The 111070-nt window shown below is 68.2% G+C and carries 111 protein-coding genes (1 of these 111 cut by a window edge); 47 read left to right on the top strand and 64 right to left on the bottom strand.

All coding sequences use genetic code 11. The features are described 5' to 3' along the window. From FHT36_RS00555 to FHT36_RS00545, 3 genes are all read left to right on the top strand, one after another. A protein-coding gene (locus FHT36_RS00555) for a hypothetical protein (RefSeq protein WP_169120135.1) crosses the window boundary here: on the top strand, window positions 1-521 show its end. The gene continues 3808 nt to the left of window position 1, outside the view; 521 of the gene's 4329 nt are visible here — the last part of the coding sequence; its start codon lies beyond the left edge, outside the window; the stop codon is at window positions 519-521. A 135-nt stretch (window positions 522-656) separates the two neighbouring features. Beyond that, the gene (locus FHT36_RS00550) at window positions 657-1649 is read left to right on the top strand and encodes a P1 family peptidase (RefSeq protein ID WP_169120133.1); all 993 of its coding nucleotides are present in this window, start codon (window positions 657-659) and stop codon (window positions 1647-1649) included. 80 nt (window positions 1650-1729) lie between these two features. Then, entirely contained in the window at window positions 1730-2260 is a 531-nt protein-coding gene (locus tag FHT36_RS00545) for a hypothetical protein (protein ID WP_169120131.1), read from the top strand. On the opposite strand, the gene FHT36_RS00540 is transcribed toward FHT36_RS00545, so the two are convergent. Then, window positions 2248-3768 (bottom strand): FAD-dependent oxidoreductase, encoded by a 1521-nt coding sequence (locus FHT36_RS00540; RefSeq protein ID WP_169120129.1) that lies wholly within the window; start codon window positions 3766-3768, stop codon window positions 2248-2250. The two genes, FHT36_RS00545 and FHT36_RS00540, sit on opposite strands and share 13 nt — an antisense overlap. 189 nt (window positions 3769-3957) lie before the next feature. On the opposite strand from FHT36_RS00540, the gene FHT36_RS00535 reads away from it, so the two are divergent. Together FHT36_RS00535 and FHT36_RS00530 are read left to right on the top strand one after the other, a co-directional pair. Continuing rightward, window positions 3958-4479: a histidine phosphatase family protein gene (locus FHT36_RS00535; RefSeq protein WP_169120127.1), complete on the top strand. Its 522-nt coding sequence runs from the start codon at window positions 3958-3960 to the stop codon at window positions 4477-4479. A 2-nt stretch (window positions 4480-4481) separates the two neighbouring features. Beyond that, window positions 4482-5948: a YcjX family protein gene (locus tag FHT36_RS00530; RefSeq protein WP_169120125.1), complete on the top strand. Its 1467-nt coding sequence runs from the start codon at window positions 4482-4484 to the stop codon at window positions 5946-5948. A 39-nt stretch (window positions 5949-5987) separates the two neighbouring features. Here the strand turns inward: FHT36_RS00530 and FHT36_RS00525 are convergent, their stop codons facing one another. From FHT36_RS00525 to FHT36_RS00510, 4 genes are all read right to left on the bottom strand, one after another. Continuing rightward, window positions 5988-6626: an ABC-type transport auxiliary lipoprotein family protein gene (locus FHT36_RS00525; RefSeq protein WP_169120123.1), complete on the bottom strand. Its 639-nt coding sequence runs from the start codon at window positions 6624-6626 to the stop codon at window positions 5988-5990. A gap of 7 nt (window positions 6627-6633) precedes the next feature. Then, a complete protein-coding gene (locus FHT36_RS00520; protein WP_169120121.1) occupies window positions 6634-7557 on the bottom strand; it encodes an MlaD family protein in 924 nt (307 codons plus the stop codon). A gap of 85 nt (window positions 7558-7642) precedes the next feature. Beyond that, window positions 7643-8455, bottom strand: coding sequence for an ABC transporter ATP-binding protein (locus tag FHT36_RS00515; RefSeq protein WP_169120119.1), 813 nt, complete (start codon window positions 8453-8455; stop codon window positions 7643-7645). Window positions 8456-8461: 6 nt separating this feature from the next. Beyond that, a complete protein-coding gene (locus tag FHT36_RS00510) occupies window positions 8462-9565 on the bottom strand; it encodes an MlaE family lipid ABC transporter permease subunit (RefSeq protein WP_407077051.1) in 1104 nt (367 codons plus the stop codon). Window positions 9566-9887: 322 nt separating this feature from the next. Here FHT36_RS00510 and dgcA point away from each other — a divergent pair, with 322 nt between their 5' ends. Then, window positions 9888-10868: an N-acetyl-D-Glu racemase DgcA gene (gene dgcA, locus FHT36_RS00505; RefSeq protein WP_169120117.1), complete on the top strand. Its 981-nt coding sequence runs from the start codon at window positions 9888-9890 to the stop codon at window positions 10866-10868. Here the strand turns inward: dgcA and FHT36_RS00500 are convergent. The 4 genes from FHT36_RS00500 to FHT36_RS00485 are packed head-to-tail and all read right to left on the bottom strand — an operon-like array spanning window position 10820 to window position 14906. Further along, entirely contained in the window at window positions 10820-12022 is a 1203-nt protein-coding gene (locus FHT36_RS00500) for an MFS transporter (RefSeq protein ID WP_169120115.1), read from the bottom strand. The two genes, dgcA and FHT36_RS00500, sit on opposite strands and share 49 nt — an antisense overlap. 6 nt (window positions 12023-12028) lie before the next feature. Further along, entirely contained in the window at window positions 12029-13030 is a 1002-nt protein-coding gene (locus FHT36_RS00495) for a threonine/serine dehydratase (RefSeq protein ID WP_169120113.1), read from the bottom strand. Then, on the bottom strand, window positions 13027-14094 hold the full coding sequence (locus FHT36_RS00490; protein ID WP_169120111.1) for a glycosyltransferase family 1 protein: 1068 nt from the start codon (window positions 14092-14094) through the stop codon (window positions 13027-13029). The genes FHT36_RS00495 and FHT36_RS00490 overlap by 4 nt, the downstream gene beginning before the upstream one ends. Further along, complete coding sequence (locus FHT36_RS00485) at window positions 14094-14906, bottom strand: UDP-2,3-diacylglucosamine diphosphatase (RefSeq protein WP_169120109.1); 813 nt, start codon at window positions 14904-14906, stop codon at window positions 14094-14096. The genes FHT36_RS00490 and FHT36_RS00485 overlap by 1 nt, the downstream gene beginning before the upstream one ends. Window positions 14907-15530: 624 nt before the next feature. Between FHT36_RS00485 and FHT36_RS00480 the strand changes: the two genes are divergently transcribed. After that, window positions 15531-16379, top strand: coding sequence for a fumarylacetoacetate hydrolase family protein (locus FHT36_RS00480; RefSeq protein ID WP_169120107.1), 849 nt, complete (start codon window positions 15531-15533; stop codon window positions 16377-16379). Window positions 16380-16413: 34 nt separating this feature from the next. On the opposite strand, the gene FHT36_RS00475 is transcribed toward FHT36_RS00480, so the two are convergent. The 6 genes from FHT36_RS00475 to FHT36_RS00450 form a co-directional block, all read right to left on the bottom strand. Next, window positions 16414-18075, bottom strand: a complete 1662-nt coding sequence (locus tag FHT36_RS00475; protein WP_210257520.1) for an SDR family oxidoreductase — start codon at window positions 18073-18075, stop codon at window positions 16414-16416. Further along, the gene (locus FHT36_RS00470; protein ID WP_348644358.1) at window positions 18068-18529 is read right to left on the bottom strand and encodes a DCC1-like thiol-disulfide oxidoreductase family protein; all 462 of its coding nucleotides are present in this window, start codon (window positions 18527-18529) and stop codon (window positions 18068-18070) included. The genes FHT36_RS00475 and FHT36_RS00470 overlap by 8 nt, the downstream gene beginning before the upstream one ends. Then, window positions 18504-21080, bottom strand: coding sequence for a magnesium-translocating P-type ATPase (gene mgtA, locus FHT36_RS00465; protein WP_169121437.1), 2577 nt, complete (start codon window positions 21078-21080; stop codon window positions 18504-18506). The genes FHT36_RS00470 and mgtA overlap by 26 nt, the downstream gene beginning before the upstream one ends. A gap of 161 nt (window positions 21081-21241) precedes the next feature. Then, window positions 21242-22363 carry a carboxylate-amine ligase gene (locus tag FHT36_RS00460; RefSeq protein WP_348644357.1) on the bottom strand — a complete coding sequence of 374 codons (1122 nt, stop codon included), beginning with the start codon at window positions 22361-22363 and terminating at the stop codon, window positions 21242-21244. Window positions 22364-22614: 251 nt separating this feature from the next. Continuing rightward, on the bottom strand, window positions 22615-23340 hold the full coding sequence (locus tag FHT36_RS00455; RefSeq protein WP_169120103.1) for a 16S rRNA (uracil(1498)-N(3))-methyltransferase: 726 nt from the start codon (window positions 23338-23340) through the stop codon (window positions 22615-22617). 312 nt (window positions 23341-23652) lie between these two features. Then, on the bottom strand, window positions 23653-24045 hold the full coding sequence (locus FHT36_RS00450; protein ID WP_169120101.1) for a cytochrome c family protein: 393 nt from the start codon (window positions 24043-24045) through the stop codon (window positions 23653-23655). A gap of 212 nt (window positions 24046-24257) precedes the next feature. On the opposite strand from FHT36_RS00450, the gene FHT36_RS00445 reads away from it, so the two are divergent. Genes FHT36_RS00445 through FHT36_RS00425 form a run of 5 tightly spaced genes read left to right on the top strand, consistent with a single transcriptional unit; the run spans window position 24258 to window position 28178 of the window. Further along, window positions 24258-24896, top strand: a complete 639-nt coding sequence (locus tag FHT36_RS00445; protein ID WP_169120099.1) for an aspartate kinase — start codon at window positions 24258-24260, stop codon at window positions 24894-24896. Further along, window positions 24893-25471: a flavoprotein gene (locus FHT36_RS00440; RefSeq protein WP_168457965.1), complete on the top strand. Its 579-nt coding sequence runs from the start codon at window positions 24893-24895 to the stop codon at window positions 25469-25471. Before FHT36_RS00445 ends, FHT36_RS00440 begins: the two co-directional genes overlap by 4 nt. A gap of 3 nt (window positions 25472-25474) precedes the next feature. Next, window positions 25475-26896 (top strand): DUF6513 domain-containing protein, encoded by a 1422-nt coding sequence (locus tag FHT36_RS00435; RefSeq protein WP_169120097.1) that lies wholly within the window; start codon window positions 25475-25477, stop codon window positions 26894-26896. Beyond that, a complete protein-coding gene (locus FHT36_RS00430; protein WP_169120095.1) occupies window positions 26893-27462 on the top strand; it encodes a DUF447 domain-containing protein in 570 nt (189 codons plus the stop codon). Before FHT36_RS00435 ends, FHT36_RS00430 begins: the two co-directional genes overlap by 4 nt. Next, window positions 27459-28178, top strand: a complete 720-nt coding sequence (locus FHT36_RS00425; protein WP_169120093.1) for a (5-formylfuran-3-yl)methyl phosphate synthase — start codon at window positions 27459-27461, stop codon at window positions 28176-28178. The genes FHT36_RS00430 and FHT36_RS00425 overlap by 4 nt, the downstream gene beginning before the upstream one ends. Before the next feature lie 6 nt (window positions 28179-28184). Here FHT36_RS00425 and FHT36_RS00420 read toward each other — a convergent pair whose 3' ends face one another. Both FHT36_RS00420 and FHT36_RS00415 read right to left on the bottom strand, forming a co-directional pair. Further along, window positions 28185-29249, bottom strand: coding sequence for an aminotransferase class III-fold pyridoxal phosphate-dependent enzyme (locus tag FHT36_RS00420; protein WP_169120091.1), 1065 nt, complete (start codon window positions 29247-29249; stop codon window positions 28185-28187). A 42-nt stretch (window positions 29250-29291) separates the two neighbouring features. Next, on the bottom strand, window positions 29292-29672 hold the full coding sequence (locus tag FHT36_RS00415) for a 4a-hydroxytetrahydrobiopterin dehydratase (RefSeq protein WP_169120089.1): 381 nt from the start codon (window positions 29670-29672) through the stop codon (window positions 29292-29294). Window positions 29673-29819: 147 nt separating this feature from the next. On the opposite strand from FHT36_RS00415, the gene FHT36_RS00410 reads away from it, so the two are divergent. Continuing rightward, complete coding sequence (locus FHT36_RS00410) at window positions 29820-30326, top strand: sterol desaturase family protein (RefSeq protein WP_169120087.1); 507 nt, start codon at window positions 29820-29822, stop codon at window positions 30324-30326. Between the two features lie 73 nt (window positions 30327-30399). Here FHT36_RS00410 and clpA read toward each other — a convergent pair whose 3' ends face one another. The 3 genes from clpA to FHT36_RS00395 form a co-directional block, all read right to left on the bottom strand. Next, the gene (gene clpA / locus FHT36_RS00405; RefSeq protein ID WP_169120085.1) at window positions 30400-32850 is read right to left on the bottom strand and encodes an ATP-dependent Clp protease ATP-binding subunit ClpA; all 2451 of its coding nucleotides are present in this window, start codon (window positions 32848-32850) and stop codon (window positions 30400-30402) included. Between the two features lie 246 nt (window positions 32851-33096). Further along, window positions 33097-33423 carry an ATP-dependent Clp protease adapter ClpS gene (gene clpS / locus FHT36_RS00400; protein WP_169121436.1) on the bottom strand — a complete coding sequence of 109 codons (327 nt, stop codon included), beginning with the start codon at window positions 33421-33423 and terminating at the stop codon, window positions 33097-33099. A 521-nt stretch (window positions 33424-33944) separates the two neighbouring features. Further along, the gene (locus tag FHT36_RS00395) at window positions 33945-34277 is read right to left on the bottom strand and encodes a phasin family protein (protein ID WP_169120082.1); all 333 of its coding nucleotides are present in this window, start codon (window positions 34275-34277) and stop codon (window positions 33945-33947) included. Window positions 34278-34572: 295 nt separating this feature from the next. Here FHT36_RS00395 and FHT36_RS00390 point away from each other — a divergent pair, with 295 nt between their 5' ends. Beyond that, on the top strand, window positions 34573-36612 hold the full coding sequence (locus tag FHT36_RS00390; protein ID WP_169120080.1) for a D-alanyl-D-alanine carboxypeptidase: 2040 nt from the start codon (window positions 34573-34575) through the stop codon (window positions 36610-36612). A 15-nt stretch (window positions 36613-36627) separates the two neighbouring features. Here the strand turns inward: FHT36_RS00390 and FHT36_RS00385 are convergent, their stop codons facing one another. Together FHT36_RS00385 and FHT36_RS00380 are read right to left on the bottom strand one after the other, a co-directional pair. Further along, complete coding sequence (locus FHT36_RS00385; protein WP_348644356.1) at window positions 36628-37347, bottom strand: DnaJ domain-containing protein; 720 nt, start codon at window positions 37345-37347, stop codon at window positions 36628-36630. A 73-nt stretch (window positions 37348-37420) separates the two neighbouring features. Next, window positions 37421-38155 carry a VWA domain-containing protein gene (locus FHT36_RS00380; RefSeq protein WP_169120078.1) on the bottom strand — a complete coding sequence of 245 codons (735 nt, stop codon included), beginning with the start codon at window positions 38153-38155 and terminating at the stop codon, window positions 37421-37423. Between the two features lie 158 nt (window positions 38156-38313). On the opposite strand from FHT36_RS00380, the gene panC reads away from it, so the two are divergent. Next, window positions 38314-39159, top strand: a complete 846-nt coding sequence (gene panC / locus FHT36_RS00375) for a pantoate--beta-alanine ligase (RefSeq protein ID WP_169120076.1) — start codon at window positions 38314-38316, stop codon at window positions 39157-39159. Window positions 39160-39176: 17 nt separating this feature from the next. On the opposite strand, the gene FHT36_RS00370 is transcribed toward panC, so the two are convergent. Continuing rightward, window positions 39177-39371 carry a hypothetical protein gene (locus tag FHT36_RS00370; protein WP_169120074.1) on the bottom strand — a complete coding sequence of 65 codons (195 nt, stop codon included), beginning with the start codon at window positions 39369-39371 and terminating at the stop codon, window positions 39177-39179. Window positions 39372-39454: 83 nt separating this feature from the next. Then, a complete protein-coding gene (gene metC, locus FHT36_RS00365; RefSeq protein WP_169120072.1) occupies window positions 39455-40669 on the bottom strand; it encodes a cystathionine beta-lyase in 1215 nt (404 codons plus the stop codon). A 179-nt stretch (window positions 40670-40848) separates the two neighbouring features. Between metC and FHT36_RS00360 the strand changes: the two genes are divergently transcribed. The 4 genes from FHT36_RS00360 (at window position 40849) to FHT36_RS00345 (ending at window position 45479) form a co-directional block, all read left to right on the top strand. Continuing rightward, window positions 40849-41859, top strand: a complete 1011-nt coding sequence (locus FHT36_RS00360) for an amino acid ABC transporter substrate-binding protein (RefSeq protein WP_024278849.1) — start codon at window positions 40849-40851, stop codon at window positions 41857-41859. Between the two features lie 126 nt (window positions 41860-41985). Then, a complete protein-coding gene (locus FHT36_RS00355; protein WP_169120070.1) occupies window positions 41986-43281 on the top strand; it encodes an amino acid ABC transporter permease in 1296 nt (431 codons plus the stop codon). Window position 43282: 1 nt separating this feature from the next. Beyond that, window positions 43283-44692, top strand: a complete 1410-nt coding sequence (locus FHT36_RS00350) for an amino acid ABC transporter permease (RefSeq protein WP_169120068.1) — start codon at window positions 43283-43285, stop codon at window positions 44690-44692. A 10-nt stretch (window positions 44693-44702) separates the two neighbouring features. Then, window positions 44703-45479: an amino acid ABC transporter ATP-binding protein gene (locus FHT36_RS00345; protein WP_024278846.1), complete on the top strand. Its 777-nt coding sequence runs from the start codon at window positions 44703-44705 to the stop codon at window positions 45477-45479. 95 nt (window positions 45480-45574) lie between these two features. Here the strand turns inward: FHT36_RS00345 and FHT36_RS00340 are convergent, their stop codons facing one another. The 6 genes from FHT36_RS00340 to FHT36_RS00315 all read right to left on the bottom strand — a co-directional run bounded on the left by FHT36_RS00340 (window position 45575) and on the right by FHT36_RS00315 (window position 50234). Beyond that, on the bottom strand, window positions 45575-45904 hold the full coding sequence (locus FHT36_RS00340) for a lipid-A-disaccharide synthase N-terminal domain-containing protein (protein ID WP_029558685.1): 330 nt from the start codon (window positions 45902-45904) through the stop codon (window positions 45575-45577). Beyond that, window positions 45904-46650 carry a glycosyltransferase gene (locus FHT36_RS00335; protein ID WP_169120066.1) on the bottom strand — a complete coding sequence of 249 codons (747 nt, stop codon included), beginning with the start codon at window positions 46648-46650 and terminating at the stop codon, window positions 45904-45906. Before FHT36_RS00335 ends, FHT36_RS00340 begins: the two co-directional genes overlap by 1 nt. Then, on the bottom strand, window positions 46647-47609 hold the full coding sequence (locus FHT36_RS00330; protein WP_169120064.1) for a phosphatase PAP2 family protein: 963 nt from the start codon (window positions 47607-47609) through the stop codon (window positions 46647-46649). The genes FHT36_RS00335 and FHT36_RS00330 overlap by 4 nt, the downstream gene beginning before the upstream one ends. Next, window positions 47606-49339 carry a glycosyltransferase family 39 protein gene (locus tag FHT36_RS00325; protein ID WP_169120063.1) on the bottom strand — a complete coding sequence of 578 codons (1734 nt, stop codon included), beginning with the start codon at window positions 49337-49339 and terminating at the stop codon, window positions 47606-47608. Before FHT36_RS00325 ends, FHT36_RS00330 begins: the two co-directional genes overlap by 4 nt. Window positions 49340-49533: 194 nt before the next feature. Then, entirely contained in the window at window positions 49534-49758 is a 225-nt protein-coding gene (locus FHT36_RS24255; protein WP_237353274.1) for a hemin uptake protein HemP, read from the bottom strand. A gap of 239 nt (window positions 49759-49997) precedes the next feature. After that, on the bottom strand, window positions 49998-50234 hold the full coding sequence (locus FHT36_RS00315) for an Lrp/AsnC ligand binding domain-containing protein (protein ID WP_024278840.1): 237 nt from the start codon (window positions 50232-50234) through the stop codon (window positions 49998-50000). Window positions 50235-50357: 123 nt separating this feature from the next. On the opposite strand from FHT36_RS00315, the gene thiD reads away from it, so the two are divergent. Together thiD and FHT36_RS00305 are read left to right on the top strand one after the other, a co-directional pair. Next, window positions 50358-51170, top strand: coding sequence for a bifunctional hydroxymethylpyrimidine kinase/phosphomethylpyrimidine kinase (gene thiD, locus FHT36_RS00310; RefSeq protein ID WP_169121434.1), 813 nt, complete (start codon window positions 50358-50360; stop codon window positions 51168-51170). A gap of 106 nt (window positions 51171-51276) precedes the next feature. Next, window positions 51277-51891, top strand: a complete 615-nt coding sequence (locus FHT36_RS00305) for a helix-turn-helix domain-containing protein (protein WP_024278838.1) — start codon at window positions 51277-51279, stop codon at window positions 51889-51891. A gap of 54 nt (window positions 51892-51945) precedes the next feature. On the opposite strand, the gene FHT36_RS00300 is transcribed toward FHT36_RS00305, so the two are convergent. The 4 genes from FHT36_RS00300 to FHT36_RS00285 all read right to left on the bottom strand — a co-directional run bounded on the left by FHT36_RS00300 (window position 51946) and on the right by FHT36_RS00285 (window position 55034). Continuing rightward, window positions 51946-53103 carry a hypothetical protein gene (locus FHT36_RS00300; protein ID WP_169120061.1) on the bottom strand — a complete coding sequence of 386 codons (1158 nt, stop codon included), beginning with the start codon at window positions 53101-53103 and terminating at the stop codon, window positions 51946-51948. Between the two features lie 106 nt (window positions 53104-53209). Further along, on the bottom strand, window positions 53210-53644 hold the full coding sequence (locus tag FHT36_RS00295) for a DUF1489 family protein (RefSeq protein ID WP_169120059.1): 435 nt from the start codon (window positions 53642-53644) through the stop codon (window positions 53210-53212). Between the two features lie 9 nt (window positions 53645-53653). After that, window positions 53654-54673 carry a hypothetical protein gene (locus FHT36_RS00290; RefSeq protein ID WP_169120057.1) on the bottom strand — a complete coding sequence of 340 codons (1020 nt, stop codon included), beginning with the start codon at window positions 54671-54673 and terminating at the stop codon, window positions 53654-53656. Between the two features lie 223 nt (window positions 54674-54896). Next, entirely contained in the window at window positions 54897-55034 is a 138-nt protein-coding gene (locus tag FHT36_RS00285) for a hypothetical protein (RefSeq protein ID WP_169120055.1), read from the bottom strand. Window positions 55035-55254: 220 nt separating this feature from the next. Here FHT36_RS00285 and FHT36_RS00280 point away from each other — a divergent pair, with 220 nt between their 5' ends. Further along, complete coding sequence (locus FHT36_RS00280; protein WP_169120053.1) at window positions 55255-55557, top strand: DUF3253 domain-containing protein; 303 nt, start codon at window positions 55255-55257, stop codon at window positions 55555-55557. Window position 55558: 1 nt separating this feature from the next. On the opposite strand, the gene FHT36_RS00275 is transcribed toward FHT36_RS00280, so the two are convergent. The 11 genes from FHT36_RS00275 to FHT36_RS00225 all read right to left on the bottom strand — a co-directional run bounded on the left by FHT36_RS00275 (window position 55559) and on the right by FHT36_RS00225 (window position 67357). Then, window positions 55559-56356, bottom strand: a complete 798-nt coding sequence (locus FHT36_RS00275) for a YdcF family protein (RefSeq protein ID WP_169120051.1) — start codon at window positions 56354-56356, stop codon at window positions 55559-55561. Between the two features lie 31 nt (window positions 56357-56387). Further along, the gene (locus FHT36_RS00270) at window positions 56388-57119 is read right to left on the bottom strand and encodes an ABC transporter ATP-binding protein (protein WP_169120049.1); all 732 of its coding nucleotides are present in this window, start codon (window positions 57117-57119) and stop codon (window positions 56388-56390) included. Between the two features lie 5 nt (window positions 57120-57124). Continuing rightward, complete coding sequence (locus FHT36_RS00265) at window positions 57125-58426, bottom strand: lipoprotein-releasing ABC transporter permease subunit (RefSeq protein ID WP_169120047.1); 1302 nt, start codon at window positions 58424-58426, stop codon at window positions 57125-57127. Then, the gene (gene proS, locus FHT36_RS00260; protein ID WP_169120045.1) at window positions 58423-59745 is read right to left on the bottom strand and encodes a proline--tRNA ligase; all 1323 of its coding nucleotides are present in this window, start codon (window positions 59743-59745) and stop codon (window positions 58423-58425) included. The genes FHT36_RS00265 and proS overlap by 4 nt, the downstream gene beginning before the upstream one ends. A gap of 495 nt (window positions 59746-60240) precedes the next feature. Then, window positions 60241-60684, bottom strand: a complete 444-nt coding sequence (locus tag FHT36_RS00255) for a VOC family protein (protein WP_169120043.1) — start codon at window positions 60682-60684, stop codon at window positions 60241-60243. A gap of 9 nt (window positions 60685-60693) precedes the next feature. Continuing rightward, complete coding sequence (locus FHT36_RS00250; RefSeq protein ID WP_169120041.1) at window positions 60694-61068, bottom strand: SUF system Fe-S cluster assembly protein; 375 nt, start codon at window positions 61066-61068, stop codon at window positions 60694-60696. Next, window positions 61065-62312 (bottom strand): cysteine desulfurase, encoded by a 1248-nt coding sequence (locus tag FHT36_RS00245; RefSeq protein ID WP_169120039.1) that lies wholly within the window; start codon window positions 62310-62312, stop codon window positions 61065-61067. The genes FHT36_RS00250 and FHT36_RS00245 overlap by 4 nt, the downstream gene beginning before the upstream one ends. Window positions 62313-62450: 138 nt before the next feature. Further along, window positions 62451-63779, bottom strand: a complete 1329-nt coding sequence (sufD, locus tag FHT36_RS00240; RefSeq protein WP_169120037.1) for a Fe-S cluster assembly protein SufD — start codon at window positions 63777-63779, stop codon at window positions 62451-62453. An 11-nt stretch (window positions 63780-63790) separates the two neighbouring features. After that, window positions 63791-64540 (bottom strand): Fe-S cluster assembly ATPase SufC, encoded by a 750-nt coding sequence (gene sufC, locus FHT36_RS00235; protein WP_169120035.1) that lies wholly within the window; start codon window positions 64538-64540, stop codon window positions 63791-63793. Between the two features lie 93 nt (window positions 64541-64633). After that, window positions 64634-66106, bottom strand: coding sequence for a Fe-S cluster assembly protein SufB (gene sufB, locus FHT36_RS00230; RefSeq protein ID WP_169120033.1), 1473 nt, complete (start codon window positions 66104-66106; stop codon window positions 64634-64636). 78 nt (window positions 66107-66184) lie between these two features. Further along, the gene (locus FHT36_RS00225; protein ID WP_169121433.1) at window positions 66185-67357 is read right to left on the bottom strand and encodes a cysteine desulfurase family protein; all 1173 of its coding nucleotides are present in this window, start codon (window positions 67355-67357) and stop codon (window positions 66185-66187) included. 382 nt (window positions 67358-67739) lie between these two features. Here FHT36_RS00225 and FHT36_RS00220 point away from each other — a divergent pair, with 382 nt between their 5' ends. Then, entirely contained in the window at window positions 67740-68402 is a 663-nt protein-coding gene (locus FHT36_RS00220) for an alpha/beta hydrolase (RefSeq protein ID WP_168458004.1), read from the top strand. A gap of 54 nt (window positions 68403-68456) precedes the next feature. Here the strand turns inward: FHT36_RS00220 and FHT36_RS00215 are convergent, their stop codons facing one another. Further along, window positions 68457-69566, bottom strand: coding sequence for an anhydro-N-acetylmuramic acid kinase (locus tag FHT36_RS00215; RefSeq protein ID WP_169120031.1), 1110 nt, complete (start codon window positions 69564-69566; stop codon window positions 68457-68459). A gap of 102 nt (window positions 69567-69668) precedes the next feature. On the opposite strand from FHT36_RS00215, the gene tyrS reads away from it, so the two are divergent. Together tyrS and rimO are read left to right on the top strand one after the other, a co-directional pair. Beyond that, window positions 69669-70919: a tyrosine--tRNA ligase gene (tyrS, locus tag FHT36_RS00210; protein ID WP_169120029.1), complete on the top strand. Its 1251-nt coding sequence runs from the start codon at window positions 69669-69671 to the stop codon at window positions 70917-70919. 336 nt (window positions 70920-71255) lie between these two features. After that, window positions 71256-72578: a 30S ribosomal protein S12 methylthiotransferase RimO gene (gene rimO / locus FHT36_RS00205; protein WP_169120027.1), complete on the top strand. Its 1323-nt coding sequence runs from the start codon at window positions 71256-71258 to the stop codon at window positions 72576-72578. A 181-nt stretch (window positions 72579-72759) separates the two neighbouring features. Here the strand turns inward: rimO and FHT36_RS00200 are convergent, their stop codons facing one another. Beyond that, window positions 72760-73467, bottom strand: a complete 708-nt coding sequence (locus tag FHT36_RS00200; protein WP_246701962.1) for a type 1 glutamine amidotransferase — start codon at window positions 73465-73467, stop codon at window positions 72760-72762. 370 nt (window positions 73468-73837) lie between these two features. Between FHT36_RS00200 and FHT36_RS00195 the strand changes: the two genes are divergently transcribed. Continuing rightward, the gene (locus FHT36_RS00195; protein ID WP_169120025.1) at window positions 73838-74398 is read left to right on the top strand and encodes a manganese efflux pump MntP family protein; all 561 of its coding nucleotides are present in this window, start codon (window positions 73838-73840) and stop codon (window positions 74396-74398) included. A gap of 225 nt (window positions 74399-74623) precedes the next feature. Further along, the gene (rpsD, locus tag FHT36_RS00190) at window positions 74624-75241 is read left to right on the top strand and encodes a 30S ribosomal protein S4 (RefSeq protein WP_024278816.1); all 618 of its coding nucleotides are present in this window, start codon (window positions 74624-74626) and stop codon (window positions 75239-75241) included. Between the two features lie 95 nt (window positions 75242-75336). Here rpsD and FHT36_RS00185 read toward each other — a convergent pair whose 3' ends face one another. Beyond that, entirely contained in the window at window positions 75337-75660 is a 324-nt protein-coding gene (locus FHT36_RS00185; RefSeq protein WP_169120023.1) for a DUF1476 domain-containing protein, read from the bottom strand. Window positions 75661-76016: 356 nt separating this feature from the next. On the opposite strand from FHT36_RS00185, the gene purC reads away from it, so the two are divergent. The 8 genes from purC to FHT36_RS00145 all read left to right on the top strand — a co-directional run bounded on the left by purC (window position 76017) and on the right by FHT36_RS00145 (window position 81582). After that, a complete protein-coding gene (purC, locus tag FHT36_RS00180; protein WP_169120021.1) occupies window positions 76017-76811 on the top strand; it encodes a phosphoribosylaminoimidazolesuccinocarboxamide synthase in 795 nt (264 codons plus the stop codon). 166 nt (window positions 76812-76977) lie between these two features. Then, the gene (purS, locus tag FHT36_RS00175; protein ID WP_169120019.1) at window positions 76978-77220 is read left to right on the top strand and encodes a phosphoribosylformylglycinamidine synthase subunit PurS; all 243 of its coding nucleotides are present in this window, start codon (window positions 76978-76980) and stop codon (window positions 77218-77220) included. A gap of 50 nt (window positions 77221-77270) precedes the next feature. Continuing rightward, window positions 77271-77495, top strand: coding sequence for a hypothetical protein (locus FHT36_RS00170; RefSeq protein ID WP_169120017.1), 225 nt, complete (start codon window positions 77271-77273; stop codon window positions 77493-77495). A gap of 6 nt (window positions 77496-77501) precedes the next feature. Then, window positions 77502-78200: a phosphoribosylformylglycinamidine synthase subunit PurQ gene (purQ, locus tag FHT36_RS00165; protein WP_169120015.1), complete on the top strand. Its 699-nt coding sequence runs from the start codon at window positions 77502-77504 to the stop codon at window positions 78198-78200. Between the two features lie 37 nt (window positions 78201-78237). Next, entirely contained in the window at window positions 78238-80445 is a 2208-nt protein-coding gene (gene purL, locus FHT36_RS00160; protein WP_169121431.1) for a phosphoribosylformylglycinamidine synthase subunit PurL, read from the top strand. 31 nt (window positions 80446-80476) lie between these two features. After that, window positions 80477-80713 (top strand): BolA family protein, encoded by a 237-nt coding sequence (locus FHT36_RS00155; RefSeq protein ID WP_024278809.1) that lies wholly within the window; start codon window positions 80477-80479, stop codon window positions 80711-80713. Between the two features lie 172 nt (window positions 80714-80885). After that, entirely contained in the window at window positions 80886-81224 is a 339-nt protein-coding gene (gene grxD, locus FHT36_RS00150) for a Grx4 family monothiol glutaredoxin (RefSeq protein WP_169120013.1), read from the top strand. 100 nt (window positions 81225-81324) lie between these two features. Continuing rightward, window positions 81325-81582, top strand: coding sequence for a hypothetical protein (locus tag FHT36_RS00145; RefSeq protein ID WP_169120011.1), 258 nt, complete (start codon window positions 81325-81327; stop codon window positions 81580-81582). 59 nt (window positions 81583-81641) lie between these two features. On the opposite strand, the gene folD is transcribed toward FHT36_RS00145, so the two are convergent. The 6 genes from folD to FHT36_RS00115 form a co-directional block, all read right to left on the bottom strand. Further along, entirely contained in the window at window positions 81642-82514 is an 873-nt protein-coding gene (gene folD, locus FHT36_RS00140; RefSeq protein WP_348644380.1) for a bifunctional methylenetetrahydrofolate dehydrogenase/methenyltetrahydrofolate cyclohydrolase FolD, read from the bottom strand. A gap of 198 nt (window positions 82515-82712) precedes the next feature. Continuing rightward, window positions 82713-84800, bottom strand: a complete 2088-nt coding sequence (locus FHT36_RS00135; protein ID WP_169120007.1) for an EAL domain-containing protein — start codon at window positions 84798-84800, stop codon at window positions 82713-82715. Between the two features lie 487 nt (window positions 84801-85287). Then, window positions 85288-85635, bottom strand: coding sequence for an STAS domain-containing protein (locus FHT36_RS00130; RefSeq protein WP_169120005.1), 348 nt, complete (start codon window positions 85633-85635; stop codon window positions 85288-85290). Between the two features lie 143 nt (window positions 85636-85778). Continuing rightward, window positions 85779-86834 carry a hypothetical protein gene (locus FHT36_RS00125; protein WP_169120003.1) on the bottom strand — a complete coding sequence of 352 codons (1056 nt, stop codon included), beginning with the start codon at window positions 86832-86834 and terminating at the stop codon, window positions 85779-85781. A gap of 152 nt (window positions 86835-86986) precedes the next feature. Then, the gene (locus FHT36_RS24250; RefSeq protein WP_309298272.1) at window positions 86987-87244 is read right to left on the bottom strand and encodes a zinc ribbon domain-containing protein; all 258 of its coding nucleotides are present in this window, start codon (window positions 87242-87244) and stop codon (window positions 86987-86989) included. Window positions 87245-87386: 142 nt separating this feature from the next. Further along, on the bottom strand, window positions 87387-88205 hold the full coding sequence (locus FHT36_RS00115; protein WP_169120001.1) for an indole-3-glycerol-phosphate synthase: 819 nt from the start codon (window positions 88203-88205) through the stop codon (window positions 87387-87389). A 219-nt stretch (window positions 88206-88424) separates the two neighbouring features. Here FHT36_RS00115 and FHT36_RS00110 point away from each other — a divergent pair, with 219 nt between their 5' ends. The 3 genes from FHT36_RS00110 to FHT36_RS00100 all read left to right on the top strand — a co-directional run bounded on the left by FHT36_RS00110 (window position 88425) and on the right by FHT36_RS00100 (window position 89924). Further along, window positions 88425-88757, top strand: a complete 333-nt coding sequence (locus tag FHT36_RS00110; protein WP_169119999.1) for a Rieske 2Fe-2S domain-containing protein — start codon at window positions 88425-88427, stop codon at window positions 88755-88757. A gap of 84 nt (window positions 88758-88841) precedes the next feature. Next, complete coding sequence (locus FHT36_RS00105; protein WP_169119989.1) at window positions 88842-89549, top strand: SDR family NAD(P)-dependent oxidoreductase; 708 nt, start codon at window positions 88842-88844, stop codon at window positions 89547-89549. Window positions 89550-89636: 87 nt separating this feature from the next. Next, window positions 89637-89924, top strand: a complete 288-nt coding sequence (locus FHT36_RS00100) for a helix-turn-helix transcriptional regulator (RefSeq protein WP_169119987.1) — start codon at window positions 89637-89639, stop codon at window positions 89922-89924. Between the two features lie 331 nt (window positions 89925-90255). On the opposite strand, the gene FHT36_RS00095 is transcribed toward FHT36_RS00100, so the two are convergent. From FHT36_RS00095 to FHT36_RS00085, 3 genes are all read right to left on the bottom strand, one after another. Beyond that, complete coding sequence (locus FHT36_RS00095) at window positions 90256-90921, bottom strand: O-methyltransferase (protein WP_169119985.1); 666 nt, start codon at window positions 90919-90921, stop codon at window positions 90256-90258. Window positions 90922-90993: 72 nt separating this feature from the next. Beyond that, window positions 90994-91425 (bottom strand): DUF6163 family protein, encoded by a 432-nt coding sequence (locus FHT36_RS00090; protein WP_169119983.1) that lies wholly within the window; start codon window positions 91423-91425, stop codon window positions 90994-90996. Next, on the bottom strand, window positions 91422-92492 hold the full coding sequence (locus FHT36_RS00085) for an enoyl-CoA hydratase/isomerase family protein (RefSeq protein WP_169119981.1): 1071 nt from the start codon (window positions 92490-92492) through the stop codon (window positions 91422-91424). Before FHT36_RS00085 ends, FHT36_RS00090 begins: the two co-directional genes overlap by 4 nt. 242 nt (window positions 92493-92734) lie before the next feature. Between FHT36_RS00085 and hemB the strand changes: the two genes are divergently transcribed. Next, complete coding sequence (gene hemB / locus FHT36_RS00080) at window positions 92735-93781, top strand: porphobilinogen synthase (protein ID WP_169119979.1); 1047 nt, start codon at window positions 92735-92737, stop codon at window positions 93779-93781. A 22-nt stretch (window positions 93782-93803) separates the two neighbouring features. Next, window positions 93804-95078, top strand: a complete 1275-nt coding sequence (locus FHT36_RS00075) for a threonine ammonia-lyase (RefSeq protein ID WP_169119977.1) — start codon at window positions 93804-93806, stop codon at window positions 95076-95078. A gap of 433 nt (window positions 95079-95511) precedes the next feature. On the opposite strand, the gene purB is transcribed toward FHT36_RS00075, so the two are convergent. Together purB and FHT36_RS00065 are read right to left on the bottom strand one after the other, a co-directional pair. Beyond that, window positions 95512-96819, bottom strand: coding sequence for an adenylosuccinate lyase (gene purB, locus FHT36_RS00070; RefSeq protein WP_169119974.1), 1308 nt, complete (start codon window positions 96817-96819; stop codon window positions 95512-95514). Between the two features lie 74 nt (window positions 96820-96893). Further along, window positions 96894-97862, bottom strand: coding sequence for a hypothetical protein (locus tag FHT36_RS00065; RefSeq protein WP_169119972.1), 969 nt, complete (start codon window positions 97860-97862; stop codon window positions 96894-96896). 532 nt (window positions 97863-98394) lie between these two features. Between FHT36_RS00065 and rnr the strand changes: the two genes are divergently transcribed. From rnr to rpmG, 5 genes are all read left to right on the top strand, one after another. Continuing rightward, window positions 98395-100713 carry a ribonuclease R gene (rnr, locus tag FHT36_RS00060; RefSeq protein WP_169121429.1) on the top strand — a complete coding sequence of 773 codons (2319 nt, stop codon included), beginning with the start codon at window positions 98395-98397 and terminating at the stop codon, window positions 100711-100713. A gap of 64 nt (window positions 100714-100777) precedes the next feature. Further along, entirely contained in the window at window positions 100778-101323 is a 546-nt protein-coding gene (locus FHT36_RS00055) for a DUF983 domain-containing protein (RefSeq protein WP_348644354.1), read from the top strand. Window positions 101324-101328: 5 nt separating this feature from the next. Further along, on the top strand, window positions 101329-102063 hold the full coding sequence (locus FHT36_RS00050) for an NUDIX hydrolase (protein ID WP_169119970.1): 735 nt from the start codon (window positions 101329-101331) through the stop codon (window positions 102061-102063). A gap of 11 nt (window positions 102064-102074) precedes the next feature. Continuing rightward, entirely contained in the window at window positions 102075-103250 is a 1176-nt protein-coding gene (locus FHT36_RS00045; protein ID WP_169119968.1) for an MFS transporter, read from the top strand. A gap of 165 nt (window positions 103251-103415) precedes the next feature. Further along, window positions 103416-103583 carry a 50S ribosomal protein L33 gene (gene rpmG / locus FHT36_RS00040; protein WP_012115832.1) on the top strand — a complete coding sequence of 56 codons (168 nt, stop codon included), beginning with the start codon at window positions 103416-103418 and terminating at the stop codon, window positions 103581-103583. A 173-nt stretch (window positions 103584-103756) separates the two neighbouring features. Here the strand turns inward: rpmG and FHT36_RS00035 are convergent, their stop codons facing one another. Next, a complete protein-coding gene (locus FHT36_RS00035; protein WP_169119966.1) occupies window positions 103757-105025 on the bottom strand; it encodes a lytic murein transglycosylase in 1269 nt (422 codons plus the stop codon). A gap of 16 nt (window positions 105026-105041) precedes the next feature. Further along, window positions 105042-105938: a glutamate racemase gene (gene murI, locus FHT36_RS00030; protein ID WP_169119963.1), complete on the bottom strand. Its 897-nt coding sequence runs from the start codon at window positions 105936-105938 to the stop codon at window positions 105042-105044. 510 nt (window positions 105939-106448) lie between these two features. On the opposite strand from murI, the gene FHT36_RS00025 reads away from it, so the two are divergent. After that, window positions 106449-106862 (top strand): hypothetical protein, encoded by a 414-nt coding sequence (locus FHT36_RS00025; protein ID WP_246701961.1) that lies wholly within the window; start codon window positions 106449-106451, stop codon window positions 106860-106862. 320 nt (window positions 106863-107182) lie between these two features. Here the strand turns inward: FHT36_RS00025 and FHT36_RS00020 are convergent, their stop codons facing one another. Continuing rightward, the gene (locus FHT36_RS00020; protein WP_169119961.1) at window positions 107183-108388 is read right to left on the bottom strand and encodes an NAD-dependent formate dehydrogenase; all 1206 of its coding nucleotides are present in this window, start codon (window positions 108386-108388) and stop codon (window positions 107183-107185) included. Window positions 108389-108622: 234 nt separating this feature from the next. Then, entirely contained in the window at window positions 108623-109543 is a 921-nt protein-coding gene (locus FHT36_RS00015) for a LysR family transcriptional regulator (protein WP_169119959.1), read from the bottom strand. Between the two features lie 131 nt (window positions 109544-109674). On the opposite strand from FHT36_RS00015, the gene FHT36_RS00010 reads away from it, so the two are divergent. Then, complete coding sequence (locus tag FHT36_RS00010) at window positions 109675-110031, top strand: winged helix-turn-helix domain-containing protein (RefSeq protein WP_169119957.1); 357 nt, start codon at window positions 109675-109677, stop codon at window positions 110029-110031. A 63-nt stretch (window positions 110032-110094) separates the two neighbouring features. On the opposite strand, the gene ccmB is transcribed toward FHT36_RS00010, so the two are convergent. Further along, window positions 110095-110766 carry a heme exporter protein CcmB gene (gene ccmB / locus FHT36_RS00005; protein WP_210257517.1) on the bottom strand — a complete coding sequence of 224 codons (672 nt, stop codon included), beginning with the start codon at window positions 110764-110766 and terminating at the stop codon, window positions 110095-110097. Window positions 110767-111070: the final 304 nt, after the last annotated feature.

Below are 111070 nucleotides of genomic sequence, written 5' to 3'. Positions count from 1 at the left end.
CCCCGGCTAACCGCCGCGCCGAGCCGGCCGAGCGTCCCGCCTCGCGGCCGGCCGCCCGCGCCGAGAGCAACGGCGAGGAACGCGACAGCTGGCTGACCGAGCTTCTCGCCCGCGCCTCCGGCGATCTGGACGAGGACGCGCCGCGCTCCACCCGCGCGGCAGCCCCTGCACCCGCCGCGGCTCCGGAGAGCCTCGACGATCTGTCCACCGACATCGCCCGCATGGTGGACCATCAGGCGGCGGTCGAGATGTGGGATCGCCACAACAACGGCGAGAGCCACGTCTTCTCCCGCCGGCTGTACACCATGCAGGGCCAGCAGACCTTCGACGCCCTGAAGCGCCGCTACCGCGCCGACGCCGGCTTCCGCGAGACCGTGGATCGCTACGTCGCCGAATTCGAGCGGCTCATTGATCAGGTGTCGGGTGATGATCGCGGCAGCACGCTGGCGCGCACCTACCTGACCTCGGATACGGGCAAGGTCTACACCATGCTCGCCCACGCTTCCGGCCGCCTCGACTGAGGCAGGACGGAACCGGTCTCGCCGACAAGGCGGACGCAAACGAAGACCGCGCCGGGCCCGAGACGCCTGGCGCGGTCTTTCCATTTCCGGGGTGGTTTGCAGCGGCCGGAGGCAAGCCGGCAAGGGAAGGGCGAGATGCGCAATCTCATCACCGACGTCCCCGGCCTGCAGGTCGGCAACGCCACCGAGCCGCACATCGGCACGGGCGCCACCGTCATCCTCGCGGAAGAGCCGGCGGTGGCCGCCGTCGATGTGCGCGGCGGAGGGCCGGGCACGCGGGAGACCGACCTGCTCGACCCGGCGGCAACGGTGGAGCGCGTCGATGCCATCACCCTCTCGGGCGGCTCGGCCTTCGGCCTCGATGCGGCCTCCGGCGTCATGGCGGGACTTGCCGCGCGCGGGCGGGGCTTTGCGGTGGGCACCGCGCGCGTGCCCATCGTGCCCGGCGCCATCCTGTTCGACCTGCTCAATGGCGGCGACAAGGGCTGGGAGGGTCATCCGCCCTACCTGCAGCTCGGCCGCGATGCCCTGGACGCCGCAGACGTGGACTTCCACCTCGGCTCGGTAGGCGCCGGCACGGGCTGCACGACGGCGACCGTGAAGGGCGGGCTCGGTTCGGCCTCGGCCATGACGGCGACAGGCCACATGGTCGGCGCCATCGTCGCGGTCAATGCCGCCGGAAGTCCGTTGTTCGGCGACGGTCCGCATTTCCGCGCCGGCCACTATGAGCGGGGCGGCGAGTTCGGCGGGCTCGGTGTGCCGTCGCATGTTCCGGATGAGGCCAGAGATCCCCGGCTCAAGGGCGGCGTCTCGCGCTTCGCCACCACCATTGCCGTCGTTGCGACGGATGCGATCTTGACCACGGTGCAGGCGCGCAGGCTCGCCATCATGGCGCAGAACGGCTTGGCGCTCTCGCTGTTTCCCGTCCACACGCCACTCGATGGCGACGTGGTGTTCGCCATGTCCACCGGCCGCCGGGCGCTGGAGGCGCCGCTGCCGGACCTCGCCCGGCTCGGCGCCCTCGCCTCCATCGTACTGGCACGCGCGGTTGCACGCGGCGTGTACGAAGCCCGGCGCCTGCCCTTCCCGGACTGCCAGAAGAGCTGGCACGACCATTTCGGGCGCTGACGGTCGCGTAACGTCAGGGCGGCGTTAGCGGATGCATGGCGTGCGTGATCAGCTATAAGCCCGGTGATCCGAGGATCTCCATGACCGCTCCGTCCACACCCCAAGTCCCTCCCCGCTCGCCCTCGCATGTCCCCGGCAGGCCCGAAGGCCCCGTGCGCCTCGGCGGGGCTCTGGCCTTCCTGTTTTGGTGCGCTTGCGGCATCGCCGCCTTGCCACTTGCCGGGCTGTTCACGCTGATTTCGGCGCTGGGCGTTGCCGGCGCGCGCTCGGCCCTATTCGATTCCTTCGCGGGTGCCGGCGTGCCGCAGCAGGTGTTGCGGCTAGGGCTGATGCCGCAGGTGGTGTTGTTCGGCTGGGCGGTGACCATGGTGGTGCTCACCGTGGCCCGCGCGCGCATCGCGCTGCTCGTGCTGCCCTGGCTGCTGGTGCTCTGGCTGGCCACCACCGGCTACAGCCAGTTCGCCATCCGCGATGCCATCGCGCCCGACGGCGCCGATCTCGGGGCGTTCGCGGCGCTCATGCCTGGTCTTCTCGCGCAGGCGGCGGGCGTCGCCGCCTTCTTCGGCTATTTCCGGGAAGGCGTGCGACCGCAGAGCTTCTACCGCCGCTGAGGCGGCGCCTCGTCTTCCAGCTCGCCGTGCGGCTCGACCGGTGCCCGCCGGCGCCGGCGGGAGCCCTCGGACGCGGCGCGCGTGGCAAGCCCCGACGCCCAGCCCGAGGCGGCATGGAGCGCGGCCCGTGCCGCGTGGCGGGAGGCCGACGCCGCCGAGGCGACGCTCCGCCGTGCCAGGGCGCTGGCCGTCGCCGGTGCCGGAAGGGGCGCGGGAACGTCCGGCTCCTGCGCCGGCGCGAGGGCTGGCACGCCCTTCTCCATATGCAGGCGCGCGGCGAGGCGCAGGTGCCAGAAGGCGGCAAAGCGCGCCACCCGTCCGGTCCATCCCGATAGGCCACCCGTGGCGAAGGGCTGGAGCAGGGCGATCCGGTCGTCCCGCTCGGCGATCGCGCCCACGATCATGCGGGCCGCGAGGAAATCGAGCCCCAGCGATCCGGCACCCGGTGCCAGCGCGTACCAGACGCCCCGCTCGCCCTCATACAGCATCGGCATGCCGCCGGGATCGGGCAGGCTGCGCGCCCGCGCGCCTTCCACCAGCCCGCCACCGACGGGGTAAACCTCGGCCGCGTGTCGGCGCAGCACCCGCGCCGCGCCGACGCGCGTCATCACCGGCAGGGCCGACTGGGCGGCGAGCGCTAGCCGGTCGCCGTCGAAATGATATGCAAGGCCGGTGAGGCCGAACTCCTCGACGAGGCCAGCATAGGGCGCGTTGCTGCCCGGCAGCCGGAAGCTGCCCGAAACCCACGGCGCCCGTGGCAACCGGGCGACGCCCGAGCCGAGACGGGCAAACGCCGCCGGTCCGCACACCGCGACCTGAAAGGCGCGCACCCGCTGGTTCGCCATATCGAGATACTTGCGGACGCCCTTTAGATCGACCGAGAGCGCGCCCTCCGCATTCACGAAACGCACCCCGGCCGCGCCGGCCGCATCTTCCAGCGCCGCGATGAGGGAGGCCGTGCGCACGCGTTCGGCCGGCACGACTCCGAGGCCGGCGGCAAACGTCTGGGTGCCGAGGAGGGCCGCCAGATCCTCCGCGCCGACAAAGACGGTGGTATCCGGCGCGAGTTCCTGGCGCAGCTCGTGCTCGCGATAGAGGTCTTCGGCCGCATGGGCGCGCGCCACGGTGAGCCGCCCGCGCGGGCCGATTTCGATGCCCAAGCGCTCTATGAGGCCCAGCCCCGCCTCCGCCGCCTGGGCGGAAAGGATGAGCAGCTCCTGCGCATCGTCGCGGCCGACCCGGCCGGAGAGTTCAAGGGTCGAGAGCGGGAAGCCGGGGGCGATGACGCTGTCGAGCGGCCAGGAGGGGACGGCCGCCGAAGGGCCGGCTATGGCCAGCAGCACCACGTCGCGGCCCCGCCGGGCAAGATCTCCAGCCAGAACAAGGCCGGCGACATCGCCACCGACCACGCAGACGTCGCAGTCAATGATCCGCTTGGGGCCCGCGGCGGAGCGCTCGGGCACCGTCGCATCGTGCGCGGGGGGCCGGGGCGCAGACGTCTGGCTCATGAATTGGTCCAATAAGAGATGGGCAATGCTGACGCCGCCAGCTTGAGAAAGCGTTTATTTGCGGCGCTCTAATGGCGTATGGCCGGCGAATGCGCCGGGGGGCGTGACGCTGCGGCGCGGCAGCGGACATTGCGCTGCACAGGCCACGTGCGCCATAAGGAGCCGCATTTCGTTGATCGGTTAGTATCCATGCGCCGTCTCATACTGCTGCGCCATGCGAAGTCGGACTGGCCGGACGGCATCGCCGATCCGGAACGGCCCCTTGCAGCTCGTGGCCGGAACGCGGCGCCCCGCATCGGTGCCTATATCTCGCAGGAACACCTGCTGGCCGATCGCATCCTGGTGTCGCCCGCCCGTCGAACGCGCGAAACGTGGGATCTTGTGGCGGCCCGTCTGCCGCCGCCGAAAGTGGTGGCGAGCGAGCCCCGCGTCTATGACGCATCCGCTGCCCGCCTCATGACCGTGCTGCGGGAACAGCCCAAGGAAGCCCACAGCGTGATGCTGGTGGGCCATAATCCCGGCCTCGAAGACCTCGCCGAGCTGCTTGTGGCTTCGGGTCCGGCGCCCCATCTTGCCAGCATGGCAGAGAAATTCCCGACCGGCGGCCTCGCCGTCATCGATCTTCCCGTGGACGAGTGGAGCGCCACCGCGCCCGGCATCGGCCGCCTCGACCGTTTCGTCACCCCGCGCGATCTCGGCGGAAACGACTGACGATGGCGTTCTTCACGGACGCCGTGGACGATGCGCGCATCGCACTTCAGGCCCTGGCGGATCGGGTGGAGGGCATCGCCCATCCCACCCTGCGGCTCGGCGTGACCGGCCTTTCGCGGGCGGGAAAGACCATCTTCACCACGGCCCTCATCCACGCCCTCACCAAGGGCGCGCGGATGCCCGTCTTCGAGCCCTACCAGTCCGGCCGCATTGCCCGGGCGGAGCTTCAGCCGCAGCCGGACGATGCCGTGCCGCGCTTTGCCTATGAGGGTCATCTGGAGATGCTGGGGGCGGAGCGGCGCTGGCCGTCCTCCACCACCCGGGTCAGCGAGTTGCGCCTCGCCATCCGCTACGCCACCCGGCGCGGCAGCCTGAAGACGCTGACCCTCGACATCGTGGACTATCCCGGCGAGTGGCTGCTGGACCTGCCGCTGCTGAACATGTCCTACGCCGACTTTGCCCGGCAGAGCCTCGCCCTCGCGCGGGCGCAAGCCCGGGCCGAGGTTGCCGCGCCCTTCCTCGCGGCGGTGGCCGACGCCCCCGCAAGCGGGCCGGCCGACGAGGCGCGGGCGCGGGAGGTGGCGGCGCGGTTCACCTCATATCTTGCCGCCTGTCGCAGCGAGCGGCTGGCCATGAGCCTGTTGCCGCCCGGCCGCTTCCTTATGCCCGGCGACCTCGAAGGATCGCCCGCCCTCACCTTCGCCCCGCTGGACGTGGAGGACGCGCCCGTTCGCGCCGACACGCTGGGCGGGATGATGGAGCGGCGTTTCGAGGCCTACAAGCACGCCGTGGTGCGGCCATTCTTCCGCAACCACTTTGCGCGGCTCGACCGGCAGATCGTGCTGGTGGACACGCTCTCGGCGCTGAATGCCGGTCCCGCCGCCCTCGCCGACCTGGAACGGGCGCTGGACGGCATCCTCGCCGCCTTCCGCACCGGGCGGAACAGCCTGGTGAGCACCCTCTTCCGCCCTCGTATCGAGAAGGTGCTGTTCGCGGCCACCAAGGCGGACCATCTGCATCGGGCCAGCCATGACCGGCTGGAAGCGGTGCTGGGCCGTCTCGTGGAGCGAGCGCGCGAGCGGGCACAGGACCGTGGCGCAACCCTCGACGTGGTGGCGCTCGCAGCCATCCGCGCCACCCGCGAGGCCCGTGTGCGGCGGGGCGGTCATGAGCTGGACGCCATCGTCGGCACGCCCGAGGCCGGACAGGAGGCGGGCGGCCACGTCTTCGACGGCGAGGAGGAAGTGGCGGTGTTTCCCGGCGAGCTGCCGGCCGATCCGGATGCCCTGTTCGATCCGTCCGGCGCGGGCTTCCGGGGTCTCGCCTCATCCATGGCGGGCGACGGGCAGGACGACGTGGATTTCCGCTTCCTGCGCTTCCGTCCCCCTGCGGGCGTCGGCGACGCCCCGATCCCGCATATTCGGCTGGATCGGGCGCTTCAGTTCCTGCTGGCGGATCGGCTCGCCTGAACCTGCTGGCGGTTCAGGGGCCGGAAAGTCAGAAGCCGATCAGAACTTGGTCGAAGCCCAGCGCACCATCTGCACCAGCACCTGCTCCTGCGCCTGATCAAGGGCGACGGTAGCGGCGGGACCGGCGGATGAAGCTGCCGGCACGGCGGCGCGGAACACCTGCGCGGCCAGGATGCGACCGCTCTGGGTGCCGATGAGCTTGGCGGAAATCTCCACCACGGCCACCGGCCCCTGATCGGTAATGCGCAGCGCGAAGGTGCGGATGTCCGTCACCAGCGTGTAGTCCGCATTCACGCCGTCGCCGGGACGGGCGACGCGGCGCAGCTTGCTGGCATTCTCGAAGGCCTGGATGGTGCGGGCGTGCAGCAGCGCCGGGAGATTGTCGCTCCACTGGGCATCGGCCAGATAGGCCACCTGCCCCGCGCCGGGCTCCACCATGATCTTGTCGGTGTTGAGTACGGCAAGCGCCGTAGGCGCCACCACCACCAGCTGCCCGTTGCCGTTGCCGCCAGCCGTGAAGCCGCCGGGTGCGGTGAGATTGTAGGTGGGCGTCGGGGTCGAACCACAGGCGGCGAGGGACAGTGCGGCACCGACGAACAGGGACGCGGCCAGCAGGCGGCGCGCCAGAGAAGCGGCTCGGGTCAGCACATCGCTACGGGAGACGGGAACGTCGCTCATGATCGGCTCATCGCCCGTATTTCGGAATGGAGTTGCCGCCGCCCAGGATGAATTGCTGGGGGTTGCGCTCGATGCCGCGCAGCACGCGGTCGATCTCGCCGAGGGTGCGGCGTCCGTCGGTGGCAAGCGCCTCGAATTGCTTGAGGCCGGGCCCGGTGAAGCGGCTGATCTCGTTGGTGAGAAGCGCGGTCCGCTGGTCGAGATTGTCAGCCAGCTTGCGCACGGAGGCCGCCGCCTCGGTGGCCTGGTTGAGCAGGCCGTTCTTGTCCTCGGTCGCGGTCTTGAGGTTCACAACCACCTCGTCGACCCGCTGCGCCACACCGTTGAGCTGCTTCACGAGCGCATTTGCCTGCTCGATCACGCTCGCCACGTCGTCGGACTTGGACGCGACGGCCTGCGAGAAGGTGTCGATGTTGCGGATGATGTTCTTGATCTCTTCCGGGTTGATGGCGTCCAGCACCACCTCGATCTTCTTGGCGACGCCCTGCGCCGTATTGATGAGGCCGGACATGCCCGCCCCGCCGTCGGAAGCGATGCGGGGAATGCCATTGGGGCCGGGCTGCAGCGCCGGCGCGTCCGGCTTACCACCACGGATGGACACGGCGATGATGCCGGTCAGGCCCTGCGATTCCAGGCCTGCGCGGGCGTCGGAGAGAACCGGGACCTTGTTGTCGATGCCGATCTGGACGAGAACCTGCCCCGGCTGCCCCGGCACAAGACCGAGGCTCGTCACCTGGCCGACCGGGATGCCGTTGAACAGCACCGAGTTGCCCTGGCGCAGGCCAGCCACCGAGCCGTCAAAGACGATCTCGTAGACCTTGCGGGCCGTGGAATCGTGCGGTCCGGCGAACCAGTACACGAAGCCGAACGCCGCCGCGATGACGGCGAGCGTGAAGGCTCCGATGATGGTGTAGTTGGCCCGTGTTTCCATGCCTCATCCCGGTTCCGTTGCAGCCTGCCCCGCTTTACCGGCCTGCTCCTTGTCCTGGCGCACCGCCGCAGGCGGCGCGCATGTATCAACGCTCGCGGCGCGCGTTTTGCACCGCCCTTGCCCGCGTGCCGTGAAAATAGGCCCGCAGCCAAGGGTGCTGTTGCGCCATCATGTCCTCGATCGTCCCAGCCGCGATCACCTTGCCGTCGGCGAGTGCCGCGATGCGGTCGCACACGGTGTGAAGGCTGTCGAGATCGTGGGTTACCATGAAAACCGTAAGCCCCAAAGTCTGTTGCAGCGTCCGGATCAGCTCGTCAAAGTCGCCCGCGCCGATCGGATCAAGGCCCGAAGTGGGCTCGTCGAGAAAGAGAATTTCAGGATCGAGCGCCAACGAACGGGCAAGCGCGGCGCGTTTTATCATGCCGCCGGAAAGCTCGGAGGGTAACTTTTCGGCCACATCGCATTTCAGGCCGACCATCTCGATCTTGGTATAGGCGATCTCGTCCAGAAGCCGCTGGGACAGCTTGAGATTTTCCCGCAGCGGGAACTGGATGTTCTGCTTCACCGTGAGCGAGGAGAACAGCGCACCCTGCTGGAACAGCACGCCCCAGCGCCGCTCCAGCGCCGAGCGCTCGCGCTCGGAGAGGTCGTCGAGGTTCTGCCCGAACACCTCGACCGTGCCCGACGTCTTGTGCACCAACCCGAGGATCGTGCGCGTCAGCACCGACTTGCCGCCGCCCGACGTGCCGACGAAGCCCAGGATCTCGCCGCGATAGACGTCAAGATCGAGGTGGTTGAGCACCACGCGGTCACCGAACCCCACGACGATGTCGTGCACCCGGATGATGGCTTCCCGGCCGCTGGTCTGAAGTGTGGAGGGGGAGGTCTGTGCGTCCATGGCCGCTCACATGTCGATTGCGGCGAAGAACATGGCGAACACACCGTCCATGACGATCACGAGGAAGATGGCTTTCACCACCGAGGCGGTGGTGTGCTCGCCTAGGGATTCGGCGCTGCCGCCCACCCTTAGGCCTTCCATGCAGGCGACGAGGCCGATGGTCGCCGCCATGAAGGGCGCCTTGTACATGCCGACCTTGAACTGATCGAGGTCGATGGCGAGCTTCAGCCGGTCGAGGAACACGTCGGGTGTGATGCCGCCATAGCCCCAGGACACCAGCCCCGCGCCGAAGATGGCGGACATGGAGCCGATGAAGGTGAGCAGCGGCAGGGCGATGATGAGCGCCAGAATGCGCGGCACCACCAGCACCTCGATGGGATCGAAGCCCATCACGCGAAGCGCATCGATCTCCTCGCGCATGCGCATGGAGCCGAGTTCGGCCGTATAGGCGCTGCCCGAGCGGCCGGCGATCATGATGGAGACGATGAGCACGCCGAGTTCGCGCAGCACCAGAACGCCCACCATGTCCACGACATAGATGTCGGCGCCGAAACGACGAAAATTGAAGATGCCCTGCTGCGCCAGGATGCAGCCGATGAGGAAGGTGATCAGCAGGATGATGGGCACGGCGCGGAAGCCGACCCGGTCGACCTGGTTCACCATGGAGGTGAAGCGGAAGCTGCGCGGGCGGGCCAGCACCCGCAGCATGGCAGCCACCGTGGCGCCGATGAAGTTCAGCAGCGACAGCGCATCCTTGGCGGCATTGACGACCTCGTGGCCGAACCGCTCCAGAATGCCTTCGTGCCGGCGCTTAGGGGGCGGCGGCTCGTGCCCCATGCGGGCAAGCTCTTCCAGCAGCACCTTGTAGCGCGGCGCCAGCCCGACCAAAGTCGGTTCGACACCGGTGCCGGCCCAGGCACGGCGCAGCCGCTCCAGCAGCAGGGCGCCGAAGGTATCCATGCGCTCTACGGAGGCGAGGTCGATCTCGACGCCCTTGGGCTTGGCATAGGAATGGACGGTATCGTTGACCGCCATCTCCAGTTCGTCGGCATATTCGGACGTCCACGCTCCGCGCCCGGCCACGGTCAGGCGGTCGTCCTGGCTGTGCACGGAAATCAACGAAGCATGCGGCAACGCGGCGTCTCCAACGGCGACCGGCGCGACACGCCGGATGGTCTCAACCCCAGAACAGACTTCGGACCTTACCGTCCGTAGCCCTACCACGACACCTGCCGCGGTCAAACCGTCGCCCCGCCTTCATTCCGGCAGCGGCACACGCTCCTGCCGGATGCGCTCCCGCCCCGCAAGGCATGAACGCAATCTAGCCATACAGATACGCGGAGGCGGCGTCGAGATCAGCCAGGACACACCTCGCCACCATCGTCACCTGCCCCGCGATGGGCGGCGCGGAATCGGCTATTAAGCTTAACCCATGGCCGAACTGTCTCTCAGCGTCGAGCGCTTTCCCATCGCCGGCACCTTCACCATCGCACGTGGCTCCAAGACGGAGGCCGTGGTGGTGGAGGCGCGCATCACCGCAGGCGGCATCACCGGTCGCGGCGAGTGCGTGCCCTATGCTCGCTACGGCGAAACCGTGGAAGGCGTGGTCGCGGCCATCGAAGCGCTGAGGGCGGACCTTGCGGACGGCCTCAGCCGGGAGATGCTGCAGCACCGCCTGCCGGCCGGCGCCGCGCGCAATGCCGTCGACTGCGCCCTGTGGGACCTCGAGGCGAAATCCTCCGGCATGGGCTGCGCCGAGCTGGCCGGCCTGCCCGCCCTGCGGCCGGTGGTCACGGCCTATACCCTGAGCCTCGATACGCCGGAGGCCATGGCCCGCGCCGCAGCCGCCGCTACCGACCGGCCTTTGCTCAAGCTCAAGCTCGGCGCCCCGGGAGACCGCGAGCGCCTCGCCGCCGTGCGCGAGGCCGCCCCGGACAAGCGCCTCATCGTCGATGCCAATGAGGGTTGGAAGGCCGCCGACCTGCCGACCCTGCTCGATGCCTGCGCCACCGTCGGCGTCGAGCTCGTCGAGCAGCCCCTGCCGGCCGACGACGACCGCCGGCTCGCCCGCATCGATCGGCAGGTGCCCATCTGCGCCGACGAGAGCGTGCACGACAGGGCGGGGCTCGCGGCGCTCCGCGAGCGCTATGACGCCATCAACGTGAAGCTCGACAAGGCCGGGGGGCTCACCGAAGCACTGGCCTTGGCGGAGGCGGCTCATGGGCTTGGCTTCGGCGTCATGGTGGGGTGCATGCTGGCGTCGTCGCTCGCCATGGCCCCTGCCCTGCTGGTCGCCCAGAAGGCGAAATGGGTGGACCTCGACGGGCCGCTTCTGCTCGCGCGCGACCGTCTGCCCGGTCTCCACTACGACGGTGCCACCGTCTCCCCGCCCGATCCCTTGCTCTGGGGCTGAAGCCGCGCGGCGGCGAGGGCCACGCCCGCCCCCGCCAGGCCCAGCGCGCAGCCGGCCAGAAAGGCCATGGGGCCAAACGCGGCCCAGAGCGGCCCGGCGGCCACGTTCGCGGCGGACGACATGAGGCTCGATGTCCATGCGGCGGTGGTCTGCCCCGTACCGGAACGATGCTCGCTCACGCCCCGCGCCACGAGATCGACCATGGCGAGATAGGTCGCCGCGAAGGTCAGAGCGTGCAGCATCTGCAGCGGCAGCAGGACAGCGAGTGGCGGATCGCTCGCCATCACCGCAAAACGCACCACGGCCGCCGCGCCGCCGATGGCGATCATGCCATAGGCGCCGAAGCGGCCCAGCAGTGGCCGGCCGAAACGGAACAGCACCATCTCAGCCGCGACGCCCACCGCCCACAGGACACCGATGATCGTCAGCGAGATGCCTTCCGACCGCCAGTGGACGGTTGCGAAGAGGTAGAGCACCGCATGGCTCGCCTGCACCAGCCCGGCGGCGACGATGCCGGCGAGAAAGCCGAGCCGTGCCCGCCGGCCCGTGAGGGGAGACGGCATGGCCTCAGCCCGCGGCAGTTCCGGCAAGGCGAAGGTGGCGAGCACATAGGCCACATGGCCCGCGATCATCAGCAGGACGACTGAATCCGCGCCCAGCGCGCCGACGATGACGCCACCCGCGAGATTGGCCGCGAGGAAGCTCGCCGAACCCCATTGGCGCGCGCGGCCATATTCCGCCCGCCCCGCCCGGGCGAGGCGCGAGGTGTAGGAATCCAGCAGCGAAAAGCCGGGGAACCAAGCCGCCGACATGGCACCGAGGATCAGGAGGATCGCCGGGAGGCTGGAGGTGAAGGCCAGAAGCACCATGGCCGCGACCGTGGCCATGCCCAAAAGGGTGAGCAGCGCCCTCGGCCGTCCCAGCCGGTCCGAGAGCAGGCCGAGCAGGGGTGTCGCGGCAAGCCGGCTGAGCATGGGCACGGCCAGCACGAGGCCCATGGCCTCCGGCCCCAATCCACGCGCCTGCAACCACAGCGGCAGATAGGGCTGGAAGATGCCGAGGGCGATGAAGAAGGTGCCGTAGGCTGCCCCCAGCCGCAGCGCGAGCGCGCGCGGCGGCAGATGCCCCTGCCCGTTCTCCCCGGCATCTTCCACGATGCGTCAGACGGCGGCGAGGCAGCGGGTGAAGGTTTCCGCGTCCACATTGCCGCCGGAGAGCACGATCACCGCCGTGCCGCCGGTGACGTTGAGCCGCCCCTCCAGCAGGCTCGCCAGCGCGACGGCGCCACCCGGCTCCACCACCAACTTGAGTTCGCGGAAGGCGTATTCCACCGCCCGCGCCACCTCGGCGTCGGTCACGGCTGCCGCCTCGCCCACAATGCGACGGGTGATCTCGAAGGTGATGGCGCCGGGCGTGGGCGCAAGCAGCGCGTCACAGAAGGAACCGTCCGGCTGGGCATTGCGCTCGCGCACACCAGAGCGGAAAGAGCGGGCATGGTCGTCGAAGCCCGCCGGCTCACAGACCACCACACGCGCCTGCGGCGCGACGCGCTTCACGGCGAGCGCGATGCCGGCCACCAGTCCGCCGCCGGAGGCATTGGCCGCCACGAGATCGGGCACGCGGCCGAGGGCGGCGAGATCCTGCACGATCTCGAGGCCAACCGTGCCCTGCCCGGCGATGATGTGAGGATCGTCATAGGGCGGCACCATGATGGCGCCGCGCTCCGCCGCGATGGCGCGGGCGATGGCATCGCGGTCCTCGGTGCGGCGGTCATAGCCCACGACTTCCGCGCCGAGCGCGCGGGTACGGTCGCGCTTCAGGGCCGGCGCGTCGTGAGGCATGACGATGACCGCCGGCATGCCGAGGATCTTCGCCGCGGCGGCGACACCCTGGGCATGGTTGCCCGACGAGCAGGCGACGACGCCGGCGGCGCGCGCCTCTTCCGGAATCTGCACCATGCGGTTGAAGGCACCGCGGAACTTGAAGGAACCGGTGCGCTGCAACGTTTCCGGCTTCAGGAAAACGTCGGCGCCGGTGCGCTCGCTCAGCACCGGCGAGAACACCAGCGGCGTGCGGACGGCAAAGCCGAGGAGCCGCGCGGCCGCGGCATCGACATCTTCGGCGGTGGGAAGCGGGGCGGACGGAATCTGGGAGGCGCTCATGCGCCGGAAGCTACCCGACGCCGCCGCCGAAGGCGATAGCGCCGCGCGATGGGCCCGATGTCGTGGGCGATCAGCACGTTGTCGAGGAACTGCCGGGCACTTTCCCGCCACGTATAGCGCATCGCGAAGCGGCGGGCGGCGGCGGGCGACAGCTCCAGCGCCTTGAGGCAGGCGGTGCGCAAATCCTCGTCGAGGATGCCCACCTGCTCCGTCGCATCGGCCAGCACGTCGGTCGGGCCGGTGACGGGATAGGCGGCGACCGGCAGGCCGCTCGCCAGCGCCTCCAGGAGCACGATGCCGAAGGTATCGGTGCGGCTCGGGAAGCAGAAGACGTCGCAGGCGGAATAGACCTGCGCCAGATCCTCGCCCTCCTTCGAGCCGAGGAAGTGCACGGCGGGAAACCGTTCCTTCAGGCTGGCGAGGGCCGGGCCACTGCCCACCACCACCTTGGAGCCGGGCAGATCGAGTTCGAGGAAGGCCTCGATGTTCTTCTCCACCGCCACGCGGCCGACGAAGAGATAGACCGGCCGCGGCAGGTTCAGCGTCGCCTCGGGGCGCGGACGGAACAGGTCCGCATCCACGCCGCGCGACCAGCGCATCAGCCGCTTGAAGCCACGGGCTTCCAGATCCCGCTCCAGCGTGGCGGTGGAGACCATCACGCCGCCGCCGGCATTGTGGAACGAGCGCAGCCACGCATAGGTCAGCCGCTCGGGCACCGGGGCGCGGGCGGCGAGGTATTCCGGGAATTTGGTGTGGTAGGAGGTCGTGAAAGTCCGGCGCGAGGCGATGCAGGCTCGGCGGACCAGGATGCCGATGGGCCCCTCGGTCGCGATATGCACGAAGTCCGGCTGCAGCGCCTCGATGCGCCGCATGATCATGCGCGGCGTGGCGAGGGCGAGCCGGATCTCGTTGTAGGTGGGCAGCGGAACCGTGCGAAAGCCCTGCGGGCTGAGGAACTGCATGTCCGCACCCAGACTCTCCGCCTCGCGGGCGGTATGCTCCAGGGACCGCACCACGCCGTTGATTTGGGGATGCCACGCATCGGTGGCGACAAGAACCCGCATCAGGCCGCCGCGCGCGCCCCCTCGACCACCTCGCCCTCCTCAGCCGGAGCCTTCTTGTCCAGCTTGCGGGTCCAGGAGATGATCTCAAGGCGGCCATCATCATGCTCGGCGATGGCCGTGCAGCTCTCGACCCAGTCGCCGCAATTCACGTAGCGGACGCCGAACTGCTCGTGGATCACGGCATGATGGATGTGGCCGCAGATGACCCCATCCACGTCCGAGCGCTTGGCCTCATCGGCCACCGCCTCCTCGAACTTGCCGATATAATTGACCGCGTTCTTCACCTTCAGCTTCGCCCATTGGCTGAGCGACCAATAGGTGAGGCCCAGCCGGCGGCGGATCTTATTGACGTAGGTGTTGATGGTGAGCGCGGCCGAATAGGCCCAGTCTCCCAGGAAGGCGAGCCAGCGGGCATGCCGCACCACCACGTCGAAGATGTCGCCGTGGATGACGAGATAGCGCTTGCCGTCCGCCGCCTCGTGGATCGCCCGCTCCACCACTTCGATGCCGCCGAAGTGCGTGCCGTAATAATCGCGCAGGAATTCGTCGTGGTTGCCCGGCAGGTAGACCATGCGCGCGCCCTTGCGGCCCTTGCGCAGCAGCTTCTGCACCACGTCGTTGTGCTTCTGCGGCCAGTACCAGTTGGCCTTCAGCCGCCAGCCATCGACGATGTCGCCGACGAGATAGACGGTATCGGCATCATTATACTTGAGGAAATCAAGCAGCAATTCGGCCTGGCAACCCTTGGTGCCGAGGTGCACGTCGGAGATGAAGAGGGCGCGAAAGCGGCGCGCTTCAGGACTGTCGCTCACGCCCTATACCTCCACCTTCCCGCAGCCCGCCAGCGCAGCCGTAACGGCCGGACCCGGCTAAGGCGGCATCGTGGCACCCATAAGGCGCCCCGTTCAAGTTCGCCGGCGGGCTTGCCGAACAGCTTGCAGAGCGTCCGTCATGCCGACCTTGCACGGTCCGGACTTAGCCGGAGTCGTGTATCCCTTTTATGACGTCGCCGGTCCAAAAGGAAGGCCACATGCCCAATCACGCGGCTTGCACAGATTAAATGCAGATCGGGCAGGCATTGGAAAGACGGCTAATAGTCGAAGCCCTGCGCAGTGAAGACGTTCCCCGCCGCGCGAACCCGGACGACCTGTCGAATCGTCGCCACTCAACTCTGCCGACGCGTCCGGACGGTGCCCGTTCGACCCACGGCCGGCCTCTATGAAGCCGCGACATATTGGCTGCCGCTGCCTCCCCGCACGTGACCTAACGTCATCCTCGCCTCTCGAAGTTCGCCTTCGTCCGCAGGAAAAAACATCCCGCCGCCATTGACCTAGGCCCCAGACCGCGCCAGCGTGCGCCGCCTTGGACGGAGCAGCTGACCCTAGCGCTGCCCGCCCGAACAAGAACAACGCCATACATCCCATCAGGAGCTCCCGATGAAGCTGGTCCGCTTCGGCGAATTTGGACGAGAGAAGCCGGGTCTAATCGATTCAGACGGCAAGGTCCGCGACCTGTCCGGCATCATCGCGGATCTCAACGGCGAGACCCTCGCCCCCGAGAGCCTGAAGAAGATTGCGGGTGTCGATCCCGCCTCCCTGCCGCTCGCTCCGGAAGGCGTCCGCCTCGGCGCCTGCGTCGCCCGTCCCGGCAATTTCGTCGCGGTCGGCCTCAACTTCGCGGACCACGCCGCCGAGACCAACAATCCCATCCCCGAGGAGCCGGTGCTCTTCAACAAGGCGCCGAACTGCATCGTCGGCCCGAATGACGACGTGATGATTCCCAAGGGCTCGCTGAAGCTCGACTGGGAGGTGGAGTTCGCCTTCGTTATCGGCAAGCGCGCCCGCTATGTCGAGGAGAAGGACGCCCTCGACTACGTGGCCGGCTACTGCATCTGCAACGACGTCTCCGAGCGCCATTTCCAGATCGAGCGCTCCGGCCAGTGGATGAAGGGCAAGGGCTGCGAGACCTTCGGGCCGCTCGGCCCCTGGCTCGTCACCACCGACGAGATCCCGGACACCTCCACCCTCGCCATGTGGCTGGAGGTGAACGGCGAGCGCGTCCAGAACGGCTCCATGAAGACCATGATCTTCCGCATCCCGTTCCTGGTGCATTACATCAGCCAATTCATGGTGCTCGATCCCGGCGACGTCATCACCACCGGCACCCCGCCCGGCGTCGGCCTCGGCTTCAAGCCGCCGCGCTTTCTGAAGGCCGGCGACGTGATGCGCGTGGGCATCGAGGGCCTCGGCGAGCAGCAGCAGACCGTGGTGCCGTTCAAGCTCTGAGACGAAAGGAGGCGGCGGGTATCTTCCCGTCGCCTCATGCCTCGGCTTCATCAGGTACCAGCCAGCCGCGATAACGCACGATTCTGCCAACCCACGGCAGAGAAACCGCCACGTCGAACGTCACCCGTCCCTCTGCATCCACGCTTTCGGTCGTTTCGCTGATCGGCAGGAGCACGCGCGGCAATGGAAGGCCGGCGCAATAGCCGGCGACCACCGGGTAGGCCAGCCGCCCTCCCACCACGTTCAGCGCGATGTCGAAACTCAGCGGTCCGAACCGCTCCCGCAGGATTCCCGCACCAGCGCGCGCGAGACGGGACCGCAGCGGCCGGCCGGCGAACCGCCGCTCCCAAATCTCAGCCTCTCCACGCCGCTCCATCCTGACCTTCACCGGGATGGCAGTCCCGGGCGCCGGGAACCCCATGAGCATTCGGACGAGCCGCGCCAGATGCCCCGTTCCCTCCTCGACGTCCGCCTCGCCGCTCCAACGCCGGACATCCATGACCGTGTGGAGGTCACGCACTGCCGGCGGAAGCGCGCCGAACGCGGCTCCCAACGTTTCGGCGAACACGAGCGGGAATTCCCGCGCCGTACTTTCGGTGGAAATATCGAGGTTCGCCATGGCCGCCTCGGCCTCGGCCAGCGCAAACTCGGCCACACAAGGCCTCGCTCCCGGGGGCACCTTGCCCGCCAGCAGCCTCTCAAACATCACCCGGGCCGGAACGGCGGGCACGTGCGGCCCCTCACCCGAGCCCGCCAGCAGCACCCATGCGCGCACCTCCGCCCGGCCCTGTCTGGTAAGCCCGGAGACGCACACGCGCATGCCACCCGCATCGGTGCCGAAAGGCTTAAGCCGCTCCGCGACCCACTTGAGAGGACGCGCCAACGGCGCGATGCTTCCCAAGAGCCCCCAGCGTACCGGCATGGACAGGATCAAAAGTCCGGCGTGCATGGTTTTCAGTTCGAGCCCGGCGCGGAACACCACCGAGCGCGCCCGGAAGCATCGCGGGAAAAGCTCCAGGTCGGGGGCTGCATTGACGCTGGCCCACCGTCCGGACAGGGGCGGCTTCCCGGATAGGCTTAGCGAGACGCACTCAAGGCCGCTCCATCCCGGAATGCTCTCTGATCGCCCTCCCCGCCACATGCGTATCGGGCGGCCTGCCTGGCCGACGATGGCGCGCACCACGGAGAGGCCGCGCGGTGCCCGGTTGCCGGGAACGATGACTGTATCCACGAGATGGATGTCGTCCATGTCTTCGGCTAGGTCCACCACGGCGGCGGACGACAAAGCGGGCACGCTCGAAACTCCAGACAAAACTGCAAGGCCAGCCTTCCGCGCGACATCATCGAGTCGCGCGATACCTATGGTGAATACCGGATCGTCCGAAAGATCGAGATAGTGCGCCCCGGCCGCGAGCGCCGCCTCGGCGACGCGATATGGCCGTGCGCCATATGACTGGAACGGGCCTGCCGCATCAATGACGAGGAACGGCGACAGGCTTGCAATCCGCGCCGCCAGCGCCGGGTCCTCCCGATCGATTATGTCCGGCCGGCCGCCGTGGACGGCGCAGAAGGCAACAGCGGCGTTCCGGTCGCGGCCTGCGACAATGAGATCGATCCCTTCGACGCGGGCGAGGGCCATGCTGATGCGAGAGCCGAAGACCCCGTAGCCTCCGACAACGAGCACGACCTCAAGCAATGAGCCGCGCCTTCAGCTCCGCCGACGGCGCAGGACACGCCTGCCGCCCGAAGCGATAACGGTTGCGGGCAATGAGATCGTATAGCGGATCGGAGACCACCCGCGGGATCCAGCCCAAGGGACGCAAGGCCATCCACGGCCACCCCAGTGCGCCCATGGCCACCGCGAAGGCCTGAAGCCGCATATGAGCGCGGCCGGAGACGATGACGATGTTGGTCTCCATGAGGTCCGGATCCAGCCCGTGCCGCGCGTAAAGAGCCCGCCCGGGCTCCGACTGGGCGGTCACGAACAGAAACCGCCGCTCCCGGTCATGGCGAGCAATGAAGCGCGCGAAGGCCGAACAGAAAACGCAGGCGCCGTCGAAGACGATGAGATCCTGTTCGGGTGGAAGGGATTCCATGGAAAGACCTGCAGTTAGGGCACCCATCCTATCCCTCGGTGCCGGCGCGTCCACGGGGCCGCGGTCCTCCCACGGCAAAATGCTTCACGCCCTCCGCGCAGAACAGATACGCAAGCGTAATGCCGGCGACGGCAAGGAGAGTCGTCGCAGGCAGCGGTACGAAGCCGAACCAGCCTCCGAGGCCGCTCAGGGGCACCACGAAAGCGACTGCCAAGGCGCCAAGGGCCGAGATGATGAGCGTCCGGTCCGGCGGCGTCGCGCCGAGGGGCAGGCGGGTGCGGATGAGGAAGACCACCAGCACCTGGGTGGCGATGGATTCCAGGAACCAGGCGGTGCGGAAAGCCTCCACCCCGGTGTTGAGCACCAGCAGCAGCACGCCGAAGGTGAGGAAGTCGAACAGCGAGGAGAGCGGGCCCATCACCGCTGCGAACCGCACCAGCCCTTTCATGTCCCACTGCTGCGGCGTGGCGAGGTCCGCCTCGTCCACGGCGTCGAAGGGGATGCCGACCTCGGAGAGGTCGTAGAGCAGGTTGTTGAGCAGGATCTGGGTAGCGAGCAGCGGCAGGAACGGCAGGAACAGGCTGGCCGCCGCCATGGACAGCATGTTGCCGAAGTTGGAGCTGGCGCCCATCCGCACATATTTCAGGATGTTGGCGAAGGTCCGCCGCCCCTCCTCCACCCCGTCCGCCACCACGTCGAGATCGGGCGCGAGCAGGATCATGTCCGCGGCGGCACGCGCCACGCCCGTCGCGCCGTCCACCGACAGGCCGACATCGGCGAGCTTCAAGCCCGGCGCGTCGTTCACGCCATCGCCGAGGAAGCCCACGGTCTCGCCGTTGGCCATCAGCGCCCGCACCACCCGCACCTTCTGGTTCGGCGTCATCCGTCCGAAGACGTTCACGCTGCGCACGCGCACCCGCAGCGCATCGTCGGACAGGTGCGCGACCTCGGCGCCGGAGAGCATGTCAGCGGCATCGATGCCGAGTTGCCCGGCGACGTGGGCGACCACCGTGGGGTCATCCCCCGACAGCACCTTCACCCGGACCCCCGCCGCCGCAAGCCGCGTGAGAGCATGGGCGGCGGTGGGCTTGGGCGGGTCCTCGAACAGGCAGAAGCCTTCCAGCACGAGGCCGGATTCGTCCTCCGGCTCCAGGCTGCCGGTCCGGGCCATGCCGTCCGGGGTGCCGGCGCGGGTCGCCACGGCAATGGCCCGAAGGCCCTGCTCCGCATGACGCTTCAACTGCGCGGCGAGAGCGGCGCGGGCCTCGGCATCAAGTTCTACAATGGCGTCACCTACGCGGCGGCTGGTGCAGACGTCCATCACCGCTTCCGGCGCACCCTTGCAGACGAGGAGGCGCTCGGCGATGCCTTCCCCCGCGCGCTCCGCCAGCACCGAGCCACGGCGGCGCTCATAGCCGAAGCCGAGGCGGGAGGGCGCCGACCATCCATCCGCCGCAGCCGGCGCGGCGGCGGCGAGCGCCGTGTCCATCCAGCTGCGATCACCGGCCAGCTCCGCGCACAGCGCCGCAAGCTCGGCGGGCCGGTGCGCCGCCTGCCCGCCCCCGTCTTCACTGGCGGCGAGCACGATCTCGGCGGAGGTGAGGGTGCCGGTCTTGTCGGTGCAGAGCACCGTCATGGCGCCGAGGTCGTGGATGGCGGTGAGCCGCTTCACGATCACCTTGCGCTGCGCCATGCGCACCGCGCCGCGCGAGAGGGTGACGGTGGTGATCATGGGCAGCAGCTCGGGCGTGAGGCCGACTGCAAGCGCCACCGCGAACATGAGCGATTCCAGCAGCGGCCGCCCCAGCACGAGGTTCACCGCCAGCACCGCCACGGACAGCACCCCGGCCGCGCGGGCGATGACGAAGCCCAGGGCCCGCAGATCGCGCTGAAAGGGCGACAGGCCGGCATCCTCCGCCAGGAGGGCAGCGGCGGCGCCGAACAGGGTCCCCTTGCCGGTGGCCACAGCGAGTGCGACCGCCTCCCCGCTCTGCGCCACCGCCCCCCGGAACAGGGCGTTCGTCGCCTCCGCCGCAACGGTGGATGAGACCGCTCCGGGTCGCTTCTCCACCGCATAGGGCTCGCCCGTGAGGGCGGCCTCGTTGGCGGAAAAGCCGTCGGCGGAGAGAATCACCGCATCCGCGGGGATGATGTCGCCCGTGCGCACGCGGAACACGTCGCCGGGCACGATCCGATCGGTGGGGAGCGTGGCGAAGACACCGTCGCGGCACACCTCTGCGGTCAGCGCGACCTGCTCGCGCAGTGCCGCCGCGGCCTTGGAGGCCCGCGCCTCCTGCACCGTGTCGAGACCGATGGAGGCGACGATGACGAGGATGATGATGACCGCGCTCGCCGCATCACCCGTCGCGGCCGAGACCCCGGCGGCAACGAGCAGCATGAGCATCAGCGGCTCGAGCAGGCGGCGCAGCAGCGCGCGGACCGGGGTCGTGCGGCTCGGAGGCTTGTCGAGGTTCGGGCCGAAGCGATCGAGCCGCTCTGCGGCGTCACTGGAGGATATCCCCGCGGTGCCGCAGCCGAGTTTCTGACAGAGGGCGTCCGGAGTCTCCGTCCAGAAGGCCCCCTCGCCGGCATCGACGGAATGCAGGGCCGCGCCGCCGGGGGCCTTGCCTTGCGAACCCTGTCCGGCGATCTCCACGGGCGGCCTCCGGCGCTGTTCGAGCCGCCGGGAGCCTAGAGCACATTCGCCGCCCGCCGGTACCTGCTTCGATCAAGAAACGACGGGGAAAGCGACCTTCCGCAGCGGCCTCATTGCATCGTCGTCGTGGCCAGCCAGCTCTTCACCGCGCCAAGGGCCTCGGTGCGGTTGCCGGTGCGGTGCTGGGCCTCCTGGAAGATGGCGAGCTGCGCGTCGGCGCTGGTCCCCTCCTCGGCAATGGTGCGCACGCGCATGAGTGCGTCGAGACACCCCAGCGCTTCCGCGTCCGAGGCGACGAGGTTGACCAGCCCATCCACCGCATCCCGCACCGCCACGGCGCGGCGCTGGGCGAGGTCCACGAACGAGCCGTGGACGCCGTAGCGCTGGGCGCGCCACTTGTTCTCGTCGGCGATGGCCCGGTCCACCGGCCCCACGTCGCGGTTGTGATGGGGATTGCGCACCAGGAAGCGCACCAGCGCGCGGTAGAGCGCCGCGATGGCCACCGTGTCGGTCGAGCGGGTGCAGCTGTCCGGCGCGCGCAGTTCCAGCGTCGGCAGCTGGCGCGAGGGGCGAATGGCCCACCACACATAGCTCGAATCCGTGATGGCCCGCGCCGCCACCATGGCCTCCACATAGCGCTCATAATCGCCGTTGTTCTCGAACATCTCCGGCAGGCCGGTGCGCGGCAGCTCGTCGTATGCGGCGAGCCGGTAGCCCATCAGGCCGGTCTGCTTGGCGCCCCAGAAGGGCGAGGAGGTGGAGAGCGCGATGAAGTGGGGAATGTAGGGGACGATGCGGCGCATCACATCCACCCGCTCGTCCGGATCGGGCAGTTCCACATGCACGTGCAGGCCGCACACCATGTTGCGCTCGCCCAGCATCTTGAGGTCGTTCATCACGCCGTCGTAGCGGTTGGCCCGCGTGGCGCGCACGCCGTCCCAGGTAGCGGTGGGGTGGGTGCCGGAGGCGATGACGGCCAGCCCATGCTCGCCCGCGACGTCCGACACCGCATGGCGCAGGCCGCGGATTTCGTCCAGCGCGCTACCGATGCCGGTGGACGGCCGGGTCGCGATTTCGAGCTGGGACTGCAGCATCTCCACCGAAACGGCATCGCCGAGCCGTTCCTTCAGCTCTTCGAAGAACCCAGACGGCATGCGCCTTTGCACCGCCTTCGTCTGGGCATCGACGACGAAGAACTCCTCTTCGATTCCGAAGCTGTAATCGTTCGACACGGAGCCCTCCACAAAACCCGGCTTTACGGCGAGCCAGTAACGCCCGCCCCATTGCGAAGTTCCGGGGAGACTGACGCCAAATCAGTCCAAATTTGGGCACCGGTTCCTGTGCGCGATTGCGCCTTGAAGCTCAATATCTTCCCGCACCGCACGCGAGATGGACAAAATACAAAGTAGTTTACGAACGACTCGCAAGAACTATTTTATGCGAATTGACGGAACAAAAATTCCATCTAGGCGTTTTCGCACCCTCACCGGCGCGCCGCATTCACCAGCGCAAGGGCGGCCACGGCGGCCGTATCGGCGCGAAGGATGCGCGGGCCGAGGCTGAGGGTGAGGCCTCTCGGGGCGATGCGCGTACGCTCCTCGGGGCTGAATCCCCCTTCCGGGCCGATCAGGACGCTCACCGGTCCCGGACGGGCCTGCTTCAGCGCGGCGATGGGGTCTTCGTCGGCGGAAGCCTCGTCACAGAACACGAGGAGGCGGTCCTCGGCGAGGGAGGCGAGCCAGCTGTCGAGCGGGCGCGGCTCCTCCACATGGGGCAGGCTGAGGATGCCGCACTGTTCGGCCGCCTCGATGGCGTTGGCGGTCATGCGCTCGACATTGACGCGGGAGACCTGCGTGTAGCGGGTGATGACCGGACTCAGGATGCCCGCGCCCATTTCCACCGCCTTCTGCACCATATAATCGAGCCGCGCATGCTTCAGCGGCGCGAATGCATATTCCAGCGTCGGGGCAGGCGGCTGGGCGCGCGTCTCGCGCAGCACTTCGAGGCGCACGTCGCGCTTGCCGCCGGCGATCCGTGTCGCCCGCCACTCCCCGTCCCGGCCGTTGAAGAGGAGAATGTCCTCGCCGACACCGAGGCGGATGACGTTGGCCACGTAATGCGCCGCATCGCGCTCCAGCACGATCTCGGAGCCCTCGGCCAGATCGGCGGCGACGTGCAGGCGTTGGGCGTGGAAATCGTGCTCGGGCATGGCGGCTCCTCTCACCGGAGGCACACCACGCATCGGCGCGCGTTGCAAGCTTGTGGTTCCGAACCCCGGAAACGAAAACAGGCGGAGACCCGAAGGACTCCGCCTGCCCCGACCCCCGAACGCCCCTCGGAGATGACGCCCTGACCGGCGCAAGGGCATAATCCACAAAAGCAGCCCTTGGTTGCATCCCCCGAATGGGTGATGCGCGGGATGCTGATACCATGCCAGTCGCGGCCGGACGTCGCGCGGATGCCCGCTACGGCTCAGGAGCCCCTCGGGCTTGATCCTGCGTCAACGCCTGGTCGAAGTCGCTTACTTGGAGCCGTCGGGCTTGAACTGAGCGAGGAACGCGATCAGGTCCTTTCGCTCATCCTCGTTCTTGACGCCGGCGAAGGCCATCTTGCCCTTGGGCACGAGGTGCTTGGGATTCTCGATGTAGTCGTTGAGGGTCGCCTCGTCCCACACCTTGCCGGCGGCCGCGCCGTCCTTGATGTCCTGGGAATATGCATAGCCCTCGAAGTGCGCCCACTTGGCGCCCACGATGCCGTTCAGCGGCGGGCCGACCTTCACCTTGGCGTCGGGGCCGATGGCATGGCAGGCCATGCACTTCTTGAACACGGTCTCGCCCTTGGCGACGTCGGGATCGGCATAGGCCGAGCCGGTGGCGGCGGCGAGGACAAGGACGGAAGCCAGAACAAGACGCATTGAGCTATATCCTCTCTGTCGGCCGGGCCCCGGCTCCGCAAGGCGCTGTGTTCGCACCTGCGGATTCGCGGAAGCCAGCTTGATGCTTTACCGGGCAGACACCTCCACCTCTGACACCACATATATCCGTGGCGGAGGGGTCGGGTTCCTTAGCATGTTTCCAACCCGGCCTTCGATGCGACCTTGAGACCTCCCGAAATGGCAGATTCAGCGTGACCCTTGTCGTCAAAATCGGTGGAAGCCTGACGCGGGGCGCCCCACCCCGGCTCCTGCTCGAACGCCTCGCGGGCCGGAAGGGGCTGGTGCTCGTGCCGGGGGGCGGAGCGCTGGCCGATCAGGTTCGCGTGATGCAGCCGCAGATTGGACTTTCCGATGGGGCAGCCCATCGCATGGCGATCCTCGCCATGGAGCAGATGGCCCATGCCTTCCTCGACATGGCTCCCCGCCTGAGCCCCGCGCGGACGTCGGCTGAGCTGATGTCCGCCGCGGCTGAAGGCGCGGCCCTGTGGCTTCCCGCCACCATGGCCCTCGACGCCCCAGACATTCCCCAAAGCTGGGAGGTGACCTCCGACAGTCTCGCGCTGTGGCTCGCGGCGCGGCTGGCGGCCGACCGGCTGGTTCTGATAAAGGCGCCGGGCGTTCAGGTGCCGCGGCACGGCGACCGCGCGGCGGACCTTGCGGCCTGGACTGCGGCCGGTCTGGTGGATGCGGCTTTTGCGACCATGGCACGGGACTATTCTGGCGATATTGTCCTCGTCCCCGCCGATGACGGGGCACTGATGGCGCAGGCGCTCGAACCGCCCGCGCCGCAGAGCATCGAGGAAACAAGAGAAGGCCCGCGCCGATCATGAGCGAGACCCGTTCCAGCAAGAAGCCGCCCCGCTGGGCGTGGGCCCTCACCGGCTCCGGGCACTATTTCACCGAGAGCATCGAGATCATCCGCGAGCTTCAGGACGTGGACCTGTTCATCTCGGACGCCGCGGACGAAGTGCTGCGCATGTACAAGCAGGACAAGGAACCCCTGCCCGCCCAGACGCAGGTGTTCCGCGACAATTCGGCGTCGTCGGCCTCCATCGGGCGATTCTATCACGGCGAGTATCACACCCTCGTCGTCTCCCCCGCCTCCTCCAACACGGTGGCGAAGGCGGTGCACGGCATCTCGGACACGCTCGTCACCAATTGCTTTGCCCAGGCCGGCAAGTGCCGGGTGGCCTGCATCGTGTTCGCCTGCGACAGCCAGCCGGAGATGATCACCATGGCGCCGGAAGGCCCGGTGCCGGTCTATCCGCGCCGCATCGATCTGGAGAACACCGCGAAGCTCAAGACCTTCGAGGCGACCGTGGTGGCCGAGACGCTGGAGGAATTGCGCCTCGCCGTCGCCCGCCGCCGGGCCGAGCTTGCCACCCTCTATCCCGTCCCGGCCTGAGCCATGGCCGAGCGCGTCGCCCTCGTCACCGGCTCGCTGGCCGAGCCCCGCATCCGCCGCATCGCGGAGGAACTGGCGGACGGCACGCTCGATCCGGTGGTGGTGAACATCGGGGTGAAGGTCGCGGCGCTCATGACCGCCGAGATCGTGGAGCGCCGCCTCAAGCTGCCCGAAGGCACGGACAAGGTGCTGATGCCCGGACGCTTCCGCGGCGATCTTCAGCGCCTCGCTGCGCGCTTCGGCCTGCCGTTCGAGCGCGGGCCGGAAGAGGCGGCGGACCTGCCCACCTATTTCGGCCGCGGCAAGGGCCGCAACGTGCCCCTCGACCGCCACGACGTGACGCTCTTCGCCGAGATCGTGGACGCGACCCGCCTGTCCGTTCCGCAACTGCTTGAGCGTGCCCGCTTTCTGAGGGGCGAGGGCGCCGACGTGATCGACCTCGGCGCCCTGCCGGACCAGCCCTTCCCGCATCTTGAGGACGCCATCGCCGCCCTCAAGGCCGAGGGCTTCAAGGTGAGCGTGGACAGCTTCGACCCGGAAGAGCTGCGTCGCGGCACCCGCGCCGGGGCGGACTATCTGCTCAGCCTCAACGAAACCAATCTCGCCATCGCCGACGAAGGCCCCGCCGTGCCGGTGCTTGTGCCGGCGCAGGCGGGAGACCTCGCCTCCCTCGTCCGCGCCATCGAAGCGTGCGAGGCGTCGGGGCGGCCCTTCCTCGCCGATCCGATCCTCGATCCCATCCATCTCGGCTTCACGGCATCCCTGGTGCGCTATGCGGAGCTGCGGCGGCTGAAGCCGGACATTCCCATCCTGATGGGCATCGGCAACGTCACCGAGCTGACGGATGCCGACACCACCGGCATGAACGCGCTGCTGATGGGCATCATCTCCGAGCTGCGCCTCAATGCCGTCCTCGCGGTGCAGGTGAGCCCGCATTGCCGCACGGCGGTGCGCGAGTTTGACCGGGCGCGGCGGGAATATTACGCCGCGCGCGAGGCGGGCGCCCTGCCCCAGGGCTTCGGCGGCGGACTGATGGCGCTGCGCGACCGGCGCCCCTGGTCCACCACCCCGGAGGAGGTGGCGCGGCTCGCGTCCACGGTGGCCGACCGCAATTTCCGCATCGAGGTGACGGAAGAGGGGATCCACGTCTACAACCGTGACGGCCACCATGTGGCGGCGGATCCCTTCGCCCTCTTCCCCCACCTCAAGGTGGAGGACGATGGCGCCCACGCCTTCTATCTCGGCGTGGAGACGGCGCGGGCGGAGATCGCCCACCAACTCGGCAAGCGCTATGCGCAGGACGAGCCCTTGAAATGGGGCGTCGCGGGCGAGACCGGCGGCAGCGCCGAGGAGGCCCATCGGTTGACATTCAAGGAAGCGGGCTCGACGCTTTCTGCCGCGAAGAAGAAAGGCGAAAGCGCGTGATCCGGGAGACCATCGTCACCACCGTCTCGGCCGCCGGGGAGGCGCACATCGCGCCCATGGGCGCGACCGTGGTGGAGGGCGGCTATCTGCTCCAGCCCTTCCGCCCCTCCCGCACGCTGGACAATCTGGCGGCGGCGCGCAGCTGCGTGGTGAACTTCTCCGATGATGCCCGCATCTTCGCGGGCTGCATCACCGGACGGCACCGCTCCTGGCCCACCGTTCCCGCCACCCTTCTCAAGGGCGCGGCACGCCTCGCCGACTGCCTCGCCCATGACGAGGTGGAAGTGGCGCGGATGGAGGACGACCCCACCCGTCCCCGCTTCTTCTGCCGCACCATCCACCGCGAGACCCATGCGCCCTTCCTCGGCCTCAACCGGGCCGTGGCCGCTGTGCTGGAAGGCGCCATCCTCGTTTCGCGCCTGCACATGATGGACCCGGACCGGGTGGACCGGGAGATGAACTATCTCTCCATCGCCATCGACAAGACCGCCGGCCCAGCCGAGCGCGAGGCGTGGGACTGGCTGTGCGAGACCATCGCCGACCACCGGGCGCGGGCCGCCTCATGACGGCGCACGTTCCGGCCCGGCCGGGCCTCCTTGCATCGGTGGCGACCCTCGACGAGATGCGCACGGCTCTGGCCGCGGGCGTAGATATCCTGGACCTCAAGAACCCCTCCGAGGGCGCACTGGGCGCCTGGGCGCCGCAAGCGCTGGTGGAGGCCGTGGCCGTGTGGCGCGCCGCCGGCGCACCGGGCAGTCTCAGCGCCACGGTGGGTGACCATCCGCTGGAGCCGGACGTGCTGCGCACCGCAGCCGAGCGCACCGCCGCCACCGGCGTGCCGCTGGTGAAGATCGGCTTTGCCCTCGGCGATGAGGCCGCCCTGCCGGCGGTGCTCGACGCCCTTCGCCCCCTCGCCCGCGAGACGCGCCTGATCGCCGTGCTCTTCGCCGATCAGGCGCCGGACCTTGCCGCCGTGCCGCTGTTCGCCGCCGCCGGCTTCCATGGGGTGATGCTGGACACGGCGGACAAGGCAGAGGGCGGCCTGCTCGCCCACCTGCCGGTGGAAATCCTCGCCCGCTTCGTCGCGACCGCCCGAGCGGAAGGGCTGCTGACCGGCCTCGCTGGTTCGCTGAAGATGGCGGACATCGCCCCGCTCGCAGCGCTGCGGCCGCATTATCTCGGCTTCCGCGGCGCGCTCTGCGCCGACGGACGCACCAGCGCCCTCGATCCGCTGCGTCTGGCCGCCGTGCGCGATACGCTGGCGGGGCGCATCCTCGCCTGAGGCCGGTCAGGCTGGCGGGAACGCCGCCACCACAGCGTCGAGGATATCGCTCGCCGCTGCAATCTCCGCCTCGGTCACGGTCAGCGGTGGCAGCATAGCGAGCACGTTCCCGAGCGGCCGAGCGAGAAGCCCCTGCCCGGCCAGCGCCTCCGCCAGCGGCGCGGCCGGCCCGGCGCAGACCAGCCCCTGAACGAGGCCGGTGCCCGTGGTGTCGGTGAACAGGTCCGGCCGGCGCCAGCGCAGGGTGGCGAGCCGGTCCTCCAGCTTCCAGCCCATCTCCTGCACCCGCGTCTCGAAGCCGGGAGCGAAGGAGGCCGATAGGGCCAGCAGCAGCCCGGCGGCTGCATCCTCGTCCAGCAGGGGCAGACCGGAGGGCAGGCTGCGGGCGAGACGGGCGCTGAGCACCAATGCCGAAGCGCCCTCCCCGCCTTCGGCCTCGCCCGGCAGCCCGTCGATCACCATCACATCCGGCGCAACACCGCGCCATTCGTGGGCGAAGGCCATGCCGGTGCGCCCGAGGCCGGAATCGGTCTCGTCGAACGTCAGCACGACGCCATATTCATCCGCCGCCTGCCGTGCCGTGGCGAGGAGGAAACCCGGCAGGAAGCGCAGGCCGGCATCGATGGAGGCCGGCGCGAGCAGCAGCGCCGCCACGTTCGGCCCCATGGCGGCCTCGATGGCCGCTTCATCCTCCGGGATACGCCGCACGCCCGCATCCTGCGCCAGCGCCAGCGCCGGGGGAAGCCGCGGGACGTCGGAGACGACAACGATCTCCCGCCGCTTGGGCCGTCCCGCCGTGCGGTGGTGGAGACGGATGGTCTCGACCGCCGCGCGCCAGGCCGTCGCGCGATCAGCAAAGAAGCGGGCAACGTCGCCGAAGGAATGGTGCGTCAGGAGGGCGGCACATCTGGCGGAGGCGGGAGCGCCCGCCCCTTCGCCCACCTCTCCTTCGACGATCCGCGCGGGATCCAAGCGGACGGCGCCCGAGAAATCGAGAGCCGGCACCGCGACGGCGGCTGCGTCGTCGGGCGGCGCTTCAATGCCGTCAGCGTGTGGGGCGATTGCGGACACGCGCTCCTCCATCTGCCGAATGAAGCAAGGAGCGCGCCGGGATCAGTCGTACTTGATGTAAGAAAAGCGCAGATCGTGCTGCGGCGTGCCCTCAAGCGGCGCATCCTCGCCGGCGCCGGGCTGCCACTGCACCACCTCCTCGATCTTCTTCGCAAGTGCGAGATCGCGCACGGTGATGCCCTTGGCGTCGTGGGACTGGAGCCGCACCTCCACCCAGGCATAGGAGGCGGTGAGGTCGGGATGGTGCCACGCCGCCTCCGCGAGATGGCCGACGGTGTTGATGACCATCAGCGTGCCCTTCCAGCTGTTGGTCTTGTAGGTGCGCTTGATCCAGCCGTCCTCGTAGCGCCAGTGGGGCAGCTCGGCGGCGAGGTGGGCTGCCACCTCCTCCGCAGGGAAGGTTTTCTTGCGATCGATGGTCATGGTCGGCTCCGCGGCAGGCCCGGGCGCGTGCAGTTGATCTTGCCAGTTGATCTTGCACAGTGCGCCACGCGCCGGGTGATGCTGTATAAGGACGAGGCCCGCGGCAGCCCCGGGCATATCCCGTTCTGCCGCAGCGGATGGAGAACCATGTCGAACGCGCTCGCCTTCCTCGTCAACACGTCGATCGTGCTCCTCACAGTCGCCGCCATGGAGGGCGTGGCGTGGGCAGCGCATAAATATGTGATGCACGGCTGGGGCTGGGGCTGGCACAAATCGCACCACGAGCCGCGCGAAGGCGTGTTCGAGCGCAACGACCTCTATGCCGTCGTGTTCGCCGGCATCGCCATCCTGCTCATCTACTTCTATCGCAATGGCGGCCCGCTGCTGTGGGTGGGCGTGGGAATGACCGTCTACGGTTTCCTCTATTTCTTCGTCCACGACGGCATCACGCATCAGCGCTGGCCGTTCCGCTACGTGCCGCGCAATGGCTATCTCAAGCGCCTCGTTCAGGCACATCGGCTGCATCACGCGGTGGAGGGCAAGGAGGGCTGCGTCTCCTTCGGCTTCATCTACGCGCCACCGCCGGCCGCGCTGAAGGCCAAGCTGAAGAAGCTGCACGGCGGCAGCCTCAAGAACAGCGAAGCAGCGGAATAGCCGCGCAACTCCTGATCCTGAAACGAAAAGAGGCGGCCCGAGAGCCGCCTCTTTCTGTTTGATTGGAGATCCGTCAGGCCTTGACCAGCGGCAGCTTGGGCACCGGGCTGCCGGAGCGGCCCGAGCCGCCGGCCGGCCCGCCCTTCGGGCCCTTGCCCTTGGGGATGGGCTTGGCCTTCGACTTGGCCGCCGGCTTGCGGCGCTTGGCGGGAGCCGGGACGATCTTCTCCGGCTTGGGGGTGACGGGGCCTTCGGGGAATTCGAAGCCGAGCTTCGAGTCCTTGCCCTCGCCCTCCACCACCACGCGGACGTGGCCACCATTCTTGAGCGCGCCGAACAGCACGAGGTCCGCCAGCGGAGTCTTAATGAACTCCTGGATGACGCGGGCCATGGGCCGCGCCCCCATCTGCTCGTCGTAGCCGCGATCCACCAGCCACGTGCCCGCCTCGTCGGAGAGCTCGATGGTGACATTGCGGTCGGCGAGCTGGGCCTCCAGCTGCAGCACGAACTTCTCCACCACCTGGGTGATGACCTCGGGCGGCAGGTGGCCGAACGGGATCACCGCGTCGAGGCGGTTGCGGAACTCCGGCGCGAAGGTCCGGCTGATGGCCTCCGAGTCGTCGCCCTCACGCTTCTGGCGGGTGAAGCCATAAGCGGGCTTGGCAAGGTCAGCGGCGCCCGCATTCGTGGTCATGATGAGGATCACGTTGCGGAAGTCGATCTGCTTGCCGTTGTGGTCGGTCAGCTTCCCGTGGTCCATCACCTGCAGGAGGATGTTGAAGAGGTCCGGATGGGCCTTCTCGATCTCGTCCAGCAGCAGCACACAGTGCGGGTTCTGGTCCACGCCGTCCGTCAGCAGGCCGCCCTGGTCGAAGCCCACATAGCCGGGAGGCGCGCCGATGAGGCGGCTCACGGTGTGGCGCTCCATATACTCCGACATGTCGAAGCGCAGGAGCTGCACGCCCAGGATGGAGGCGAGCTGCTTGGCCACCTCGGTCTTGCCGACCCCGGTGGGGCCGGAGAACAGGTAGCAGCCGATGGGCTTCTCCGGCTCGCGCAGGCCGGCACGGGCCAGCTTGATGGAGGCGGAGAGCGCCTCGATGGCCTTGTTCTGCCCGTAGACCACCCGCTTGAGGGTCGTCTGCAGGTTGGCAAGCACCTCGGCATCGTCCTTGGAGACGGTCTTGGGCGGAATCCGCGCCATGGTGGCGATGGTCGCCTCGATCTCCTTGAGGCCGATGGTCTTCTTGCGCTTGGCCTCGGGCAGCAGCATCTGGGCCGCGCCCGACTCGTCGATCACGTCGATCGCCTTGTCCGGCAGCTTGCGGTCATGGATGTAGCGGGCCGACAGCTCCACCGCCGCCTTGATGGCGTCGTTGGTGTAGCGCAGCTTGTGGTAGTCCTCGAAGTAGGGCTTCAGCCCCTTCAGGATCTCGATGGCGTCCGGCACGGTGGGCTCGGCCACGTCGATCTTCTGGAAGCGGCGGACGAGGGCGCGGTCCTTCTCGAAATACTGGCGGTATTCCTTGTAGGTGGTCGAGCCCATGCAGCGGAGCGAGCCGGAGGCCAGCGCCGGCTTCAGCAGGTTGGACGCATCCATGGCGCCGCCCGAGGTCGCACCGGCACCGATGACCGTGTGAATCTCGTCGATGAACATGATCGCGTTGGGATAGGCCTCGATCTCCTTCACCACCTGCTTGAGGCGCTCCTCGAAGTCGCCGCGATAGCGGGTGCCGGCGAGCAGCGCGCCCATGTCGAGGGCGAAGACGGTGGCGGTGGCCAGCACCTCCGGCACCTCGCCATCGTTGATGCGCTTGGCGAGACCTTCGGCGATGGCGGTCTTGCCGACGCCCGGGTCGCCCACGAACAGCGGGTTGTTCTTCTGCCGGCGGCAGAGCACCTGGATGGTGCGGGTGATCTCGCTGTCGCGGCCGATGAGGGGGTCGATCTTGCCCTCATGCGCCTTCTTGTTGAGGTTGATGCAGTAGGCGTCGAGCGCGTCGGCCTTCTTCTGCTTGTCGTCGCCGGACTTGGTCTCGGTCTCCTCGTCGGCGCCGCGCACGGGCCGGCTCTCGGACATGCCGGAGCGCTTGGCGATGCCGTGGGAGATGTAGTTGACCGCGTCGTACCGCGTCATGTCCTGCTCCTGCAGGAAATAGGCGGCATGGCTCTCGCGCTCGGCGAAGATGGCGACGAGCACGTTGGCCCCCGTCACCTCCTCGCGGCCCGAGGACTGGACATGGATGACCGCGCGCTGGATAACGCGCTGGAAACCGGCCGTCGGCTTGGAATCGTCCGAGCCGGACTGGACGAGATTTTCCAGCTCGGTGTCGACGTATTCAATGAGATTGCGACGAAGCTTCTCCATGTCGACGTTGCAGGCGCGCATGACGGCGGCCGCATCCTGATCGTCGACAAGCGAGAGAAGCAGATGCTCGAGAGTCGCGTATTCGTGGTGGCGTTCGTTCGCGAGGGCCAGAGCGCGATGGAGCGACTGTTCGAGGCTGCGTGAGAATGTAGGCATCGACACCTCTTTCGCGCGTCGCACCGGACTTTCGGAATTTTCCCCCAGATCCGGAGCACGTGCACCATTCACACAAACTTCGTACTGGATGCCGCAGTGCGCAAGTCCCTCGGTGAAAGGAAAGCGCGGGGGCCCGTCGCCGAATAGGACTTGACGACGGCACAACGCCCCGCTGGCCCGAGCTTCCGCCCGGGTCGGGTCACGATCACTTTTTCTGCGAGAAGTCTGGTCGCCGCCTGTTGCGGCTTACTTCTTTTCCATCACGCACTGAAGCGGGTGCTGATGTTTGCGGGCGAAATCCATCACCTGAGTCACCTTCGTCTCGGCGACCTCGTAGGTGAAAACGCCGCATTCGCCCACGCCATGGTGATGAACATGGAGCATGATGCGGTTGGCCTCGTCGCGGTTCTTGCTGAAGAACCGCTCGAGAACGTGCACCACGAACTCCATCGGCGTGTAGTCATCATTCAGCAGAAGCACGCGATAGAGGCTCGGCCGCTTGGTCTGGGGCTTGGTGCGGGTGATGACGGCGGTGCCCGGTCCGTCGCCCTTGCGCGGCGGCTCTCCGGCCATGGCGCGCGCGGGAACCACGCGGGCGCGATCGGCGCCTGCCGGATGAGACGGATGGAAAACGTGCTTCATGATCCTCGCGCCCTGTCGCAATCTCCGGCGGCAACCCGGAGCCTCGACGCAGCCCTTGACGGCTGGCAATCATAGAAAAATCAGTGCGTCCGCGCCAGTACCACGGTGCGTCAGGCGCATGCAGTCGCAGGAACGTCGGTCGGCTTCTATGTCGGGAGCAATGCGGGCGGGCGCAAGGTCAGCTGCGCAATTCGCGCGTGCGGCGCTTTGATGCGCGGGGCCGGCACAGGGCGAAGCCGGAACGCAAAAGGCCCGCACTTCACCGGGCTGGTGCCCGTGCGCGGCCGGATCGTCAGACGTGGGAGCGCCGGGGCGCGACGCGATACGAGCCCCCGGCGCGGCACCGGGAGGCCAGCCCTGACGGGCGGCCTCGCGGGATCATCCAGCCCCCGGCACGCAATGCAGCGCGCCGGACGGGGCGAACCTCAGGCAAAAAGCCCGGGGAATTTGCCTCAGCGGCCGAACTTGCCGAAGGAGGTCTCGAAGGGCTTGTAGCTCTCCTTCGCCAGCTCCGTGTAGAGCTCGCCGAGCTTGGTCGCCTGGGCGACGGCGCCCTCGTAGGCGGTCTTGAGGTAGGACTGCTGGATCTCGATGGCCTGCTCGAGGGTCTTGGCACCGAGCAGCTTCTCGAGGGCAGCGGTGCCCTGCTCGAAAGAAGCCTTGGTGTAATCGGCGATTTCCACCGCGATCGCCTGGGCGCTCTTGGAAAGAGTGCCGAAGCTCTTCACCGCGGCTTCGATGTTGTCCTTGCTGAGCTTCTGGAGCTCTTCAGCGCTCTGAACCATTGGGTGTCCCCTTTCGCGCCAGCCAACGCGCTGGCATTGCGTCGAGTGGATTATGCCTCCGCTCGGTTGTAAATATTATGCACTGCACAACGAAAGTCAAGCGATATGTTGCACCGCACAATGTGGCAGGGGTGTCCGGTTTACGCCTTGGTAACTCCGCGTTTTTAGGGTCAGGCACTGGTCGCTTCCCTGGACCTCCGGTGCGACGCACAAGCCTGCCACCAGGCTTCCCTGTCACATCGGTGTTCCGGACAAAGGGGCGGCGTCTGCGACCAGCGACACGGGACAAAAGTACATGCGTTACGCTCGCGGCGGTCTGCCAAATTGCTCGAAAGCCCTTGCCCTTGCGGTACTTGCGGCCTTCTCCCTGACCGCCACGGTGGCTGATGCGAAGCCGCGCAAGAAGACGCAGGTCGAGCGCAGCGCCAAGTCTTCGTCCAAGTCCTCCGCGAAATCCGCGTCGAAGACGAAACCGTCCTCCAATACCAAGACGGTAGCCGCGGCCGACCCCGACGGCGGGCGCTGGCGCTACGGCTCCGCCGCGATCATCGTGGACGCGAATACCGGCAAGGTGCTGTACGAGGAAAATTCGGACGCCCTGCGACATCCTGCCTCAGTCACCAAGATCATGACGCTTTACCTCCTGTTCGAGCAGCTGGAGGCCGGAAACCTTCGTCTCGACAGCAAGTTGGAGGTATCCGCGAAGGCGGCGTCGCAGCAGCCCTCCAAGCTGGGCATGCGGCCCGGCCAGACGATCGAGGTGGAGGACGCCATCAAGGCGATCGTCACCCGCTCGGCCAACGACGTGGCCGTTGTGATCGCCGAAAACCTCGCCGGCTCCGAGTCGGCCTTCGCCGAGGCGATGACCGAGAAGGCCCGCGCGCTCGGCATGAGCCGCACGGTCTATCGCAACGCGTCCGGCCTGCCCAACGTGAACCAGGTGACGACGGCCCGCGACCTGTCCATCCTCGGCCGCGCGATCCAGGATCGTTTCCCCAAGCAGTACAAGTACTTCGCTACCCGCACCTTCTATTATCGCGGCCAGGCCATCGGCAATCACAACCGCCTGCTCGGCCGGATCGACGGCGTGGATGGCATCAAGACCGGCTACACCAACGCCTCGGGCTACAATCTCGTTACCTCGGTGAAGCGGGACGGCCGCTATCTCGTCGGCGTCGTGCTCGGCGGCTCCAGCGGCGGCTCGCGCGATGCGCGCATGACCAGCCTCATCAGCCAGAACCTGCCCACCGCCTATGCCGGCGGCCGCGTGGCGCCGAAGATCACGGAAGTCGCCGACAACGCCTTCTCCATCGGCAAGCCGGGCAGCTTCAATGCGCCCATGCCCGTGGTCGCGGCCCGTGACGACGTCCAGCCCCATGCGGTGGCGCCGCTGCCGAAGCCGGCCGTGGTCGAAGCCAATGCCGAGCCGACCACCACCGCCTCCATCCCCGCCAAGCCCGCCGCGCGCACCGCCAACCAGGTGGTCGCCGCCGCCGCGCCCTCGGCGCCCCTGCCGCAGGTGAAGCCCGGCTCCGCCGAGCCCATCAAGCCGGTGGCCGTGAAGACCGTTGCGATCCAGAAGCCCACCGCCGCGAATGTGGCTGCAGCACCGGCCGCTGCGCCCGCTCCGGTGCAGGTGGCAGCCACCACCCAGTTCACCTCCGCGCCTGCGGGCGTCCTGGGCTATCTCGGCCCGTCGAGCCTCGCCCAGTCCCCGGCGGCGGCCGCCGCCACGGCTGCCGCAGAAGGCCGGGCCCACGCCAAGCCGCAGCAGGTCGCCGCGCGCACCGACGTGCCGGCCCCCGCTCCCGCCGCGCCGACCGGCAAGGACACGTCGCGCCTTGGCGTGCCCGATGCCGCCGCCGAGCAGGCGATGCGCGCCGCGCGGATCGCCGCCATGGAGCCGGACGATCCGTATGCCCGCGCGCTGCGCTCCGCTCGTGAAGGTGTGGTGGACGATCGCGCCCGTCCTCAGGCCGCGCAGCAGGCCGCCAAGCCTGTTCGCACCGCTTCCCTCGCCCCGGTGGCAGCTCCCCAGCCCGCGGCCGCTCCCGCCCCTTCCCAGCGCAGCCATGTGCCGGCTTCGGCCAAGAGTGGCTGGAGCATCCAGATCGGCGCGTTCGACGGCGAGCGCGCGGCCCGCACCAAGCTCGACGCCGCCCGGGCGCGCGTGAAGTCCGCGCTGGCCGGTGCCGACCCCTATACCGAGAAGGTGACCAAGGGTTCGACCGAGCTCTACCGCGCCCGCTTCGCCGGGTTCGATGAGAAGTCGGCGAAGGAAGCTTGCCGTTTACTCAAGCGTAACGATTTCGACTGCATGCCTATCAGGAATTGAAGTTCTGACAGAGAATCAGCGATGCTTGCGCAAGATCACGTCCTTCGCTCGGTTGATCCTCGCCGCGAGATAATCGGATCCGCCATGATCGGGGTGGAGCTTCTTCATGAGGGAGCGGTGCGCCGAGCGGACAGCTTCGGCGCTCGCGCCCGGCTGAAGGCCAAGGATCTGATAGGCCTCCTCCTCGGGCATCGCAGCGTCCAGGCCACCGCCTCCGCCCATATCCCCCGCACCCGCGTTTCGCTGTGCGTCCTCACGCCAGGCGGGCGCCCGGCGGTCGAGATAAGCTTCGAGTAGAGCCAGCGACTGCGCATCGCACTGCGGGCGCAGCGCCACGAGGGAGGGGATGTCCAACTCCTCCAGCCGCCGGCCGGCATGGACCCCGGCCAGAACCGCTCCGCGCATGTCGCCGGTGGCATGGTCCAGTTCCATCTCGATCATGGACGTGCGCACCCCCGAGGTCTTCGGTGCGCTCCGCCGTTTGAACAGCCCGCCGAGATAACCGCCGATCCCCTGAGGATCGAGCCGCCCGAGCAGGGCGATGCCCGCCGCGCCCAGTGGGAGCGCGATGCCGATCCGGCCCGTGACCAGAGCGCCCGCGGCACCGAGCAGCGCGGCATAGGCCAGCGTCCGCATCATCGTGGCGATGAGTACCTTCGGATCGGCCTTGGTCCAGACCGAGAGGCCATAGAGGCCGATCAGCAGCAGCAACGCACCGGCGACAAGGCTAATCACGCGGAACTCCGGATCGAAAGCCGCGCCCCTGCGCCGGCGGGATGATTAGGAAAGACGGGCGAAGCACCACCGGTCAGCGGCCCATGGCGGCGATGAGGCGCCGGGCGCCGGCGTCGCGACGGGACGTCAGCGCCATCTGGCCACCGGCGGCATAGGCGGCGACCGCCGCGAGCAACTGGCGAAGCTCGCCGGGGGCCGAGGGATCGAACCGGCACCACGCTCCCCCGGTGACCTGCGCAAGGCCGCGAAAGACGTCTTCCACCCGGGCGTCATTGCCTTCCTGGAACATGAACAGCTTCACGCCGCGCAAGGCGAGCTGCCCCGCGGCCTCCCTGAGCACCGCCGGATCTTCCTCCACCGCGTCGCCGACGAAGACCGCGGCGCGCAGCCCCGAGCGTTCGGCTTCCTTGCCGAGATGGCCGAGGATGCGGTTGATCTGGGTGAGGCCGCCCATGCAGGAGATACGCCGCATCAGCCCGCCCAGCGTCGCGGCATCGCGCACGAAGGGGGAGGCGCGGCACTCGTCCTGTCCCCGGTAATAGACAATCTGCATGTCGAGGCCGCCATGGGCGGCGGCGGAGGCGAACATGTCCGCCTGGATGTCGCATGCGAGCGTCCATGTGGGCTGGCGCGAGCCGGTGGCATCGAGCGCGAAGGACAGTCTGCCCCGCCCATCCGCAGGGCGGGCCGGCGGCATGCTGCGGGCCGCGGCGAGGAACGCCTCCACCTCGGCCGAGCCGGATACCGGAACCGTTCCGCCCGCTTTGGTTTCCGCCAGTTTCCCCTTGCTGTCGTCGCGCGTCGCCATCGGTTCCTCTCTTGTTCACACATAAGCCGCTTCGGACGGCGCACCAAGGCCCCCTCCCCGCCGGCCGCGACGGATGCATCGCAATGGCTTGAAGCGGACCGGCCCAGGGCCTATCTGCACCCCCCAGCGGCGGGGCGCCGTATCGAGGGGATGGGACGATGGCGACTTTGCCGAAGGTTGTGGGGCGCGTGCGCGATCTGAGGTCGGCAGTGGCCGGCTTCCGGGCCGAAGGCTCCAAGGTGGCGCTGGTGCCCACCATGGGCGCGCTGCATGTGGGCCACATGGCGCTGGCCGAGAAGGCGCGGGAACTCGCCGGCCGTACCGTCGTGTCGATCTTCGTCAATCCGGCCCAGTTCGCCCCCCACGAGGATTTCGACAAATATCCCCGCGCGCTGGAAGCGGACCTCAACAAGCTGGCCGAGGTCGGCGTCGATCTCGTCTATGCGCCGACGGCGACGGAGATGTACCCGGCGGGCTTTGCCACGCGCATTACCGTGGGCGGTCCCTCCGAGGGGCTGGAGACGGATTTCCGGCCACACTTCTTCGGCGGCGTCGCGACCGTGGTGGGCAAGCTCTTCACCCAGTGCACGCCCGACTACGCCATGTTCGGCGAGAAGGACTACCAGCAGCTCAAGGTGGTGACGCGGCTGTCGAAGGATCTTGATCTCGGCGTCGAGGTGGTGCCGGTGCCGACCATCCGCGAGGAAGACGGCCTCGCCCTCTCCTCCCGCAACGCCTATCTCGACGAGGAGCAGCGCAAGATCGCGCCGGTGATCTACGCCGCCCTCACCCGCGCCGCCGAGCAGATCCGGTCGGGCACCGAACCGCAGGCGGCGGTGGATACCGCCTCCGGCATGATTTCCGCGCTCGGCCTCAAGGTGGACTATGTGGCGGCCCGCCATGCCGAAACGCTGGCGCCGCTCAAGGATGCCAAGGAGCCGATCCGGCTTCTTGCCGCCGCGTGGCTCGGCCAGACCCGGCTGATCGACAACATCCCCGTGTGAAGCGAATGGGCGGCGGTCTAGACCGCCCCCATGTAGCTCGCCGCAAAGCCGATCACGACCAGCGCGAGGCCGACGGACAGGACCATGAGCATGCGGCCGGAGGTGACGCCCTGCCTCGCCTTGGATGCCGTCTTCACCGGCGCCCCGTCCATGGTGCGGCCATCGGTTCGATGAAAGTCCACGTCTTCGCGGGCTTCTTTGGGATCTTGCATGGTGTTCTCCTGACGGTGTTGTGTTCCGTAAGGAGAACGCTCCCTAGCGCCAGGGGTTTCCCCGTGGCGCCGGGAAGGTTTGCCTAGCCTGCGGCCACCTCGCGCATCCGGGCGAAAGCCTGGTCGAGGTCGGCCTTGAGGTCGGCGGTATCCTCGAGCCCGATGTGCACGCGCACGGCAGGCCCTTCCACCTCCCACCGCGTCGCCGTGCGATAGTCCTTGCAGTCGAAGGGGATGGCGAGGCTCTCGTAGCCGCCCCAGGAATAGCCCATCCCGAACAGCGTCAGCGCATCGAAGAAGGCCGCGACCGCGGCTTCGGGCACCGGCTTCAGGATGAGGCTGAACAGGCCGCTGGCGCCGCAGAAGTCGCGCTTCCAGATGGCATGGCCGGGATCGGACGGCAGCGCGGGATGCAGCACGCGCGAGACTTCCGGCCGCGCGGCGAGCCACTCGGCCATCTCCAGCGCAGCCTTCTGGTGGTGGGCGAGCCGCACCGCCAGCGTGCGCAGGCCGCGCGCGGCGAGCGCGATGTCGTCGGGGCCGACCGTCATGCCCAGCGCGCTGTAGGTGGCGCGCACCTTCCTGAGGGCGTCACCGACCGCCGAGATGGTGCCGATGCTCACGTCCGCATGGCCGCAGATGTATTTGGTGCCCGACTGGATGGAGATATCCACCCCGAACGCATGCGGCTTGAAGAAGACCGGCGTCGCCCAGGTGTTGTCGATAAGGGTGGAGATGCCGCGCGCCTTCGCCACCGCGACGATGGCCGGGACATCCTGCATCTCGAAGCTCTGGGAGCCGGGCGCCTCCAGGAAGATCGCCTTCGTGTTCGGCCGGATCAGCGCCACGATGCCCGCGCCGATAAGGGGATCATAATAGGTGGTCTCGACGCCAAGGCGGGCGAAGAGCCCGTCGCAGAAATTCCGGGTGGGCCGATACACGCTGTCCACCACGAGCACATGATCGCCGCTGCCGGCGACCGCGAGCAGAGCCGTCGTCACCGCCGACAGGCCGGACGGGGTGAGCACCACGCCGTCGCCGCCCTCCAGCGCGGTGAGCGCCACCTGCAGGCTCTCGCTGGTAGGATTGCCGTGGCGGCCGTAGGTGTAGCGCGCGCGATGGTGAATGAGGTCGTCGTAGTTCGGGTAGAGCACGGTCGAGCCACGCACCACCGGGGTATTCACGAATCCGTCGAAACGGCGGGGATCGCGGCCGGCATGGACGATCTTCGTGGCCGTGCCCCGCTCCGCGCCTGACGCTCCGTCTGCCCCGTGGTCATCCCTGCTTGCGTCCGACATGCACATCTCCTGTGGTCACGGCAGCTTGCGACCGATCGGCCGCTATTGACCGCTCCGCTGTGAGGGGTTGTGATGGGCGGGATAGACGGCCTTGATCCGTCCGTCGAGCCATCTCGTGCCGGATCGCGGCGGGAGGCGGCCACGGCAGGGGCTCGTCGTCGCGAAAAAAGGAACCTTCCGTGAAACGCATCCTCCTCGCAGCAGCAGGACTTCTGTCGCTGGCCGGTGCCGTGCAGGCCGCGACCCTCGACGACGTGAAGGCGAGAGGCGCCCTCAACTGCGGCGTGACGCAGGGCCTGCCCGGCTTCTCCAGCCCCAACGACAAGAATGAATGGAGCGGGCTCGACGTGGACTTCTGCCGCGCCATCGCTGCCGGCATCTTCAACGACCCGACAAAGGTGAAGTTCACCCCCCTCTCCGCCAAGGACCGCTTCACGGCGCTGACCTCCGGCGCCATCGACGTGCTGTCGCGCAACACCACCTGGACCATGTCGCGCGACACCACCCTCGGCTTCAACTTCGCCGGCGTGATGTATTACGACGGCCAGGGCTTCCTCATCCGCAAGTCGGTGGGCCTGAAGTCCGCGAAGGAGCTTCAGGAAGCCTCCATCTGCGTGCAGACCGGCACGTCGAACGAGCTGAATGTCGGCGACTACTTCCGCGCCAACAACATGAAGTATCGCGAGGTCATCGCCTTCGCGACCCTCGACGAGACGGTGAAGGCCTATGAATCCGGCCGCTGCGACGTGTTCACCTCGGACAAGTCCCAGCTCGCCGCGGTGCGCCTGAAGCTCACCAACCCGGCGGACCACGTCCTGCTGCCCGAGACCATCTCCAAGGAGCCCCTCGGCCCGCTGGTGCGCCATGGCGACGACCAGTGGTTCGACCTCGTGAAGTGGACCTACTTCGCGCTGCTGAACTCCGAAGAGCTGGGCATCACCCAGAAGAACGTCGACGAGATGGTGAAGTCCGAGAACCCGGACATCAAGCGCCTGCTCGGCACCGACGGCAAGTATGGCGAGGGCATCGGCCTCACCCCCGACTGGGTGGTGCGCATCATCAAGGCGACCGGCAATTACGGCGAGATCTACGACCGCAATGTCGGCCCCGCCACGCCGCTCGGCATCGAGCGTGGCCTCAACAACCTCTGGACCAAGGGCGGCATCCAGTACGGCCCGCCGGTGCGCTGAGCGCATCGGGGCCTGATGGCCCGCGCCTTGCTTGAGAGCTGGGCTTGAAGACGGGGCGGAGGACGCGGGCATCGTGCCCTCCGCCACCAAGAACACAGGCCAAAGGCCTGAGCTTTCGGGGGTTTCATGTCTGAAGTCAGCCCTGCCGCGCCGCCGCGGCCACGGGGCCGTCGCTGGTCCTGGACGGATCCAAAGCTGCGGTCCCAGGTCATCCAGATCACCGTTGCGGTCATCCTCGTCTGGTTGCTGTGGTCGTTCTATTCCAACGCCCAGTCCAACCTGACCCGGCTCGGCATCGCCTCGGGCTTCGGCTTCCTCGACAATCGCGCCGGCTTCGCCATCAGCCAGTCGCTGGTCCCCTACAACGAATCCATGTCCTACGGCCGCGCCTTCCTGGTGGGCCTGCTCAACACGCTGCTGGTGGCCTTTCTCGGCGTCATCCTCGCGACCCTCATCGGCTTCCTGATGGGCGTGGCCCGGCTGTCGAAGAATGTGGTCATCAAGGCGCTCGCCTCCGCCTATGTGGAGATCACGCGCAACCTGCCGCCGCTGTTCCAGATCATGTTCTGGTATCTCGCCGTGCTGGCCACCCTGCCGGGTCCGCGGCAGAGCTGGGGCTTCGGCTTGCAGCCGCTGCTCGGCGCCATCGGCTCGGGCCTGTCCTCCATCGGCCTCGGCTTCCTCGGCGGCCCGCTCTCGACCTATGCGGCCAGCCTCGCGGCGCCCGGCGTGTTCGTGAACAATCGCGGCCTCGTGGTGCCGCGCCCGATCTTCGAGGACGGCTCCATGGCCATCCTCTACGCCCTCATCGCCGCCTTCATCTTGAGCTTCCTGCTCGCACGCTGGGCAAAGAAGCGGCGGGAGGCGACCGGACACTTCTTCCCCGTCTTCTGGACCTCGCTGGGCCTCATCATCGTGCTGCCGCTCCTCGCCTCCGCGGCGATGGGCTTCCCGGTCGGCGTCGAGAAGCCGGAACTGCGCGGCTTCAACTTCGTCGGCGGGCTGCGCGTCATCCCGGAATTCGTGTCGCTCCTGCTGGCGCTCTCCATCTATACCGGCGGCTTCATCGCCGAGATCGTACGCTCGGGCATCCTGGCGGTGTCGAAGGGCCAGACCGAGGCGGCCCATTCGCTCGGCCTGCGCAACGGGCCGACGCTGCGCCTCGTCATCATCCCCCAGGCCATGCGGGTGATCGTGCCGCCGCTCACCAGCCAGTATCTCAACCTCACCAAGAACTCGTCCTTGGGCGTGGCGGTGGGCTATCCTGACCTGTTCGCGGTGTTCGCGGGCACCACGCTGAACCAGACCGGCCAGGCCATCGAGATCATCGCCATCATCATGGCGGTCTATCTCACCATCTCCATCGTCACGTCGGCGATCATGGGCTGGTACAACAAGCGCGTCGCGCTGGTGGAGCGGTGACATGACGGATATCTCCGCCCCCCGCCCCTCCATCACGCCCGCGACGCCCTTCGTTTCGACGGCGTTCCACGAGCCGCAGCCGGCCCCGGTCTCAACCCGCGGCCCTATCCTGTGGGCCCGCCAGCATCTGTTCGGCTCGGTGCCGCAGGTGCTGCTCACGCTGTTTGGTATCTGGCTCGTCTATGTGACGGTGCCGCCGCTCATCAAATTCTTTCTCATCGATGCGGTGTGGACCGGCACCAACCGCGACGCTTGCCTCGCAGAGAAGCTCGGGCGGCAGGTGGGCGCGTGCTGGCCCTTCATCTGGGCCAAGCTCGACCAGCTCATCTACGGCTTCTACCCGGCCAGCGAGCGCTGGCGGGTGAATGTGGTGTACTGGCTCGGCGCCCTTCTGCTGCTGCCTCTGCTGATCCAGAGCCTGCCCTACAAGCGGCTCAACGCCATCGCCTTCTTCGGCGTCTATCCGGTGGTGGCCTTCGTGCTGCTCACCGGCGGCAATCTCGATCTCCAGCGCTTCGTCCTCGGCTGGCTCGGCGTCGATTTCTCCACCATCGGCGGCGCGCAGGGCCTGCGGATCGGCTTCTGGGTCGACTACGTCCTCTCCACCGTCCTGCTGACGGCCATCGCCTACGGCATCTCCCGCTTCCTTGCGGGGCCGGAGGGCGGACGCTCGGCGGCGCAGACGACGCTCAGCGTGCTCGGCGTGCTCGCCATGGTGCTGCTGGCGGTGGACATCGACACCGGCCTGCCGCAGGTCGAGACGCGCCTGTGGGGCGGCCTGCTGGTGACGCTGGTGATCGCCGTCACCGGCATCACCGTGTCCCTGCCGTTCGGCATCCTCCTCGCCCTCGGCCGGCGCTCGAAGCTGCCGCTGGTGAAGTGGCTGTGCATCATCTTCATCGAGTTCTGGCGCGGCGTTCCGCTCATCACGGTGCTGTTCTTCGCCACCTACATGCTGCCGTTGTTCCTGCCCGGCCGCTTCACCATCGACGGCCTGCTGCGGGCGCTGGTGGGCGTCGCCTTGTTCGCCTCGGCCTACATGGCGGAAGTGGTGCGCGGTGGCCTGCAGGCCATCCCCAAGGGCCAGTATGAAGGCGCCATGGCGGTGGGCCTGCGCTCGGGGCTGATGATGCGCCTCGTGGTCCTGCCGCAGGCGCTGAAGCTGGTGATCCCGGGCATCGTCAACAACTTCATCGGCCTGTTCAAGGACACGACGCTGGTGCTGATCGTCTCGATCTTCGACCTGCTCGGCTCCATGCGCGCGGCTTTCACCGATCCCAACTGGGCCTCGCCCACCACCCTGTTCACCGGCTTCGGCTTCGCCGGCATCATTTACTTCGTCTTCTGCTTCGGCATGTCCCGGTATTCGATGGCGCTGGAGAAGCGCCTCGACCGGGCCCAGCGACACTGAGAGGGACTTCATGAGCACCGATCCCATCATCGCCGAAGTCGAGGCCACCGCCCCGAAGATCGCGGTCGAGATGACCGGCGTGAACAAGTGGTACGGCGACTTCCACGTCCTCCGGGACGTGAACCTGACCGTGGAGCGGGGCGAACGCCTCGTCATCTGCGGCCCGTCCGGCTCGGGCAAGTCCACCCTCATCCGCTGCATCAACCGTCTGGAGGAGCACCAGAAGGGCCGCATCGTGGTGGATGGCATCGAGCTGACCGACGACCTCAAGCGCATCGACGAGGTGCGCCGCGAGGTGGGCATGTGCTTCCAGCACTTCAACCTGTTCCCGCACCTCACCATCCTCGAGAACTGCACGCTTGCCCCCATGTGGGTGCGCAAGATGCCGAAGAAGGAGGCCGAGGATCTGGCCATGCACTTCCTCGAGAAGGTGAAGATCCCGCACCAGGCCCACAAATATCCCGGCCAGCTCTCCGGCGGCCAGCAACAGCGCGTGGCCATCGCCCGCGCGCTGTGCATGCGTCCGCGCATCATGCTGTTCGACGAGCCCACATCCGCCCTCGACCCCGAGATGGTGAAGGAGGTGCTCGACACCATGGTGTCGCTGGCCCAGGATGGCATGACCATGCTGTGCGTGACCCATGAAATGGGCTTCGCGCGTCAGGTGGCGAACCGGGTGATCTTCATGGACGCCGGGCAGATCGTGGAGATGAACGAGCCCAACGCCTTCTTCTCCAACCCCCAGCACGAGCGCACCAAGCTCTTCCTCAGCCAGATCCTGCACTGAGAAGGCGCTGGTCGCACGGCACGCCACCGCCCTCCGGCGTCGCCGGGGGCGGCGGGACCAGAGCTACGGTCGGCTGAGGTTTCGAACGAGGCGGCCTACGTCACCGCGCGGTTCGCCCGCCGCTCGCGCAGGGCGAACTGCAGGTTGCGGATGTAGATGAAGGTGGAGAGGGCCTGTCCGGCGATGAACACCGGATCCTTGCGGTAGATGGCATAGACCAGCAGCAGCGAGCCGCCGCCGAGGGAAAAGGTCCAGAACGCAAAGGGAATGACGGAGCGCTGCGCCCGCTCGCTGGCGATCCACTGCACCACGAAGCGCATGGTGAACATGAACTGCGCCACAAGGCCCAGCGCCACCCACCAGTCGAACTGGTCGATGAAAACCTCGGTCATGTAGCGACCGATCTGCGACAGGTAATAGACCATCACCCCCGCTCCACCACATGCGGCGTGCGGCGGCGGCGGACCAGCCAGAACACACCGAACATGTCGATGATGCCGACCCACAGGCGGTTCCAGAACCCGTATTTCGACACGCCGTGCCAGCGCTCGCGGTCCACCACCTTCACGGTGAGGATGTCGTAGCCCTCGCGCCGCACCAGGGCCGCCATGAAGCGGTGCTGGCCGTCGAACATGGGCAGGCGCAGCTGCACTTCCCGACGCACGACCTTGAGGCCGCAGCCGGTATCGCGCGAGCCGTCATTGAGCAGGCTGCGGCGGACGCGGTTCGCGAGACGCGACTGGAAGCGCTTGAAGCCGGTGTCCTTGCGCCCCTGACGCTCGCCCTGCACCATGCCAACACCGGGCCCGCCCGCGTCCATGACGCGGACCATCTCGGGCAGGTAGCCGGGGTCGTTCTGGCCGTCACCGTCCAGCAGCAGGAGAAGATCGCCCCGGGCCGCCCAGGCGCCGGTCTCGACGCCCGCAGACTTCCCGCAGGCCTTCTCGTGCGCCACGATGCGCAGATAGGGACGGGTCTGCTGCGCCAGCCGCAGGTTGGCGCGGGTGGCGTCGGTGGAGCCATCGTCCACGAAAATCAGCTCGAACGGTTCGAACGACAGCGCCGCATCGATCTCTTCGATCAGCGGCAGCACGTTGTCCGCCTCGTCCTTTACGGCGATCACCACCGACAGCCGGGGGGCCGCGGCGGTTTCGGAAGAAAGGGAAGTCAAGGTCTCGCCTCTTGGGCTGGAACGGCTGTGCTCATGTCTTGCGGCGGCGGAAGGGACGATCCAGCCCGCGCGGGATTGACGGGAGCGAGGAGCCGCGCGAGCCGTCGCGCGGATGGCCCCGCCATGGGCACGATCGTCCCGCCCGCGTCAACCGCGAAGACGACGCGGCGGGCGGCGAACAGCTTGACCGTCCACAAGGCGGCGGCTGTCCCAAGGACCGCGCCGGCCACCACGTCGCTCGGATAGTGGGAGCTGAGCACGATGCGGGTCGCGGCGATGGGAAAGGCCGCCACGAGGAGGATCGTCCGCGCCCGCGGGAACAGGGCGGCGAAGGCCACCGCGGCCGCAAATGTGGTGGTGGCGTGCCCCGAAGGGAACGACGCGAAGCTCGACTTCCAGATCAGGAAATCGAACGTCATCTCGGGGCTCGGGCCCTTGATGTGCATGGCGGCATGGGGACGCGCCCGGCCGAGGCTGTGCTTGACGATGGCCACCAGGAGCCCCACCGGCGCGATGGCGAGGAACAGGAAGCCGAGGCGTGCCGCGACACTGGCGGCGATCCGCCTGGTCATCTCGTCGCCCACGTGGGTGAGCATCAACGCATAGGCAAGGCCGATGCCGAGCGGCCACAGCACCACGCCGCTGAAGCCGAGATCGGTGAGGCGGTCGCTGAAGATGACGAGCCACGACGGCGCCTTGAGCCTGAGGCCCATGGTGAGCGGGTCGACCAGCAGCATCAGCGCGGCCACGACCCCAGCCGTCAGCACCGCGAGCGCCAGCGCCTCCCAGCGCCCAAGGAAGCCGAGGCGCGGGCGCGGCACGCCGATGCGGCGCCCGTGCAGATAGGCGAGCCCGCTCCAAATGGAGACGAGGAGCAGGCGCACGCCGTCTCCCACCGTCCGCAGGATTGCGGCGAGCGAACCGGACTGAGCCGCGCCGGTGCCGGACTCCGCGCTCATTGGGCGGCCTCGTCGGAGCGGAACACGGTGATGGAGGTGGGTCGCCCGCCGTTATAGGTGAAGCCGGAGATGGTCGCCACCGCGTGATATTTGAGCCCGAGCAGCCCGGCGTGCCGCTCAAAGAGCGGCGTGAAGCGCTCGTCGATGAAGGCCAGGGCGCAGCCTCCCTTCTTCAGCAGCGCGGCCGCCTCCTTGGGCAGGCCGTATTGGATCTGCGTGCCCACGAGGAAGACGAGGCTCGGCTCCTGATAGGGGAAGGAAGCGACGTTTGCGGCCGGGCAGCCCTGCTGCTTCACCACGGCGGCGAGCCGCTCGGAAATCCACAACGCCCGCATCTGCGGCAGCATGGTCTGCCAGACAGCGAGATAGAGCACCATCGCGCCAGCGAGCGCGGTGAGAAAGGCCCCCTCGATCCCCACCCGGGAGTAGGCCCGCGCCGCCCACCACAGCAGCATGACGCCCAGCAGCAGAAGCGGCCACGCGGCGAGGCCGAAGCCGCTGCCGAAATAGAGATAGGCCGCGCCAAGCGCCAGCGAGACCACAATGCCGAAGCCCGGCCAGAACCAGACCACGCCGGCGAGCCGCGAGCCCACGGCGGCCAATCCGCCCCGCTCGACGACGAGGGCCGAGAGGATCGCCAGCGCCGGATAGACCGGCAGCACATAATGCGGGAGCTTGGTGACGGCGATCTCGAACACCACCCAGCTCGGCACCAGCCAGCACAGCAGAAACCGCTCCGCCCGCCCGCGCCGGTTGCGCCAGACATAGGGGGTAGCCAGGGCGGCAACCACGATGGACGGCCAGAACGTGCCCCATGCGGCGAGGAAATAGCTGCCCGGCGGCCCCCAGTGGCCTTCCGCGCCTTCGGCCACCTTGCCCATCATGTCGACGCCGACGGCCAACTGGTAGAAGGCGCCGTTGGTGACGAGGTAGATGGCGACAAACCACGGCAGCACCAGCAACAGACACCACAGCACGCCCGGAAGGGGTTTCAGTGGCCGCAGGAAGGCGCCAGAGCGGTCCGCGATGGCGAGCGCCGCGATGGCCGGCCCGATGAACAGCGGCGCCACCGGCCCCTTCACGAGGATGCCCGCCGCAAGGCCGGTCCAGAAGATGAAGGCGAGAGTCCAGTCGCCCAGGCGCGCGCCGGGCGGACGGATATAGGCCCGCGTCAGCGCGCCGAAGCACGCGAGAATGGTGAAGAGCAGCACCGCGTCGGTCTTGGCGAGCCGCGCCTCCACCCCCAGCAGCACGCATCCCGCCATCATCAGGGATGCGAACAGCGCGCCGCGTCGGGAGAGGAAGACGAGGGCCGTCCAATAGGTGAGCAGCACCGCGCCGATGGCTGCGACCAGAGACGGCAGGCGGTAGAGCCAGATCGAGGTGCGGGCGGACGGCCCGATCACCGCCTCGCCGGCCTTCACCGTGGCGGCTTGCAACCAGTAGATGCCGATGGGCTTCTTGTACCGCACCTGGGTATGGAAGCGGATGTCGATGTAATTGCCGCTTTCCAGCATCTGCTTCGTCGCCTGGGCGAAGCGCGCCTCGTCGCGGTCGATGGGCGAGAGGTTGAAGAAGCCCGGCAGGAACGAGATGAGGGCGACGGCCACAAGCAGCAGCACGGCACGGCCATGACGCGCCGACGCCGTGTCGAGGATCCCCACGAGGCGCTGCGGCAGGTCAAGATCGAACGCCCGCCGGTGGTCGGATGCGGGCTGTGAGATGGCCATGCTTCGGTCTGGATCCGCTCGAAATGGGCGCGGACAATAACAGAAACGCCCGCACCGAAAAGGACCGGACGGTCGTGCGCAAAAGCAGCCTTTCCGCCGGGGCGCATCCTCATGCAGACCAAACGCGGCGAAGGAAAGGCACCGGCCAAGCTCAAGCGGATCGGCGCGTCAGACGGTATCGGGAAACGGGCGGTCTATTTGGTCAGGATCAGCTTGTTCTGCGCCGTCAGCCGCAACTGATACGTGTGTTCGCCATGGGCGATGGTCACGAGGCGCCCGGCCGCGAACAGATCCCGGCTGTCGAGCTGCGCGTCCACCATGGGGATAGCCCGGCAGGTGTCATCCGACGAACGAAAGGTCCACTCGCCGCCAGCCTTGCCGTTATCGAGATGAGAACTCCCGTGTTCATGCCTGTTCATTTTGAATCGCTCCAGATCCGGGCGCGAGCCACGACCAATGCTGCGGGTCGCAGCTCACTTTAGAAGCATTCAATACTTGAATACCACCGACTTATCCTTGAGTAATCCATGACGCGGCCGCGATCAATCCCCGCGAAGCGCGCGATGTACTGGACACGCGGATGCGCGCCCGCAACTTTCGCTGCGTTCGCTCCGGCCGGCCCGAATGAAGGCTTGGAATCGGCGCGCGCGGGCGCGCGTCAGAAGGCCTTGAAGGTGATGATGGTGCGGGTGTCCTGGATGCCAGGAATGGTCTGCACCTTCTGGTTCACGTAGTGGCCGATGTCGGTGCCGGGCTCCACATAGAACTTCACCAGAAGGTCGAACTCGCCGGCCGTGGAATAGATCTCGGAGGCGATCTCCGCATTGGCGAGGGCATCGGCCACCTCGTAGGACTTCCCGAGTTGGCACTTGATCTGGACGAAGAAGGGAACCACGGCGTGCTCCGCTGGCGGCGGGATCGGAAGGCCCTCGCGGGCCGCGCCAAGGTGGACAAATCCGCCGGGACTGGCAAGGGTGGCGGCTCGATCATCCCCGCCCACCGGAGCCTCACGTCGTCCATGAGCCGGCCCATTCCCATCGCCCTCACCATCGCCGGCTCGGATTCGAGCGGCGGCGCCGGCATCCAGGCGGACCTGAAGACCTTCTCGGCGCTGGGCGTCTTCGGCGCCAGCGTCATCACCGCGCTCACGGCGCAGAACACGCTGGGCGTGAGCGCCATCCATGACGTGCCGGACGATTTCATCGCCGCGCAGATGGATGCGGTGTTTTCCGATCTTGCGGTGAAGGCGGTGAAGATCGGCATGCTGTCGCGCCCGGGCGCCATCCGCACGGTGGCGGAGGGGCTGGCCCGCCACAAGGCGCGGCCGGTGGTGCTCGATCCGGTCATGGTCGCGGCGTCCGGGGCGCGGCTGCTGAGCGACGATTCGCTCAACGACCTGCGCACCATCCTCATTCCCGCCGCCGACCTCATCACGCCGAACCTGCCGGAGGCCGGCGCGCTGCTCGGCACCGAGGCTGCGACGACGGAAGAGGAGATGCAGCGCCAGGGCGCGGCGCTGCTGGCGCTCGGCGCCCGTGCCGTGCTGATGAAGGGCGGGCACGGCGAGGGACCCGAGAGCACCGACCTCCTCGTCACGGCGGACGGCACGCGACGCTTCACCGCCCCGCGCCATGTCACCCGCAACACCCACGGCACCGGCTGCACCCTTTCGTCCGCCATCGCTGCGGGGCTCGCATCCGGGCTCGACCTGCCCGAGGCGGTGGAAAAGGCCAAGGCCTACATCACCGGCGCCATCGCCGCCGCCGACCGCCTCGACGTGGGCGCCGGCCATGGCCCGGTGCACCACTTTTTCGACCTCTGGCGTGACTAGGCGGCGGAAAATCGCACCTTCGTCGTACCTCCACCTTCCATCCCGCGCGCCCGGACGATAACGTCCGCCGAAGCGAACGCTCGTTCGGTTGAAAGGATATTGGGGCATGGCCGTCAGGGAACGCGGGGGCAGCTCTCTCGAAACCGGCGCCCAGGTGATTACCGGGCAGCTGGGCAAGACCATCCAGCGCCTGCGCAAGGCCTATAACCTGTCCCTGTCGGACCTCGCCGAGCAGTCCGGCGTGGCGAAGTCCATCATCAGCCAGATCGAGCGCAACGAGACCAACCCGACGCTGGCCACCGTGTGGCGCCTCTCGCAGGCGCTGGACATGTCGGTGGAGCGGGTGCTCGCCTCCTCCGACGACGCGCCCTTCGTGGAGAAGCTCTCCCGCGCCGATACGCCGATCCTCCTCTCCGAGGACGGGCTGGTGCGCCTGTCCATCATCGGGTGGATCAAGACGGTGGAGTGGCTCCAATATTACGACATGGAAGCCGCGCCCGGCGGCGAGCTCGATTCGGACGGGCACCAGCGCGGGTCGGTGGAATGCCTCACCGTCATCGCCGGCACGCTGGAAGTGGACGTGGCCGGTCAGGTGGAGACGGTGAAGGAAGGCGAGACGGTGCGCTACCGCTGCGACCGCCGCCATGTCATCCGCAACCGCTCTGGCGCGCCCGCCCGCGCCTTCATGGTGTGCCTGCTCAAGGCCGCGGTTCTGGAGTGACCATGCCGGCGTGAACGGGGAGGGTCGCCCCTCCCCCCTTCGAGCAGGATCAGCTCACTCGTCGGTCAGCGGGCCGAGGATGAGCATTTCCAGCTTCACCCAGTTGGCGAGCTGCGCGTAGGTCAGCTTCTCGGCCTTCAGGTCCCACGTCACTTCCGAGCGGGTGGGGCCGACGCACTTGTCCCGGCCGTTATCGCCCTTCACCCTTTTGCAGGCGTCCTCGCTGTCGTTGTAGAAGACGCGGCCATAGAGGCCGGGCTTCGACTGGTCGGCGGACGAGAAGAAGGCGTCGGACTGCGCCTGTGCCGCGCTGGCGTCGAAGAAGGACTGGTCGGTGTTCACCGCCTGCTCGTTCCAGCGCAAATTGTATTCGTAATAGCCGGTATAGGGCTTCTTCTTGCCGGCCTTGTCGGTGAAGTTGCCGTTCTCCTCCACGAAGCGGATCGAGCCGGACACGCGGTCCGTGAAGGACTTGTCGGCGACGGTGTAGGCGAAGGTCACGCCGTTGGCGTCGGTCAGCCAGTTGCCGAGCTCGTAGTCGTAGTCGAGGTTGCCGGAGACGCGCACGTCCGGGAGGAAGGAAAAGGGGCCGGCCGCGAGCTGGGTGCGCTCGAAGCGCAGCGGATCGGGGTTCTTCACCTGGATCGACACCACCTTGCCGTCGACCATGCGGGAATAGATCTTGTCCGCCTCCTTCTGCGCCCGGCGGAGCTGCTCGGCCACCTCCCACCAGCGCGTCACGTTGCGGCCCTGGATGGAGCCGCCGAAGGGCGAGGAGGTCTGGTTGCCCTTCACCACATCGATGCGCAGCCGGCCGGCGTCGGGGATGTAGCGGCCGTTGGCGTCGATCTGCAGGTCACCGCGCAGGATCGCCACCTCCCGCGCCACCTGGGAGGGGTTGGACGGGTTGATGACGTCGAACTTCACCGAATAGACAAGGCTCTTGCCCGGCGTGCGCTGGACCGAGCCCTTGAGAATCATCAGGTCCGCCACCGAAAGGTCGCTGATCTCGTAGAGATCGGTGCCGCTGGTGGAGCGCAGGGAGCGGGAGTTGTAATCCACCGTCATGGCGCCGGTGAGCTTCGCCTTGTCGGCGGGAATTTCCTTCAGCGCCTGGCTCTGCTGGGCCAGCGCCGCGCCGGAGGCCAACAGGCTCGCGGCGCACAGGCCGGCGGCGCAGGCGAATGTGGCCGGCGCGAAGCGAATGGTCATGTCGATCTCCCTCGATGGCGCCGGGCGCGGGGGCACCGGCTGCTTCGGGGGCGGACCATGGCGAAGGATTCATGAACGGCAGATGACCAAGCGTCATCCGACCCGTTCAGAGAAGACCCAAATCGCGCAGCTCGCGGCTGAGGGCTTCGGGCAGATCGGCGGTGCCGGCGCTGGTGCCGAGATCGCGGGGCGCTTCCCGGTCAACGAGATAGCGCCAGCCCTGGAAGGGACGCGAGGGGCGCGGCTCCACGCGGATGACGGCGGGGTCCAGCACGAGGCCGCAGCGGCGTATCCCGTCCGGATCGACCACGGTGCGCAGATCAAGCAGGCGCTGGCGCGCCGCCACCTCGCCCTTGATGACCCAATAGAGCGAGCCACCGTCGATCAGCTCGTTCTTGCGGCTCGGCACCATGCGGGTGACGTGGATCTGCTCGAACGGAACGCCGGCCCGCCGCGCGGTGTCGGCGCGGTCGGCGATCCAGGCTTCGAGGTCGGCGATGGAGGTCGCGCCGACGCACAGCTTGATGAGGTGAAGCGCCATTGCGCCGCGCTACTGGCCGTTCGCGCCGGCGCCGGTGCCGTCCGCCGCGGGTTCGGCATCGGCCGGAGCCGCCGGCTGCGCCGGGGGCCGGGGCCGAGGTGCGGCCGGGCGCGGCGTCGGATTGGCCGGAGGCGTCGCCTGCGCCGCCGGGGTCCGCGCGGGGCGGGCGGGCGGCAGGGGCGCAGTGGGCGGTGCCGCGATCACGTCAGGATCTTCCGCCGCCGGAGCAGCAGCCGGCGCGGCCGCCGCGGGAGCGCCCGGCGCGCCGGGCTGAGCCGCGTGGGCGGGATCGGGCTGCGTCAGCAGCATGCCGAACGGGCCGGTGCGCGGCGGCGGCCCGCCGGTCATGCCGCGATTGCGCGCGTTGCGCTCCCACACCGGGGTGTATTTGGCGATGAGGCTGGCGTACCGCCCCTCATTCATGTTCGCGATGATGTGGGTGGGATCGCCGAAGATCGCGGCCTGCGGACAGTAGCTCACCGTGCAGCCGGAGAAATCCACCAGCGCCGAGGCAACGAGGCCGTAGGGATCCTGCTCCAGCGGCCGGCGCCAGGCGATGATCCGCTCGGTCAGGTAGTCGGCCTTGCGACGGCGCACGAACTCGAAGGCATCCTCGACCAGCGCCATGCGCGCACGCACCATGGAGCGGGCGGAGGCCACCGTATCCGGCCGCTCGAACAGCACCGCCTCGCACACCCCCGTCAGGGACGGATCGGCACCGATGCAGCCAAGCGCCGCCGTCTGCGCGGCGGCGGCATCAAGGCCGGAGGCTCGGGCTTCCAGCGCACGCGCCTCCGAGATGGAAGCGGCCTGGATGATCTGCTTGACCATGGCGCTGCCGACCGACAGGCCCCCGAGCAGGATGCCGATGAGCACGAGCAGGGTCAGCGGGTTTTCATTGGGCTCCGACCGCACGAACAGCACGAAGACGAATACGGCGCCTACGACCATGGCCGCGAGCACGACCCAGCCCGGCACGTCGAAATTGCTGTTCAGAATGCTGAGCGTCCGGTCCATCCATTCCAACATGGCGCCCTCCGCGACGCAGCACTTGGGACGCGGGCGAACGCCTGCGTCCCTGTTCCGGTTCCCGCCCCCACGATACGCCTACGGTCGCCGGTCGGGGCGCGGATCATTGTCCGGTCCGCCGCCCAAAGGCAACGCGGCGCACCGGCGCGCAAGTCCCATGGTAAAGGAAAACCCGAGCCCTACGCCCGCGAAGCCGCCCGGTGTTTCCCGGCGGCCGACGCGTTCAGTGGGGCCGGAGCGCGGAAGCCTCGAAGCCCCCGTAGAGATAGATCACCGCGACGGCGACCAGAAAGACAGCAAGCGCAGTGCGCGCGACGCCCCAACAGGAGCGGCGATGGGCATAACCTTGGCTGAGATCCATGATGGATAGCGGCTCTTTCGACGTGTCCCCGCGGCACGACGAGCGTCCCGCAACGCAACATTCATTAAGAATTTATGACCGCTCCGACAAGCCCTGCGCCATGCTTTGTGCGAACGGCTCGCATGCGGGAACCGGGACTGCCGCAATCCACAGGCCGCCGGTCCGGACGCAGCCGGGTTTGCCCGTGCGAAAATCCGCTCCGATGGGTTAGGACTTCCCCATGACCACCAGCCGCACCTCCGATTCGACCACCAGCCCCTCCCCTCTGCCCGATGAGGAGGTCGCCGTTGCGCTGGTCCTGCGCCTCGTCGGCGAGGCCGGGCCGGGCAAGACCATCGGCCCCATGGATGCGGCGCTGGCGCTGATGCCCAAGGACGAATGGCAGCGGGCGCTGCCGGTGGTGCGCCGCGTGGCGGTCCGCCTCGCGCTGGAGGGCCGGCTGATGATCTATCGCAAGGGCAAGGCGGTGGACCCGGCCGATTTCCGCGGCGTCTACCGCATCGGCCTGCCGCGGGACGAATAGATCACGGCACCGGAAACAGCGCGCTGGTCTTACCCGAGAGATAATAAGCGACGAGCCCGACCCATTCTTTGATCGCGATGTCGGCCGCATCAAGCCCACTGGCTGTGCGCGAGAAGGTGTCGTTGAGCTGGTCGGGACCGATCGTGCGGAAATCGACCGGATAGGGAATCACGTCGAAGCCCACCTTACGAAAACAGCCGACCGCGCGCGGCATGTGGAACGCGCTGGTCACCAGAATCCAGCGCTCGCCCGGCTTGGGCTTTAGCAACTCCCTGGAGAAAAGTGCGTTTTCGGCGGTGTTGCGGGAATCGCCCTCGAATTCCACGCGCTCCACGGGAATCCCAAGATCCGGCAAGGTTATCAGCGTCATTCGCGCTTCGGTAGGATCGTCCGAAAAGGGCTTGCCGTTGCCGCCCGAGAAGATGAGTCGGGCATCGGGATATTTCCGCGCGAGAGCGCCAAACGCGATCGCCCGTTCGCCGGCATTGGAATAGGCCGGCACGCCGCGCGCGACCCCCACCTCAGCCACCTCGGCGCCACCGAGCAGGATGATACCCGTCACCGGCTCGTCGCCGCGGTAGATGGGAAAGCGCTCCTCCAAAGGGTTGAGGAGATGATTGGCGAGCGGCGAGAAACCGACCACCGCCCATCCGACGATGGAAAACGCGAGAAGCCCCATCCCGAGCCGCCGCACACGCGCGATCAGCAGCACGAGGCCGAGACCGCCGCTCAGCATCAGGGCATTGGAGGGGGCGACCAGGAACCAGAAGATTTTGGAGACGGTAAAGAAGGAATCCATTCCACCCTCTGGGAGCACCCGCTGGCGCCGGTCAGGCCAGCTCGACCACCTTGCCTTCGCGCAGGGTGACGCGCCGGTCCATGCGGGCGGCGAGGTCGAGATTGTGGGTGGCAATCAAGGCGGCCACGCCGGTGGCCCGCACCAGTTCCGACATGGCGCCGAACACATGGTCCGACGTCTTGGGGTCGAGGTTGCCGGTGGGCTCGTCGGCCAGCAGCAGCCGCGGCGCATTGGCCAGCGCGCGGGCGATGGCGACGCGCTGCTGCTCGCCGCCGGAAAGCTCCGACGGGCGATGGGTGAGGCGGGCACCGAGGCCGAGATAGGAGAGCAGTTCCTTGGCCCGCGCCTCCGCTTCCTTCTTGCCGAGGCCGCGGATCATCTGCGGCATGGCCACGTTCTCCAGCGCCGTGAACTCGGGCAGGAGATGATGGAACTGGTAGACGAAGCCGATGGAGAGGCGGCGGATGCGGGTGCGCTCGGCATCCGGCAGGCGGGCGGTGGGCGCGCCGTCGATGAACACCTCGCCGGCGTCCGAATGCTCCAGCAGGCCGGCAATGTGCAGCAGGGTGGACTTGCCGGAGCCGGACGGAGCGACGAGCGCCACCGACTGGCCGTGGGTGATGCCGAGGTCGGCGCCGCGCAGGATCTCCAGCGCTCCCTGCCCCTGCGCGTAGCGCCGCACAACGCCGGACAGCGCGAGGGCGAACTGGGGACGGGCGCCGGGGGCGCGGCCGGCGGAGCGGCCTTCGGACGGGGTGGGCATGTCCATCACTCGTACCTCAGGGCTTCCACCGGATCGAGCCGGGCGGCCCGCCAGGATGGATAGAGCGTGGCCAGGAAGGAAAGCGCCATCGCCATCAGCACCACGGAGGAGGTCTCGCCGAAGTTCATCTGCGCCGGCAGGCGGGAGAGATAATACAGCTCGGGCGAGAACAGCTCGGTGGAGGTCAGCCAGGAGATGAACTGGCGGATGCTCTCGATGTTGAGGCACACGATCACGCCCAGCAGCAGCCCCGACAGCGTCCCCACCACACCGATGGAGGCGCCGGTGATGAAGAAGATGCGCATGATGGAGCCCTGCGTGGCGCCCATGGTGCGCAGGATGGCGATGTCGTGCCCCTTGTCCTTCACCAGCATGATGAGGCCGGAGACGATGTTGAGCGCCGCCACCAGCACAATCAGCGTGAGGATGAGGAACATCACGTTCCGCTCCACCTGCAGCGCGCCGAAGAAGGTGGCGTTCCGCACCCGCCAATCCACCAGATAGACCGGCCGCTCCGCCGCGCTCTGGATGGCGGCGCGCAGCTCGCCCACGTCGTCGGGATTGTCGAGATAGACCTCGATGGCGTTCACGTCGCCATTGCGGTTGAAATAGGCCTGCGCCTCCGGCAGCGGCATGAAGACGAAGGCGCTGTCATATTCCGACATGCCCACCTCGAACACCGCAGCGATCTTGTAGACTTTGATGCGCGGCGAGGTGCCCATGGGCGTCACCGCGCCCCGCGGGGCGACGAGGGTGATGTTGTCGCCCGCGCGCAGGGACAACTGGTCGGCGAGGCGCTTGCCGATGGCGATGCCCTGCCCCTGGTCGAAGTTCTCCAGCGTGCCCTGGCGGATGTTGTGGGCGACCGAGGGCAGCCCGCGCAGGTCCTTTTCCGCCATGCCGCGCACCAGCACGCCCGAGGCGCCGAAGGGCGAGGAGGCGAGCGCCTGCCCCTCCACCAGCGGCACCGCGAGGCGGATGCCGTTGAGCGCGGCGATGCGGGCGGCCACCGCCTTGTAGTCGGTGAGCGGGCTCTCCAGCGGCTGCACCAGCACATGGCCGTTGAGGCCGAGGATCTTGCCCAGCAGCTCCTGCCGGAACCCGTTCATCACCGCCATGACGATGATGAGCGTCGCCACCCCCAGCATGATGCCGAGGAAGGAGAAGCCGGCGATGACCGAGATGAAGCCCTCCTTGCGGCGGGCCCTCAGGTAACGCAACGACAGCATCCACTCGAACGGCGCGAAGGGGCGCGTACCGGTGGTGTCCCCGCCTGCCCTCGCCGCCGCCGCATGGGTTGCCGTCATGCCTTCAGCCTCTCCACAATGTCGCTCGGCGCGATCAGCTCGCGCGAGCCGTCCACCCGGCGCTTCAGTTCCACCTTGCCCTCGGCGAGGCTCTTGGGCCCGACCAGGATCTGCCACGGCAGGCCGATGAGATCGGCAGTGGCAAACTTGGCACCGGCGCGCTCCTCGGTGTCGTCGTACAGCACGTCGTAACCGGCAGCGGTCAATTCCGCGTAAAGGGCGCCGCAGGCGGCATCGGTCGCGCTGTCCCCAACCTTGAGGTTCAGGATGCCCACCTGGAAGGGTGCCACGGCGTCCGGCCAGATGATGCCGTTGTCATCGTGAGACGCCTCGATCATGGCCGCCACGAGGCGCGAGGGGCCGATGCCGTAGGAGCCCATGTGAATGGTGTGCTCCTTGCCGTCCGGGCCCAGCACCTTGGCGCCGAAGGGCTCGGAATACTTGGTGCCGAAATAGAAGATGTGGCCCACCTCGATGCCGCGCGCGGCGAGGCGGCGCCCATCGGGAATGGCCTCGAAGGCCGCCGTGTCGTGCTTCTCGGAGGTCGCGGCATAAAGCTGCGTCCAGCGGTCGAACACGCTTTGCAGGCCGGCGGGATCGTCGAAGTTCACATCGGCGGGCGGCGGCGCCATGTCGAGATAGTCGCCATGACAGAACACCTCGCTCTCGCCGGTGGAGGCGAGGATGATGAACTCGTGGGAGAGATTGCCGCCGATCGGTCCCGTGTCCGCCACCATCGGAATCGCTTTCAGGCCCATGCGGGCGAAGGTGCGCAGATAAGCGACGAACATCTTGTTGTAGGAATGGCGGGCGCCGGCCGCGTCGAGATCGAAGGAATAGGCATCCTTCATCAGGAACTCGCGCGAGCGGTAGACGCCGAAGCGCGGGCGCACCTCGTCCCGGAACTTCCACTGGATGTGGTAGAGGTTGAGGGGCAGCGCCTTGTACGACTTCACATAGGCGCGGACGATCTCGGTGATCATCTCCTCGTTGGTGGGGCCGAACAGCATCTCGCGGTCGTGCCGGTCGCGGATGCGCAGCATCTCCTTGCCGTAGTCGTCATAGCGCCCGCTCTCGCGCCAGAGGTCCGCCGACTGGATGGTCGGCATCAGCATCTCGATGGCGCCGGCGCGATTCTGCTCCTCGCGGATGACGTTGCAGACCTTGTTCAGCACGCGATGGCCGAACGGCAGCCAGGCATAGATGCCGGCCGATTCCTGCCGGATCATGCCGGCGCGCAGCATCAGCCGGTGCGAGACGATCTCCGCCTCCTTGGGCACCTCGCGCAGAATGGGAAGGAAATAGCGGGACAGTCGCATCGGGTGGCTCGGACTCTCGTGCGGAGGGAAATCAGGCTGGCGGGAGTGAAAGCGGAAGGGCGGCCAAAACACAAGGGCGGTGGCGCGAATGCGGTGCCATGCAACCATATTGCGGCGCAGCGAACGACTTATTGCGGCGCAAGGATGACAAACGACAGATTCTTGTTCTATTTTCACCGCGCACAAGAAAGGGGACCGTCACCAGCCGGCCAGACGGCGGTGAATGCGGTCCAGGTCTCGGGAGGAGAGGTAAGAAAAAGCCGACCGACGGCCGCCTCTATGGCGCATACGGAATCGGCATCACGGATTGGCCGCGCAGCCACCAGAAGCGGACTTAGATCTGCAGGCAGCGCTGGACCCGTGGATTGAAAAGGCGAGGCCCGCACGGGGCCTCGCCTTTTTCTTTGGACCCGCTTCTTCGGGGCTTGCCTGTCTTTGGCAGGGCCAGGGCCATCAGGACTGATCCAGCCCGAGAATCGCCCGTTCGCCCCTGCCCTAATAATTGTCCCAGAGCCCGGGGCTGGCGATCTCCGCGAGGTTTCCGTCTGGATCGCGGAAATAGAGGCTCGTGGAGCCCTTCGGCCAGCGCACCTCGCCCGCGATGGCGACGCCGTGCGCGCTGAGGTGCGCGCGCCAGCGGTCCATGTCGGTGGCTTCAGCGGAAAAGGCGAAGTGCAAGCGGCCGGCGCCATCGTGCGGGGGAATCGCACCGCCGAAGGGCAACGCAATGGCCGTATCGGCCGATCCACGCAGGAACAGCAGCAGGACGGTGCCGCCGATGGGGTAGGCGACGAAGCGGTCGTCGGAGAGCATGGGCACGAGGCCGAGCACGCCTTCATAGAAGCCGCGCGCCCGGTCGAGGTCGTCCACGTAGAGGCCGGTTTCAAGCACCCGCCCGAGGGGCGGCGCGGTGCGCGAAGTCCCCTCCCCGTCAGCCACGCTCCGCCCTCACCAGAGGTTGAGCGTCGCGCGGGCTTCCTCGGACATGCGGCCCTGGTCCCACGGCGGATCGAAGGTGATGTCCACCTTCACGTCCGAGATGCCGGCAACGGCGGCGACGGCGCTCTCCACCATGCCGGGCAGCTCGGCCGCGGCGGGGCAGTTGGGGGTGGTGAGCGTCATCTCCACAGCAACGGTGCGGGCATCCGAGATATCGACCTTGTAGATCAGGCCAAGCTCATAGATGTCCACGGGGATCTCGGGGTCGTAGACCGTCTTGAGGGCGACCACGATGTCGTCGGTGAGCCGCGCAAGCTCCGCTTCCGGAATGGAAGACTGGATCTGCGGCTGGTTCGGCGCCTCGATCGACTTGGTATCGGTCATGCGAACAAATCCTGCGCCTTGACGAGGGCGTCCACGAGACGGTCCACGTCGGCGCGCGTGTTGTAAAGGGCAAAGGATGCGCGGCACGTCGCTGTGGCACCATATCGTGCCAAAAGCGGCTGTGCGCAATGGGTGCCAGCCCTTACCGCGACACCGTAGCGGTCGATGATGGTGGCCACATCGTGAGGATGGGCGCCCTTCATCTCGAAGGAAATGATGGCGCCCTTGTCCGCCGCGGTGCCGATGATCCGCAGGGAATTGAGCGCCCGCAGGCGTTCGTGGGCATAGGCTGAAAGATCGTGCTCGTGCGCGGCGATGCGCTCGCGGCCGATGGACTGGACATATTCCATTGCAGCGCCAAGGCCGATGGCCTGCACAATTGGAGGTGTTCCAGCCTCGAAACGGTGCGGAGGTACCCCGTACGTGACGGTCTCCTCCGTCACCTCGCGGATCATCTCGCCGCCGCCCTCATAGGGAGGCATGGCCTCCAGCAATTCCTTCTTGCCGTAAAGCAGGCCGATGCCGGTGGGGGCATAGAGCTTGTGGCCGGTGACGGCGTAGAAATCGACGTCCAGGTCGCGCACGTCCACCGGCATGTGGACGATGGCCTGGCAGCCATCCACCGCCACCTTGGCACCCACCGCATGAGCCGCCGCGGCGATCTCCTTGATGGGCGTCACCGTGCCGAGCACGTTGGACATGTGGGTGATGGCGACGATCTTGGTGCGCGGGCCGAGCAGAGCCTTGAAGGCGTCGAGGTCGAAGGAGCCATCCTCCCGCACCGGCGCCCACTTGATGACGGCGCCCTTGCGCTCGCGCAGGAAGTGCCACGGCACGATGTTGGAGTGGTGCTCCATGATGGAGAGCACGATCTCGTCGCCCGCCTCGATGGACTGGCCGAGGGAGGAGGCCACCGTGTTGATGGCGCCCGTGCCCGAGCGGGTGAAGATGATCTCGTCGATGCTGCCGGCATTCAAGAAGGCGCGCGCCGTCTCGCGGGCATGCTCGAACGCCTCCGTGGCGGCGTTGGCGAGATAGTGCAGGCCGCGATGGACGTTGGAATATTCCCGCTCATAGGCGGTCACCATGCGGTCGATCACCTGCCGCGGCTTCTGCGCGGAGGCGGCATTGTCGAGATAGGTGAGCGGATGGCCGTTCACCTCCAGCGACAGGGCCGGAAAATCCGCGCGCACCCGCTCCACGTCGAAGGAGCCATCGGCGACGGCGGGGTGGGGCTTGGTCATGGCCAAATCCTTCTGGCAATCGTCTCAAGAAATGTCGTGTCCGACGTCGCCCCCCGGCTTGACCGGAGGGACCATCCATCCGCTGGCCCGGCGGCGCCGTGATCCTCCGGCCCCGCCGAAGGGAGGACGGGGCGTGGCCTACACCGCCCGCTTTTCCAGCCAGCCTGAGATCCGCTCGATCAGCAGGTCGCGCAGGTCGGCATCCTCCACATATTCCACCGCCTCGCCGAGGAAGGCCTGGATGAGGAGCATCTCGGCTTCCTTCTCCGGCAGTCCGCGCGAGCGCAGGTAGAACAGCATGGAGCGGTCGAGGGCGCCGGCGGTGGCGCCGTGGCCGCACTGGACATCGTCGGCGAAGATTTCCAGCTCCGGCTTGTTGTCCATCTCGGCGCGGTCGGAGAGGAGGAGCGACTGGCTCATCATCCGCCCGTCGGTCTTCTGGGCGGCGCGGCGCACCACGATCTTGCCCTGGAACACGCCGTGGGACTCGTCCGCGAGCACGGTCTTGAACAGTTCGCGGCTCTCGCCCCCCGCCACCGCATGGTCGATGACCAGCGTCGTGTCCGAATGCTGGCGGTCGCGGGCGAGGGTCGCGCCGCGGATGCCGGCATGGGCGCCGGCGCCCTCGAAGCGACCATAGACGTTGTAGCGCGCCAATGCCGCGCCCTGGGCGAGGGCGAACAGGTTCAGCTTCGCCTCGCGGCCCAGCTCCAGCATGAGGGTGCCGAAGTGGAAGGCGGCGTCGCCCTCCTCCTGGATACGCACGAGATTCACGATGGCACCGTCGCCCACCACCAGCTCAACCGCATGGTTGGACTGGTAGGCGACGCCATCACGCCCGGCGAAGGTCTCCACCAGCGTCACCTCGGCGCCAGCGCCCACCACCACGACGGTGCGGGTGAAGCCGGCGACGGCCTCGACGCCCGGAAAGGCGTGGGCGATGTGAACCGGCCGCGCGGCCTTCACGCCGGCATCGACGCGGAGCGCGACGCCCTCCCCGAGAAACCCGGTGTTGAGGGCGAGCGGCCCGTCATAGCGGCTCGGCGACAGGGCATTGATGCGATCGGCCAGCGGATCACCGGCGGCGATGGCGGCATCCAGCGGCAAGGCGGTGACGCCTTCCGACAGCGCCGCGAAGTCGGAACCCGCGCGGGAGAGCGCGCCGTTCACGAACAGGATGCGGCCGGCATTGGGCAGCGACGGCACGAGCGGCGCGGCCTCGGCCTCCTCCACCGTGCCCGGTGCGGGGGCGCGGTTGGGGAAGTCGCGCACGGCGGCGCGCAGGTCGGTGTACTTCCACTCTTCCACGCGGCGGCTGGGCAGGCCGTGGGACAGGAAGGCGTCGCGGGCGGCGCGGCGGACCTCGGGGATACGCCCCTGCCCCGCCTCGGCGGTGATCGACGCCTCAAGCGCGGCGGCGATCGCCTCTTCCGCCGCCGTTCGGGCGGGACGGACGTTGATGGTCACGGTGCCGTCCCTCACGCTGCGTCCTGCGCATAGGCGGCATAGCCGGACTCTTCCAGCTCCAGCGCCAGCTCCTTCCCGCCGGAGCGGACGATGCGGCCCTTGTGCATCACGTGCACCACGTCCGGCACGATGTGGTCGAGCAGGCGCTGGTAATGCGTGATGACCAGCATGGAGCGCTTCGGCGAACGCAGGGCGTTCACGCCGTGGGCGACCACCTTCAGCGCATCGATATCGAGGCCGGAATCGGTCTCGTCGAGGATGCAGAGCTTCGGCTCCAGCAGGGCCATCTGCAGGATTTCGTTGCGCTTCTTCTCGCCGCCGGAGAATCCGACATTGACGCCGCGCCGGAGCATGTCCTGGGAGATGCCGAGGTCCGGCGCCTTGGCGCGGACCAGCTTGAGGAAGTCGGGCGTGGAGATTTCCTCCTCGCCGCGGGCCTTGCGCTGGGCGTTCATGGCCGCGCGCAGGAAGGTCATGTTGGCGACGCCGGGAATTTCGATGGGATATTGGAAGGCGAGGAAAACGCCCGCGGCCGCCCGCGCATCGGCGTCCAGCGCCAGCAGGTCCGAGCCGTCGAAGCTCACGCTGCCGTCCGTCACCTCATAATCGGGCTTGCCCGAGAGCACATAGGAGAGCGTGGACTTGCCGGAGCCGTTCGGCCCCATGATGGCATGCACCTCGCCATCCGGAATGGTGAGGTCGAGGCCCTTGAGAATCTCGTTCTCGCCGATGCGGGCGTGGAGATTGCGGATTTCGAGCATGGTCGGTCCTTGAAATGTCGCTCCGCGCGGCTGCGGCCCAGGGGATGCGCTGCGCGAGAAAAGGGGAGGCCGGCAGCGCCGCCGGCCGGTTCGTCAGCCCACCGAGCCTTCCAGGCTCACGGCGATCAGCTTCTGCGCCTCCACGGCGAACTCCATGGGCAGTTGCTGGAGCACGTCGCGCACGAAGCCGTTGACGATGAGCGCCACCGCCTCCTCCTGCGAAAGGCCGCGCTGGAGGCAGTAGAAGAGCTGGTCCTCGGAGATCTTGGAGGTGGTTGCCTCGTGCTCGAACTGGGCCGAGGCGTTCTTGGCCTCCATGTAGGGCACGGTGTGCGCCCCGCAGAGGTCGCCGATAAGAAGCGAGTCGCAATTGGTGAAATTGCGTGCGCCCGTCGCCTTGCGGTGGGCCGAGACCAGACCGCGATAGGTGTTGTCCGAGTGCCCGGCGGCGATGCCCTTGGAGATGATCCGGCTCGACGTGTTTTTGCCGAGATGGATCATCTTCGTCCCCGAATCCACCTGCTGGTGGCCGTTGGAGATGGCGATGGAATAGAACTCGCCCTGCGAGTTGTCGCCGCGCAGGATGCAGCTCGGATACTTCCAGGTGATGGCCGAGCCGGTCTCCACCTGCGTCCAGGAAATCTTGGAATTGTCGCCCCGGCAATCGCCGCGCTTGGTGACGAAATTGTAGATGCCGCCCTTGCCGTCCTTGTCGCCGGGATACCAGTTCTGGACGGTGGAATACTTGATCTCGGCATCCTTCAGCGCCACCAGCTCGACCACGGCGGCGTGCAGCTGGTTCTCGTCCCGCTGGGGCGCGGTGCAGCCTTCCAGATAGCTCACATAGGCGCCTTCATCGGCAATGATGAGGGTGCGCTCGAACTGGCCGGTGTTGCGCTCGTTGATGCGGAAATAGGTGGAAAGCTCCATCGGGCAGCGCACGCCCTTCGGCACATAGACGAAGGAGCCGTCCGAGAAGACCGCCGAATTGAGCGTGGCGTAGAAATTGTCCGACACCGGCACGACCGAGCCGAGATACTTCTTCACCAGCTCGGGATGCTCGCGGATGGCCTCCGAGATGGGCATGAAGATCACGCCCGCCTTGGCCAGCTCCTCCTTGAAGGTGGTGGCGACCGACACGCTGTCGAACACCGCGTCCACCGCCACCTTGGAGCCGCCCTCGCGCTGGATGCCGAGCAGCGCGTCGCGCTCGCGCAGCGGGATGCCGAGCTTCTCGTAGGTCTTGAGGATTTCCGGGTCGATCTCGTCGATGGATTTCGGCGCGGCCTTGGGGGCCGAGTAATAATAATAGTCCTGGAAATCGATCTTCGGGTAGCTCACCCGCGCCCAGGTGGGCTCTTCCATGGTGAGCCAGCGCCGGTAGGCGTCGAGCCGCCATTCCAGCATCCACTCGGGTTCGTTCTTCCGGGCGGAGATATAGCGAACGGTGTCTTCCGACAGGCCCTTGGGGGCCTTCTCGCTCTCGATGTCGGTGACGAAACCGTACTTGTACTGATCCACGTCGATCGCGCGGACGCGTTCGACGGTCTCCCGAACCGCAGGCATCTCTCTTCTCCTCTCCCACGCGGGGTCAAGGCCCGCGGGTCAAGTCCGTGTGCCGCGCATGATGCGCGGCGTAATTCCCTACGCCGCGCGTGAAGCGCGGCTTCTCAGCTGCGGCACGGCCTTTTTCAAGGCTTCGACCGCGGCATCCACATCCTCGATGGTGCTCGACCAGCCGAGCGACAGGCGAATGGCGCCGGCCGCCTCGTCCTCGGGCAGTCCCATGGCCAGCAGCACCTGCGACCCGCCGACCTTCCCGGAGGAGCAGGCCGAGCCCGCACTGATGCTTACGTGGGCGAGGTCGAGCGCGATCACCAGTGTCTCGGCCCGAAGTCCGGCGAATGTGACCATCGCGGTATTTGGCAGCCGATCGGCGCCCGAGCCCACAACGCGTGTTCCAGGAACGCCCTCCAGCACCGCCCGTTCCAGCCTGTCGCGCAGCGCGGCGAGCCGCTCCGCCTCGGCGGAAAGCGCGGACTTAACGGCAGTTGCGGCCGCGCCGAAGCCGACGATGGCCGGCCCGTTCTCGGTCCCTGCGCGGCGGTTGCGCTCCTGCCCGCCGCCGGACAGAAGCGGCGCAGTGCGATGGTCCGGCCCTGCGGCCACCAGCGCACCGACGCCGGGCGGGCCACCGATCTTGTGGGCGGAGAGGGCGAGGAAGTCGGCGCCGAGCGCCGCAATATCCAGCGGGATGCGCCCGGCGGCCTGCACTGCGTCGCAGAAGACGATGCCATCCGCCTCATGCACCAGCCGCGCCGCCTCGGCCACGGGCTGGCGCACGCCGGTCTCGTTGTTCGCCGCCATCACCGCGAGCATGGCGCGGCGGCCGGCGGCGCGATGGCGGGCAAGGGCCTCGGCCAGCGCTGCAAGATTAAGCCGCCCCTCGCCGTCCACCGGCAGGATTTCCAGCGCGTCGGGCGGGAAACGGTGGCCCTTGAGCACGGCCGGATGTTCCACGGCGCCCGCCAGCAGCACGTCGCAGGGCTTGGCCCGGCCGGCGATCTCGACTGAGGGATGCAGCGCCAACGCCGCCGCCTCGGTGGCGCCGGAGGTGAAGACCACGCCCCGGACAGGCGCCCCCGCCAAAGCCGCAACGGCCGCACGGGCGGCCTCGATGCGGGCGCGCGCGGCGCGGCCTTCGGCATGAACGGAAGAAGCATTGCCGCCGGCATCCAGCGCGGCGACCAGCGCGGCGCGGGACTCGGGCCGAAGGGGGCTCGTGGCGTTATGATCGAGATAGGCGCGGCGAGGCACCGGCGGGCGGGAAGCGATGGTCGCCTCAACCGTGCCCGCGAAGGTACCCATCTGCCGCGACCCGTCGCCCGCGCTCATCTCCGCCTCCCGGCCGCATGTGCCAAACGCACCCGCGACCCGTGCCAGGCTTGCAATTGCCGGCGATCTCCGTCATAGGTCAAACTTCACCCGTTCTCACAACGCAGCGCCCATCGGTTCGCGCAGCCGCCGGGAACAAATTAGAATTATTCTAAATAGATAGGTCTCGCGCGTCCGTTAGTCAAGCATTACCGTTCCGGCGTCAAGTCGACAGGGTCATGCTGACGGGTTCCGCGCCGGACCCGTCGTCCGCCAGGACGAAAGAGCGCCGCGCGTCATTGCTACCCAGAGGTTGCAGACTTCCATGCCAGAAGTGATCTTCCCCGGCGAAAAGGGGCGCCTCGAAGGCCGCTACCAGCCCGCCAAGACCCGCAACGCGCCCATTGCCATCATTCTTCATCCGCACCCGCAGTTCGGCGGGACGATGAACAATCCGGTCGTGTACAATCTGTACTACCAGTTCGTGAACCGCGGCTTCTCGGTGCTGCGCTTCAACTTCCGCGGCGTCGGCCGCTCGCAGGGCTCGTTCGACCACGGCCAGGGCGAGCTTTCGGACGCCGCCGCCGCGCTCGACTGGGCGCAGTCGGTGAACCCGGATGCCCGCGCCTGCTGGATCGCCGGTTTCTCCTTCGGCGCGTGGATCGGCATGCAGCTGCTGATGCGCCGCCCGGAAGTGGAGGGCTTCATCTCCATCGCCGCGCCGGCGAACCTCTACGACTTCTCCTTCCTCGCACCCTGCCCCTCCTCCGGCCTGTTCGTCCATGGCGACAAGGATGCGGTGGTGCCCACCTCCGCGGTGCAGACGCTGGTGGAGAAGCTGAAGACCCAGAAGGGCATCGTCATCGAGCAGCAGGTGGTGCCCGGCGCCAACCACTTCTTCGACGGCAAGACCGAAGAGCTGATGGGCGTGGTCGGCACCTATCTCGACAAGCGCCTGCCCGGCACCCGCAAGGACAGCGCCGCCTGAGCGCGGCTCTCCCCGCTTGAACGGCGCGCTTCGGCGCGCCGTTTTCGTTTGGGCCTAAGGCCGGAACAGCACCCCACCTGTCATCGGCGCCGCCACCCCCGTGGTGGTGGGAAAGGTCAGCGGCAGCCCCAGCAGCGAGCGCGCGGCGAGATAGCCGAAGGCGTGGGCCTCCAGCGCATCACCGGACCACCCAACTCGATCGGCCGTGCGCACCTCGGCCTTGAGGCGCTCGGCCAGCATTGCGAGAAGCGTCGGGTTGCGCGCGCCGCCCCCTGCGACGATCCACACCGAAGGAGGCCGGGGCAGGAACGGGACGACGGCCGCGACCGTCGCCGCTGTGAGCGCCGTCAGCGTCGCCGCGCCATCCTCGACGGACAGGCCCGCCAGCCCCATCCGCTCCGTCACGGCACGCCGGAACGCGTTGCGATCCAGAGACTTGGGTGGCGGGAGCTGGAAGAAGGGGTCCGCCAGCACCGCCGCGACACGCTCCTCGTCCACCCGCCCCCGCGCCGCCGCCCGCCCGTCCGCATCGAAGGGCACGCCGGTCCGCTCTTTGAGGAAATCGTCGATCAGGGCGTTGCCCGGCCCGGTATCGCAGGCGATGGGCGGGGCATCGCCATCGATGACCGTGACATTGGCGACCCCGCCCACATTCAGCACCGCCACCGGCTGCGGCAGGGTGAGCCGCCGCACCAGCGCCTGATGGAACACCGGCACCAGCGGCGCCCCCTGCCCGCCCGCCGCCACGTCCGCCGCGCGGAAATCGGCGACGACCGGGATGCCCAAAGCCGTGGCCAGCCGCTGGCCCTCGCCGATCTGCACGGTGAGGCGTGCATCGGGGCGGTGGATCACCGTCTGGCCATGGAAGCCCACGAGGTCGATGTCGCCGGGGGTGAGCCGCAGCGGCTCCAGCAGAGCGCGCACCGCCTCGGCGTGGAGATCGGTGACGCGCCGCTCGGCTTCCGCCAGCGCGCCCGGCCGATCGTCCCGATGGTTCACGCCGCGCGCATCCTCCATGGCGGTGACGAGGAGGGCGCGGGTCTTGGCGTCGATGGGGCGGGTGATGGCGGAGCCGAGCCAGGCGACGCTCTCGCCATCGGTCTCGATCAAGGCGGCGTCGATGCCGTCCATGGAGGTGCCGCTCATTAGCCCGACGACACGCATATCCGCCCCCTCGCCTCACGCACATGCATTCTTGCGCCGGACCTGATACACCACCGCTCCTTTCCGGCGCGTGAGCGCCAGCCTCAAGCCTGAATCTGCGTGATGACTTCTCCTTCCTTCCGCTCCGACTTCCTGCGCACCCTCTCCGAGCGCGGCTACATCCACCAGTGCTCGGACCTCGAGCGCCTCGATGCCAAGGCCGCGGAAGGGCCCATCACCGCCTATATCGGCTTCGACGCCACCGCATCGAGCCTGCATGCGGGGCACCTGCTCTCCATCATGATGCTGCGCACCCTCCAGCGCACCGGCCACCGGCCGATCGCGCTCATGGGCGGCGGCACCACCAAGATCGGCGACCCGTCCGGCAAGGACGAAGCCCGCAAGATGCTGACGGACCAGCAGATTTCGGACAACATCGCGTCCATCCGCAAGGTCTTCGCGCGCTTCCTCGATTTCGACGGCGGCGCGATCATGGAAAACAACGCGGCCTGGCTGGACGAGCTGAAATACATCCCCCTGCTGCGCGAGGTGGGGCCGCACTTCACCATCAACCGGATGCTGACGTTCGATTCGGTGAAGCTGCGCCTTGAGCGTGAGCAGCCGCTCACCTTCCTCGAATTCAACTACATGATCCTGCAGGCCTATGACTTCGTGGAGCTGAACCGGCGCCACGGCTGCATGCTGCAGATGGGCGGCTCCGACCAGTGGGGCAACATCGTCAACGGCATGGAGCTGGGCCGCCGCATGCACGGCGCCGACCTCTTCGCGCTGACGACCCCGCTGCTCACCACCTCCTCCGGCGCCAAGATGGGCAAGACCGCCGGCGGCGCCGTGTGGCTCGATGCCGACCTGCTGAGCCCCTACGAGTACTGGCAGTATTGGCGCAATGCGGGCGATGCGGACGTGGAGCGGTTCCTGAAGCTCTTCACCGAACTGCCGCTGGACGAGATCGCCCGCCTCGCCGCACTTCAGGGGCAGGAGATCAACATCGCCAAGGAGGTGCTCGCCACCGAGGCGACCGCGCTCCTGCACGGCCGCGAGGCCGCCGAGAAGGCGAAGGAGACCGCCCGCACCACCTTCGAGCAGGGCGCGCTGGCCGTGGACCTGCCCACCGTGGAGCTGCCGCGGGCGAAGCTGGAGGCGGGCCTTCCCGTCGCCAACGCCTTCGTGGAGGCCGGCCTCGTCGCTTCCACCAGCGAGGCGCGCCGCCAGATCAAGGGCGGGGGCCTCAGGGTGAACGACGCCGCCGTGACCGACGAGAAGGCGTCCATCGACCTTGCCGCGCTCACCCCCGAGGGCGTGGTGAAGCTCTCCATGGGCAAGAAGAAGCACGTGCTGCTGAAGCCGGTGTGAGGCGCGGGGCCGGCCTCTTGCCTCGGACGACTGGAGCGGAGCGCAAGGAGCGCCGTGGCCCAGCGCAACATCTCGCCGAAGGCGGCCTGATCCCGGGGATCTTCCAGAGTGTCGCCGGCTTCGCCGACCTTTCCCCTGGACCCCGGCTCGGCGCTCCGGCTTCGCCGTCGCTGGTCCGGGGAACTCGTCCTCCCTCCTTCGGCCACAAAGGCCGGTCATTGGGCGCAGCGTTGACGGCCCCGTCGCGCTGACGTAGCCACCTGTTTCAACGCATTTTCTTCACGCGAACCGGTACCCACTTCGCTCGAAAATGCTTCAGAAAGAACCTGCCTCCCCATGGCCGAGCCCGCGCCGCGCATCTCCTTCGTTTCCCTCGGCTGCCCGAAGGCGCTGGTGGACAGTGAGCGCATCGTCACGCGCCTGCGCGCCGAGGGATACGAGCTGACGAAGACCCATCAGGGCGCGGACCTCGTCATCGTCAACACCTGCGGCTTCCTCGACAGCGCCAAGGCAGAAAGCCTCTCCGCCATCGGCGAGGCGCTGGCGGAGAACGGCAAGGTGGTGGTCACCGGCTGCATGGGCGCCGAGCCCGAGCAGATCCGCGAGGTGCATCCCAGCGTCCTCGCCATTACCGGCCCGCAGCAGTACGAGAGCGTGCTCGCCGCCGTGCACGAGGCGGTGCCGCCGCAGCACGATCCCTTCCTCGATCTCGTGCCCGAGCAGGGCGTGAAGCTCACGCCCCGCCACTACGCCTATCTCAAGATATCCGAAGGCTGCTCCAACCGCTGCACCTTCTGCATCATCCCCAAGCTGCGCGGCGACCTCGTCTCCCGCCCCGCCGCCGATGTGCTGCGCGAGGCCGAGCGGCTGGTAAAGGCGGGGGTGAAGGAACTCCTCGTCATCTCGCAGGATACCTCCGCCTATGGGGTGGACCTGCGCTATGCGCCGAGCCAGTGGGGCGACAAGGAAGTGGCGACCCGCTTCCTCGACCTCGCTTCAGCGCTGGGCGACCTCGGCGCCTGGGTGCGCCTGCACTATGTCTATCCCTACCCGCACGTGGATGCGGTGATGGAGCTGATGGCCGCCGGCAAGGTGCTGCCCTATCTCGACATCCCCTTCCAGCATGCGAGCCCCACCGTGCTGAGGCGCATGAAGCGCCCGGCCTCGCAGGAAAAGACCCTTGCCCGCATCCAGGCGTGGCGGCAGGCGGTGCCGGACCTCACCTTGCGCTCAACCTTCATCGTCGGCTTCCCCGGCGAGACGGAAGCGGAGTTCGAGGAGCTTCTGGCCTTCATGGAAGAGGCCGAGATCGACCGCGCCGGCGCCTTCAAGTTCGAGCCCGTGCGCGGGGCGGACGCCAATGCTTTGCCCGATCCGGTGCCGGACGAGGTGAAGCAGGACCGTTACGACCGCTTCATGCGCACCCAGCAGAAGGTCTCGGCCCGCCGGCTGAAGAAGAAGGTCGGCACCCGCCAGCAGGTCATCATCGACTCCGTGTCGCCCGAAGGCGCCATCGGCCGCACCAAGGGCGACGCGCCGGAGATCGACGGTACGGTGAAGGTCTTCTCCCGTCGCCCGCTGCGCGTGGGCGAGATCGCCACGGTGAAGATTGAGGCCGCAGGGCCCTACGACCTCACCGGCACGGCCGTGGGGTTCTGAACAGAGAATTCCCCCGGCCGGTCTTCCTTCGATTGGGTGGATCGCCCGGCTTGTCCGGGCGATCCACCCATCCGCCCGCGCGCTACCTAGTAGGCCCGAACCAGCCCAGCCGTGGATCGCCCGGACAAGCCGGGCGATGACCAAAAAGGGGCACCTTTCCGCGAGGGGGGAGGGGCGCCCCTCACCACGTCGCCTTGAAGTTGCGGTAGAGCTGCTCCGCCGCCGACGCGAAGAGCGGCATCCGCTCCTTGGTCGCAGCCTCGAGCAACGCCTGCCCGCCGGCCCCGGTGATGGCCTCCAGCGCGCAACGGTATTCGGGAATCACGCCCCATTCCGGCACCGTCTCGTCGGTCAGCTCCACGTGATACTGGATGCCGAACGCCTTCTCCCCCACCTGCAGCGCCTGGATGGCGCAATGCTCGTTCTCGGCGAGCACCACCCCGCCCGGCGGCAGGGCCAGCACCGCCGCGCCGTGCCACTGGAGGGTCGGGAAGGTCGGGCCGAGGTTCTTGAACAGGGGAGATTCGCGCCCGGCTGCCGTCAGCGATACGTCGGTCACGCCCACTTCCGGCCGGGGCATGAGGCCGACCTTGCCGCCCAGCGCATCGGCGAGGAGCTGGTGGCCGAGGCAGACGCCGAGATAGGGCTTGCCGGTGCCCATCCAGTCCCGGATGGCGGCCTTCTCGGCGACGAGCCAGGGCAGCTCTTCCTCCTGCCACACGTCCATGGGCCCGCCGAACACCATGAGGGCGGCGAAATCGTCGAAGGCCGGGATGGGCTCGCCCTCGTCCAGCTCCACGGCGTGCCATTCCACGCCGTCGGCCTGCATGAACTCGCGGAAGCGGCCGGGGTGCTCGCAGGCGACATGCTGGAAGACGAGGACTTTCAAGGGATGGCCTCCATGAACGACGCGACCGTCGGACGTGCGACGGGCGGTGCCTTGATAGTGAACCGCCACGCCACAGCCCCGCAACCAGATTTCCTCACAGGCAAAACGCGAATGCGAGTTAGTCGCGCTAAAGAGTGCCTTCCCATGGGTTTACCCCCCACCCGCCAAGCCGCTATCAGAGGCGCGATCGGGGAGTAGCTACCGCCTTGGAGTGCACCAAGGCGGGGTCGTGCCAACAGGCTTGCGCGGAAAGCGCATGGCGCGACCAGCCGAACGTTTCGGCCCGGCGAGACCGTGACGCACCGGTTCGCGCGCGGACGGGCCGGATGCGCCAGGGTTCTCAAGCCTCCCCTTCCGCCGGACAATTTTGATGTCGCCTGCCACGATTCTCGTGCTCGCCATGAGCATGTCCATGGACGCCTTCGCCGTCAGCGTGGGGCGCGGTGCCGCCATGGGCCGCCCGCGGGTGTCCGAGGCGCTGCGTACCGGCATGGTGTTCGGCCTCGTCGAAGCCGCCACGCCGGTCATCGGCTGGGCGGCTGGGCTTGCCGCAAGCAGTTATGTGGAGGCGGTGGACCACTGGATCGCCTTCGCCCTGCTCGGCGGCGTCGGCCTGCACATGCTCGCCTCCGCTTTCTTCGCGCGGGAGGAGGAAAAGGCACCGCGCGGGCGGTCCCTGCCGATTCTGCTCGCCACGGCGGTCGGCACCAGCATCGATGCGATGGCTGTGGGCGTGTCGCTCGCTTTCCTCGATGTGAACATCTGGATCACCGCCGCCGCCATCGGCCTCACCACCTTCATCATGTCGTCCGGCGGCATGCTGCTGGGGCGGCTTGTCGGCGCGCGTTTCGGGCGGGTTGCGGAGGTCGTCGCGGGTGTGGCATTGGTCGCCATCGGCGCCACGATCCTCATCGAACATCTCAGCGCCTGAGGCAGAAATGCCGGTCGGCGTTGACTCCCCACGCTTTCGCGACTAAGAACCCGCCACCTTTGCGGGCCGGGAATGGCCCGCTTGGCGTTTCACGCACCCGTGGCATCGCAAGGCAGCGCGCCGGGCGAGCCTGTCGGCGGAACGGTCCGGAACCTCGTGTTCCATCCATTTCGCAGAGGAGGGGCGCGATCCAAACCCGAACGAACCAACAGGGATCCGCGTTACATGAGCAAGCGCATTGCGGCCAAGCACAAGATCGATCGCCGTATGGGCGAGAACATCTGGGGCCGCCCCAAGAGCCCGGTGAACCGTCGTGAGTACGGTCCCGGCCAGCACGGCCAGCGCCGTAAGGGCAAGCTGTCCGACTTCGGCGTGCAGCTGCGCGCCAAGCAGAAGCTGAAGGGCTATTACGGCTCCATCGGCGAGAAGCAGTTCCACAAGGTGTACGTCGAGGCCTCCCGCCTCAAGGGTGACACCGGCGCCAACCTCATCGGCCTGCTGGAGCGCCGCCTGGACGCGGTGGTCTACCGCGCCAAGTTCGTGCCCACCATCTTCGCCGCCCGCCAGTTCGTCTCCCACGGCCACGTGAAGGTGAACGGCAAGCGCGTGAACATCCCGTCCTACCTCGTGAAGGTCGATGACGTGATTGAGGTGAAGGAAGCCTCCCGCCAGCTCGCCATCGTGATCGAGGCGCAGCAGCTCGCCGAGCGCGACGTGCCCGACTACATCGAGCTCGACACCCACAAGCTCACCGCGCGCTTCGCCCGCATCCCGGAGCTGAACGAGGTGCCCTACCCGGTCCAGATGGAACCGAACCTCGTGGTCGAGTTCTACTCGCGCTGATCCGGCGCGGGACCCGAAAAAGAAAAGGCCGCCCACCGGGCGGCCTTTTTGTTTGGGCCGCCGCGTCAGACGACGCGGCGGGAGACCCTAGCGGCTCAGCTGCCGGACTTCACCTCGGCCGCGGCGGCGGCGAGGAACTCGTCCATGTTGCGGCGGATCTGGTGGTCGGAGACGTCCACCTGCTTGGCGTCGAAGTCGGCGCGCAGCTTGCGGAACACGTCCTCGTCACCGGCTTCCTCAAGGTCGGCCTCGACGACGGCCTTGGCGTAAGCGAGAGCCTCCTCGCCGGAGAGACCCAGCTTCTCGGCGGCCCACAGGCCGAGCTTCTTGTTGCGGCGGGCGAGCGCCCGGAACCGCGTCTCCTCGTCGAGCGCGAAAGCCTTTTCGAAACCTTCCTCGCGCTTGTCGAACGTGGTCATGGCACCCCTCTTCCTGCGAATGGGCGGCCGGCGGCCGGCCTGATCTGTCTGCGCGGACCTGGCTGATTTGGGTTGCCGCTGCGCTCACGCAAGGGCAGCCGTCGTCCGCACGCGCGCCTTGAATATCCCCCGCCTCATATTAGATCAACGTCAGTAAAGCTCCGCGCCCCGTTGCGACCGTGCGACCAGATGGCCGCCCCCGCCTCTTCAAGGGGATGGCCCGGGCGGGCTCATCGGGACGCGCGTTGTATCCAGCCGTCCAATCGGCTAGTGTCCGAACGGGCTTGGGATGTCCTTGAAACAGACATCCCCGGCCCCGCCGAGGAGCGTCACACGAACGGAGCCTTGGCAAACCCATGGATTTCCTCAATCGACGGTATACCCCCATGAGCCGCCGCCGCCGAATCTACGAAGGCAAGGCGAAAGTCCTGTATGAAGGACCCGAGCCCGGCACACTTATTCAGCACTTCAAGGACGATGCCACGGCCTTCAATGCGAAGAAGCACGATGTCATCGACGGCAAGGGTGTGCTGAACAACCGGATCTCGGAGTACATCTTCTCCCGGCTGAACGACATCGGGGTGCCGACCCACTTCATCCGCCGGCTGAACATGCGCGAGCAGCTCATCCGGGAAGTGGAGATCATCCCGCTTGAGATCGTGGTGCGCAACGTGGCCGCCGGCTCCATCTCGACCCGCCTCGGGATCGAGGAAGGCACCCAGCTGCCGCGCTCGATCATCGAGTTCTATTACAAGAACGACGCGCTCAACGACCCGATGGTGTCGGAAGAGCACATCACCGCCTTCGGCTGGGCCACCACCCAGGAAATCGACGACATCATCGCCCTCGCGATCCGCGTCAACGACTTCCTGTCCGGCCTCTTCCTTGGCGCCGGCATCCGTCTTGTGGACTTCAAGATGGAATGCGGCCGCCTGTGGGAGAACGACATGATGCGGATCGTGGTCGCTGACGAGATCAGCCCCGATTCGTGCCGGCTCTGGGACATCAAGTCGAACGACAAGATGGACAAGGACCGGTTCCGCCGCGACATGGGCGGCCTCGTCGAGGCCTATACCGAGGTCGCGCGCCGGCTCGGGATCCTGATGGAGAACGATCCGACGCAGGGCAAGGGTCCCGTCCTCGTGAAGTGAGGCGTCAATTCGGGCGGGGGCGTTGAGTCCTCTACCCGAAAAGTGCTAGGCGGGGGCCGGATCGGCCCCCGTTTTGCGTTGCTGAGCCCCGCACGGGCTTGGCGATGCCCGGCGGTAGGCAAGCAACAGCGCGGGCGCAAGCGCGTGCCATGAAGGCGAGGTTTCCATGAAGGCCCGAGTGATCGTCACCCTCAAGTCGGCGGTGCTCGACCCGCAGGGCAAGGCCATCGAAGGCGCGCTGCGGTCGCTGGGTGTGGCCGGCGTGCAGAGCGTGCGGCAGGGGAAGGTGTTCGACGTGGAGCTGGCCGGCAACGACCGCACCGCCGCCGAGGGCGCCCTCAAGGACGCCTGCGACAAGCTCCTCGCCAACACCGTGATCGAGACCTACAAGGTCGAGTTCGCCGAGTGATGTGATATTCTGGCGGCCGCTTCAGGGAGCAAGGCCGCCGAGAGGGCATGATGGCCGAGATCACCAACGAGCTTCTCATCGAGGTTCCGAAGTCGATCCCGCGGGACGCAGCCCCCGGCCGGCGAGCCATGACGGCTCGCGAAGAGGTGATCGCCCGGTGCGATCCCCGACAGGCCGTCGGGCAGGACATGAACACCATATACGGCATGCACGCGGGCCGTGACGCGCGGCTCGCTCGCATCGAACGCAGGCTCGGCCTCGTCGGCATCCACTGAGAGATCATGAAACCAGCCGTCATCCTCTTCCCTGGCTCCAATCGTGAGCAGGACGCCGTGCGCGCGCTGCGGCTCGTCGCCGGCGCCAAGCCCCAGGTGGTGTGGCACGCCGAGCACGAGCTGCCCAAGGGCACCGACCTCGTGGTCCTGCCCGGCGGCTTCTCCTATGGCGACTATCTGCGCTGCGGCGCCATCGCCGCGCGGGCGAACATCATGGACGCGGTGCGCGCCCACGCCGCCCGCGGCGGCCTGGTGCTCGGCATCTGCAACGGCTTCCAGATCCTGTGCGAGGCGGGGCTGCTGCCCGGCGTGCTGGTGCGCAACGCCCGCCTGCGCTTCGTCTGCCGCGAGGTGCTGCTCCGGGTGGAGCGGGCCGACACTCCCTTCACCAAGGCCTATCGCAAGGGCGAGCTGATCCGCATCCCCGTGGCCCACGGCGAAGGCAATTTCACCGCCTCAGAGGCCAACCTCGCGCGGATCGAGGGCGACGGCCGCGTGGCCTTCCGCTATGCGCGCCGCGACGGCCAGATCGACGAGACGGACGGCCCCAACGGCGCCATCAACGGGATCGCCGGCATCTATTCCGAGAAGTTCAACGTGCTCGGCATGATGCCCCACCCGGAAAACTACATCGAGCCGGAGATCGGCCCCACCGACGGACGCGGCCTCTTCGAGAGCCTCGCCGGCGCCCTCAAGGCGGCGTGAGCCGCGGCCTCAATTCGGATCGACGCCCGTGAACCTCATTCCCAATACCCCCCGCATCACGCCGGAACTCGTCGCTGAGCACGGCCTGAAGCCGGAGGAGTACGATCACTTCGTGAAACTGATCGGCCGTGAGCCGACCATCACGGAGCTCGGCATCGTCTCCGCCATGTGGAACGAGCACTGCTCGTACAAGTCCTCCAAGGTCTGGCTGCGCACCCTGCCCACCACCGGCAAGCGCGTCATCCAGGGACCGGGCGAGAATGCCGGCGTGGTGGACATCGGCGACGGCCTCGCCGTCGTGTTCAAGATGGAGAGCCACAACCACCCCTCCTTCATCGAGCCCTATCAGGGCGCGGGAACGGGCGTGGGCGGCATCCTGCGCGACGTGTTCACCATGGGCGCGCGGCCCATCGCGGCGCTCAACGCCCTGCGCTTCGGCGACTGCCACAATCTGAAGACCCGCCGCCTGCTGGCCGGCGTGGTGGCCGGCATCGGCGGCTATGGCAATTCCTTCGGCGTGCCCACGGTGGGCGGCTCGGTGGGCTTCCACAAGCGCTACAACGGCAACATCCTCGTCAACGCCATGGCCGTCGGCCTCGCGAAGACGGATGAGATTTTCTATGCGGCGGCCACCGGCGTCGGCCGGGCCATCGTCTATCTCGGTTCCAAGACCGGCCGCGACGGCATCCACGGCGCCACCATGGCCTCGGCCGAGTTCGGTGCCGACGCGGAGGAGAAGCGCCCGACCGTGCAGGTCGGCGACCCCTTCGCCGAGAAGCTGCTGCTGGAAGCCTGCCTCGAGATCATGCAGGCGGGCTGCGTGGTGGCGATCCAGGACATGGGCGCCGCCGGCCTCACCTGCTCCGCCGTCGAGATGGGTGCCAAGGGCGACCTGGGCGTGGAGCTGAACCTCGACGCCGTGCCCTGCCGCGAAACCGGCATGACGGCCTATGAGATGATGCTCTCGGAGAGCCAGGAGCGCATGCTCATGGTGATCGCCGACGGCAAGGAAGACGAGGCCGAGGCCATCTTCCGCAAGTGGGGCCTCGACTTCGCCATCGTCGGCCACACCACCGATACCCTGCGCTTCGTGGTGAAGCACAAGGGCCTCGTGGAAGCCGACCTCCCCATCAAGGAGCTGGGCGACGAGGCGCCGGAATACCGCCGCCCCTACGAGGAGCCGGCCCCGCGCCCCGAGATCCTGCCCTCGGACGTGCGCACCACGGCCTCGGTGGCGGACGCGCTGGAGCGGCTCATCGCCTCGCCGGACCTGTGTTCCAAGCGCTGGGTGTGGGAGCAGTACGACCACCTCATCCTCGGCAACACCGTGCAGCGCCCGGGCGGCGACGCCGCGGTGGTGCGCGTGAATGACGGGCCCAAGGCCCTCGCCATGACCACCGACGTGACGCCCCGCTATTGCGAGGCCGGCCCCTTCGAGGGCGGCAAGCAGGCGGTGGCCGAGGCGTGGCGCAATCTGACCGCCGTGGGCGCGACCCCCATCGCCGTCACCGACAACCTGAACTTCGGCAATCCCGAGAAGCCGGAGATCATGGGCCAGTTCGTGGCCTGCGTGAAAGGCATCGGCGCGGCCTGCGAGGCGCTGGACTTCCCGGTCGTCTCCGGCAACGTCAGCCTCTACAACGAGACCAACGGCAAGGCGATCCTGCCCACCCCGACCATCGGCGGCGTCGGCCTGATCGAGGATCTCGACCAGACCATGACGCTGGACTTCAAGGCGGCGGGCGAGCCGGTGCTGCTCATCGGCAAGACCAAGGGCTGGCTCGGCGCATCCGCCTTCCTCGCCACCGTGTGCGAGCGCGAGGAAGGGGCCCCGCCCCCGGTCGATCTCATCGCCGAGAAGCGCAACGGCGACTTCGTACGCAACCTCATCCGCGATGGCGTCGCCACCGCCGTGCATGACGTCTCCGACGGCGGCCTCCTGGTCGCGCTGGCCGAGATGGCCATGGCCAGCGGCATCGGCGTCTCGCTGGAAGACGCGCCGGACGGCATGGACCCCTATGCGTGGTGGTTCGGCGAGGATCAGGCGCGCTACGTGGTCACCGTCGCATCCGGCCAGGGCGCCGAGGTGATCCACAAGGCGGAGATGGCCGGCGTGCCGGTCATGAAGATCGGCAAGACCGGCGGCGACCGCTTGATCGTGCCGGACGACCGCTCGATAGTCGTGGAATCGCTGAAGGATCGGCACGAGACGTGGCTGCCCATCTACATGGGCGCCTCGTCCTGACGCTTTCGCGCACAGCAAGGACGTTTCGACCATGCCCATGAATGCCCGCGACATCGAGCAGCTCATCAAGGATGCGCTGCCCGACGCGACCGTGGTGATCGAGGATCTGGCTGGGGACGGCGACCACTACGCCGCCCGCATCGTTTCGGCCTCGTTCCGCGGCAAGAGCCGGGTGCAGCAGCACCAGATGGTCTATGCCGCCCTCAAGGGGAACATGGGCGGCGTGCTGCACGCCCTCGCCTTGCAGACCTCCGCGCCCGCCGAATAGAGCGGCTCTCACCACGCACCGCGTGCGCCGCACCATTGCGGCGCCCCAACACGCGCCTGTGCAAGCGTGTCGCCGCCGTGTCGCGCCCTGCACCCTTGCGCTTTGGACCACATGGGCCGATCTTTATCGGCGGAAGGCCTTCTTTCCGGCCGCAGACATTGGATTTGAGACCATGGGCATTCGTGACGATATCGACGCCATCGTGAAGTCTGGCGATGTGGTGCTGTTCATGAAGGGCACGCCGCAGTTCCCGCAGTGCGGCTTCTCCGGCCAGGTGGTGCAGATTCTCGACCACGTGGGCGTCCCCTTCAAGGGCGTGAACGTGCTCGAGAACGACATGATCCGCCAGGGCATCAAGGACTACGCCAACTGGCCGACCATCCCGCAGCTCTACATCAAGGGCGAATTCGTGGGCGGCTGCGACATCGTCCGCGAGATGTTCCAGTCGGGCGAGCTGGTCCCGCTGCTGGAAGAGAAGGGTGTCGCCATTCGCGACCGCGCCATCGGCTGATTCTAGCAGCGTGAACGCATCGCCATCGGCGCCTGAGGCGGCCTTGCCGCCGGCCCCGCTCCCGCCGCCGCAAGTGGCGGGGTGGGGGCTCAAGGTCGCCATGGCTTTCGGGCTGCTGGCGGATGCCGGCGTCGTCATCCTGCTCATCGCCATTTCCGGCTTCGTCTTCGGCGGGCCGGAGGGTGCGCGGGGCGAAATTTACGCCGTGATGGAATGGGCCGGCGCGGTGGCGACCTTCGTCATTCCGCCCGCGATCGGTCTCTGGTTCTGGCGGCGCGGCCGGCCCGATGTGGGCATCGCGCTCGCATGGCTTCCGCCGCTCGCGGCGCTGGCCGCCTTGGCCCTCGGGCTGCTTTAGATCACCCCTGCCCGGCCAATAGCCGGCGGCGCAACACCGCCGGGGTTTTTCGTGCGACCTCAGGCGAGGCCCTTCTGCCGCTTCGCCGCCGTCAGCGTGTTCTGCAGCAGGCAGGCGATGGTCATCGGCCCGACGCCGCCGGGAACCGGCGTGATGAGGCTGGCAATGCCCTGCGCTTCCGCATAGGCCACGTCGCCCACGAGGCGCGTCTTGCCGTCTTCCTTCGGCACCCGGTTGATGCCCACGTCGATCACCGTCGCGCCCGGCTTGATCCAGTCGCCCCGCACCATCTCTGGCCGGCCCACCGCCGCCACCAGGATATCCGCCGTGCGGCATTCGCCGGGCAGGTCGCGGGTGCGGGAATGGGCGATGGTGACGGTGCAGTCTTCCTTCAGCAGCAGCTGCGCCGCCGGCTTGCCGACGATGTTGGAGCGGCCGACCACCACCGCCTTGAGGCCGGCGAGGCTGCCGAGATGGTGCTTGAGCAGCATGATGCAGCCGAGCGGCGTGCACGGTACCAGCGCGTCCAGACCCACCGCGAGACGGCCGGCATTCACCACATGGAAGCCGTCCACGTCCTTGGCGGGATCGATGGCGGCAATGACCTTGGTGGCGTCGATCTGCGCCGGCAGCGGCAGCTGGACGAGGATGCCGTTCACCGCCGGGTCGGCGTTCAGCTTCGCCACGAGGGCGAGAACGTCCGCCTCCGGGGTTTCGGCCGACAGCTTGTGCTCGAAGGAGGCCATGCCGGCCTCGGCCGTCTGGGCCGCCTTGTTGCGCACATAGACCTGGCTGGCAGGGTCCTCGCCCACCAGAACCACGGCGAGGCCGGGGGTGAGGCCGGCGCTGGCCTTGAGGGCGGACACCTCCTCGGCGATGCGGGCGCGCAGGCCGGCCGCGAAGGCCTTGCCGTCGATGGGTTTGGTCTCGATCACGAAGCACCCCCAGGAATCATCGGGAGACCGGCGCTGGGCGAGGCCGGCTCCGCTTGCTGTTCGGCAATTTCCCCGTCCTTGTCGGCAGGCGGGGCGGCTGAGGCAAGGCCAAATGCATGCCGGAACGCCGCAGCTGTGGTGCTTACAGCGCGCAGATATTTCGTGTAAAGAAAATTATCTTACCTGATGGAAAGATCAGGCCCGCGCCGCGCCGCCCGCGCTGGCCTGCAGCGTCTCGTCCTGCCGGCGCAGCATGTCGATGGCGGCGGCGATGGGGAGCGGCGGGGCGAACAGGTAGCCCTGCGCGGTCGGCATCCCGATGGCGCGCAGGAAGCGCAGTTGCTCCCGGGTCTCCACCCCCTCCGCCGTCACGTTGATGCGCAGCGACTGGGCGAGCTTGAGCTTGTGCTCGATGACCGCCGCCACGTCCGGATCGGTGCAGGCCTTCAGCGTGAAGGAGCGGTCGATCTTGATGCGGCTGATGGGAAAGCGGCTGACATGGTGCAGCGAGGCGTAGCCGGTGCCGTAATCGTCGAGCGCGATGCCGACCCCGAGCGTGCGCAGCGCTTCGAACGTGCGGCTCAGCTCCGCCGCGGTATTGAGCACGATGGTCTCGGGCACCTCGATCTCCAGCCGCGCGGGATCGAAGCGAGTCTCCTGGAGGATGCTCGCGACCTGCTCGGCGAAGTCCGGCGCCTTCATGGTGGCGGGGGCGATGTTCACCGAGATTGACATGCCCGGCAGGGCCGCCGCCTCGATGCAGGCGCGGCGCATGCCGTAGAGGTCCAGCCCGGCGATAATGTGCATCTCCTCGGCCATGGCGATGAACTGGGCCGGCAGCAGGCGGCCGAGCCGGGGATGATCCCAGCGCAGCAGCGTCTCGAAGCCGACCACGCGCCCGCTCACGACGTCCACCTGCGGCTGATAGGAGATGACCAGCTCGCCACGCTCCAGCGCCCCGCCGAGGGCGCTTTCGATCTCGCGGCGGGCATTGCGCTCGCTCTCGAGCTGCGTGTCGAAGCGGCAGAGAGTGTCGCCGCCGGTGTCCTTGGCCCGGTAGAGCGCAATGTCGGCCCGCCGCATCAGGTCGCTGGCGGAAACCGCATCCTGCGGCGCCTCCGCGACGCCGATGGACGCCGAGACGCGGATTTCCCCGGCGCCATCCGGAACCGGCGGCTTCAGCTCCGCCCGCAGGCGATTGAGTACCTCGTCGATTTCGCCGGGGTGCGCGGCCGGGAAAAAGGCGACGAACTCGTCGCCGCCGAACCGCCCCACCACGCCACGCTCGCCGATGGCGGTGGCGATGCGGCCCGCCACCGCCTTCAGCAGCAGGTCGCCGGCGCCGTGGCCGGCGGTGTCGTTGATGAGCTTGAAGTCGTCGAGGTCGATGAAGAGCAGCACCAGCCGCTGGTCGGACGCCAAGCCCGCGAGCGCCGATTCCAGCGCCTCGATGAAATAGCCGCGGTTGAACAGGCCCGTCAGATAATCGCGCGAGGCCATCTCGCGGGCCTGCGCCTCGCTTTCGGCGAGGACGGCGGCGACCCGCATGGCGCGGAACATCATCACGAGGAAGGTCACAGAGAGCAGCGTGGTGAGCACCGCCAGCGCCGGCAGGGCATTGCGCAGCAGGCTCCGGCCGGGCTGCGCGCCGCGCCAGGCCAATTCGGCCTCGGTGCCGTCATAGAGATTGGGAACAGCGGTGCCGACGCGGTCGGGATGGTTGGTGGCCCCCCGCCCGGTGCGCAATTGCACGTCGTGCAGATGGGCGGGCGCGGCGAGGCTCTGGAGCAGCGAATCGTCGAGCAGGTCCACCGTCACCGCCACCAGCGGCTGCGGCGCCTTGATGTCATCCGTCCGCTCGGTGAACGGGCGCGCCACCAGGATGCCGGCGCCGTCCTTGCTGGCGACGAGGCCGGCCCGGCCGGCGCGGCCCTCCGCCAAGGCCCGCGCGACGGCGGGGCGGATCCAGGCGTAGGCCTTACGCTCCCCCGGCTTCCCGTTCTCGGACGAATAGAGCACGTCCCCGTTGGCGTCGGTGATGTAGATGAATTCGAGCCCGAACCCCTCGTTGAGCCGCCGGCCGAAGCGCTCGTGCAGCCGGGCGAGGTCGCCGGCCGCGAGCTGGGTCAGCACCTGCTTCTCGTCTTCCGAGGTGGCCATGGCCTGCTGGATGAGGGATTCATGGGCCTGCAGCGCCGCGAGGAGGGCCAGCCGCTCCCGCATGCCGGCCTTCTCGTCCTGCTTCATGCCGGCATAGATGAACACGCCGACGAGCCCCGCCACCAGGAGCGCGAGCGCAGCCAGCCCGGCCAGGAGCGGAATGTGGACGTGACGGCCGGACGGGCGAGAAATGACGACACCCTCCCTGGAACATCGTTCCAGATCGAAAATGCCGCGCTGAGAGCCGGAATTGGCGCCGCGCGGCAGAAAATGCGGCTGTGACGGCCGGATTTATCTCTATGTCCGATAGATTTGGACCTTGCGCAAGGTTGTTTCGACCTTCTCCAAATTCATGCGGCAGACCGGCGAGCGAGCAACCATCAGGGCTCAACCAGGGGGACGTCTTCCACCTCGACGGCAATCTATACTGACGCAGCGACATGGGGCCGTCGGGGCCCGGCGCAGCGCGGCGCCGACATTCACCTTGCAGTGCAGCACCTTGCACTGCACACGCCGGATGGCACCGGAAAAAACAACGCCGCCCGGCTGAGGATGTCCCAGCCGGGCGGCGAAGTATTACCCAAGGTGAAGCCGGCAGCTGCGGCGGCTTTCAGCTGGCGGCAGGCACCAGGAAGCGGTCGGCATCGGCGCGGGTGGCGACGATTTCGGTCAGCTCGCCGACGCCGGTGGTGAGCAGCACGCGCTCCACCTGCGGGTCGCAGTTGAACAGCACCAGCTTGCCGTCGCGCTTGTAGAGGGACTTGGCGTTGGCGAGGATGAGCCGGATGCCGATAGAGGCGAGGAAGGTCACGCCCGCCATGTCCACCAGCGCCACATGGGCATGGCTCGCCAGGGCGCTGAAGGTGGTCTCGATTTCCGCCGCGCCGGCAATGTCCATGCGGCCGGCGAGGGAAATGACGATCTGCCCGGGTTCGAGCGGAGTGGAATCGAGCTTCATGGCGGTCCGCCGTGGTTCGCTGAGCCGTGCGCCCGCAACCGGTGCGGTTGCGGGCTATCCGGCTCCTCTTCCCACCCTGCCTTTACAGTTTTGTGACAGCGCGCCGCGGCAGCCCGCCTGCCCCGGCGGCGCGGGGCGGGCGGTCAGCCGAGGGCGGCAATGCGTGCGTCCAGCGCCTCGCCCACCGGAAGGTCCGCCACCTCCTCCACCGCGAGACCGCCGCCTGCGAGATGGTGGACCATGGGGAAGAAGCGGTCGGCGCAGCCCTCGCTCTTCGCCAGCATGTCGGTCCAGAGCCGGTCGAAGATGTCGAGCACCGGCCCGAGCGGCGCGACGGGGAGCTGCTGGCCGGAATAGCGCGGGAATTTGTTGGTCAGCTTCTTCCAGTCATCCTTGAGCGCGTCGCGCAGCACGGGGTCGGCGGTGAGGCGGGCATCACGGCCGCCGCGCTCGTATGTGGCGCGGGTTTCCATCAAGGAGAGCAGCAGCGCGTTGGACCGGCTCCGCAGCAGCGGCCGCAGGCGCTCCACGAACAGCTTGCGCAGCGCATCCACGTAGTCCGGATCGGAAAGGCCGATCTCCTGGCCGCCCACTGCGGGACCGGGGGCGAACTTCGCCGCCGCCGTGGCGAAGCGCTCGGCCGGCCAGTCCCCAGCCGGGCGGGAGGTGAGGAGCAGGACAATGCCGGGCGGGATCGCTCCAGGGCCGGGCAGGAGCGCGAGGACCTCAGCATCCGCCCCTTCCAGCCCGTCGATGCAGACCAGCAGGCGCTTGGTCCCCTGCCCCGCTGCCGCCCCGGCGAGCGCGGCGAGCCAGCCGGCGAAGGCGTCCGGACTGGCGAATGCCCCCGACGCGTCCGGCGCGGGACATGCGAATTCGGCCTCGAACGCTGCCTTCAGCGCCTCGACCAGCGCCGCCGGGCTCGCGTCCGCCATGAGGCCCACGGCGATGGCGCGGGCGCCGCTGGATATGGCGCTGTCGATGCCCTCGGGGCTGCCGTCCCTGGCGGTCCGCCGGGCGATGATGCCGCGCACGAACCGGGTCTTGCCGGCGCCGGCCGGCATCCGCAGCCAATAGAGGCCGCTGTCATGGCTGACGAGGAAGGAGCGGAACGGGGTCCGGACGTGGGCGGGGGAAACGTAGTCCGCGTCGGACTCAAGGGAGAGCGGGAACGGCTGAACTGTCAGCTGTGCTGTCATGGGAGGCTCCGGGGCGAGAGCATGGATCGCCTTCCGGCCGCTCTCGGTCCCGGCGGGTTTCGGCCAACAATCCAGACAGGGAACCCCAAGCATTTAGCGTGCCCCGGCCGCATCGCCGGGGGCACGCCGCCTGCCGCCCTGCCCGCGTCGCCTCAGCGCTTGCGGTCGCCGCCGGCGAAATTGCTGGTGTGGCCTTCCTTCGTCGCCTGCGCGCGCCAGGCCTTGGCCACGGCCTTCAGCTTCTGGTCGGGCGCGATGCGCGACACCATCTGCTCCGCGCGGGTGCTGCCGCACGACGGGCAGACGGGCGTGTCGGACGACGAGATGAGGAGTTCGAACTCCTTGTCGCAATCGGGACAATGGAAATTGTAGAGCGGCACGCCGAGCCTCCTGTCCTGTTCCGGGGGCACGTCCGCGCGTCCGGCGCAAGTCCTTGAAAGACCAGGCGCAAGCCGCTGCCGACGTGCTGCGGCGCCGCGCTGCCGCCGTCGCCCGGAGCGCGCGCCGGCTTTGCCCAAGCAGGAAGCGGGCCAGATGGCGGGGGGGAGTCCGTCAGCCCACGGTCTCGATGCCGAGCACCTTCTCCAGCACCCCGGCTGGGTCTTCATCCAGCATCAGGGAGGTGCCCATGAGCAGCGCCTTGGCCCCGGCCGTGGCGAGCCGCTCCCGGTCTTCCGCCGTGCCGAGGCCGCCTTCCGCCACCACGAAGGCCTTCTCCGGCGGGATGAGCGGGATCAGCGCCTCGCAGGTGCCAGGCACGAGCTCGAAGGTGTGGATGTTGCGGTTGGTGACGCAGATGAAGTCCGCCCCCGCCGCCAGCGCCGCTTCCACATCGGCGGGGGTATGCACCTGAACCATCACGTCGAGGGCAATGGAGGCGGCGCGCTCGCGATAGGCGGGAAGGTCCGGCCCCAGCAGCGCCGCCGAGAGCACCACCGCATCCGCGCCGGCGAGCCGCGCCTCCAGGATCTGGTAGACGTCGTAGATGATGTCCTGGGCGAGGATGGTCAGGTCCACCGCACCGCGCACGGTGGCGAGGTCCGAATAGGAGCCGCGGAAGGATTGCCGCTCCACCGCCACCGCAAGGGCCACCGCGCCCACCGCCTCGAAATCCTCGGCCAGCGCCTTGTAGGGCACCATGGTCTTCAATGCCGGCTCGAACGGCGAGCCGCCCTTCAGCTCGCAGATGATGCCGGGCTTGCCGGTGGCCCGGAAGGCGGCGGCGAGCGCGCCCTGGAAGCCCCGGGTCATGGGCATCTCGCCCACCTTGCCCTGGATCTGGCCCAGCGAGCGGCGGGCCTTGGCCTTGGCGAGCTGGTCGCGGCGCTGGAGGAGAAACGGCTTCAGCCGGCTGCTTTCGGGCAGGATCATGAAAGAACGTCCACGGCAAAGGAGGCAGAGAAACGAGGCGCGCTAACGAACGGGGCCAAACGCCCCGATTTGAAAAAGTCGCTTCAGCTTCACAGATTTCGCGCGCTTTGACCATGCCGCTTTCGCACCGCGGCAGAGGCGGCGGCGCGGTTGGCCCTTTCCTCTCGCAGCGCAACGCGCGATGATCCGCCCATTCTTTGCCTGATCGAGTTTTTGAAGATGTTCACGCGCGTCTGCAAAGCGGAAACCGTTGCCGAAGGTGGCATGCGGCTGGTGATCGCCGACAATCACCTCATCGTCCTCGCCTGGCCCGACAATGGGGAGATCCGCGCCTTCCAGGGCGTCTGCCCCCATTCGAACGCGCCGCTTAACGAGGCGGAGTTCGACGGCACCGTCCTCGTCTGCCCCATCCACCGCTGGACCTGGGACCTGAATTCCGGCGCCCCCCTCGAGCCGCAGGAAAGCGCGCTCGCGGAATATCCGGTGAAGGTAGAAGATGGCGTCGTCTATATCGACACGGAAGGCATAGAGCCCCTGTTCGCCGCGCCCTGAGAGCGCCGCAGCCCGCCCAGACAATCAGTGGAGGCGCCGCGCCGGGTGCATGGCCGGGGCGCGGCCAAAGCCGGAGTTCGACCCGTGACAGATGAGACCGCCGCCCAGACCGCCATCATCGTCGGCGCAGGCAAGGGGCTGTCCGCCTCCCTCGCCCGCCGCCTCGCCCGCGAGGGCTTCCGCGTCGCCCTCGTGGCGCGCGACGTGGACAAGCTCGCTCCCCTCGTCGCCGAGACCGGGGCGCGCGCCTACGCCGCCGACGCGCAGAACGCGCCCGCCATCGAGAGCGTCTTCGCCGAGGTGGACAAAGCCTTCGGCCCGCCCGACCTCGTGGTGTTCAACGCCTCCATGCGCTACCGCGGCCCGGTGGAGGTGCTGGACCCGGCCGACGTGATGGAGGCCTATTCCGTCGGCGCCTTCGCCGGCTTCCTCACTGCCCAGGCCGCGACGCGGCGCATGCTGGCGCGGGGACAGGGCTCGCTCTTCTTCACCGGCGCCACCGCCAGCGTGAAGGCCATGCCCCATTCGGTGCCCTTCGCCATGGCGAAGTTCGCGCTTCGCGCGCTGGCGCAGGGCCTCGCGCGCGAACTCGGCCCGCGCGGCATCCATGTGGCGCACTTCATCCTCGACGGCGGCATCGCCTCGTCCTGGGCGACGGCGGGGGAGCCCGGGCCGGCGGACAAGTGGCTCGATCCCGACGCCATCGCCGAGACCTACCTGTCCGTCCACCGCCAGCACCGCTCGGCCTGGACCTGCGAGCTGGACCTGCGCCCGTGGGTGGAGAAGTTCTGAAGCCCCAGCGTTAAGCCTGCCGCCGCCCGTGCATTGTGGCGGGCGGGGCGGCATGCCATCTTCCGGTCCCAACGACGGGAGGATTTCGTGCCGCATTCCATGGTCAACGGCCGCCAGATCAAGGCTGGCCGCGCCCTGCTCGGCTGGTCGCGCAAGGATCTCGCCGAGCGCACCGGCGTGACCGCCGACACCGTGAAGGTGGTTGAGCAGGATGCCGTCACGCTGGAAGCCCTCGCCTCCACGCGCACCCGGCTGTGCGCCACGCTTGAGGCCGAGGGCATCAATTTCCTGAACGGCGGCGGCATGGGCGTGCAGATCGTTCCCAAGGACGAGGGCATCCGCGCCGAAGACCTCAACGCCTCCAACGACGACTGACGAGCCCCATGATCCTGCACAATTTCGCCGCCCGCCACTGGATCATCGTGGCGATCATCCTCGTCATCGCGACGCTCGCCTATCTCGGAAGTTGGTCCTGATCGGCTGATCGCGGACGCTAACGACCTCGCCACGATCCCCATCGTCATGGCCGGGCTTGTCCCGGCCATCCACGTGGTGAGGCCGGGCAAGCTTCCTGTGAGCATCGCGCCATCGGCACGACGTGGATGCCCGGGACAAGCCCGGGCATGACGGCTTGAAGGCGGATAAAGACGCGCTTTCGCTCGTCATTCCTGCCCGATTCCCAAGCCCTCGCGCTCCCGCCTCCCCCTCACTTCACCAGCAGCAGTGCGAAGCCGTCATAACCTTTGGTGCCGACGGTCTGCACCGCTGTGGCGGTGAGGCGCGGTTCGGCGCCGGCGATTTCGTAGGTGCGGCGGATGCCGATGACAGAGGCGTCCTCGCTTTCGGCATCGAGCACCCGGCCGGCGCGCACCACGTTGTCGCACACGATGAGCGTGCCCGGCCGCGACAGGCGCAGCGCCCAGTCGAGATAGGCCGGATTGCTCGGCTTGTCGGCGTCGATGAAGATGAGGTCGAACGGCCCCGCCCCTTCCGCCGCCAGCAGCGGCAGCGTCTCGATGGCGGGAGCGACGCGCAGGTCGATGCGCTCGGCAAGGCCGGCGCGCGTGAAATTGGCGCGGGCGACGGCGGCGTGGTGGGCGTCCGCCTCCAGCGTCACCACCGTGCCGTCCTCAGGCAGAGCCCGGGCGAGAAAGATGGTGCTGTAGCCGCCCAGCGTGCCGATTTCGAGGATGCGCCGCGCACCCATCATGCGGGCGAAGATGTGGAGCATCTGCCCCTGCGCCGCCGAGACGCTGATGGCGGGCAGGCCCGCTTGCTCACAGGCCGCCTGCACGTCGTCGAGCACTGGATCGGCCGGCAGCAACTGCTCAACGATGAAGGCGTCCATCTCCTCCCAGAGTGGCGAATGCATGTCCCTCTCCCACGATCATTGCCGGCGCAATGAATACCGCTTGCATGAAGGATTTGCGTCGGCTGTCCGGGTTCAATCCTGGTCGCTCTCCCGCGCAGCGCGGATGGAGAGCACGGCATAGGCCACCACCAGCGCCAGCTCCACCAGCGTGAACAGCATCAGCCGCGTCATGCCGGCAGGTGCCCACACGCCCAGCACCACCTGCGTCAACGTCGCCAGGAGCCACAGCACGATCGCCCAGCCGGCGCGCAGCCAGAGCCCGACACCGGCGATGGGATCGATGATCGCCGCCCAGATCACCGCCGCCTGCGCGGCCATGGGCATGGCCTCGAAGCGGCTCGCCGGTCCGTCGCCGATGCCGAGGATGACCGCCCAGTGGATGATGCCTTCCAGCAGCAGAAAGGCCGCGACGCCGCGCAGGAACAGGAACAGCCGCCGCCGCCAGGGCGAGAGATTTTCCCATTGGGCTCGGGCGCTGGCGTCGATGGGATCGTAATGACTCATGTGCCGGGGGCCAGAAGTTCCAGTTCGTCGGGTATGGGATCGAAATGCGCCGCGATGACGGCCGGGTCCACCTCCGCCAGGGTCGCCGGCTGCCATTGGGGGGCGTTGTCGCGATCGACGAGGACCGCGCGCACCCCTTCGTAGAAATCATGCCCCGCCGCGACGCGGTTCACCACCCGGAATTCCAGCTTCAGGCAGTCTCCCAGCTCCAGGTCCGGCCCGCGCCGCATCTGCTCCATGGTGATGGAGAGGCTGGTGGGCGACTTGCCGGCGATGTCGGTGAGGAGCGTGGTGGCGAACGCCGCATGGGGTCCCTCACCCTCCGCCGCCGCCTGCAGCGCGCCGAGAATGCCGGCGAGATGGCCCCGCCCGAAGGCGTCGGCGATGAAGTCCGCGCGATCGGCGAAGGCGCCGGGGCCGGGCTCGATGCGATGGTCGGCGATGATGCGCTCCACATCGCCGCCCGCGCACAGCGCCTCTTCCAGCGCCGGGAAGGCGGCGCTCGGCACCACGTCGGTCGCAAGGCCGCAGGCGAAGGCCTCGGCGGCGCGGATGCGCGTGCCGGTCAGCGCCAGGAACACCCCGAAAGCACCCGGCAGGCGCGGCAGCACATGGGTGCCGCCCACGTCGGGGAACAGGCCGATATTCACCTCCGGCATGGCGAACAGATACTTGTCGCCCGCCACACGGTGCGCGCCATGGGCCGAGAGGCCGAAGCCGCCGCCCATGCAGATGCCGTCGACCAGCGCCACATAGGGCTTGGGGAAGCTGCCGATATAGTCGTTGAGGACATATTCCTCGCGCCAGAACTGCAGCGATTCGGCGGTGTTGCCGGCGCGGCCGAGATCGTAGAGGGAGCGCACGTCGCCGCCGGCGCAGAAGGCCTTCTCGCCCGCCGCCTTGATGACCACGCGGGTTACGGCCGGGTCCTGCGCCCATTGCCGCAGACGCGGCAGTATCTCGCGCACCATGGAGAGGTTGAGCGCATTGAGCGCCTTCGGACGGTTGAGGGTGATGACCCCGGCTTCGCCCTTCACCTCAAGCAGGACTTCAGGCTCCGTGGTCATTCATCCCTCCCCGTTCCGCCCCCGCCGCTGAGCGACGGTCGTTGCCGGCAGGGTTAGACGCGGCCGGAGGGAGCGTCAACGCGAGCCGGCGCACCGCGGCCGTGCGGCTGCGCACACGCTGAACGTGCACGCACGGGTGAACTTGCCGTGACGCTCCGCCGCGTCCCCTCGCGGGCGGAGGTCGGCGGGTCTATAAGGTCGGCTTGGCGCCCCTTCGCGGGCGAACGAAGAACGAGCGCATCATGCCCCTCTCCAAGCCCCGCCTGCATGCCGTTTCCGAAGCCGAGGCCACCGCCAGCCGGCTCGGCCTCGTCCACCGCCCCCGGCGGAACCGGAAGACGGACTGGGCGCGCCGGCTGGTGCGCGAGGCGACGCTCACCGTCGACGACCTGATCTGGCCGATCTTCGTCATGAACGGGCAGGCCACCCGCACCCCCATCCCCTCCATGCCCGGCGTCGAGCGCCTGACGGTGGACGAAGCGGTGCGCGCGGCCGAAATGGCGGCGAAGCTGAAGATCCCGGCCCTCGCCATCTTCCCCTATATCGACCCCTCACGCCGCGACCCCACCGGCAGCGAGGCGCTGAACGACAACAACCTCGTCTGCCAGACGCTGCGCGCCATCAAGGCCGAGATCCCCAACCTCGGCCTCATCACCGACGTGGCGCTGGACCCCTTCACCAGCCACGGCCATGACGGCCTGCTGGAGGATGGCCGCATCCTCAATGACGAGACGGTGGAACTCCTCGTCCGTCAGGCGCTGGTGCAGGCCGAGGCCGGGGCGGACGTGATCGCCCCCTCGGACATGATGGACGGCCGCGTCGGCGCCATCCGCGCCGGGCTCGACGCCAACGGCTTCGAGGACGTGCAGATCATGTCCTATGCGGCGAAGTACGCCTCCGCCTTCTACGGCCCGTTCCGCGACGCCATCGGCACCGCCAAGACCCTCTCGGGCGACAAGCGCACCTACCAGATGGACCCCGGCAATGGCCTGGAGGCCATCCGCGAGGCCGCCCTCGACGTGGAGGAAGGCGCGGACATGCTGATGGTGAAGCCCGGCTTGCCCTATCTCGACATCGTGTGGCGGCTGAAGGAGGCCTTTGGCCTGCCGACCTTCGCCTATCAGGTGTCCGGCGAGTACGCGATGATCGAGGGCGCCATCCGCAACGGCTGGGTCGACGGCGACCGCATCGTCCCGGAGAGCCTGCTCGCCTTCAAGCGCGCCGGTGCCGACGGCATCCTCACCTATTTCGCGCCGCGCGTGGCGCAGGCCCTGGCCGAACGGGGCTGAGGCCCCTCGCGGGAGAAGACCCATGACCGTGCCCGCGACGGCGCTGGAAGTCGAAAAAGACCTGCAAGGGGACTTGCCCGTCACCCTCGCCGACGTGGAGGGCGCCTGGCCGCTGGTCCGCGCCTCCGTGCTGCGCACGCCGACCCTGCGCGCGCCCCGCCTCTCCGCCTTCACCGGCGCCGAGGTCTATGTGAAGTACGAGAACCTTCAGGCCACCGCCTCCTTCAAGGAGCGCGGCGCGCTGGTGAAGCTCTCGCGCCTCACGCCGGACGAGGCACGGCGCGGCGCCGTGGCCATGTCGGCCGGCAACCATGCGCAGGCGGTGGCCTATCACGGCACGCGGCTTGGCATCTCCACCCTCATCGTGATGCCGGAGACGACACCGCAGGTGAAGGTGGCCGCCACCGAGGCCTTCGGCGCCGAGGTGGTGCTGTTCGGCGAGACGGTGGCCGACGCCTATGAGGAGGCCGAGCGCATCTCCAAGGCGCAGGGCCGTGTCTTCGTCCACCCCTATGACGATGTGGACGTGATCGCCGGCCAGGGCTCGGTGGCGCTGGAGATGATCGAAGACGGGCCGGCCTTCGACGCCGTGCTGGTGCCCATCGGCGGCGGCGGGCTCGTCGCCGGCATGGCGGTGGCCTTCGCCGGCCGCTCGCCTGCCACGCAGGTGGTGGGCGTCGAGACCCAGCTCTATCCCGCCATGTGGACCGCCATGACCGGCGAGGCCCGCCCCTGCGGTGGCCCGACGCTGGCCGAGGGCATCGCCGTGCGCAATGTGGGCGAGATCACCGCACAGATCGTGCGGCGCCTCGTGCCCCACGTGGTGCTGGTGGACGAGACGGCGCTGGAGCGGGCGGTGAACGCCTTCCTCATGCACCAGAAGACGCTGGCCGAAGGCGCCGGCGCCGCGGGCCTTGCCGCCCTCATCGCCGAGCCCGAGCGCTTCCGCGGCAAGACGGTGGGCCTCGTCGTCTCCGGCGGCAACATCGACCCGCGCATGATCGCCGGCATCCTGCTGCGCGAGCTGGAGCGGGAAGAGCGCATCGTCTCCTTCCGCCTGACCATCCTCGACCGGCCGGGCATGCTGGGCCGCATCGCCACCCTGCTCGGCAAGCTCGGCGCCAACATTCTGGAAGTCCACCACCGCCGCACCTTCCTCGACGTCCCCGCCAAGGGCACCCGCCTCGACCTGACGGTGGAGACGCGGGATCAGGCCCACGCCGAGCTGATCCAGACCGCGCTGGAAGGCGAAGGGCTGCCGGTGCAGCGCCTGGGGGCGGGCGGCGCGGACTGGTAGGGCGGGCGTCGGGCCTCTTTCCATCACCTTGCCGGGCAATGGCGCGTTCTATCCAGTCATCACGTCATGCCCGGGCTTGTCCCGGGCATCCACGTCAGGCCGGCGCAACACTGCGCCGCAAAGTGTCCCCGGCCGATCCACGTGGATGGCCGGGACAAGCCCGGCCATGACGGCAGCTTTTTGATCGCACCGCCTGCTCGCGCCGTCGCGCGCCGCCGAACCGCCCTCGCGCCCCGGACGCATGGAGCGACAGCGGAATGCGAGCCGGGTCCCAGCGCAACGGTTCGCCGAAGGCGCTTCCAAACCCGACGACCCTCGGATTTAGCCCGCTGCGCGGGTGTCTTGCGCTGGACCCCGGATCCGCGCTCCGGCTGTCGCCGTCGCTTGTCCGGGGCGCGAGGGCGTGTCCTGCACGCCCTCTTTGCGCAGCCCCTCAAGCCCGGCCGAACACCCGCTTGAAGATGTTGTCCACGTTCTTGAAGTGATAGCCGAGGTCGAACTTCTCGTTGATGTCATCCTCGGACAGATACTTGCGCACGTCCGCATCGTTGAGGAGGAAGGTGCGGAAGTCGCCCTCGCCGCGCCAGACGCGCATGGCGTTGCGCTGCACGAGGCGATAGCTGTCCTCGCGGCTGGCGCCCTTCTGGGTGAGGGCGAGGAGGACGCGCTGGGAGTGGATGAGGCCACCCAGCTTGTCCATGTTCTTCTGCATGTTATCGGTGTGGACGACGAGCTTGTCCATCACGCCGGTGAGACGCGCGAGGGCGAAGTCCAGCGTCACCGTGGAATCGGGGCCGATCATGCGCTCGACGGAGGAGTGGGAGATGTCCCGCTCGTGCCACAGAGCCACATTCTCCAGCGCCGGGGTCACATAGGCGCGCACCATCCGGGCAAGGCCGGTGAGGTTCTCGGTGAGCACCGGATTGCGCTTGTGGGGCATGGCCGAGGAGCCCTTCTGCTCGGGGGAGAAATACTCCTCCGCCTCCAGCACCTCGGTGCGCTGGAGATGCCGCACTTCGGTGGCGAGCCGCTCCACGGAGGAGGCGACCACGCCGAGCACGGCGAAGAACATGGCGTGCCGGTCGCGCGGGATGACCTGGGTGGAGACGGTCTCCACCTTCAGCCCCATCTTTTCCGCCACATGGGCCTCAACCGCCGGGTCGATATGCGCGAAGGTGCCCACCGCGCCGGAGATGGCGCAGGTGGCGATCTCCTCCCGCGCCGCCACGAGGCGGGCGCGCGAGCGCTGGAACTCGGCCGCGGCGATGGCGAGCTTCACGCCGAAGGTGGTGGGCTCGGCATGGATGCCGTGGGAGCGGCCCACCGTGGGGGTGAGCTTGAACTCGAACGCCCGGCGTTCGAGCACGGCGAGGAGCTTGTCCACGTCGGCGATGAGCAGGTCGGCGGCGCGGGCGAGTTGCACCGCAAGGCAGGTGTCCAGCACGTCGGACGAGGTCATGCCCTGGTGGACGAAGCGCGCCTCCGGCCCCACGAACTCGGCGAGGTGGGTGAGGAAGGCGATGACGTCGTGCTTCACCTCGCGCTCGATGGCGTCGATGCGCTCCACGTCGAACTCGGCCTTGCCGCCCAGCTCCCAGATCTTGGCGGCGGCTTCCTTGGGCACGATCCCAAGCTCGGCCATGGCGTCGGCGGCATGGGCCTCGATCTCGAACCAGATGCGGAAGCGGGCCTCGGGGGACCAGATGGAGGCCATTTCCGGCCGGCTGTAACGCGGGATCATGGATCGATGCTCGTCAAAATGTCAGGCAGGCGGCTCGTCTAGCAGATGACGGCGGCCGGGGGTAGCGGCGCGGGTCACGCCTTGCGGCGGCCAGCGGCGCTGACGCGGCGTGCCAGCGGCAGCATCACCACCGGCAGCAGGTAGATGGGAAATTGTGCTGCCGCTACGTAAAGCCACGTTTCGTGCGGCAGGACGGCGCCGGTGGCGGCGATCACCACCGCCATGTTGCGGTGGCCGCCGCAGAAGCCGAGCATCATCGCGTCCCCGGGATCGACGGCGCGGAAGATGAGCGCGGTCGCGCCGAAGCCCAGCAGCGAGACGAAGAAGGCCAAGGCGACCAGCCCCGCCATGAAGCCGGGCTGGTCGAGGAAGGCATAGGTGACGCCGTCCATCAGCCCGACGGCGAGGAGGCCCAGCAGCACCACGTTCAGCCCGTCGAGATGGGCGGAAATGGCTTCCACCCGCTTGAGACCCAGCAGCCGGCGGATGAGGAGGCCCGCCCCCATGGTGCCGCCCACCACCGCGGCGAGCCTGAGCGCCAGCGCCAGCGGATCGAGCGCCAGCGCGCCGCCGGAGAAGTGGAACACCAGCCCGGGCGCGGTGAGCGGCGTCAGCGCCATGCCGCCGAGCATGGTCACCAGCACCAGCCGTGCATCGAGGCCGAGCAGCGCCGCAAAAGCGGGGGCGGACATGATGGGCGGGGCCGAGGCCTGCATGATGAGGGCAAGCACGATGGCATTGGGCTCGCCCAGAAGCCGCGTGATGAGCCCCATCGCCAGCGGCAGCACCAGCATGACCCAGGCGCAGGCCAGCCCTGCGATGCCCGCGCGCCGCACGGTGAAGGCGCCGGCCATGGAGGTTCGGACGAAGGCGAGCACCAGCAGCGCGAGGATGGTGGGCACCACCAGCGGCTTCGCCAGCGCCGCGAACGGCGGCAGGGCGAGCCCGATGAACACGCTCGCCGCCACCGCCGGCGCGCTCCGCCGGCCAAGCCAGGCGAGGAGGCGCGTCAAAGCGAGCGCGGGCAGGAAGCCGGGGCTCATGGGCGGGATCTTGTGTGGGAAAGGGGCATCGAATGGGCCTCGGTCGCTTCTAGCCCCTGCCGGTATCTAATGGAAGCCACGGACGTGTCACCCACGGTGATGGGCCAGAACCGGCGGGCTCCCTCTCCCCTTGCGGGAGAGGGCTGGGGTGAGGGGTGTGGCCCCCCTCGCCCCGCCGCCGGGAATGGCGCAACCAGCCCCCTCACCCCCGGCCCTTCTCCCGCGAGGGGAGAGGGGAGGAATGACGGCCACCACCGCGCGTGCCCCGGTTGCGCCCGACGGCCAGGGGAAACCCACCACTGGCGGCCGGGGCGTGTTCCGGGTAGCGTCCACGGGAAACCGGAAACACCCCTTGCCGAAGCGCCCGACCAAGCCGCCCACCCGCACCCACGCCAGCAAGGACGGCCGCGCCGCCAAGCCATCCCACGCGGAGAGGCCAGCACGCGCGACGAAATCCCGTGCCGCGCGCAAGCAGGCCGCCGCGGCCCATGAGGCGGCGGCGCTCGCCGTCGCGCCGCTGGCCACCGGCGAGATGCCCACCAAGGCGCAGGTGCTGGCCTTCATCGCCACCCAGAACGGCGAGGTGGGCAAGCGCGAGATCGCCCGCGCCTTCGGGCTCTCGGCGGCGCAGAAGGTTGAACTGAAGCAGCTCCTGCGCGACCTATCCGAGGAAGGCACGGTGAGCCGCGAGCGGCGCCGCCTGCATGTGCCGGGCGCGCTGCCGGCGGTGGTGCTGGCCGACATCGTCTCCCGCGATGGCAACGGCGAACTGGTCGCCGTGCCCGTCGAGTGGGACAGCGAGGCCCAGGGCGAGGCACCGCACATTCTCGTCCAGGTGCCGCGCCGCGCGTCGGGACCGGCGCCGGGACTGTCGGACCGGGTGCTGTTGCGCATCGTGGAAGGCTCCATCGAGCATGCGGTCCCCCATGTGGGCCGTGTCATCAAGGTGCTGGAGAAGGCCCGCAAGCAGACCATGGGCATCTTCCGCGCCGCCCCGCAGGGCGGCGGCGGGCGCATCATCCCCATCGACAAGAAGCAGCTCGGCCGCGAGCTTCAGGTGCCCCCCGGCGCCGAGCATGAGGCCGAGGACGGCGATCTCGTCACCGTCGAGCTGATGCGCCAGCGCGTGTTCGGCCTGCCCACCGCGCGGGTGAAGGAGAAGCTGGGGTCGCTCAAGTCCGAGAAGGCGGTGAGCCTCATCGCCATCCACGCCCACGGCATCCCCAACGCCTTTCCGGACGTGGTGCTGAAAGAGGCCGAGGCGGCGAAGCAGATCACCGTGCGCGGCCGCGAGGACTGGCGCGATCTGCCCCTCGTCACCATCGATCCGCCGGACGCCAAGGACCATGACGACGCCGTCCATGCGGCGGCGGACGAGGACGGCGGCTTCATCGTCACCGTCGCCATCGCCGACGTCTCGGCCTATGTGCGGCCCGGCACGGCGCTGGACCGCGAGGCGCTGATCCGCGGCAATTCGGTCTATTTCCCCGATCGCGTCGTGCCCATGCTGCCGGAGCGCATCTCCAACGATCTGTGCTCCCTGCGCCCGGACGAGGACCGGCCAGCACTGGCCGTGCGGCTCGTCATCGGCGCGGATGGGAGGAAGCGCAGCCACAGCTTCCACCGCATCCTCATGCGCTCGGCCGGCAAGCTCGCTTATGCGCAGGCGCAGAACGCCATCGAGGGCCGCACCGACGACATCACCGATCCGCTGGTGGAAGGCGTGCTCAAGCCGCTCTATGCGGCCTATGCCTGCGTGAAGAAGGCGCGCGACGCCCGCCAGCCCCTCGACCTCGATCTGCCCGAGCGCAAGATCATCCTCAAGCCCGACGGCACGGTGGACCGCGTGGTGGTGCCGGAGCGCCTTGATGCCCACCGGCTCATCGAGGAGTTCATGATCCTCGCCAACGTCGCCGCCGCCGAGACGCTGGAGGAGAAGAAGACTCCCCTCATCTACCGCGTCCATGACGGCCCGACGCTGGCCAAGCTCTCGGCCCTGCGCGACTTCCTGAAGACGCTGGACATCGGCCTGCCCAAGACCGACCAGGTGCGCCCCTCCCACTTCAACCGCATCCTGGAAGAGGTGAAGGACACCGACGCCGCCCCGCTGGTGAACCAGGTGATCCTGCGCAGCCAGAGCCAGGCGGAGTACGCTTCCGAGAATTACGGCCATTTCGGCCTGAACCTGCGCCGCTACGCGCATTTCACCTCGCCCATCCGGCGCTATGCGGACCTCATCGTCCATCGCGGCCTCGTGCGGGCGCTGGGCGTGGGCAAGGACGGGCTGCCGGACGATGCCACCGTCGAGAGCCTCGGCGAGGTGGCGGCCGCCATTTCCGTTACGGAACGTCGCGCCATGGCGGCGGAGCGGGAGACGGTGGACCGGCTCATCGCCCATCACCTCGCCGACCAAATCGGCGCCACCTTTAACGGCCGCATCACCGGGGCGACCAAGGCGGGACTCTTCGTCGCGCTCGACATCACCGGGGCGGACGGCTTCATTCCCGCCTCAACCTTGGGCCAGGACTATTATCGGTACGACGAAGTGCGGCAGGCGCTGGTGGGGGACCGCACCGGCGAAATGCACCGCATCGGCGACCGGGTGGAGGTCAAGCTGGTGGAGGCCGCGCCGGTGGCCGGTGCGCTCCGGTTTGAGCTTCTGAGCGAAGGCTCCTATGTAAAGGGACCACGCGGGGGTGGACCGCAGCGCCGCGGCGCGCCGTCCGGTTTCGCCGGCAGGCCGGGCAAATCCTTGCCGGGCCGGGCAAAACCGGGCAAGTCCGGTTCCGGCAAGTCGGGTTCCGGCAAGGCCAACCCCGGGAAGGCCAAGCCCGGAGGCGGCAGGCGCTGAGGCGTCCGGCCGGCACAACGTTGGAGAAGCGCGCTCCTCAGGAGCGACCGAGAGGTTCAGGACCGTGACCACGCCGACCGGCATGACCGTGACCCAGAAGCTGTCGGCCCCCGATGAGGCGCCGACCGGCAATGTTCCGGGCGCGCCTGCCGTCGGTGGCGCCTTAGAACTTCCCCCGCCCCGCCGCGAGGTGTCCGGCGCGCTGATGCGCGGCGCGCGGTGCCTGTGCCCCGCCTGCGGCTCCGGCAGCATGTTTTCCAGCTACCTGAAGGTCACCCCCTTCTGCGCCACCTGCGGCGAAGAGCTGTACCACCACCGCGCCGACGACGCGCCGCCCTATGCGGTGATCTTCGTGGTGGGCCACATCGTGGTCCCGCTCATGGTGCTGGTGGAGGAATTGTACCGGCCGGAGGTGTGGGTGCACCTCTCGCTCTGGCTGCCGCTGACTTTGGTGCTCTGCCTCGCGCTGCTGCCGCCGCTGAAGGGCATGCTGGTGAACCTGCAATGGGCACTGCGCATGCACGGCTTTGATTCCGGCAGCGACGAACGGGAGGCGCCGCCCGAAGGCGCCGTCCGTCCCGTCATCCGCGCCGTCCGTCCGACCCTCTGAGAACCATGAACGATTTCGCGACCCGCCTGACCGCTTCCGAGCGGCGTCAGGATTCCCCGAACGTCCGCCCGAGCGACGCCGCCACCCTCATCCTCATCGACCGCAAGGGCAAGAAGCCCCGCGTGCTGATGGGGCGGCGGCATCCCAAGCTCAAATTCCTGCCGGGCGTCTACGTGTTTCCCGGCGGCCGGCTGGAAAAGGCCGACAAGGCCATGCCGGTCTACGGCTTCCTAGATGCCGACAGCGAGCGGCGGCTGCTCACCAACGTGCAGCGCCCGAGCCTCGGCCGCGCCCGGGGCCTCGCCGCCGCCGCCATCCGCGAGATGTATGAGGAGACCGGCCTTCTGGTGGGCACCAAGGAGTGCGGCGCGCCGGAAGCTCCCTGCGACGACTGGCGGGTGTTCGAGGAGCGCGGGGTGTTCCCGGACCTCGGCGCCCTCAGCTTCGTCGCCCGCGCCATCACCCCGCCCCGCCGCCCCCGGCGCTTCGACACCCGCTTCTTCGTCGCCGATGCCACGGCCGTGTGCGACGAGGTGAAGGGGCTGGTGGGCGAGGATTCGGAACTCATCGACCTTGCCTGGCTCACCTTCGCGGAGACGGAGAAGCAGGAGCTTCCCACCATCACCCGCGTGGTTCTGGAAGAACTGGCCGCCCGCATCGATGCCGGGTTCTGCCCGCGCCTGCCGGTGCCCTCCTACGCCATGGTCCGCGGACACTTCGTCCGCACCCTCCTGGATTGAAGCCGAACGCGATGCATGCTCCCCACGGGTCCCTCGGCCACATGAGCCGGACGGCCTCCATCGCGGCCGCGATCTCCGCCATCACGGTGGTGGGTGTTGGCATCAGCCTGTCCATCCCCCTGCTGGCGCTGGAGCTGGAATCGCGCGGCATCGCCAACAAGTGGATCGGCATCAACACCGCCGTGGCCGGCATCGCCACCATCTTCACCGCGCCCTTCGTGCCGCTGCTGGTGCGCAAGATGGGGCTGCGCGCGCTGCTGGTGGGGGCCATCATCCTCGCCGCCGCGAGCCTCGTGGGCTTCAAGGCGGCGCCGTCCTTCCTCATGTGGTTCCCGCTGCGCTTCGCCTTCGGCGCGGCGCTGTGCATCCTGTTCGCAGTCTCGGAATTCTGGATCAACGCCCTCGCCCCGCCGAACCGGCGCGGGCTCATCATGGGCATCTATGCCACCGCGCTGTCGCTGGGCGCGGCGCTGGGGCCGACCATCCTCAGCGTGCTCGGCGCCTCCGGCTGGGCGCCCTACCTCGCCGGCGCCGTGGTGCTGCTGCTGGGCGCCATCCCCATCCTGCTGGCGCGGGGAATCACCCCCCGCATCCATGACGACAGCCACCACGGCGTGCTCACCTTCGTGCGCCGCTCGCCCTCGGCTGTGCTGGCGGCGCTGGTGTTCGGCGCCATCGAGACGGCGGTGATGACCTTCCTGCCGCTTTACGGCCTGCGCCTCGGCCTCTCCGAAACCAGCGCGGCGCTGCTGCTGACGGCGGCGGTGCTGGGCAACGTCGCCTTCCAGATCCCCATCGGCCTCATCAGCGACAAGGTGGACCGGCGGGTGCTGCTGTTCTGCTGCTCGCTGGCGGGCGCGGCGGGCGCCTTCACTTTGCCCTTCGTGCCGGTGTCGAGCCCGTGGTTCCTCGCCATGATCTTCCTCGCCACCGGCGTGGTGGGCTCGCTCTACACCGTGGGCCTCGCCCATCTCGGCGAGCGATTCCATGGCGCGGACCTCGCGGCGGCCAATGCTGCGTTCGTGATGCTCTATTCCGTGGGCCTCATCGCCGGCCCGCCTCTGGCCGGCGCGGGCATGGACCTTTACAACCCCTATGGCTTCGCCTTCGTCATCTCCACCATGCTGGCCGTCTATGCGGCCATCGTCGCCGGACGGCTGATGACACGGGGCCGGAGGGCGGCGTGATCCACCGCAAGGATGGCCCACCCTTGACATTACGGGCGCATTGAGAGAGTTTCCGCGCCCACGAGCCGCCGGAGACCGGCAGCGCGTCCGTTCTTCTTTTCGCCACCTCACGGTTTGCAAAAACCAGACGGTCGCACGCCGCACGCGGCACCCAGGGATCAAGACATGGCCAAGGCTGCAACCATCAAGATCAAGCTCCTGTCCTCGGCGGACACGGGCGTGTTCTACGTCACCAAGAAGAATTCCCGCACCAAGACCGACAAGATCGTGCTCAAGAAGTACGATCCGGTGGTGCGCAAGCACGTCGAGTTCCGCGAAACCAAGATCAAGTGATTCCGCTGCGGCGCTGGACATCGGCGCCGCGCGGCCTACAATCTCAGGTTCATCGTGACTGGACAGGGCACCCTCCGGGTGCCCTTTTCTTTTGCGCCGGTCTTCTGCGCACAGGAGGCGGGCGCCGCAGGGCGCCCTTCCCATTTGTGCGTAAGCGCGGCGGGTGATTCCCCCTACCGCCCCTGCCGCAGCGCGTTGAGCACGGCGATGGAGGCATAGCCGTCCGCCGGTGTGATTCCCGCTTTCTGCTGGAAGGCGCGCACCGCGCGCATGGTGTCGGCGCCGACGCGCCCGTCGGATCCGCCGGTGTTGAAGCCCGCCGCCGTGAGGCGCTGCTGGACCTCCTGGATCTCCGCCAGCGTCAGCGCCCGCTCGCCGCCGGGCCAGGAGGCGACGAACGGCCCCTCCCCCATCACCCGGTCGCCCAGATGCACCACCGCCAGCGCATAGTTGGACGAGGGGTTGTAGGAGCGCACCGCATAGAAATTGTGGAGCAGCAGCAGCGCCGGCCCGCCGGGACCACCCGGCAGCCAGAGTCGCGCCGGCTCGTCATAGGCGGACAGGGACTGCCCCTCGATGGTGGTGAGGCCGAGTTCGCCCCACTGGGAGAGCGGGCGGCGCGTCTTGTGGTCGGCGAGGTCGGAATTGAAATTGCCCGGCAGCTTCGCCTCGAAGCCCCACGGCTCGCCGCGCCGGTACTTGCCGCGCTTCACCAGATAGTTGGCGGTGCCGGCCAGCGCGTCGTCCGGCTTGCCGAAGGGCGAGATGCGCCCGTCGCCGTCGAAGTCCACGCCCATGTTGAGCCAGACCTCGGGCATCCACTGGGTGTGGCCCATGGCGCCGGCCCACGACCCGGTCATCTCCTGCGGCGTGCCCCAGCCGCGCTCGACGATGACGAGGGCGTTGAGAAGCTCCGCCTCCCAGTATTTGCGCCGCCGCGCGTCACCCCACGCCAGCGCCGCCAGCGAATTGAAGATGGGCTTCATGTGGGCGGGGTTGGAGAGCACCTCGCCATAGGCGCTTTCCATGCCCCAATAGCCGAGCATCACCCGGCGATCGACGCCGAACGCCTGCTCGATGCGATCCAGCAGCGCGGAATATTGCTTGGCCTTCTGCCGGCCGGTGGCGATGCGCCAGTCGGAGACGCGGCGGTTGAGATATTGCCAGGACTGCTCGGTGAACTCTTCCTGGTTGCGGTCCTGCGCATAGACCGCGGTGTCCGGCTTCAGGCCGCTGAACACCTTGTTGTAGGTGGCATCCGATACGCCGCGGGCCCGGGCCCGGGCGCGGAAGGTCTCGACCCATTTGGGAAACGGCTGCGCCGCCTGCTGGGCGAAGACCGGCGGGGCGAGAAGGCCGGTGCCGGCCAGAAATGCGCTCCCCGCAAGAGAGAGGGTAAAGGCGCGGCGGCCGATGAGCAGGCGGGATCGGTCGTCGGTCATGTCTCTCCCGGTCAGGTCAGCTAGAGGAGGTGAAGGGCCGGGCGGAGGCCAGCACCTCGGGATCGGCCACGGTGCGGCCGACGATGGCGGTGACACGCTCCGGCTCGAACGGCCGAAGCGTGGAGATGAGGCGCACCGGCGCCGTATCGGGCGGCGCCACGGCCGGGCCGATGAGCTGCGTCACCCGCCGGGCGATGGCGGGCGCGGGGTCTATCCAGGTGACGGGCCACGGCGCGAGGCGCTCGAATCGGTCCACCAGCAGGGGATAATGGGTGCAGGCGAGAACCACCGTGTCGGTGCGCCGGCCACCGGCGGAGACGAAGCAGGGCGCGATCTCGGCGAGGATGTCTTCATCATCCACCGGATCGCCTGATATGGCCGCCTCGGCGAGCCCCGCGAGGCGGTCGCTGGGCACGAGGGCCACGTCGCAGCCCTGCGCGAACTCGCGCACGAGGCCGGCCGTATAGTCCCGCCGGACGGTGCCGGGGGTGGCGAGAACGCTGACCCGTTTCGTGCGGGAGGCCATGCAGGCCGGCTTGATGGCCGGCACGGTGCCGATGAAGGGCAGTTGATGGCGCGCGCGCAGGCTCGGCAGCGCCAACGTGGAAATGGTGTTGCAGGCGATGACCACGAGATCGGGCGAAACATCCGCGATCAACCGGTCCACCACATGGCCGACGCGCTCCAGCATCACGTCGTCGGTGAGCGCGCCATAGGGAAAGGCCGCATCATCCGCCGCATAGACGAGGCGCGCATCCGGCCGGGCCTTGGCCACCTCGCGGAAGACGGACAATCCGCCCACCCCCGAATCGAACACAAGAATGGTCGGCGCCACGTCGGGATGGGACGCGGTCGCGGTCAGCGGGGCAGCGAGGGAGGTCACGGCGGAACTCTCGATGGCAGCGTATGCCATGGCTTATCCTCAATGGCGCGGGCGAGATTGTGACGGCAGCACCGTAAAGGAAGGGTGAGCAAGCGCGGACGGAGGGGGATTCGACTTCGCGGGCCGCCTTCGCCCCCCATGCCCAACCTCTGCCCTCGCGGTGCCATCACCCCTCACCCCAACCCTCTCCCGCAAGGGGAGAGGGAGTTGGGCCGGTTCGGCGCCGGGACGTTCAAAAACATCGATCAGCCGACCTGGCCGAGCGTGGTCCCCCAGTGCACGCCAAGGGCTAGCGGTGCCTTTTGGCCTCCCCTCTCCCCTCGCGGGAGAGGGGCTGGGGGTGAGGGGGGGCGGCCTCTCCACTCCAATGCACTCGCGGCGCCATACCCCTCACCCCAGCCCTCTCCCGCAATGGGGAGAGGGAGCCTGCCGGTTCGGGAGCCAGGACACTTCCCTCCCCTCGAAACGTCAGCGCCGTTGACGCTTGACATACGCTATATCTGAATGAATATAGCTTCATTGCCAGAGCGGGTTTGGATCATGGCCATGCAGGACGAGGCGCCGCAGCGGGACGACATCATCGGGCAGGATCTCCTGTCGTTCGACGTCGCGGTGGACGGCAGCCGCTTCCGCATGAGCTTCAGCCAGCCGGACGGATCCAGCGCCTCGCTGAACCTGCCGTCGGACTGCCTGCGCGCTCTGGTGATGACGCTGCCCAAGATGATGGCCGAGGTGCTGCGCGCCCAGTACAAGGACGAGAGCCTGCGCCTCGTCTATCCCGCGCACATGGTGCGGGTGGAGCAGGCCTCCGAGCCCTCCACCCTGATCCTCACCCTCGCCACGCCGGACGGGTTCGAGGTGTCCTTCGCGCTGGGCGGCCGACAGCTCCAGACGCTGGCCGCGGCCCATGCCAGCATCGGCCGCAAGAGCGAGGCGGCACCTGTCTTCAACTGAGATTCATCCCTTTTTTGCCGAGCGACCAACCCCAACTGACCCGTTCGATTTTCCTCAAGACAACGCGATTTCACGCGGACCGGCACCCACTTCCCCGGAAAGCGTCCTGATCTCTCGTGTGGCATCTCGAACCGGAGGCACCGGGAGCCGAAAGGCCCCCGGTGGCAATTTTTTGCGTCAGCGGCCGGGCCAGCGGCGCCCCCTGACCGGGGGCTCCTGACCCGGAAAACGGAAATGTCATGGGAGAGGCACCGGAGAAACGGGAAGACAAGCGGGAAGGCATGGCGGCGCCCCCGGAGAGCCGCCGCCGCACCGGTGGATCAACCCGCCTTCTTGAACTTCGCCGCCTCCTCCGAGCCGCCGGTGGCATTGCCCTTGGAATAGGAATGGGCGCCGACGCCGGCGAGGGTGCCGTCCTGGACGATGAGATATTCGTCGCGGATGGGGCGCCCCTCGAAGAAGCATTCGAGGATTTCGCGCGTGCCGGCCGCATAGCGGGCCTGGGCGGTGAGCGAGGTGCCGGACATGTGCGGGGTCATGCCGTTCCACGCCATGGTGCGCCAGGGGTGATCGGCCGGCGCCGGCTGCGGGAACCACACGTCACCGGCATAGCCCGCAAGCCTGCCGCTATCCAGCGCCCGGGCGATGGCGTCGCGGTCACACAGCTTGCCGCGCGCGGTGTTGACGATGTAGGCGCCGCGCTTGAACAGCTTCAGCGTCTCCTCGTTCACCATGTGCTCGGTCTCGGGATGCAGCGGGCAGTTCAGCGTCACCACATCGCAATGGGGGTACATCTCCTCGCGGGTGGCGTGGAAGGTGAGGTTCAGCTCCTTCTCGATGGCCTCGGGCAGGCGGTGGCGGTCGGTGTAGTGCAGCTTCACGTCGAACGGCGCGAGGCGGCGCAGCACGGCAAGGCCGATGCGGCCGGCGGCCACGGTGCCGACGCTCATGGCTTCCAGATCGTAGGAGTGCTGCACGCAATCGGCGATGTTCCAGCCGCCCTTCCGCGCCCAATCATGGGCCGGCAGATAGTTGCGCACCAGGCCGAGGATCATCATCACCACATGCTCGGCGACGCTGATCGAGTTGCAGTAGGTGACCTCCGCGACGGTGACGCCCCGGTCGATGGCCGATTGCAGGTCCACATGGTCCGAGCCGATGCCGGCGGTGAGCGCGAGCTTGAGGTTCTTCGCCTTGGCGAAGCGCTCGGGCGTCAGGTAGGCCGGCCAGAACGGCTGGGAGATGACGATGTCGGCATCCACCAGCTCCTTCTCGAACACCGAATCCGGGCCGTCCTTGTCGGAGGTCACAACCAGCGTGTGACCATTGGCTTCGAGATATCTGCGCAACCCCAGTTCGCCGGAGACGCTGCCGAGCATGGTGCCGGGGATGAAGTCGATGGCCTTCGGCGTCGGCAGGGTCTGGCCGCCGGGATAATGGTCGATCTTCGGCAGGTCGTCGCGGGCATAGGTCTTCGGCAGGCCGCCGATGGGATCGTCGTAGAGAACGCAGAGAACCTTGGCCATGGTTTCCTCCTTAAGGCGATGGAGGCGCGCGCCCGCGATCGCCGGATGGAGACCGGCGCCAGTCGGGACGGGACGCATTTGGGACGATCCGCGGGGCGGCCTGAGGCCACCGCGCCGCGCTTCCATCTTGGGGCCGGCGCAGGTCGCGTCCGGCTTTTGCGAGTTAAGGACGGGGGCGGCGGCCGGTCCAATCGTTTGGCGGCAACGATTGATAGCCTTCTGCGATAAGCGCCCTCAGGCGCAGGCGGTGAGGGCCGGCGGACGGGTGACGCTCTCGCCCAGCCGGCGCGCCGCATGGCGCATGAAGGCGCCCGCCAACGGAGATTGCGGGTCGCGGTCCGAGGTCACGACGCCGACGCTCTGGCTGTGCACCGGGTCCACCAGCGGGATCGCGACGAGATGGTCCGGCGCCTCGAAGGTTTCGAGATAGGTGTGGGGCACGATGCCGGACCATGCCCCCGAGCGCACCAGCGACCACACGCCGAGAAAGGTGTTCGCCTCGATGCGCGGATTGGAGGTCACCCCCGCCTCAGCGAGGATGCGGTCGACGATGCGCCGGTTCTGCATGTCGCTGGTGAGCAGGCACAGAGGATGCGCCGCCGCCTCCGACCAGCCGATGGCGTTGCGGCCGGAGAAGGCGCCGGCGGCGGTGACGAAGACATAGGTCTCGTCATAGAGCGCGATGGAGCGCACCCGCGACAGCGGCTCGTTCTCGAAATAGGTGACGCCCGCGTCGATATCGAGCGTGTCGAGTCCGCGCTGGATGGCGGTGGAGGCGAGCGAGAGCAGTTGAACCCGCACATTGGGATAGCGGGCGCAAAAGCCGTTCACCAATGCCGGCAAGGCGGGGATGGCGGCCGGAATCGCGCCGATGCGCAGGGTGCCGGACAGTCCGCTCGACGCATCCGAGAGGTCCTGCCGCATGCCGTTATAGTCGGCCACCATGCGCTGCGCCCAGGCGAGCACCCGCTCGCCCTCCAAAGTCAGCCCCAGGAAACGGTGGGAGCGGATGACGAGGGGCAGGCCCAGCTCCTCCTCCAGCTTGCGGATGCCGGCCGAGAGGCCCGGCTGCGACACCCGGCAGGCCTCCGCCGCCCGCCCGAAATGCCCCTCGCGGGCCACCGCCACGAGATATTCGAGCTGGCGCATGAACATGTGTGTGCCCTTCCTGGTACCTGCACGCCCATCTTATATATCGATGGGAATAGCGACAAGGCGCCCCGTGGTTTGATAAGCTGCCCGTATTGGAGAGGCGCCGTCGGTGCGCGGGCTCCGGACGAGGTTCTATGGCGTCGCTGAGCGTGAGAATCGATCTTGCTCCCGGAGGCCGGCTCGGCCCCGGCAAGATCGAGCTTCTGGAGAAGATCGAGGCGCTCGGCTCCATCTCCGCGGCGGGGCGGGAGATGGACATGTCCTATCGCCGGGCATGGGAACTGGTGGAAGAGCTGAACGCGCTCTTCCCTGCCCCGCTCGTCTCCGCCCGCTCCGGCGGCAAGCACGGCGGCGGCACGGCGCTCACGGCGCTGGGGCAGGCGGTCGTCGCCAATTATCGCGCCATCGAGAAGGCCGCCGATGCGGCGACGCGCGCGGCCGTGGCGGAGCTGGAGGCGGAACTCGCCGCCACCCCCACCGCCGCCGAATAATCCCTTCCCCTCAAGCCCGCGCGGCGCCTGAGCGTAAGGCGCGCGAACTCCGCGTGGCCGGCTCTAGGCCCGCGCCGCCCGCAGCGCCGCCGCAGCCGCCACCGGCCCCAGCACCAGCGCGAACAGAGCGAGCCCCGCCAGCACGCGGAAGGGCGTGCCGAACGGCACCGGCCCCACCACCGCCGCCTGCGTCGCCGACACGGCGAAGATCAGCACGGGGATGGTGAGGGGAATCACCAGCACCGCGATCAGCAGTCCACCCCGCCGGAACGCCCCGGCGAAGGCCGCGCCGATGAGGCCGAGGAAGGTCACGGCCGGTGTGCCCACCAGCAGCGTCAGCACCACCGCGCCGATGGCGGCGGGCTCGAGATTGAGCATCAGTGCCAGAACCGGCGCGGCGAGCACCAGCGGCAGGCCGGTGGCGAGCCAGTGGGCGAGGCCCTTGGCGGCGGCGGTCAGTTCCAGTGGCAGCGAGGAGAGGGTGAGGGCATCGAGCGAGCCATCCTCCGCATCGGAGGCGAACAGGCGTTCCAACCCGATGAGGCTCGCCAGCAGCGCGCCGATCCACAGGATGGCCGGGCCAATGCGCGCCAGCAGCACGAGGTCCGGCCCCACCGCGAACGGCACCACCGTCACCACGCTGAGGAAGAACACCACGCCCAGCCCCGCGCCCCCGCCGGAGCCCAGCGACAGCGCCAGATCCCGGCGCACGATGGCAAGGAAGGCGGCGATCATGGGCGGCCTCCGGCCGGGGAATGGCTGAAATCGGGAGGCCGACGCAATCCCGCCGCGCCGGCCGTGCTCCCTCTCCCCTTGCGGGAGAGGGCTGGGGTGAGGGGTACGTCTCCGCGAATGCCAGGGCCGGCGGACTTGGAAAGTGGGCGCCCCCCCCCCCCCCCCCCCCCCCCCGGGGGGGGGGGGGGGGGGGGGGGGGGGGCCCCTCCGCGTCTCCGCCCCGCATTTCCGTCTAACGTCAAACACCCCCTCACCCCGGCCCTCTCCCGCGCGGGGAGAGGGGGCGCAAACGATGATGACTGCG

This window comes from Xanthobacter sp. SG618, assembly GCF_012932745.1.
Classification (GTDB): domain Bacteria; phylum Pseudomonadota; class Alphaproteobacteria; order Rhizobiales; family Xanthobacteraceae; genus Xanthobacter; species Xanthobacter flavus.
Note: the sequence above shows the minus strand (reverse complement) of the source record. Positions and strands in the feature narration are given on the sequence as shown.

What these genes read in the sequence shown, in the direction of transcription:
- FHT36_RS00340 (WP_029558685.1), bottom strand. Translation starts at nt 45,904, where the DNA reads ATGGTCTATTACCTGTCGCAGATCGGTCGCTACATGACCGAGGTTTTC.
- FHT36_RS00390 (WP_169120080.1), top strand. Translation starts at nt 34,573, where the DNA reads ATGCGTTACGCTCGCGGCGGTCTGCCAAATTGCTCGAAAGCCCTTGCC.
- FHT36_RS00355 (WP_169120070.1), top strand. Translation starts at nt 41,986, where the DNA reads ATGTCTGAAGTCAGCCCTGCCGCGCCGCCGCGGCCACGGGGCCGTCGC.
- FHT36_RS00440 (WP_168457965.1), top strand. Translation starts at nt 24,893, where the DNA reads ATGAGCGAGACCCGTTCCAGCAAGAAGCCGCCCCGCTGGGCGTGGGCC.
- FHT36_RS00185 (WP_169120023.1), bottom strand. Translation starts at nt 75,660, where the DNA reads ATGACCACGTTCGACAAGCGCGAGGAAGGTTTCGAAAAGGCTTTCGCG.
- clpA (WP_169120085.1), bottom strand. Translation starts at nt 32,850, where the DNA reads ATGCCTACATTCTCACGCAGCCTCGAACAGTCGCTCCATCGCGCTCTG.
- FHT36_RS00550 (WP_169120133.1), top strand. Translation starts at nt 657, where the DNA reads ATGCGCAATCTCATCACCGACGTCCCCGGCCTGCAGGTCGGCAACGCC.
- FHT36_RS00540 (WP_169120129.1), bottom strand. Translation starts at nt 3,768, where the DNA reads ATGAGCCAGACGTCTGCGCCCCGGCCCCCCGCGCACGATGCGACGGTG.
- FHT36_RS00415 (WP_169120089.1), bottom strand. Translation starts at nt 29,672, where the DNA reads ATGACCATCGATCGCAAGAAAACCTTCCCTGCGGAGGAGGTGGCAGCC.
- FHT36_RS24255 (WP_237353274.1), bottom strand. Translation starts at nt 49,758, where the DNA reads ATGAACAGGCATGAACACGGGAGTTCTCATCTCGATAACGGCAAGGCT.
- FHT36_RS00020 (WP_169119961.1), bottom strand. Translation starts at nt 108,388, where the DNA reads ATGGCCAAGGTTCTCTGCGTTCTCTACGACGATCCCATCGGCGGCCTG.
- FHT36_RS00280 (WP_169120053.1), top strand. Translation starts at nt 55,255, where the DNA reads ATGACCACCAGCCGCACCTCCGATTCGACCACCAGCCCCTCCCCTCTG.
- FHT36_RS00350 (WP_169120068.1), top strand. Translation starts at nt 43,283, where the DNA reads ATGACGGATATCTCCGCCCCCCGCCCCTCCATCACGCCCGCGACGCCC.
- FHT36_RS00025 (WP_246701961.1), top strand. Translation starts at nt 106,449, where the DNA reads ATGGCCATGCAGGACGAGGCGCCGCAGCGGGACGACATCATCGGGCAG.
- FHT36_RS00275 (WP_169120051.1), bottom strand. Translation starts at nt 56,356, where the DNA reads ATGGATTCCTTCTTTACCGTCTCCAAAATCTTCTGGTTCCTGGTCGCC.
- FHT36_RS00300 (WP_169120061.1), bottom strand. Translation starts at nt 53,103, where the DNA reads ATGACCATTCGCTTCGCGCCGGCCACATTCGCCTGCGCCGCCGGCCTG.
- FHT36_RS00075 (WP_169119977.1), top strand. Translation starts at nt 93,804, where the DNA reads ATGACCGTGCCCGCGACGGCGCTGGAAGTCGAAAAAGACCTGCAAGGG.
- FHT36_RS00345 (WP_024278846.1), top strand. Translation starts at nt 44,703, where the DNA reads ATGAGCACCGATCCCATCATCGCCGAAGTCGAGGCCACCGCCCCGAAG.
- sufB (WP_169120033.1), bottom strand. Translation starts at nt 66,106, where the DNA reads ATGCCTGCGGTTCGGGAGACCGTCGAACGCGTCCGCGCGATCGACGTG.
- FHT36_RS00410 (WP_169120087.1), top strand. Translation starts at nt 29,820, where the DNA reads ATGTCGAACGCGCTCGCCTTCCTCGTCAACACGTCGATCGTGCTCCTC.
- FHT36_RS00035 (WP_169119966.1), bottom strand. Translation starts at nt 105,025, where the DNA reads ATGACCGACGACCGATCCCGCCTGCTCATCGGCCGCCGCGCCTTTACC.
- rpsD (WP_024278816.1), top strand. Translation starts at nt 74,624, where the DNA reads ATGAGCAAGCGCATTGCGGCCAAGCACAAGATCGATCGCCGTATGGGC.
- FHT36_RS00525 (WP_169120123.1), bottom strand. Translation starts at nt 6,626, where the DNA reads ATGAGCGACGTTCCCGTCTCCCGTAGCGATGTGCTGACCCGAGCCGCT.
- FHT36_RS00435 (WP_169120097.1), top strand. Translation starts at nt 25,475, where the DNA reads ATGGCCGAGCGCGTCGCCCTCGTCACCGGCTCGCTGGCCGAGCCCCGC.
- FHT36_RS00010 (WP_169119957.1), top strand. Translation starts at nt 109,675, where the DNA reads ATGGCGTCGCTGAGCGTGAGAATCGATCTTGCTCCCGGAGGCCGGCTC.
- FHT36_RS00295 (WP_169120059.1), bottom strand. Translation starts at nt 53,644, where the DNA reads ATGGCGCTTCACCTCATCAAGCTGTGCGTCGGCGCGACCTCCATCGCC.
- FHT36_RS00370 (WP_169120074.1), bottom strand. Translation starts at nt 39,371, where the DNA reads ATGCAAGATCCCAAAGAAGCCCGCGAAGACGTGGACTTTCATCGAACC.
- FHT36_RS00380 (WP_169120078.1), bottom strand. Translation starts at nt 38,155, where the DNA reads ATGGCGACGCGCGACGACAGCAAGGGGAAACTGGCGGAAACCAAAGCG.
- FHT36_RS00215 (WP_169120031.1), bottom strand. Translation starts at nt 69,566, where the DNA reads ATGCGTGTCGTCGGGCTAATGAGCGGCACCTCCATGGACGGCATCGAC.
- FHT36_RS00530 (WP_169120125.1), top strand. Translation starts at nt 4,482, where the DNA reads ATGGCGTTCTTCACGGACGCCGTGGACGATGCGCGCATCGCACTTCAG.
- FHT36_RS00220 (WP_168458004.1), top strand. Translation starts at nt 67,740, where the DNA reads ATGCCAGAAGTGATCTTCCCCGGCGAAAAGGGGCGCCTCGAAGGCCGC.
- thiD (WP_169121434.1), top strand. Translation starts at nt 50,358, where the DNA reads ATGAGCCGGCCCATTCCCATCGCCCTCACCATCGCCGGCTCGGATTCG.
- FHT36_RS00290 (WP_169120057.1), bottom strand. Translation starts at nt 54,673, where the DNA reads ATGTTGGAATGGATGGACCGGACGCTCAGCATTCTGAACAGCAATTTC.
- FHT36_RS00045 (WP_169119968.1), top strand. Translation starts at nt 102,075, where the DNA reads ATGCATGCTCCCCACGGGTCCCTCGGCCACATGAGCCGGACGGCCTCC.
- purS (WP_169120019.1), top strand. Translation starts at nt 76,978, where the DNA reads ATGAAGGCCCGAGTGATCGTCACCCTCAAGTCGGCGGTGCTCGACCCG.
- rimO (WP_169120027.1), top strand. Translation starts at nt 71,256, where the DNA reads ATGGCCGAGCCCGCGCCGCGCATCTCCTTCGTTTCCCTCGGCTGCCCG.
- FHT36_RS00115 (WP_169120001.1), bottom strand. Translation starts at nt 88,205, where the DNA reads ATGATCCTGCCCGAAAGCAGCCGGCTGAAGCCGTTTCTCCTCCAGCGC.
- purQ (WP_169120015.1), top strand. Translation starts at nt 77,502, where the DNA reads ATGAAACCAGCCGTCATCCTCTTCCCTGGCTCCAATCGTGAGCAGGAC.
- FHT36_RS00090 (WP_169119983.1), bottom strand. Translation starts at nt 91,425, where the DNA reads ATGAGTCATTACGATCCCATCGACGCCAGCGCCCGAGCCCAATGGGAA.
- FHT36_RS00170 (WP_169120017.1), top strand. Translation starts at nt 77,271, where the DNA reads ATGGCCGAGATCACCAACGAGCTTCTCATCGAGGTTCCGAAGTCGATC.
- FHT36_RS00545 (WP_169120131.1), top strand. Translation starts at nt 1,730, where the DNA reads ATGACCGCTCCGTCCACACCCCAAGTCCCTCCCCGCTCGCCCTCGCAT.
- FHT36_RS00015 (WP_169119959.1), bottom strand. Translation starts at nt 109,543, where the DNA reads ATGTTCATGCGCCAGCTCGAATATCTCGTGGCGGTGGCCCGCGAGGGG.
- FHT36_RS00050 (WP_169119970.1), top strand. Translation starts at nt 101,329, where the DNA reads ATGAACGATTTCGCGACCCGCCTGACCGCTTCCGAGCGGCGTCAGGAT.
- murI (WP_169119963.1), bottom strand. Translation starts at nt 105,938, where the DNA reads ATGGCATACGCTGCCATCGAGAGTTCCGCCGTGACCTCCCTCGCTGCC.
- clpS (WP_169121436.1), bottom strand. Translation starts at nt 33,423, where the DNA reads ATGGCCGGAGAGCCGCCGCGCAAGGGCGACGGACCGGGCACCGCCGTC.
- rpmG (WP_012115832.1), top strand. Translation starts at nt 103,416, where the DNA reads ATGGCCAAGGCTGCAACCATCAAGATCAAGCTCCTGTCCTCGGCGGAC.
- FHT36_RS00250 (WP_169120041.1), bottom strand. Translation starts at nt 61,068, where the DNA reads ATGACCGATACCAAGTCGATCGAGGCGCCGAACCAGCCGCAGATCCAG.
- FHT36_RS00085 (WP_169119981.1), bottom strand. Translation starts at nt 92,492, where the DNA reads ATGACCACGGAGCCTGAAGTCCTGCTTGAGGTGAAGGGCGAAGCCGGG.
- FHT36_RS00450 (WP_169120101.1), bottom strand. Translation starts at nt 24,045, where the DNA reads ATGCGTCTTGTTCTGGCTTCCGTCCTTGTCCTCGCCGCCGCCACCGGC.
- proS (WP_169120045.1), bottom strand. Translation starts at nt 59,745, where the DNA reads ATGCGACTGTCCCGCTATTTCCTTCCCATTCTGCGCGAGGTGCCCAAG.
- FHT36_RS00495 (WP_169120113.1), bottom strand. Translation starts at nt 13,030, where the DNA reads ATGAGCGCCTCCCAGATTCCGTCCGCCCCGCTTCCCACCGCCGAAGAT.
- purB (WP_169119974.1), bottom strand. Translation starts at nt 96,819, where the DNA reads ATGATCCCGCGTTACAGCCGGCCGGAAATGGCCTCCATCTGGTCCCCC.
- FHT36_RS00535 (WP_169120127.1), top strand. Translation starts at nt 3,958, where the DNA reads ATGCGCCGTCTCATACTGCTGCGCCATGCGAAGTCGGACTGGCCGGAC.
- dgcA (WP_169120117.1), top strand. Translation starts at nt 9,888, where the DNA reads ATGGCCGAACTGTCTCTCAGCGTCGAGCGCTTTCCCATCGCCGGCACC.
- panC (WP_169120076.1), top strand. Translation starts at nt 38,314, where the DNA reads ATGGCGACTTTGCCGAAGGTTGTGGGGCGCGTGCGCGATCTGAGGTCG.
- ccmB (WP_210257517.1), bottom strand. Translation starts at nt 110,766, where the DNA reads ATGATCGCCGCCTTCCTTGCCATCGTGCGCCGGGATCTGGCGCTGTCG.
- FHT36_RS00325 (WP_169120063.1), bottom strand. Translation starts at nt 49,339, where the DNA reads ATGGCCATCTCACAGCCCGCATCCGACCACCGGCGGGCGTTCGATCTT.
- FHT36_RS00130 (WP_169120005.1), bottom strand. Translation starts at nt 85,635, where the DNA reads ATGAAGCTCGATTCCACTCCGCTCGAACCCGGGCAGATCGTCATTTCC.
- FHT36_RS00155 (WP_024278809.1), top strand. Translation starts at nt 80,477, where the DNA reads ATGCCCATGAATGCCCGCGACATCGAGCAGCTCATCAAGGATGCGCTG.
- FHT36_RS00270 (WP_169120049.1), bottom strand. Translation starts at nt 57,119, where the DNA reads ATGCCCACCCCGTCCGAAGGCCGCTCCGCCGGCCGCGCCCCCGGCGCC.
- FHT36_RS00125 (WP_169120003.1), bottom strand. Translation starts at nt 86,834, where the DNA reads ATGACAGCACAGCTGACAGTTCAGCCGTTCCCGCTCTCCCTTGAGTCC.
- FHT36_RS00245 (WP_169120039.1), bottom strand. Translation starts at nt 62,312, where the DNA reads ATGACCAAGCCCCACCCCGCCGTCGCCGATGGCTCCTTCGACGTGGAG.
- FHT36_RS00305 (WP_024278838.1), top strand. Translation starts at nt 51,277, where the DNA reads ATGGCCGTCAGGGAACGCGGGGGCAGCTCTCTCGAAACCGGCGCCCAG.
- grxD (WP_169120013.1), top strand. Translation starts at nt 80,886, where the DNA reads ATGGGCATTCGTGACGATATCGACGCCATCGTGAAGTCTGGCGATGTG.
- FHT36_RS00395 (WP_169120082.1), bottom strand. Translation starts at nt 34,277, where the DNA reads ATGGTTCAGAGCGCTGAAGAGCTCCAGAAGCTCAGCAAGGACAACATC.
- FHT36_RS00110 (WP_169119999.1), top strand. Translation starts at nt 88,425, where the DNA reads ATGTTCACGCGCGTCTGCAAAGCGGAAACCGTTGCCGAAGGTGGCATG.
- FHT36_RS00490 (WP_169120111.1), bottom strand. Translation starts at nt 14,094, where the DNA reads ATGCGGGTTCTTGTCGCCACCGATGCGTGGCATCCCCAAATCAACGGC.
- rnr (WP_169121429.1), top strand. Translation starts at nt 98,395, where the DNA reads ATGCCCACCAAGGCGCAGGTGCTGGCCTTCATCGCCACCCAGAACGGC.
- FHT36_RS00095 (WP_169119985.1), bottom strand. Translation starts at nt 90,921, where the DNA reads ATGCATTCGCCACTCTGGGAGGAGATGGACGCCTTCATCGTTGAGCAG.
- FHT36_RS00330 (WP_169120064.1), bottom strand. Translation starts at nt 47,609, where the DNA reads ATGAGCGCGGAGTCCGGCACCGGCGCGGCTCAGTCCGGTTCGCTCGCC.
- FHT36_RS00285 (WP_169120055.1), bottom strand. Translation starts at nt 55,034, where the DNA reads ATGGATCTCAGCCAAGGTTATGCCCATCGCCGCTCCTGTTGGGGCGTC.
- FHT36_RS00195 (WP_169120025.1), top strand. Translation starts at nt 73,838, where the DNA reads ATGTCGCCTGCCACGATTCTCGTGCTCGCCATGAGCATGTCCATGGAC.
- FHT36_RS00520 (WP_169120121.1), bottom strand. Translation starts at nt 7,557, where the DNA reads ATGGAAACACGGGCCAACTACACCATCATCGGAGCCTTCACGCTCGCC.
- metC (WP_169120072.1), bottom strand. Translation starts at nt 40,669, where the DNA reads ATGTCGGACGCAAGCAGGGATGACCACGGGGCAGACGGAGCGTCAGGC.
- FHT36_RS00065 (WP_169119972.1), bottom strand. Translation starts at nt 97,862, where the DNA reads ATGAGCCCCGGCTTCCTGCCCGCGCTCGCTTTGACGCGCCTCCTCGCC.
- FHT36_RS00145 (WP_169120011.1), top strand. Translation starts at nt 81,325, where the DNA reads ATGGCTTTCGGGCTGCTGGCGGATGCCGGCGTCGTCATCCTGCTCATC.
- FHT36_RS00265 (WP_169120047.1), bottom strand. Translation starts at nt 58,426, where the DNA reads ATGACGGCAACCCATGCGGCGGCGGCGAGGGCAGGCGGGGACACCACC.
- hemB (WP_169119979.1), top strand. Translation starts at nt 92,735, where the DNA reads ATGCCCCTCTCCAAGCCCCGCCTGCATGCCGTTTCCGAAGCCGAGGCC.
- FHT36_RS00425 (WP_169120093.1), top strand. Translation starts at nt 27,459, where the DNA reads ATGACGGCGCACGTTCCGGCCCGGCCGGGCCTCCTTGCATCGGTGGCG.
- sufC (WP_169120035.1), bottom strand. Translation starts at nt 64,540, where the DNA reads ATGCTCGAAATCCGCAATCTCCACGCCCGCATCGGCGAGAACGAGATT.
- FHT36_RS00480 (WP_169120107.1), top strand. Translation starts at nt 15,531, where the DNA reads ATGAAGCTGGTCCGCTTCGGCGAATTTGGACGAGAGAAGCCGGGTCTA.
- FHT36_RS00515 (WP_169120119.1), bottom strand. Translation starts at nt 8,455, where the DNA reads ATGGACGCACAGACCTCCCCCTCCACACTTCAGACCAGCGGCCGGGAA.
- purC (WP_169120021.1), top strand. Translation starts at nt 76,017, where the DNA reads ATGGATTTCCTCAATCGACGGTATACCCCCATGAGCCGCCGCCGCCGA.
- FHT36_RS00455 (WP_169120103.1), bottom strand. Translation starts at nt 23,340, where the DNA reads ATGCCCGAGCACGATTTCCACGCCCAACGCCTGCACGTCGCCGCCGAT.
- tyrS (WP_169120029.1), top strand. Translation starts at nt 69,669, where the DNA reads ATGACTTCTCCTTCCTTCCGCTCCGACTTCCTGCGCACCCTCTCCGAG.